Source organism: Enterobacter sp. UPMP2060 (genome assembly GCF_053709655.1).
Genome location: NZ_JBSKJQ010000002.1, coordinates 1 through 115,343 on the forward strand (window position 1 = coordinate 1; position 115,343 = coordinate 115,343).

Here is a 115,343-nt window from a genome sequence, read left to right on the forward strand (position 1 = left end):
CGCTGAGGTGCTCAAGATAAAGCAGGATCGCGCTGGTTTTGCCGTCACGCGCCAGAAAATCCAGCAGCTCATCAACGTCGATATCCAGGCTGTCGCCCAGGGCAATGAAGTAGGAGAATCCCATTTCACGCTGCTGCGCCCAGTCGAGGATGGTGTTCGATACCGCAGCCGACTGCGAGATAAACGCCAGTTTGCCTTTGCGGATCGGGACCGGGGAGAAACTGGCATTCAGCCCCTGCCAGGGGGCGAGCAGGCCCAGACTGTTTGGCCCAAGAATGCGCATTTGATAGCGGCTGGCGCAGGCCAGAAGCTCGGCTTTCTGTTCAGGCGGGGACGAAAGAATAATGCAGGTTTTACATCCTTTCTTGCCGAGTGATTCCAGCAGTTCCGGGTTGCGCTTCGCGTTTGTACAAAGTACGGCAAGATCCGGCACGAAGGGCAGGCTTTGTACATCAGGCCATGCAAGTACCCCCTGAACGGCCTTATAAGACGGCGTGACGGGCATGACGGGGCCGTTAAATCCCCCGGCCAGCAGATTGCGCATCATCAGATAGCCAGCACGATCCGGTTTCATTGATGCGCCGATAACGGCAATGGATTTAGGACGAAGTAGCGCTTCTAACCCTCGCTGGCTCATGCAGGCCTCCTGTGAATGCAAGCGACCTGATGATTTTAAACGCTTTCTGGCTCGGGCGCTGTGACGCTGCCCTTATGAACGGTTTTTCCCGCCAGATAGCGCTCCCGGAAGCATGAGAAATGGTTGCCCAGGGCACCAGCCGCAGCGGTATCTCCCGCTAAATCCAGAAGCGCAATCGCCACTTCGGCGGTGCAGTATTGCCCGTCAGCATGCGCTTCACGCAGGCGGTAGGCGGAGACGCGGGAAAGATCGACAGAAATCACCGGCAGCGCGTCGAGATACGGGCTTTTGCGAAACATTTTTCGCGCTTCGGTCCAGGTACCGTCCAGCATGATAAACAGCGGTGGTTTACCGGATGGCGGCGCTGAAAGCACCTGGCGATCCACACCTGCATATGACGCGGGGAAGACGACCATCGGCTGGTAGTCGGGGCTGGCCACTAAATCGAGCAGGGCCTGAGGCGGCTCTGTACGGGACCACTGAAACGCGGCGGTATCCGGCAGAATATCGGCGATAAGACGCCCCGTATTGCTGGGTTTCATCGGCTCGGTATCGAACATGACCAGACAAAAACGGCTCTGTGCCGTACTCGGTGCCAGCGTCTCGCACAGACAAACCTTCAGCGGCAGCAGGCAGCGCTGACAGCGGCGAATACGGTTGCCTCGTGCGAGGAACGGTCGGGTGGCGCGCGCAAGGCGTTCGGCGCGTAATTTAAGAACGGCGTTATCAGTCATGGGCGAAATGCAGGAAAAACGCTATTTTCGCAGAGGCGGGAGCGGGGCACAAGACGTGCCCCGTGAATGTTACAGCGACTCGTTTAACCAGCTTTCAAAAGGTGCTTTTGGAACCGCACCGTTGAGCATATCGATCACTTCGCCATTTTTGAAAATCATAATGGTCGGGATGCTGCGAATACGAAAACGTGCGCTCAGTTCGGGTTCGGCTTCGGTATTGACCTTAACGAACCGCATTTTTCCGCTGCGCTCTTCGGCCACATCTTCGAAAATCGGCGCGAAGCTACGGCAAGGGCCGCACCATGGCGCCCAGAAATCGATCACGACAGGAAGATCGTCCTTGAGGAGTTTGTCCAGCGTAGCACCCGTCGCGTTAATGACATCGCCATCAAATAATTCATGGCCACAACGTCCGCATTTCGCACCATCTTCCATCCGATCGTCCGGAATGCGATTAAGAGCCTGACAGTTGGCACATACGGTATTCATAACTAACCTCTGATAGAGCCATGGGACAGCGGCACAACGCCGATAATGTTTCTAATATGTTACATATTATCAATGAGCCTGTTTGAAACAACAATGCGTTTTATTCAATGAGAACAATAGTCACAGGCTTTTGTACGAAATTATGGCTATGCGCTGGCACATCGGGTAATCTGCGCGCTTCGCGCAGCGCTGGTGGAGAAAAGCATGAACGACGAAATGAAAAACAAAAGCGGCAAGGTCAAAGTGATGTATGTCCGCAGTGATGATGACTCTGATAAACGCACCCAAAATCCGCGTACCGGAAAAGGTGGCGGGCGTCCGGCGTCTTCTCGTGCAGACGGTGGCCGTCGCCCCGCCCGCGATGACAGAAATAACCGCGGTGATGACCGCAAACGTGACGATCGCAAACGCGATGACCGTCCGCGTTCCGACCGCCCACGCAGTGACCGTCCACGCGACGATCGTCCGCGTGATGACTTCTCACGTGATAACGCCTCACCTTGGCGCACCGTTTCTCGCGCCCCTGGCGATGAGACGCCGGAAAAAGCCGATCACGGCGGTATCAGCGGTAAAAGCTTTATCGACCCGGAAGTGCTGCGCCGTCAGCGTGCGGAAGAGACCCGCGTGTATGGCGAGAACGCCTGCCAGGCGCTGTTCCTGAGCCGTCCTGAGTGTATCGTCCGCGCCTGGTTTATCCAGAGCGTGACCCCGCGCTTCAAAGAAGCGCTGCGCTGGATGGCCGCGAACCGTAAAGCCTACCACGTGGTTGATGATGCCGAGCTGACCAAAGCGTCCGGCACTGAACACCACGGCGGCGTCTGCTTCCTGATCAAAAAGCGTAACGGCACGACCGTGCAGCAGTGGGTCAGCCAGGCGGATGCCGATGACTGCGTGCTGGCCCTGGAAGATGTGGGCAACCCGCACAACCTGGGCGCAATGATGCGTAGCTGCGCGCACTTTGGCGTGAAAGGCGTGCTGTTGCAGGATGCCGCGCTGCTGGAATCCGGTGCCGCGATCCGTACTGCGGAAGGCGGAGCCGAGCACGTACAGCCGATCACCGGCGACAGCGTTCTGGACGCCCTCGAGCAGTTCCGTAAAGCGGGTTATTCCATCGTGACCACCTCAAGCCATGCCGGTACGCCGCTGTTTAAAGCGACGTTGCCGCGCAAAATGGTGCTGGTATTAGGTCAGGAACGTGATGGTCTGTCTGACGCGGCGCTCTCCAGTGCGGATCTGAGCGTCTCTATCGACGGAACAGGCAATGTGGAAAGTCTGAACGTATCCGTTGCGACCGGCGTACTGCTGGCCGAATGGTGGCGTCAGAACAAGGCATAAGCCATTATGCTTTTTGTATGCCCGGTGAGCCGGGCATACAAACTCTAACTACTCGCTCTCTGCCGGTAATACAGGCATCCAGTCAATCGGCTTTTCGCCACGTTTTTCCAGCCATTCATTCGCCAGAACAAAATGATTACTGCCAAAGAAACCGCGATGTGCAGACAGCGGTGACGGGTGCGGTGCCTTGAGCACGTGATGACGCTGACGATCGATAATCGCCCCTTTCTTCTGCGCGTGAGAACCCCAGAGTAAAAACACCACCCCTTCACGATGCTCGTTGATCAGGCTGATGACTTTATCGGTAAACGTCTCCCAGCCCAGACTGGCGTGCGAGTGCGCCTGACCCGCCCGTACGGTAAGCACCGTATTCAGCAACAGCACGCCCTGGCGCGCCCAGCTTTCCAGGTAACCGTGGTTTGGCCGGGTAAAACCGGGCACGGTTGCTTCAAGCTCTTTATACATGTTGAGCAGAGAAGGGGGGATAGCCACGCCCGGACGAACGGAAAACGCCAGCCCATGCGCCTGCCCGGGGCCGTGATAGGGATCCTGGCCCAGAATGACCACTTTCACATCGCTCAGTTCGGTGTAGCGAAAGGCGTTAAACACGTCTTTCTGCGGCGGGTAAATCGTCTGTCCGGACTGACGCTCAGCGGCAACGGTGCTGAGCGTATTGATAAAATAAGGCTGCTGCTTTTCTTCTGCCAGCACGTCATGCCAGGTTAAAGGTGTCGTCATCTCGCTCTCCTGCGAATCTCAATCTCTGACTAGCTTACCTGTTTCACCCCGGTGAGCAAAATTACGCGCTGAAATACGTGCTAAGTGGCTAAAATTATTTTGAAAAGATACAGGGTAAGTTGAATTGGTAAGGTTGTTAAATTGATCTAAAACAATAAATTCAAACCACACTCTTTATGTGGTTGGTGTTTTTGTTGATTTAAATCAATAAATCGCCGGGGTTTGAATGTTATATATACACACAAGAAACAATGGTTTTACCAATTGGCCGCGAGAGGCCGACACGAGTTAATGTAGCCTAAGGGAGGCAACACATGATTACAGGTATCCAGATTACTAAAGCTGCAAATGACGATCTGCTCAATTCTTTCTGGCTGCTGGACAGCGAGAAGAACGAAGCGCGCTGCGTCGTTGCGAAAGCGGGTTTTGCTGAAGATGAAATCGTACCGGTAAACAAATTGGGCGAAATCGAATACCGTGAAGTTCCTATGGAAGTGCAGCCGGAAGTGCGCGTGGAAGGGGGTCAGCACCTGAACGTTAACGTGCTGCGCCGCGAAACGCTGATGGATGCCGTTGAGCATCCAGAAAAATATCCACAGCTGACCATCCGCGTGTCTGGCTATGCGGTTCGCTTTAACTCACTGACTCCAGAACAGCAGCGCGACGTTATCGCACGTACCTTTACTGAAAGCCTGTAACGGCTTCAGCAGGGGGAATAAAAAAGCCGGGGATTTCCCCGGCTTTTTTTACTCTTCAGTTTTCGTCTCTGGTGCGGCAGAGCTTGGCTTACGGCGCTTACCAATGTTTTTGGTATCGCGGTGGCGCTGCTTCACGCGCGGTTTCTCTTTTTCTTTCTCTTTTCTCTCAGCACGTTTTGCGAGCGCTTTCTTGGACGGTTTACCCGTCATCTTTTCACTCGGCGCACGCGTGGTCGGGCGGAGTTCGTCAATAACGCGCGCTTTCAGCGGCTCATCAACATAGCGGCCAATTTTCTGCAGCAGCAGGTAGTCATGCGCTTCGACCAGTGAAATCGCAATCCCTTTGCGGCCCGCGCGGCCGGTACGGCCAATGCGGTGCAGGTAGGTATCTCCGCTGCGCGGCATATCGAAGTTAATGACGTGGCTGACGTCCGGGATGTCGATCCCGCGAGCGGCAACGTCAGTTGCAACCAGCACGTTAACGCGGCCATCGGTCAGGCGCTTAATGCCTTCGGTACGCTTGATCTGCGCCATCTCGCCTTCAAGATAACAGTTGTTGATCCCGGCGTTACGCAGCATCTCAGCCAGCTCGTGCACGCGCTCGCGCTTACGCACAAATACTATTGTGCGCAGAGCATCTTCCTGCTTCAGCAGGTGTTTCAGCAATTCGACCTTGTGCTCAAGGTTGTCCGCGCGGTAGTACCACTGGTGGATCTTCTTACGCTCACGGGTGGACGGCGTCGCCGAGACTTCCACCGGATCTTCCAGCAGACGCTCTGCGAAGTCTTTGATCGCTTCCCCTTCGAGGGTGGCAGAGAACAGCATCGTCTGGTTACGCCAGCGCGTTTCCCCTGCAATGTGCTCGATATCCTGTGCGAAGCCCATGTCCAGCATGCGGTCGGCTTCGTCGAGGATCAGCGTTTCAACCGCGCGGCAGTCGAAGTTCTCTTCTTTAATGTACTGCAGCAGGCGGCCCGTCGTCGCAACGACGATGTCCTGGTTTTCGCTGAACACTTCGGCGTGGTTCATGTACGCAACGCCGCCGGTGATGGTGGCGATATCCAGATGAGTATTTGCCGCGAGTTCACGCGCGTGATCGGCAACCTGCATTGCCAGTTCGCGCGTAGGCGTCAGGATTAAAATACGCGGCGGGCCAGATTTTTTACGCGGAAAGTCGAGCAGATGCTGCAACACAGGCAGCAAATAGGCTGCTGTCTTCCCCGTGCCGGTTGGCGCAGAACCGAGCACATCGCGGCCCTCAAGCGCAGGCGGAATGGCCGCTGCCTGAATGGCGGTCGGGCGTGTAAAGCCTTTGCTCTCAAGTGCATTGAGCAGGCTTTCATCGAGTTCAAGTTCGGAAAAAGTCGTTACAGTCATGTTCTACCTCTGTGTGGGGCGCTGATTATAGACGTTACGGCTGTAATCTTCATCTGTTTGTATGGATATCGCTTTTCGGCCACTTCGCTTTCCCCTATGCTACTCCAGTTTCACTTAGAAGGTTGCCCTGACATGTCTCAACTCAAAGCGCAGCTGCGCCGCGATGGTTTTACGTTTAAACAATTTTTTGTCGCGCACGATCGCTGTGCCATGAAGGTCGGTACAGACGGTATTTTACTGGGAGCGTGGGCGCCTGTCGCAGGTGTTAAGCGTATTCTTGATATCGGTACCGGCAGCGGGCTGGTGGCGCTGATGCTGGCGCAGCGTACGGAAGAACATGTCATCATTGATGCCGTCGAACTGGACACGCAGGCCGCAGAGCAGGCGAGTGACAATATGGCCGAATCCCCCTGGGCAGCCCGAATGAAGGTGGAATGCGCAGATGTGCTCGCCTGGGCGCTTGAACAAACCGCGCGTTACGATCTGATCGTCAGCAACCCTCCCTACTACGAGCCCGGCGTTGAGTGCGGGACACCCGAGCGTGAACAGGCGCGTTATACCGGCTCCCTCGATCATAAAGCGCTGCTCACCAGCGCGGCAGAACTCGTCTCCGAAGAGGGTTTTTTCTGTGTGGTCCTGCCAGAGAGTACCGGCAACACGTTTATCAGTATCGCGCTGGAGATCGGCTGGACGTTACGTCTGCGTACCGATATTTCGGATACGGAAGGACGACTGCCGCACCGCGTGCTGCTGGCGCTCTCGCCAAAAGAGGGTGAATGCTTTAATGACCGGATGGTGATCCGTGGGCCAGACCAGCGTTATTCCGAAGATTACACGGCCCTGACCCAGGCATTTTATCTGTTTATGTAAACCTGCGGGGCGAGTATCGACGGGCCGGACTCAGCAAGCTGATCTGGGTAGTCCAGGGTATAGTGCAGCCCGCGGCTCTCTTTACGCATCATCGCGCAGCGAACAATCAGCTCGGCCACCTGCACCAGATTGCGCAGCTCCAGCAGGTTATTGGATACGCGGAAATTGGCATAATACTCATCAATTTCCTGCTGCAGCATGGTGATGCGGCGCAAGGCGCGTTCCAGGCGTTTCGTGGTGCGCACAATCCCCACGTAGTCCCACATAAACAGCCGTAGCTCATGCCAGTTGTGCTGGATCACGACCAGCTCGTCCGGGTTATCCACCCGGCTTTCATCCCAGGCTGGCAACTGCTCTGTCTCGCGGGCGTAAGGCATGCGCTTCGTTATGTCTTCCGCCGCTGACCAGCCGTACACCAGACACTCAAGCAGCGAGTTAGAGGCCATACGGTTCGCGCCGTGAAGTCCGGTATAGCTGACCTCACCGATAGCATACAGACCGTCTACGTCAGTACGTCCATGATCGTCAACCATTACGCCACCGCAGGTATAGTGGGCCGCTGGCACAATGGGCACCGGGTCGCGCGTTAAATCAATGCCAAGATTGAGCAGCTTTTCATAAATCATCGGGAAATGCTGGCGAATGAACTCTGCTGGCTTATGGCTGATATCGAGATACATGCAGTCTACGCCAAGGCGCTTCATTTCATGATCGATGGCGCGGGCAACGATGTCACGCGGGGCAAGTTCACCCCGGGCGTCAAAGTCGGGCATAAAGCGGGAGCCATCAGGGCGTTTCAGATAAGCGCCTTCACCGCGCAGGGCTTCCGTCAGCAGGAAGTTACGTGCCTGAGGGTGGAACAGGGCGGTGGGGTGAAACTGATTAAACTCGAGGTTCGCCACCCGGCAGCCAGCGCGCCAGGCCATAGCGATTCCGTCTCCGGAGGCAATGTCAGGGTTCGTGGTGTACTGATACACCTTGGAGGCGCCGCCCGTCGCCAGTACCACAGCCTTCGCCCGGCAGGTCTCCACCTTCTCTTTATTTCGGTTCCAGACCCAGGCGCCCACCACGCGACGCGTGCCGGGCAGGCCAATCTTGTCAGAGATAATCAGGTCAACGGCATTGCTTCGCTCGAGAACCCGAATATTAGGATGGTTCAGCGCTTTACTGACCAGCGTGGTTTCCACTTCTTTTCCGGTGGCATCCGCTGCGTGCAGGATGCGGCGGTGACTATGGCCGCCTTCGCGAGTCAGGTGGTAGCTCTCTTCACCGTTGGGTTGAACCTGAGTATCGAATAAGACGCCCTGGTCGATGAGCCACTGAACGCAGTGCCGGGCATTGCTGGCGACAAACTCTGCGGCGTGTGCATCCACGATCCCTGCTCCGGCAATGAGCGTATCCTCGACATGGGATGCAATGCTGTCTGTCTCATCAAACACGGCGGCAATGCCGCCCTGGGCATAAAACGTGGAACCTTCACTTATCGGTCCTTTACTCAGAACGATAACGTTTTGATGCTCGGCCAGGCGCAGCGCCAGAGAGAGACCGGCAGCGCCGCTGCCGATGATCAGTACATCACAATGGAGTTCAGGTGTTGTGTTCATGATTGTTGTTTAATTTACTAAACAGTGTTGGGTCAGAATAGCACCTGAATGCGATATATCGCACGTATTTTTTTAGAGGCTGTCGCAATGGCTAAACGCGTAAGCGGAGGTAAACGGAGGGTAAATGAGTGAAATTATTTTGCGAAGCAGATCGTTAGCGTCAGATTTTGTGGTGAAATAAAGCCTGTGTTGCGTTACTCTTCTGGCGGGAAAAAGATGTTTCTTGTCATAAAGTGGTGCGTATCGTGAACAGACTTATAATGAGAGAAAATAAACGGTCTGCGGCGCGATGAACAAAAACAAAGGCGTTACGGAACTTATTGAAGATCAGACACTCTAAATGGTGCTTGCTCAGAGTGCGGTATTTTTAGAGTGGCGTTTCGATAACGCGTGGAATTTAGGTTTGGGGAGACATTACCTCGGATGAGCGAGCAGTTAACGGACCAGGTCCTGGTTGAACGGGTCCAGAAGGGAGATCAGAAAGCCTTTAACCTACTGGTGGTCCGCTACCAGCATAAGGTGGCGAGCCTGGTTTCCCGCTATGTACCGTCAGGCGATGTGCCTGATGTGGTGCAAGAGTCTTTTATTAAGGCCTATCGCGCGCTGGATTCTTTCCGGGGAGATAGTGCTTTTTATACCTGGCTGTACCGTATTGCGGTCAATACGGCAAAGAATTATCTGGTCGCTCAGGGCCGTCGTCCGCCTTCAAGTGATGTGGACGCAATCGACGCCGAAAACTTTGAAAGCGGCGGCGCATTGAAAGAAATTTCGAACCCTGAGAACTTAATGTTGTCAGAAGAACTGAGACAAATCGTTTTTCGCACGATCGAGTCGCTCCCGGAAGATTTACGTATGGCAATTACGTTACGGGAGCTGGATGGTCTGAGCTATGAAGAGATAGCCGCTATCATGGATTGTCCGGTCGGCACGGTACGTTCACGAATTTTCCGTGCGCGAGAAGCTATTGATAATAAAGTTCAACCGCTTATCAGGCGTTGACGATAGCGGGATACTGGAAAAGGTATTAGGCATGCAGAAAGAAAAACTTTCCGCTTTAATGGATGGTGAAACGGTGGATAGTGAGCTGCTCAACGAGCTGTCTCATTCACCCGAAATGCAAGAGACCTGGGAGAGTTACCATCTCATCCGTGACACCCTTCGCGGTGACACCGGCGAGGTTCTCCATTTCGATATCTCAGCCCGCGTCATGGCGGCGATTGAGAATGAGCCTGTTCATCAGACCACTCCGCTGATTCCTGAAGCTCAACCCGCGCCTCACCAATGGCAGAAAATGCCGTTCTGGCAAAAGGTGCGTCCGTGGGCCAGCCAGCTTACCCAAATGGGTGTGGCTGCATGCGTATCGCTTGCAGTTATTGTTGGCGTCCAGCACTATAATACTCAGTCTGAAACTAATCAGCAGCCAGAAGCGCCAGTGTTTAACACACTGCCGATGATGGGCAAAGCCAGCCCGGTAAGCCTGGGCGTACCGGCTGATGCATCCGCCAGCGGCGGTCAGCAACAGCAGGTTCAGGAGCAGCGCCGTCGCATTAATGCGATGTTGCAGGATTACGAGTTGCAGCGTCGTCTGCACTCTGAACAGCTTCAGTTTGAGCAGGCGCAGACACAGCAAGCTGCTGTGCAGGTGCCCGGAAACCAAACTTTAGGAACGCAATCGCAGTAATGAAGCAACTTTGGTTCGCCATGTCTCTGATGGCGGGTAGCCTGTTCTTCTCTGCCAACGCCTCGGCTGATGTTTCATCCGGGGCGTTGTTGCAGCAAATGAATCTGGCCAGCCAGTCACTCAATTATGAGTTGGCATTTATCAGCATCAATAAGCAGGGCGTCGAGTCGTTACGCTATCGTCATGCCCGTCTTGATAAGCAGCCGCTCGCCCAGCTTTTACAGATGGATGGCCCGCGTCGGGAAGTGGTCCAACGTGGTAATGAAATCAGCTATTTCGAGCCAGGCCTGGAGCCTTTCACGCTGAATGGCGACTATATCGTTGATTCCCTGCCGTCACTCATTTACACCGACTTCAAACGGCTTGCCCCTTACTACGATTTTATTTCAGTAGGGCGTACCCGCATCGCGGACAGACTGTGCGAGGTAATTCGCGTTGTTGCCCGGGACGGAACGCGCTACAGCTATATCGTCTGGATTGATGCCGAAACCAAACTCCCCATGCGTGTTGACCTGCTCGACCGTGACGGTGAAACGCTGGAACAGTTCCGGGTTATCTCCTTCAGCGTGAACAATCAGGTTGGCAACAGCATGCAGAATCTGGCTAAGGCCAGCCTGCCACCGCTGCTTTCTGTTCCTGCCGGGGATTCCGTTAATTTCAACTGGGTACCTGCCTGGATCCCGCAAGGGTTTAGCGAAGTGTCCAGCAGCCGTCGTCAGCTGCCAACGATTGAAACGCCGGTAGAATCGCGCCTCTATTCGGATGGTTTGTTCAGCTTCTCGGTGAATATTAATCGCGCAACGGCAAACAGCGCTGAACAAATGCTGCGTACCGGGCGCCGTACGGTGAGTACAACGGTACGCGATAACGCAGAGATCACCATTGTGGGAGAACTCCCTCCGCAGACGGCGAAGCGCATCTCCGACAGCATTAAATTCAGGGCTGCACAATGATCAAAGAGTGGGCGACGGTTGTCTCCTGGCAAAACGGCATTGCGCTGGTGAGCTGCGATGTTAAAGCCTCATGTAATAGCTGCGCATCACGCGCCGGCTGCGGCAGCCGCGTGTTGAATAAGCTCGGGCCACAAACATCGCACACGATTTCTGTGCCAAGCGAACAGCCGCTGATGGCGGGGCAGAAGGTGGAACTGGGCATCGCGGAAGGCAGCCTGCTCAGCTCCGCTATGCTGGTGTATCTCTCTCCGCTGGTCGGCCTGTTTATCATGGGCGGCCTGTTTCAGATGCTGTTTGGTACCGATGTGGCCGCTATGTGCGGTGCTGCATTGGGTGGCGTAGGGGGATTCTGGCTTGCCAAAGGCCTCTCTCCGACGCTCGCCGCACGCGAGGAGTGGCAGCCTGTCATTCTCAGCGTTGGGCTGGCACCAGACCAGCTTCGTGTTGAAACGCTCTCTTCTGAGGCCCGGTGATCCATCGGGCTTTATCATTTTTTACACCCTAAAACAGAAAACGGCCTTTCTTCACGCTATACCTGCTTCTAAGTGCATTTCCAGGTAGCGAGGATGTAGTGTAGAATGCTGCGTTTTCGCACTGAAAAACGTCAGGCTAAGAACAGCGGCCTCCAGGAATTCGTAAGGCATAATTATTTAACTATATGAAGAACATACGTAACTTTTCGATCATTGCTCACATTGACCACGGTAAGTCGACGCTGTCTGACCGTATTATCCAGATTTGCGGTGGCCTGTCTGATCGTGAAATGGAAGCCCAGGTTCTGGACTCCATGGACCTGGAACGCGAACGCGGTATCACTATTAAAGCGCAGAGCGTTACGCTTGATTATAAAGCGGCTGATGGTGAAACCTATCAACTGAACTTTATCGACACCCCAGGCCACGTTGACTTCTCCTATGAGGTTTCACGCTCGCTCGCAGCCTGTGAAGGCGCGCTGCTGGTGGTGGATGCCGGGCAGGGCGTTGAAGCCCAGACCCTGGCAAACTGCTACACCGCGATGGAAATGGATCTCGAAGTTGTGCCGGTTCTGAACAAGATCGACCTGCCAGCCGCCGACCCTGAACGCGTAGCGGAAGAGATTGAAGATATTGTCGGCATTGACGCGACCGATGCCGTGCGCTGCTCCGCGAAAACCGGTGTGGGCGTGACCGACGTGCTGGAACGCCTGGTACGTGACATTCCGGCCCCGGAAGGCGATCCGGATGGCCCGCTGCAGGCGCTGATTATCGACTCCTGGTTCGATAACTATCTGGGCGTTGTCTCTCTGGTGCGTATTAAAAACGGCACCATGCGTAAAGGCGACAAAATCAAGGTAATGAGTACCGGACAGGTCTACAACGCAGACCGTCTGGGCATCTTCACGCCAAAACAGGTTGACCGTACCGAGCTGAGATGCGGCGAGGTAGGCTGGCTGGTCTGCGCCATTAAAGACATCCTCGGCGCGCCGGTGGGCGATACCCTGACCGGTGCACGTAACCCGGCAGATAAAGCGCTGCCAGGCTTTAAAAAGGTGAAACCGCAGGTTTACGCGGGTCTGTTCCCGGTCAGCTCTGACGACTACGAAAACTTCCGTGACGCGCTCGGTAAACTGAGCCTGAACGATGCTTCCCTGTTCTACGAGCCAGAAAGTTCAACGGCGCTGGGCTTCGGCTTCCGCTGTGGCTTCCTTGGTCTGCTGCACATGGAGATCATTCAGGAGCGTCTGGAGCGCGAATACGATCTGGATCTGATCACCACGGCGCCGACCGTAGTCTATGAAGTTGAAACCACCTCGAAAGAAGTGATCTACGTCGATAGCCCGTCCAAGCTGCCGCCTCTGAACAACATTCAGGAGCTGCGTGAGCCTATCGCAGAGTGTCACATGCTGCTGCCGCAGGAATTCCTGGGGAACGTCATTACGCTGTGTATTGAGAAGCGTGGCGTGCAGACCAACATGGTTTACCACGGTAACCAGGTGGCGCTGACCTATGAAATCCCGATGGCGGAAGTGGTACTCGACTTCTTCGACCGTCTGAAGTCGACCTCCCGTGGCTATGCGTCACTGGATTACAACTTCAAACGCTTCCAGGCCTCCAACATGGTGCGTGTGGACGTGCTGATCAACGGCGAGCGCGTGGATGCGCTGGCGCTGATCACCCACAACGACAATGCGCCGTACCGCGGTCGCGAGCTGGTTGAGAAGATGAAAGATCTGATCCCGCGTCAGCAGTTCGATATCGCGATTCAGGCGGCGATTGGCAACCACATTATCGCGCGTTCAACCGTGAAACAGCTGCGTAAAAACGTTCTGGCGAAGTGCTATGGCGGTGACGTCAGCCGTAAGAAAAAGCTGCTGCAGAAGCAGAAAGAAGGTAAGAAGCGTATGAAGCAGGTCGGTAACGTCGAGCTGCCGCAGGAAGCATTCCTTGCCATCCTTCATGTTGGTAAAGACGGCAAATAACCCTAAGGAGTTGGCATGGCGAACATGTTTGCCCTGATCCTGGTCATTGCTACCCTGGTAACAGGTCTGCTGTGGTGTCTGGATAAGTTTATCTTCGCCCCAAAACGTCGTGAACGTCAGGCTGCCGCTCAGGCAGCCACTGGAGATGGGATTGACGCGAAAACCCTGAAGAAAGTCGGCCCGAAACCGGGCTGGCTGGAAACGGGCGCCTCGGTATTTCCGGTGCTGGCGATTGTGCTGGTGGTACGTTCGTTTATTTACGAGCCGTTCCAAATCCCATCAGGTTCAATGATGCCAACGCTGCTGATTGGTGATTTTATTCTGGTAGAGAAGTTTGCCTACGGCATTAAAGATCCTATCTACCAGAAAACGCTGATCGAAACCGGTCATCCGAAACGTGGCGACATCGTGGTGTTTAAATATCCGGAAGATCCGCGCCTGGACTACATCAAGCGCGCGGTAGGTCTGCCGGGTGATAAAGTCACTTACGATCCGGTTGCGAAAGAAGTCACCGTTCAGCCGGGCTGCAGCTCCGGTACCGCCTGTGAAAACGCGCTGCCAATCACTTACTCAAACGTTGAGCCAAGTGACTTTGTGCAGACCTTTGCCCGTCGTAACGGCGGCGAAGCGACCAGCGGGTTCTTCCAGGTTTCGAAAGGTGAAACCAAAGAGGACGGCATCCGTCTGGTTGAGCGCAAAGAGACGCTGGGCGATGTGACGCACCGAATCCTCACCGTGCCAATCGCGCAGGATCAGCTGGGTATGTACTATCGCCAGCCTGGCCAGCAGCTGGCGAGCTGGATTGTACCGCCAGGACATTACTTCATGATGGGTGACAACCGCGATAACTCTGCGGACAGCCGTTACTGGGGCTTTGTGCCGGAAGCGAATCTGGTCGGTAAAGCCACCGCCATCTGGATGAGTTTTGAGAAGCAGGAAGGCGAATGGCCGACCGGTGTACGCCTGAATCGTATCGGCGGAATCCATTAATTCTCAATAAATGAACGCGTAGCCGCTTTAATTAGCGGCTACGTGAATTATTTCCACGATAAATCTCTTCGAACTAACGACATCCCCTGTCGTTGTGTATAGAATATTCCCCCGAAGTTTAAGGTTGGCCCTGCAAGGGTGCCACGGCACACGAAACCGCGTTGGTTTTCTCAGGTCGGTTTCGTGTGCTGCATTTTTGACGCATTCATTTATTGGTATCGCATGAACCCCATCGTAATTAATCGGCTTCAACGGAAGCTGGGCTACACTTTTCATCATCAGGAGTTGTTGCAACAGGCATTAACCCACCGCAGTGCCAGCAGCAAACATAATGAGCGTCTCGAGTTTTTAGGCGACTCTATTTTAAGTTTCGTGATTGCGAATGCGCTTTATCATCGTTTCCCGCGTGTGGACGAGGGTGATATGAGCCGCATGCGTGCCACGCTGGTTCGGGGTAATACCCTTGCGGAAATCGCTCGCGAATTTGAGCTGGGCGAATGTCTGCGTCTTGGACCGGGTGAACTGAAAAGCGGCGGCTTCCGTCGTGAATCTATTCTTGCCGATACGGTCGAAGCATTAATTGGTGGTGTGTTCCTGGACAGCGATATCCAGACCGTAGAAAAGCTGATCCTGAACTGGTATCAGACCCGTCTGGACGAAATCAGCCCGGGCGATAAACAAAAAGATCCGAAAACGCGTCTGCAGGAATATTTGCAGGGTCGTCATCTGCCGCTGCCGTCTTATCTGGTGGTGCAGGTGCGTGGCGAAGCGCACGATCAGGAATTTACCATCCATTGCCAGGTCAGTGGCCTGAGTGAACCGGTGGTGGGCACAGGTTCAAGCCGTCGTAAGGCTGAACAGGCTGCCGCCGAACAGGCGTTAAAAATGCTGGAGCTGGAATGAGCGAAGATAAAACCTATTGCGGATTTATTGCCATCGTCGGACGTCCGAACGTTGGCAAATCCACCCTGCTGAATAATCTGCTTGGGCAGAAGATTTCAATCACCTCGCGTAAGGCGCAGACCACGCGTCACCGCATCGTCGGCATCCATACTGAAGGCGCGTATCAGGCGATCTACGTCGATACCCCCGGCCTGCACATGGAAGAGAAGCGTGCCATCAACCGCCTGATGAACAAGGCGGCGAGCAGCTCGATCGGCGACGTAGAGCTGGTGATTTTCGTTGTGGAAGGCACCCGCTGGACGCCGGACGACGAGATGGTGCTGAACAAGCTCCGTGACGGCAAAACGCCGGTCATCCTCGCGGTCAACAAAGTTGATAACGTGCAGGAAAAGGCCGACCTGCTGCCGCATCTGCAGTGGCTCGGTAGCCAGATGAACTTCCTTGATATCGTTCCGCTGTCTGCTGAGACCGGCCTGAACGTGGATACCATCGCGGGCATCGTGCGGAAGCATCTGCCGGAAGCGATTCATCACTTCCCGGAAGACTACATCACCGATCGCTCTCAGCGCTTTATGGCGTCTGAAATCATCCGTGAAAAGCTGATGCGTTTCCTGGGTGCTGAACTGCCTTACTCCGTAACGGTAGAGATCGAGCGTTTCCAGACCAACGAGCGCGGTGGCTACGATATCAACGGCCTGATCCTCGTTGAGCGCGAAGGGCAGAAGAAGATGGTTATCGGCAACAAAGGGGCCAAGATCAAAACCATCGGTATCGAAGCCCGTAAGGACATGATGGAAATGTTCGAAGCGCCGGTTCACCTCGAACTGTGGGTGAAAGTGAAATCTGGCTGGGCCGATGATGAGCGTGCTCTGCGCAGCCTCGGTTACGGCGAAGACCAGTAACATAAGACGACGAGCATATGGATGGATGGCAGCGCGCCTTTGTCCTGCATAGTCGTCCCTGGAGCGAAACCAGCCTCATGCTGGACGTCTTCACGGAAGAGTCGGGCCGCGTGCGCCTTGTTGCGAAAGGCGCACGTTCCAAACGTTCTAACCTGAAAGGTGCCCTACAGCCTTTCACGCCGCTGCTGGTACGCTTCGGTGGGCGAGGGGAAGTGAAAACCCTGCGCAGTGCCGAAGCCGTCTCCCTGGCGCTTCCTCTTTCCGGCATCACACTCTACAGCGGTCTGTATGTCAACGAACTCATCTCACGCGTTCTTGAACATGAGACCCGCTTCTCTGAACTTTTCTTCGATTATCTGCACTGTATCCAGTCGCTGGCTGGCGCAACCGGCACGCCCGAACCCGCATTGCGTCGTTTTGAACTGGCGCTGCTGGGCCACCTCGGATACGGCGTAGATTTTCTGCACTGCGCGGGCAGCGGTGATGAGATAGAAGACACCATGACCTACCGCTACCGCGAAGAAAAGGGCTTCATTGCCAGTATCGTGATAGACAACAGCACCTTTACCGGGCGCCAGCTCCGGGCGCTGTATGAGCGCGAGTTTCCCGATCTGGACACCCTGCGCGCAGCAAAACGCTTTACCCGGATTGCCCTCAAGCCGTATCTTGGCGGCAAGCCCTTAAAGAGCCGCGAATTATTCAGGCAATTTGTGCCGAAACGTTAACGTTTTACCCCTCACCCCAGCCCTCTCCCGGAGGGAGAGGGGGAAGAGAAATGAACCAAAATACCGAGGATTGTCATGGCTGAATTACTGTTAGGCGTCAACATCGACCACATCGCCACGCTGCGTAACGCGCGCGGCACGGCGTATCCCGATCCGGTTCAGGCGGCATTTATCGCTGAACAGGCTGGCGCCGACGGCATTACCGTTCACCTGCGTGAAGACCGTCGCCATATCACCGATCGCGACGTGCGCATTCTGCGCCAGACGCTGGACACCCGTATGAATCTGGAGATGGCAGTCACCGAAGAGATGCTGGCGATTGCCTGCGAGACCCAGCCGCATTTCTGCTGCCTGGTGCCGGAAAAACGCCAGGAAGTGACCACCGAAGGCGGTCTGGACGTGGCCGGTCAGCTCGACAAAATGCGCGACGCCTGCAAGCGCCTGGCGGATGCCGGTATCCTGGTTTCTCTGTTTATCGACGCCGATTTCGCCCAGATTAAAGCGGCGGCCGACGTGGGCGCACCGTATATCGAAATCCACACCGGCTGCTATGCCGATGCCAAAAACGATGCCGAACAGGCCAAAGAGCTGGAGCGTATCGCTAAAGCGGCCACGTACGCCTCAAGCCTGGGACTGAAGGTTAACGCCGGTCACGGCCTGACCTACCACAACGTGAAGGCCATTGCCGCCCTGCCGGAAATGCACGAGCTGAACATCGGCCACGCCATCATTGGCCGTGCGGTGATGAGCGGTCTGAAAGAGGCGGTCTCTGAGATGAAACGCCTGATGCAGGAAGCGCGTCAGTAATGGCTATTCTGGGCTTAGGCACCGATATCGTTGAAATAGCCCGTATTGAAGCGGTGATCGCCCGTAGCGGCGATCGCCTCGCAAGACGCGTGCTGAGCGATAACGAGTGGGCCATCTGGGAAGCGCATCAGCAGCCGGTGCGTTTTCTGGCAAAGCGCTTTGCGGTAAAAGAGGCGGCGGCCAAAGCCTTCGGGACCGGCATTCGTAACGGCCTGGCGTTTAATCAGTTCGAAGTGTTTAACGATGAGCTGGGCAAACCGAGCCTGCGTCTGTGGGGAGAAGCGCAAAAGCTGGCGGAAAAGCTGGGGGTGAATCATATGCACGTGACGATCGCGGATGAACGTCACTATGCCAGCGCGACGGTGATCATCGAAAGTTAAAGTTTGTCCGCGTGGTGCATCAGGACAAACTTATCCCATAGCTGCTCTTCGCTCTCGACGTGGGCCGGATCCTTCAGGATGGTATTCGGGATCGGGCACACTTTCTGGCAGGTCGGCGTTTCATAGTGGCCGATGCATTCCGTGCAGCGGTCGCTGTTAATCTCATAGATGCTGTCGCCCATCGAAATCGCCTGGTTCGGGCATTCGGGCTCGCACATATCGCAATTAATGCATTTTTTGGTAATTAACAGCGCCATCAGGAAATTCTCAGAAACAACACAAACCGGGCGGGCATTATACGCGTCAAACCAGTTTCTTTACCAGTTCTTCGCTGTGGCGAATGCGCTCGGGCGCGCGCTCCAGATCCTGCTGCACCAGCGCCATAAACAGCAGGTCCGTCAGCATCATTTGCGCGCTGGTGGACGAGATAGCCGCGCTGCGCGTGGCCTGTTCTTCGGCAATGGTATATAAACAGCGCGTTGCCCGCTGCTGGAGGGCATTCGGCGTAAAACCGGTGATCGCCAGAATTTTACCGCCGACGCGCAGCGCTTCATCGGTTGCCATGTTGATTTCACGGCGCTCGCCGGAGTAAGAGATGGCCAGCAGCAGATCGTCAGGATCCATTGCCTGTACGGTCGCCAGCAGGGCGTGCATATCCTGCTCGACGATGGCGTTAAGCCCAATTTTAGTCAGCTTCCAGCCAAAGTTACGCGCCACAAGTCCGGACGCCCCGATACCGGTCAGGATGATTCGCCGCGCGCCGCGCAGCATCGCCACGCTCTCCAGCAGCTTCTCTTCGGTGTTCACATCAAGCGTCGCGTGCATAGCCGCCACGTTCTCTTTGATCAGCTTTTCGCCAACCAGCCGCATCGGGTCATCGCCGCGGATCTGATTATGCACCGGCATTGACTGCGGGTTGGGGTTGCTCACCAGCGCTTCGCTGATCGCCAGCTTGAGGGCGGGGAACCCCTTAAAGCCAATCTTCTGGGCAAACTTCACCACGCTGGACTGGCTCACGCCGGCTTCACTCGCCAGCTGCTGCGAGCTGAGATGGCGCGCGCGATCGGGTTGAGAAAGCAGAAAATCCGCCAGCTTCTTGTCGCTTTGGGCAAAGCCTGCGTAGCGCTGGCGAATGCGAATTAAACAGTTCATAGGGGCTCCTGGCGAAAATGTGATTATCTGCGCAAATACGAATTTTGCTCGCCTGAATGAATTTTATATTCCATTATAGTGTGATTATTATGAATTAAAAATTCTTGAGGTACAAAAATGAATCTTGGCTCACTTGTTTCTGAAACGCGTAACCCGCAAACCATGGATCTGGATGCACTCTCCACCCTGGAGCTGGTTAACCGCTTTAATCAACAGGATACGCTGGTCGCGCAGGCTGTGAAAGAGACATTACCCGAGGTGGCGAAAGCGGTCGATGCGGCGGCGGAAGCCCTCAAGGCCGGCGGTCGCATTATCTACATGGGGGCGGGCACCAGCGGGCGTCTTGGGGTGCTGGATGCGTCAGAATGTCCGCCCACCTTTGGGGTGCCGCACGGTCTGGTCGTTGGGCTGATTGCCGGTGGACCCGGTGCGCTGCTGAAAGCCGTTGAAGGTGCGGAAGATAACAAACAGCTGGGTGAGGATGATCTAAAGGGGCTGAATCTGACCGCGAAGGATCTGGTGGTCGGGCTGGCGGCATCCGGGCGCACCCCGTACGTCATTGGCGGGCTGGAATACGCCAACCGGACGGGCTGCACGACGGTGGCCATCTCCTGTAATCCGGGCTCCCCGATTGCGCAGGTGGCCGCTATTGCTATCTCTCCGGTTGTCGGGCCGGAAGCGCTCACCGGCTCCACGCGCCTGAAATCCGGGACCGCGCAAAAGCTGGTACTCAATATGATCTCCACCGGCGCGATGGTGAAGTTCGGCAAGGTTTATCAGAACCTGATGGTGGATATGCAGGCCACCAACGTCAAGCTGGTGGACAGAGCCTGCCGCATGGTGATGGAGGCGACAGGCGCAGGCCGTGAAGAGGCAGAAGCGGTACTCAAGCAGACCGATCACGATGTTAAACCGGCCATTTTGATGATCCTGAGCGGGCTGGATGCGGCTACCGCGAGAGCCAAACTCGATGCGCATAGCGGCTTCTTACGGGCGGCATTAGAAAACTAACAGAGGCGTCTATGGACAAAACAGCAGCGCTCGCCAGCGATATCCTGCAGGGAATCGGTGGGGAAAAAAATATTCAGCGTCTCGAAAACTGCATGACACGCGTGCGCGTCGAGGTGCATAACGACGACCAGCTCGACGTGCCGCGCCTGAAGCAGCTGTCCGGCGTCAGCGGCTACGTTAAACAGGGGCAGCAGCATCAGCTGATCGTCGGGCCGGGGAAAGCGGCGCAGGTTGTTGATGCCATGCGCGCGCTGATGGGCGTAAGCGCGAGCGCGTCGATTGACGATGCGGAACGAACGAGGGCGCAGGCGAAGGCCAAATACAAAGCCCCCATGAGCGATGCGCTGCGTCAGCTGGCAAACGTCTTCATTCCGCTGATCCCGGCGTTTATTGCCTCCGGCCTGATCACCGGGATCATCAATATCCTCAAGCGACCGGATATCGTGGGGGATTTCGCCACGCACTATCCAAACCTGCTGGGGATCCTTGGGATCTTCGGCAGCGCTGTTTTCGCCATCATGAACATTCTGGTCGGGGTAAATACCGCGAAGGTGTTTGGCGGATCGCTGGCGATGGGCGGGGTCATGGCGGGCATCTTGTCCAGCCCGCAGCTGGCGCAGATCACGCTGTTTGGCGAGGCGCTCCAGCCCGGGCGCGGCGGGGTGATCGCCGTGCTGCTGGTGGTCATTCTGATGTGCTGGATCGAGAAAAGGCTGCGCGCGGTTCTGCCTGGCTCGATCGAGCTTATTCTCAACCCGCTGTTGACCACGCTGATTACCGGTAGCGTAGCGATTGTGGCCCTCCAGCCGCTAGGCGGATGGATCTCTGAAGCCATCGCTCACGGCGCGTCTCTGGCTATTGACCGCGGCGGCCTGCTGGTGGGAGCGGTGCTGTCAGGTACCTTCCTGCCGCTGGTGCTGACCGGCCTGCACCAGGGGCTGGTGCCGATCCACGTCGAGCTTGTGCAGGCGCACGGCTATAACGCGCTGCTGCCTATCCTGTCGATGGCGGGAGTGGGGCAGGTCGGCGCGGCGATTGCCGTACTGATGAAAACCCGCAACGCGCGTCTGAAAAAAATGATTAAAGGCGCGCTCCCGGTCGGACTGCTCGGCATTGGCGAGCCGCTGATTTTCGGCGTTACGCTGCCGCTGGGTAAACCGTTCCTCGCCGCCTGTCTGGGCGGCGCGGTAGGCGGGGCGCTGATCAGCTACTGGAAAGTCGCCACCGTGATCACCTTTGGGCTTTCCGGTTTACCGCTGGCATTAACCATCGTGACCGGAAAAGTGATGCTCTATCTGTTAGGCTATTTAGTAGCGGTGATCGCCGGGTTCCTGTTTACCTGGCTATTAGGTTTCAACGACCCAGAGGAGTAAGGTTTGGCAAATCACGCGCGTCGCGTTGTCTTTTTCGATCTGGATGGAACGCTGCATCAGCAGGATATGTTTGGTACGTTTATGCGTTACCTGCTGCGGCGTCAGCCTTTGAATGCGCTGCTCGTGCTGCCGCTCTTACCGGTTATCGGGATCGCGCTGCTGGTCAAAGGCCGGGCAGCGCGATGGCCGATGAGTCTGCTGCTGTGGGGATGTACCTTTGGGCACAGCGAAGCGCGGCTTAAGCAGCTCGAAAAGGATTTTGCGCACTGGTTTCGCGGCCACGTCGCCGCCTTTCCGGTGGTGCAGGCGCGCCTGACCAGCTACCTCGACGCGAATGATGCCGACATCTGGCTGATTACCGGCTCCCCGCAGACGCTGGTGGAGCAGGTCTACTTTGATACCCCCTGGCTTCCGCGCGTGAATCTTATCGCCACGCAAATTGCCCGCGGTTACGGCGGCTGGGTGCTGACCCTGCGCTGCCTGGGGCATGAAAAAGTGGTCCAGCTGGAGAAACGCATCGGTACGCCGCTGCGCCTGTACAGCGGCTACAGCGACAGCAAGCAGGACAACCCGCTGCTCTATTTTTGCCAGCACCGCTGGCGCGTCACGCCATCAGGCGAACTTCAGCAACTCGAATAGGCTTATCCATAATGGGCGTGTATAATGCCGCCCGCTTTTCGACTGGAGTATCAGCCTTTGTCCAACCCTGAACACAATCATGAATACTGGATGCGCCACGCGCTGACGCTGGCTCAACGCGCCTGGGACGAGGGCGAAGTGCCCGTGGGCGCGGTGCTGGTTCATAACAACCAGGTGATTGGCGAAGGGTGGAACCGTCCTATTGGCCGCCACGATCCTACTGCGCATGCCGAAATTATGGCGCTTCGCCAGGGCGGTCTGGTTCTGCAAAACTATCGCCTGCTTGATACCACGCTGTATGTGACGCTGGAGCCATGCGTGATGTGCTCCGGCGCGATGGTGCACAGCCGGATCGGGACTCTGGTTTTCGGCGCGCGGGATGAAAAAACCGGTGCGGCCGGTTCGCTGATGGACGTGCTGGGTCACCCGGGTATGAACCACCAGGTGAAGACTATCGGTGGGGTGCTTGCACCAGAGTGTTCGGGGCTATTAAGCGATTTCTTTCGAATGCGCCGTCAGCAGAAAAAGCAGCAAAAGGCAGAACTGAAGCTGTCGGACGATTAAGCTCGTCCGGCGCCACGACCGGGTAGCTTTGAGCCAGCTGTTTGGCCTCCGTCGCCTCTTTTTCTTTCTCCAGCAGATACCCGACCAGGCTAATCTGATATTTACGGATATTTTCCACGTAGGCGTAGGCTTCATGTCCGCGCGCGTAGCCGTATGTCAGCTTGTTATACCATGGCTTCTGGCTCAGCAGCGGCAGGCGCTGCTTAACGTCTGACCAGCTGTCCGGGTTACCTTTCGTTTTTGCCGTCAATGCTCGTGCATCAAGCATATGCGCGTAGCCCATATTGTAGGCCGCCAGCGCAAACCAGATCCGCTCTTCTTCCGGCACCGTTTCCGGTACTTTGGCCATCATATCCTGCAGGTAGCGCGCGCCGCCGCTGATGCTCTGTTCGGCGTCGGTACGATCGTTCACGCCCAGGCTCAGCGCCGTATTTTTGGTTAACATCATCAAACCGCGTACGCCCGTGGGCGACGTGGCCTGGGTATCCCAGTGGGATTCCTGATACGAAATAGCCGCCAGCAGTTTCCAGTCAATCTCCTGGGCGTATTTTTCGAACAGCGGCTGCAGGTCCGGCAGGACGCTATCTACCGCGCGCAGGAAGCTGCGGGTGTCAACGTAGTCAAAGTCATCGCCGTGCCCGAGGTACTTCTCCTCCAGACGCGCCAGGGTACCGTCTTCATTGATGGTGTTGAAGAAATCAAGCATCGCGGCAGAGAAGGTCTGATCGTCATCAAGCTGGCTAAACCAGGTCACGGGCTGCTCGTCGGTGACGTCCAGCGCCACGGCGATTTCAGGATGCACCCGCTGGAACAGGCTGATCGCGACCGAATCGGCGATGGTGTAGGGCACCTTCTGATCTTTTACCTGCTCCAGCAGCTCCGTCGTGCCGAGTTTCGGATCCACCGTCCAGCTCAGGTCGGGATATTTCTTCTCCTTAAGCTCCCGCAGATCGTCAATCACCACGTGGCCGGGCGCAATCGTCAGCTGCCGATCGTTAATCGAGGACAGCGAGCGCGGGCGCAGGCTCCCGACGCGGTAAACCAGCTGCTGAGAAACGGAGTAGTAGGTCGGGCCTGGCTGGTAGTTCTTGCTGCGCTCGCTGTTATACACCAGCCCGGCGGCGAGCATATCGGCATCGTCGTTATCGAGGTCGTCAAAAAGCTGGTTGATATTCTGGCGGACGGTGATTTTAAGCTTCACGCCAAGATAATCGGCGAACTGTTGTGCCAGTTCATAATCCAGGCCAATGATTTTGCCGTTGACGTCGCTGTAAATCAGCGGCGAGTTGAGGGTACTGACGCGCAATTCCCCCCGCTCCTGAATGGCGGCGATACGGTTTTCGGCTTTGCCGAACCAGGGGATGGAAGGCCAGAGGGCCACTGCCAGCAGCAACGTTACAATGCCGATGAGCAGATAATTAATCTTTAATTTTTTCAATTAGTTAATTCTCTGCGACGCCGGTTGCCTCAGTCTGCTGTAGCCATGTTAATCATAAGGTTTGCCATTGAATGAGCGGCATTTTGCGTAAACTTGCGCCACTTGGCAACCAATTAGAGAGACAGGTCACATCTATTGTTAAATCTCTGTGCAAATTTTATTTCGACGCAAACGGTTTCGTCGGCGCTCAGGATTCTCTATAATGACGCCCGTTTTCCCCCCTTGCGCACACTGTAAGCGCCCCGGCGCTTCGAAGACGAGAGACTTATGATGGAAATTCTGCGTGGTTCGCCTGCACTGTCTGCCTTCCGTATCACTAAACTGCTGGCACGTTTTCAGGCGGCCGACCTTCCGGTAAGCAATATTTACGCTGAGTATGTCCATTTTGCTGACCTGAATGCCCCCCTCAATGCAGAGGAGCGCGTACAGCTGGAACGCCTGCTCAAGTATGGTCCAAGCCTGAACAGCCATACGCCAACCGGCAAACTGATCCTTGCTACGCCTCGTCCGGGCACCATCTCCCCCTGGTCTTCCAAAGCCACCGACATCGCCCACAACTGTGGCCTGAACCAGATTAACCGACTGGAACGCGGCGTGGCGTACTACGTGGAAGCCTCTACCCTGAGCGACGCGCAGTGGCAGGCGGTTGCGGCTGAACTGCACGATCGCATGATGGAGAGCGTATTTGCCTCTCTCGATGACGCGCAGAAGCTTTTCTCTCACCATCAGCCTGCCCCGGTACAGAGCGTAGACCTGCTGGGGCAGGGCCGTCAGGCGCTGATTGACGCCAACCTGCGTCTCGGCCTGGCGCTGGCAGAAGACGAAATCGACTACCTGCAGGATGCGTTTGTTAAGCTCAACCGTAACCCGAACGACATCGAACTTTACATGTTCGCGCAGGCTAACTCTGAGCACTGCCGCCACAAGATTTTCAACGCCGACTGGATTATTGACGGCGAACAGCAGCCGAAGTCGCTGTTCAAAATGATCAAAAACACCATGGAGCAAACCCCTGACCACGTGCTGTCTGCCTATAAAGACAACGCCGCGGTAATGGAAGGTTCCGAGGTGGGCCGCTTCTTCGCCGATCGCGAAGCAGGGCGCTATGACTTCCATCAGGAGCCCGCGCATATCCTGATGAAAGTGGAAACCCACAACCACCCGACGGCGATCTCCCCGTGGCCGGGTGCGGCGACCGGCTCCGGCGGTGAAATCCGTGATGAAGGTGCGACCGGTCGTGGCGCTAAACCTAAAGCGGGTCTGGTCGGTTTCTCCGTCTCTAACCTGCGTATCCCGGGCTTTGAACAGCCGTGGGAAGAAGATTTCGGCAAGCCAGAGCGTATCGTGACCGCTCTGGATATCATGACCGAAGGCCCGCTGGGCGGCGCGGCGTTTAACAACGAATTTGGTCGTCCGGCGCTGAACGGTTACTTCCGTACCTATGAAGAGAAAGTGGACAGCCACAACGGCGAAGAGCTGCGCGGCTACCACAAACCGATCATGCTGGCGGGCGGGATCGGCAACATCCGTGCCGATCACGTGCAGAAAGGCGATATCGTCGTCGGCGCGAAGCTGATCGTACTGGGCGGTCCGGCGATGAACATCGGCCTGGGCGGCGGCGCGGCCTCTTCGATGGCCTCCGGCCAGTCTGATGCGGATCTCGATTTCGCCTCCGTGCAGCGCGACAACCCTGAGATGGAGCGCCGCTGCCAGGAAGTGATCGACCGCTGCTGGCAGCTGGGCGACGCCAACCCGATCCTCTTCATCCACGACGTGGGCGCGGGCGGCCTGTCCAACGCCATGCCGGAGCTGGTGAGCGACGGTGGCCGCGGCGGGCGCTTCAACCTGCGCGACATCCTGAGCGATGAGCCGGGCATGAGCCCGCTGGAAATCTGGTGTAACGAATCCCAGGAGCGCTACGTGCTGGCGGTTGCTGCCGACCAGCTGCCGCTGTTTGACGAGCTGTGCCGCCGCGAGCGCGCGCCGTATGCCGTCATCGGTGAAGCGACCGAAGAGCAGCACCTTTCCTTAAGCGACACCCACTTTGACAACCAGCCGATCGATCTGCCGCTCGACGTGCTGCTCGGTAAAACGCCGAAGATGACCCGCGACGTAACCACCCGTAAAGCGGCGGGCAAAGCGCTGGATCGCCAGGGCATCACCGTGGCAGAAGCGGTAAACCGCGTGCTGCACCTGCCTGCTGTGGCAGAGAAAACCTTCCTGGTGACCATCGGCGACCGCACCGTGACCGGTATGGTATCGCGCGATCAGATGGTCGGCCCGTGGCAGATCCCTGTCGCGAACTGCGCCGTGACCACCGCGAGCCTCGACAGCTACTACGGCGAAGCGATGGCTCTCGGCGAGCGTACCCCGGTGGCGCTGCTGGACTTCGCGGCCTCTGCCCGTCTGGCGGTCGGTGAAGCGCTGACCAACATCGCCGCGACGCAGATTGGCGATATCAAACGTATCAAGCTCTCCGCCAACTGGATGGCCGCAGCCGGTCACCCTGGCGAAGATGCTGGCCTGTATGAAGCCGTGAAAGCGGTGGGCGAGGAGCTGTGTCCTGCCCTCGGCCTGACCATTCCGGTGGGCAAAGACTCCATGTCGATGAAAACCCGCTGGCAGGAAGGCAACGAGCAGCGCGAGATGACCTCTCCGCTGTCGCTGGTCATCACCGCGTTTGCCCGCGTGGAAGACGTGCGCCACACCGTTACGCCGCAGCTTGCGACCGAAGACAACGCCCTGCTGCTGATTGACCTGGGTAAAGGTCACAACGCGCTGGGTGCTACCGCGCTGGCGCAGGTTTACCGCCAGCTCGGCGACAAGCCAGCCGACGTGCGTGACGTGGCGCAGCTGAAAGGCTTCTACGACGCGATTCAGGCGCTGGTGGCGCAGCGTAAGCTGCTGGCCTACCACGACCGTTCCGACGGCGGCCTGCTGGTGACCCTGGCAGAGATGGCCTTCACCGGCCACTGCGGCGTGGAAGCGAACATTGCGACGCTGGGCGAAGACCGTCTGGCGGCGCTGTTCAACGAAGAGCTGGGCGCCGTGATTCAGGTGCGTGCGGCAGATCGCGACGCGGTTGAAGCGATTCTGGCGAAGCATGGTCTGGCAGACTGCGTGCACTATCTGGGCAAAGCCGTTCAGGGCGACCGCTTCGTCATTGAAGCAGACGGTCACGCGGTGTTCAGCGAAAGCCGCACCACGCTGCGCATGTGGTGGGCGGAAACCACCTGGCAGATGCAGCGCCTGCGTGATAACCCGGAATGTGCCGATCAGGAGCATAACGCGAAAGCGAATGACCAGGATCCAGGCCTGAACGTGAAGCTCTCCTTCGACATCAACGAAGACATCGCCGCGCCGTACATAGCGACGGGTGCGCGTCCAAAAGTGGCCGTTCTGCGCGAGCAGGGCGTCAACTCCCACGTTGAGATGGCGGCCGCCTTCCACCGCGCGGGCTTTGACGCTATCGACGTCCACATGAGCGACCTGCTGGCCGGGCGTACCGGTCTGGAAGATTTCCAGGCGCTGGTGGCGTGCGGCGGCTTCTCCTACGGTGACGTGCTGGGCGCGGGCGAAGGCTGGGCGAAGTCCATCCTGTTCAACAGCCGCGTGCGCGACGAGTTCGAAACCTTCTTCCACCGTCCGCAGACCCTGGCGCTGGGCGTGTGTAACGGCTGCCAGATGATGTCTAACCTGCGTGAGCTGATCCCGGGCAGCGAAGCCTGGCCGCGCTTTGTGCGCAACCAGTCTGACCGCTTCGAGGCGCGCTTCAGCCTGGTGGAAGTGACCCAAAGCCCGTCTCTGCTGCTGCAGGGGATGGTCGGTTCACAGATGCCAATCGCCGTTTCCCACGGCGAAGGTCAGGTAGAAGTGCGCGACGCTGCGCATCTGGCTCAGCTGGAGAGCAAAGGCCTGGTAGCGCTGCGCTTTGTCGATAACTTCGGCAAGGTGACGGAAACCTATCCGGCTAACCCGAACGGCTCCGCCAACGGTATTACGGCAGTGACCAGCGAAAGCGGTCGCGCGACCATCATGATGCCGCACCCGGAACGCGTGTTCCGTACCGTGAGTAACTCCTGGCACCCGGAAAACTGGGGCGAGGACAGCCCGTGGATGCGTATCTTCCGCAACGCGCGTAAGCAGCTGGGTTAAGTTTTAGGCAGTACCTGTAGGCCCGGTAAGCGCGAGCTCGACCGGGCTTTTTTATTTGTGTCGCAATTACGCGACAGACCCGTAATTCAACTGTCTCCAAAAGGCGACATTTAACTCGTTGATTTATATATGGCAGTAAAGGTTCCCGTTAAGGTGTTGCTTAATAGCGACACTTAGCCTGGAAATCATTCAACCGATAATTAACAGGCTAAACGAGTAAAACTCATATATTTCAAACTGTTAATATTTTGTTTTGCATTCTGGCACGGGTATTGCATAATATTAACCAGTGGCTCATTCACCTTCTTATGTCAGCCCCTTCGGGACGCGCTACATAAACTTCGAATGACGCACAAAAAGGTGCCTGCCGTCCAACTACTGATCATAGCGATGCTTTATCAGGCCAGGGCGAAACGTCGAGTTAGGCACCGCCTCATTCCATGACAAAGCCGGGTTTTTACCCGGCTTTGTTGTATCTGAAGGGCAGACTCAGTTACGCTCTGCGTAAATCCCCATTAAGAGAGTAATGCGTTGAAACGCTGGCCCGTTTTCCCCCGCTCCCTGCGGCAGCTCGTCATGATGGCCTTCCTGCTGATCCTGCTGCCGCTGCTGATCCTTGCCTGGCAGGCGTGGCAAAGCCTGAACGCGCTGAGTGCGCAGGCGGCTTTGACTAACCGCACGACGCTCATCGACGCCAGACGCAGTGAAGCGATGACCAACGCCGCGCTGGAGATGGAGCGTAGCTATCGTCAGTATTGCGTGCTTGACGATCGGACGCTGGAAAAGGTTTATCAGAGTCAGCGTAAACGCTACAGCGAAATGCTGGACGCTCACGCGGGGGTCTTACCTGATGACAAGCTCTATCAGGCGTTACGTCAGGATTTAAACGATCTCGCGCAGCTGCAGTGCAGCAACAGCGGCCCGGATGCCGTTGCCGCCGCGCGCCTCGAAGCTTTTGCCAGCGCCAATACCGAGATGGTGCAGTCTACGCGCGCGGTGATTTTCTCTCGCGGCCAGCAGCTCCAGCAGGAGATTGCCGAGCGTGGCCAGTTTTTCGGCTGGCAGGCGCTGGTGCTGTTCCTGGTGAGCCTCGGGCTGGTACTGCTCTTTACCCGCATGATCATCGGCCCGGTAAAGGGCATTCAGCGTATGATCAACCGCCTGGGGGAGGGGAAATCGCTCGGGGATACGGTCGCCTTTAAAGGTCCCCGCGAGCTGCGATCCGTAGGCCAGCGCATTATCTGGCTGTCCGAGCGCCTGGCGTGGCTCGAATCACAGCGCCATCAGTTCCTGCGCCATATCTCTCATGAGCTTAAAACGCCGCTGGCCAGCATGCGCGAAGGGACGGAGCTGCTGGCGGACGAAGTGGCCGGGCCCCTTACGCCAGAGCAGAAAGAAATTGTCGAGATCCTGGATAACAGCAGCCGCAATCTGCAAAAGCTGATTGAGCAACTGCTGGATTACAACCGCAAGCTGGCTGACGGGGCGGTCGTACTGGAAAACGTTGAAATTGAGCCGCTGGTGGATATGGTGATCTCCGCCCACAGCTTGCCAGCAAGAGCTAAAATGATGCATACCGGCGTTGAGCTGAATGCGCCTGCATGCCTGGCTGAACCCATGCTGCTGATGAGCGTTCTGGATAATCTTTACTCCAATGCGGTGCACTATGGTACTGAATCCGGTAACATTTATATCCGAAGTAATACGAATGGTTCACGGGTGTTTATTGACGTCGCAAACACCGGCACCCCGATCCCCGATGACGAAAAAATCATGATCTTCGAACCCTTTTTCCAGGGGAGTCATCAGCGGAAAGGCGCGGTTAAAGGAAGCGGGCTGGGCTTGAGCATCGCCCGGGACTGCATACGACGCATGCAGGGTGAGCTAAACATTGCCGCGGACGAACGTTCAGATGTTTGCTTCCGTATCGAACTGCCCCTGAGCCGGAAAAATCAATAAAATGAATCTATGTCTGGTGAGTATGTCACACGTCTTTTTCCGCGCCGTAAGTGCGGTGTTTTCCAGCAAAACGCTTCGCCTGAGCCTGCCCTGTTTATTTCTGGCTGGGTGTGTTTCCCATGCGCCACAAAGTGCCATTAGCGGTAAACAGGAAGATAAATGGCCCGATAACCAGCTGGCAGACTTCCTCTCAACCCGCTGTGACGACATCTGGAACCTGTCAGGACATGACGTTGAAAGCAACCCGCTGTTCTGGCTGCGTGGGATAGATTGCGCCCAGCGTCTGGCGCCGGTAGACGCCCGCTCGAAGGCGGCGATGCTGGATGACGACACCTGGCAGGACGCTTTCAAGCGTGGGATTTTACTCGCAGATGCGAAAATCACCCCCGTTGAACGCCGCGTCAATGTGACCCGACTGGACACGTTTGTAGTCAATCTTCCCGTGCAGGTACGCCCGGTATACCAGCTCTGGCGCGATGGGCAGACATTACAGCTTCAGCTGTCTGAAGAGCGCTCCCGCTACAGCAAGCTACAGCAGTCAACCGACAGCGAGCTTGATACGCTGCGTCAACAGCAGCAACATTTACGTACGCAGCTGGATACCACGACGCGTAAGCTGGAGAACCTGACGGATATCGAAAGGCAGCTCTCGTCGCGCAAATATCAGCCGGGGAGCTCATCCGCTGCACCGGACAGCGATACGCCGAAACAAGAGGATGTGAAGCATGACGAGCCGTAAACCTGCCCATCTTTTACTGGTGGATGACGATCCCGGGCTGTTAAAGCTGCTGGGGATGCGTCTGGTGAGCGAAGGCTACAGCGTCGTGACCGCTGAAAGCGGGCTGGAAGGGCTCAAGATCCTCAGTCGCGAGAAAATCGATCTGGTGATAAGCGACCTGCGGATGGACGAAATGGATGGCCTGCAGCTGTTCGCGGAGATCCAGAAGCAGCAGCCGGGTATGCCCGTGATTATCCTGACGGCGCACGGGTCGATCCCGGATGCGGTTGCCGCGACGCAGCAGGGGGTCTTCAGCTTCCTGACCAAGCCGGTGGACAAAGACGCGCTGTATAAGGCTATCGACAGCGCGCTGGAACATGCCGCCCCGGCGGGGGATGAAGCGTGGCGGGAGTCCATCGTCACCCGCAGCCCCATTATGCTGCGTCTGCTTGAACAGGCCCGGATGGTGGCGCAGTCCGACGTCAGCGTGCTCATCAACGGCCAGAGCGGAACCGGAAAAGAGATCCTGGCGCAGGCGATCCATAACGCCAGCCCGCGCAGTAAAAACGCCTTTATCGCTATTAACTGCGGCGCGCTTCCGGAACAGCTGCTCGAATCTGAACTGTTTGGACACGCCCGCGGCGCATTCACCGGCGCGGTGAGCAGCCGGGAAGGACTGTTCCAGGCCGCGGAAGGCGGCACGCTGTTCCTGGACGAGATTGGCGACATGCCCGCACCGCTGCAGGTCAAACTGCTGCGCGTGTTGCAGGAGCGAAAAGTTCGCCCGCTGGGCAGCAACCGCGATATCGATATTAACGTGCGCATTATTTCCGCCACCCACCGCGACTTGCCAAAAGTGATGGCCCGCAACGAGTTTCGCGAAGATCTCTACTACCGTCTGAACGTGGTGAATCTGAAGATCCCGGCGCTGGCGGAGCGCGCGGAAGACATTCCGCTGCTGGCGAACCATCTTTTGCGCCAGGCGGCCGATCGCCATAAACCGTTCGTGCGCGCGTTTTCCACCGACGCGATGAAGCGGCTGATGGCCGCAGGCTGGCCGGGTAACGTGCGCCAGCTGGTGAACGTGATTGAGCAGTGCGTGGCGCTGACCTCCTCACCGGTGATCAGCGATGCGCTGGTGGAGCAGGCGCTGGAAGGGGAAAACACGGCCCTGCCGACGTTTGCGGAAGCGCGGAATCAGTTCGAGCTGAACTATCTGCGCAAGCTATTGCAGATAACCAAAGGCAACGTGACCCACGCGGCGCGCATGGCCGGACGCAACCGCACCGAGTTCTACAAGCTGCTGTCGCGCCACGAGCTGGAAGCAAACGATTTTAAAGAGTAATGCCGTATGGTACTGTGAGCAATCGATTACGAGGCAGCTTACAGGCAAGAGTTTAAGGACCCACCATGAAAAAGATTGATGCGATTATTAAACCTTTCAAACTGGATGACGTGCGTGAAGCGCTGGCGGAAGTCGGCATCACCGGGATGACCGTGACGGAAGTGAAAGGTTTTGGTCGTCAGAAGGGCCACACCGAGCTTTACCGTGGCGCAGAGTACATGGTCGACTTTCTGCCGAAAGTAAAAATTGAAATCGTGGTCAGCGACGATATCGTCGATACCTGCGTGGATACCATTATACGCACCGCGCAGACGGGCAAAATCGGTGACGGTAAAATCTTCGTCTTTGACGTGGCGCGCGTGATCCGTATCCGTACCGGCGAAGAAGACGACGCCGCGATTTAAAAATGCCAACGGTTTTGTAGGCCGGGTAAGGTGCAACCACCCGGCGAAAAAAAGCCCCTCGAACGAGGGGCTTTTTCATTACAGCACCTTATGCGGTCCGAAACATTCGTAGTGAATGTTGTCTTTGTTCACGCCCAGCTCCACCAGCTGCTTCGCGGCATACTGCATAAACGCCACCGGCCCGCAGACGTAGAACTGCATGTCTGGCGCGCTAAACGCCCCTTCCATCTGGCTTAAATTTATCAGGCCTTCGCTGTCAAACCGAGCGGCCGCGCGGTCTTTATCCGTCGGCAGGCGATACCAGGTGTGCGCGGTGAAGCGCGGCAGGGACGCCCCGAGCGTTTTCACTTCATCCGCAAAGGCGTGCACGTCGCCGTTTTCCGCAGCGTGGAACCAGTTGACCTGCGCGCCGTGGTTGGCTTTCGCCAGCGTATCTAGCATCGCCAGCATTGGCGTTTGGCCGACGCCCGCAGAGATCAGCGTAACCGGGGTATTCGCTTCTACGGCCATGAAGAAATCGCCCGCCGGCGCGGCCAGATGGACCACGTCGCCCACGTTAGCTTCGTTGTGTAGCCAGTTGGATACCTGACCGCCGTCCTCACGCTTCACCGCAATGCGGTAGCCTTTGCCGTTTGGCTTGCGGGTAAGAGAATACTGGCGGATCTCCTGATGCGGGAAACCTTCAGGCTTCAGCCACACGCCCAGATACTGGCCCGGCTGGTAATCGGCAACCGGCTGTCCGTCCACCGGCTCAAATTCAAAGCTGGTAATCAGCGCGCTGCGCGGCGTTTTCTCAACGATGCGGAAGGCGCGCGTGCCTTCCCAGCCGCCGTTCTTGCTGGCGTTTTCGCTGTAGATCTGCGCTTCGCGGTTGATAAACACGTTTGCCAGCACGCCGTAGGCTTTACCCCACGCGTCCAGCACCTCCTGGCCCGGGCTGAACATCTCGTCCAGCGTTGCCAGCAGGTGGCTACCCACAATGTTGTACTGCTCGGGCTGGATCTGGAAGCTGGTGTGTTTCTGCGCGATTTTTTCCACCGCGGGCAGCAGTGCCGCCAGGTTTTCAATATTGCTGGCGTAGGCCGCGATGGCGTTGAAAAGCGCTTCGCGCTGATCGCCGTTACGCTGGTTGCTCATGTTGAAAATTTCTTTGAGCTCCGGGTTGTGCGTGAACATGCGATCGTAGAAATGGGCGGTGAGTTTAGGGCCGGTTTCCACCAGCAGGGGGATGGTGGCTTTAACGGTAGCGATGGTTTGAGCGTCGAGCATGGCAGCTTCCTTCCGATGTGACTTTAATGATGTATTTTAAATGCATCTTATAAAAAATACCCCTGCGTTGTAAATGGTTCTTTGCAAGATGAAAAATATGCATCACAAACCTGAAAAGAAATCCGCTGGAAAGGGCGAGAGCTTTATTCCTCAAACCCTTGCGTGGCGCGTAGGAAAACGTTTGCGTAAAATCGTTTGTCAAGACCTGTTATCACAGAACTAATCAGTTATACTGTTGCCCGTCGTCCAACAGGACTGCCTTTTCAGGCCAAAATTTACTTGTTAGCTGAGTCAGGAGATGCGGATGTTAAAGCGTGAAATGAACATTGCCGATTATGATGCCGAACTGTGGCAGGCTATGGAGCAGGAAAAAGTACGTCAGGAAGAGCACATCGAACTGATCGCCTCCGAAAACTACACCAGCCCGCGCGTCATGCAGGCGCAGGGTTCTCAGCTGACTAACAAATATGCTGAAGGTTACCCGGGCAAACGCTACTACGGCGGTTGCGAGTACGTTGATATCGTTGAGCAGCTGGCTATCGACCGTGCGAAAGAACTCTTTGGCGCTGACTACGCGAACGTGCAGCCGCACTCTGGCTCTCAGGCTAACTTCGCGGTCTACACCGCGCTGCTGCAGCCGGGCGATACCGTTCTGGGTATGAACCTGGCGCAGGGCGGCCACCTGACTCACGGCTCCCCGGTTAACTTCTCCGGCAAACTGTACAACATCATCCCTTACGGTATTGATGAGTCCGGTAAAATTGACTACGAAGACATGGCGAAGCAGGCTAAAGAGCACAAACCGAAGATGATCATCGGTGGCTTCTCTGCTTACTCCGGTATCGTTGACTGGGCAAAAATGCGTGAAATCGCGGACAGCATCGGTGCTTACCTGTTCGTTGATATGGCGCACGTTGCGGGCCTGATTGCCGCTGGCGTTTACCCGAACCCGGTTCCACACGCTCACGTTGTGACCACCACCACCCACAAAACCCTGGCGGGTCCACGCGGTGGCCTGATCCTGGCGAAAGGCGGTGACGAAGAGCTGTACAAAAAACTGAACTCCGCTGTATTCCCAAGCGCGCAGGGCGGCCCGCTGATGCACGTTATCGCGGCTAAAGCCGTTGCGCTGAAAGAAGCGATGGAGCCAGAATTCAAGGTTTATCAGCAGCAGGTTGCTAAGAACGCCAAAGCGATGGTGGAAGTGTTCCTGAACCGTGGCTACAAAGTGGTCTCCGGCGGTACTGAAAACCACCTGTTCCTGCTGGATCTGGTTGATAAGAACCTGACCGGTAAAGAAGCTGACGCAGCCCTGGGCCGCGCCAACATCACCGTGAACAAAAACAGCGTGCCAAACGATCCGAAGAGCCCGTTCGTGACCTCCGGTATCCGTATCGGTTCTCCGGCCGTGACTCGTCGCGGCTTCAAAGAAGCGGAAGTGAAAGAGCTGGCTGGCTGGATGTGTGACGTTCTTGACAACATCAATGACGAAGCGGTTATCGAGCGCGTCAAAGGTAAAGTTCTGGATATCTGCGCACGCTTCCCTGTATACGCGTAATTCCTCTGCCTTGCAGAAATAAAAAAGGCCGCGCTTGCGGCCTTTTTTTATGGCTTAACGCCGGTCGAGGGAAATAGCCCCCGGACCAACAATGGCCAGTAAAATAAAGGCGCCAGCAATACTGATGTTCTTATAGAAATTAATCATATTCGGTACGACCGCATCACCAGTCATATCCCAGTAATGGTGACCGATAATCGCCGTGCCCAGCGTATAGAATACAAACAGTACCGCGAGCGGGCGGGTGAAAAAGCCCAGCACGATCAGAATGGCAGCAGGGACTTCCATCACCACCGCAATAATGGCCGCCAGCATGGGCATCGGCGTACCCAGCGAGGTCATATATTGTACGGTGCCGCTAAACCCCGTCAGTTTTGGATAACCAAAGATGATAAACAGCACGACAAGCGCGATGCGGCCAATCAGCAGCAGCAGGTGACGTGACTGACCGAAATCGAAATAACGTAGTGAGTTCATGGCAGAAAAACCTCTGCAAGTGGAGTAATTTAAACGTAATACATATTTTCATTCCCTGCCATAAGCCAGACGACTGCACAAGATGTTAATTTTTCGTTAATTTATAGCAGGCTATCTACTTGCTTAATTTTTATATTCTCGCCAGACTATGGCCTCGATTTCGGGAGGGATTCATGGTCTTGCATTCCACGCGCTGGCTGGCGCTCAGTTATTTCACCTATTTCTTTAGCTACGGTATTTTTCTGCCCTTCTGGAGCGTCTGGCTCAAGGGTATCGGCCTGACTCCTGAGACTATCGGTGTCCTGCTGGGGGCCGGGCTGGTGGCGCGTTTCCTCGGCAGCCTGCTGATTGCCCCGCGCGTCAGCGATCCCTCCTTACTGATCAAGGCCGTGCGCATTCTTGCTTTGCTGACGCTGGTCTTTGTTGCCTGCTTCTGGGTCAGCCACCAGTTTGCCTGGCTGATGGTGGTGATGGTCGGCTTTAACCTGTTCTTCTCACCGCTGGTACCGCTGACGGATGCCCTGGCGAACACCTGGCAAAAGCAGATCACCATGGACTACGGCCGCGTGCGCCTGTGGGGCTCAATTGCCTTTGTGATTGGCTCCGCGCTGGTGGGCAAACTGGTCAGCCTTTACGATTACCGCGCCATTCTCGCCCTGCTGAGTATCGGTATTGCCTCTATGCTGCTGGGTATGCTGCTGCGTCCGTCGGTGATGCCGCAAGGGGAAAGCCGCCATCAGGAGAGCGCAGGCTGGCCCGCCTGGCGGAGCCTGGTGGCACAAAGCTGGCGTTTTCTGGCGTGTGTCTGTCTGCTTCAGGGGGCGCATGCGGCGTACTATGGCTTCAGCGCCATCTACTGGCAGGGGGCGGGATATTCTGCTTCCGCAGTGGGCTATCTGTGGTCGCTGGGGGTAGTGGCCGAAGTCATTATTTTTGCCCTGAGCAAGAAGCTGTTCCGTCGCTTTGGCGCGCGAGACCTTCTGCTGCTTTCCGCCGTGTGCGGCGTGGCGCGCTGGGGGATTATGGGCTGGACGACCGATCTGCCGTGGCTGATAGTGGCGCAAATTCTTCACTGCGGCACCTTTACCGTGTGCCATCTGGCGGCTATGCGCTATATCGCAGCGCGCGAGGGCGGAGACGTTATTCGCCTGCAGGCCGTCTACTCGGCGGTCGCGATGGGGGGCAGTATCGCAATCATGACGGTCTTTGCGGGGTTCCTCTACCAGCATCTGGGGCATGGCGTCTTCTGGGTGATGGCGCTGGTCGCCTTACCCGCCATCGTTGTTCGCCCGAAAGTGGCCGCTCGCGCGCCGCTATGATTCCAGCATGGCGCGAATATGTTCTTGCTGCTGCGCGTTCAATGTTTCAACGGCATGAATCAGCGGCGGCGAGAACAGCGGCAGGACGGTAGGGTAGGGGGTGATAACCAGCGCGGCTTCGCGCGGTGCCCCCTCTTTCTGGAAAGCCTGCAGCGTCAGATAGCGAATGTTAAGCGGCAGCAGCGTCAGCTCGCGAAGCTGCTGTTCAATCAGATCCTCGCTGGCTTTATCGTCTCCCGTCAGCAGGATCACCTGTTTTTCGTGCAGATCGGTCTCCTGCATCAGCCAGGCGCCGAAAATCACCGCGACAAGACTCATCTCTTCATCAGAAAAACGCAGCCCAAACTCCGCTTCCAGCTCAAACAGCGCTTCCTTTGTGGTGCGTAACAGCCGGGGATAGAGACGGTGGATCTCCTCCGGCAGGCTATTGTCGATGCCAATTTCAAACAGCGAGCGGTCCAGCGCCTGAGCAAGATGGATATACAGCTGATCGGTCAGCCCTTGCTCATCGCTGAAGTTCATCCCGGTCTGCGAGCGAAAACGGGCGACCATGCGCACGATGGCTCGGCGCAAGCGCTGATCCTGCTGGTGTTTATCGAGCACCGGATCGGGCGTGCGGAGCATCATAAACAGTAGCGCCAGAAACAGCTGTTCATCCCCGTGCGCTCCCTGCGGCACGCGACGTCTCCAGTGACGCACGATCTCCTGGGCCGTAAAATACTCCCCTCTCGACTGGGTCCAGCTGCGCTGAACGTGAGAAAACTGCGGCGTATTCCCGAGCTGGTGCTGAATAAGACAGTATTGCAGATAGAGCTGTAAAAACTGGACGTCGCGGCATTCAAACTGGCGCTGGAGCTTGCGGGAGCAGAAGCCGATCAGCGCCCGCAGGTTCGCATCGTCGTACAGCGGTCGCGCAATGCCGTGTTGTTTAAGCGCGGTTTTTAATGCGGGGGTAAACTGGTGTGAGACAAACTGCGGGCAAAGCCGCAGCGCCCGGCGCAGCCAGTGCAGCAGGCATAAACGCTGATTCAGGGCTGTGCCTTCAATCCGGTAGCTGCCGTCGTGGTGCGTGACGATGTCCAGCCGGTGATAGCGCTGGATTTCATCGCGCGTCTCGGCTATATCTTGCCGTGCCATCGCGTCGTCCACCCCGTTGGCAGCGATTATGCTCTCTGCGGTGACGGCAGCATCGGGCAGGTATAGCATCAAAAGCACCTGGCAGCGGCGCTGCGAACTGGAAAGCACAGATGGAATTTCAAGCGTCGTCATCATCTGTCGGGTATCCAGTGTGAATGTTTGATAAGAATAGCTAAAGGATGAGCGCTGAAAAGCGCGCCGGCAGGCCTTTCACTCAGGATTGCTGGGGGACATCACAGAATTTTTGACGTGAGGAATTGATGCAAACAGTTAAACAAAGTGCGATGGCGTTATTTTTGGCGGTTATCAGCTTCACCGCCAGCGCACACCCTCACAGTTTTATTGACCTCCAGACCGAGCTGGTTACCGACGGCACGCAGCTGAGCGGCCTGAAGATGCGCTGGACGATGGATGAAATCACCTCGGCCGATCTGCTCTATGATGCGGGAAACGCGAAGCCCGGCGATGAAATCTGGAAAAAGCTGGCGGCGGAAGTGATGGCCAACGTGCTCGGCCAGCACTACTTCACGGAATTCTGGCACAACGGGCAAAAGGTCAAATTTCTGAACCGGCCAACGGAATACGGGATGACGCGTGACGGGCATCAGGCGGTGCTGACGTTTGTGCTACCGCTGGCGCATCCGCAGCCGCTGGCCGGGCAAACTTACACGTTTTCCACTTTTGATCCTACCTACTATGTCGATATGCGCTATGACAAAGACGGCGACGTACGATTGCCGGACGCTCTGCAAAAAAACTGCAAAATTGGCGTTCACACCCCGAAACCCAGCGAGGAGACGCTGAACTTTGCGGTCTCGCTTGATAAGGAAGATGCACCGCCTGAGGACATGGAGTTGGGTAAACAGTTCGCGCAGGAGGTAACGTTACAATGTCAGTGATCTCCTCTCCGGTTCGGAAACCGCGCCGCTGGCTGCACCTCTGGCCGCTGGCGCTTTTTCTCCTGCTGGCCGTTTGCGGCTCGCTCTGGCTGTGGCAGGCCTGGCCGCAGGTCATGATGAAAAGCATCGTCTGGCAGCGTGAGGTCAACCAGCAGATGAGCGGTCTGCTGAAGGCGGTGGCGGAGAACCCGACCAAAGCGGGTGGTTCCCTGCTGGCGTTCAGCTTTATCTATGGCGTACTGCACGCGCTGGGGCCGGGGCACGGCAAAATCGTGATAACGACCTGGCTCGCCACCCATCCGTCGAAGCTGAAATCGAGTATCGGGCTGACGCTGGCCTCCTCGCTGCTTCAGGGCAGCGTGGCGATTGCGCTCGTCGTGGTTGTGCTTTCGCTGTTGCAGCTTCCCGCGCGCCAGCTGCACATGAGCAGTTTCTGGCTGGAGAAGGGAAGCTACGCGCTGGTGGGCGTGCTGGGGCTGATCCTCTGCTGGCGGGCGCTGAAAAAGCTGCGCGTGCTGCTGCAAAAACCGAAATTCAAAACCTTTACGCCGCACCACGTTCATGATGCAAACTGTGGCTGCGGGCATCAGCATTTGCCCACGCAGGAACAGTTGCAGAACGGCGACGACTGGCGCGCGCGGCTGATGATTGTTCTTTCGATGGGCATGCGCCCGTGTTCGGGGGCAATCATGGTGCTGCTGTTCAGCAAGGTGATAGGCGTGTTTGGCTGGGGAATGCTCTCCGCGCTGGCGATGGCGGCAGGGACGTCTCTCACCATTTCGTCTTTAGCGCTGCTGGTTCACAGCTTCCGTCAGCTTGCGGTCAGACTCAGCGGCAATAAAACACCGGTGCTGTGGCGGCAGGTAGGGGGGACAACGCTTGCGCTGGCGGGCGGGGTGATTCTGCTGGTTGCGGCGGTGACGATGTGGATGAGCGCGGTACCGGTGGGAAGAGGATTGCGGCCGTTTTAGTTGGGATTCCCTCTCCCACGGGGAGAGGGAATGACCGGGATTAACGCTTCAGCGCATCGCTCAGTTCATCACGCATGTTGGCCAGCATGGCTTTAACAACGCGTGGGTTACCTGCAACGACGTTGCCGGTAGACATATAGTTATGGCCGCCGGTGAAATCACACACGATGGCGCCTGCTTCACGTGCGATCAGCTCGCCCGCAGCAAAGTCCCACGGCTTCAGTGACAGCTCGAAGTAACCGTCAACGCGGCCTGTTGCTACATAAGCCAGATCCAGCGCGGCAGAACCGGTGCGGCGGAAGTCAGCGCATTCGGTAAACAGTTTGCCCAGGATATTCATATAGGTGGTCGCGTGCTGTTTCGCCTTGAACGGGAAACCGGTCGCCAGAATGGTTCCGTCCAGATCGCGTGCGTTGCTGCAGCGCAGACGGTAGCCGTTCAGCTGTGCGCCCTGACCGCGGGTAGCGGTGAACAGTTCGTTACGCATTGGATCGTAAACAACGGCGACTTCAGTACGGCCTTTAATGCGTACTGCGATAGACACAGAGAAGTGTGGCAGGCGTTTGACGAAGTTGGTGGTGCCATCCAGTGGATCGATAACCCATTGAACATCCTGATCGGTACCTTCATGTTCACCGCTTTCTTCGGTGATGATGGTGTGCTGCGGGTAAGATTTGCGGATCGTTTCGATAATAATCGCTTCTGCGGCTTTATCGACGTTAGTCACGAAATCATTGCTGCCTTTCTGGCTGGTTTCTACGGAGTCTGGCGTTTCGTAGTGTTTGGCAATTACATTACCCGCCTTGCGCGCTGCGCGCACGGCGATGGTCAGCATCGGATGCATCGGTCTCTCTCACTGGATGTTAAAGAACAGGAAAATCGGCGCAGAGTATAGCAGTGGGATCGGATTATGTCTCCCGTTTATGATAATATGCCGGAATATTCTTCAGACGCTGAATTCAGACATTAAAAATTATGCTGCAAAACATTCGAATCGTGCTGGTCGAAACATCGCACACCGGCAACATGGGCTCCGTTGCCCGCGCTATGAAAACCATGGGCTTAACGAACCTGTGGCTGGTTAACCCGCTGGTGAAACCTGACTCGCAGGCTATCGCCCTGGCGGCCGGTGCCAGCGACGTGATCGGCAACGCTCAGATCGTCGATACCCTTGACGAAGCGCTGGCCGGCTGCAGCCTCGTTGTTGGCACCAGCGCGCGTTCACGCACGCTGCCGTGGCCGATGCTGGACCCGCGCGAATGCGGCCTGAAAAGCGTCTCTGAAGCGGAACAGGCTCCGGTTGCGCTGGTGTTTGGCCGCGAGCGCGTTGGCCTGACCAACGACGAGCTGCAGAAGTGCCATTATCACGTCGCTATCGCGGCTAACCCGGAATACAGCTCGCTGAACCTGGCGATGGCGGTGCAGGTTATCGCCTATGAGGTGCGTATGGCGTGGCTGGCGACGCAGGAGAAACAGGTAGAGCCTAAAGAAGAAACGGCCTACCCGCTGGTGGACGACCTTGAGCGCTTCTACGGTCACCTGGAGCAGACGCTGCTCTCAACCGGCTTTATTCGTGAAGGCCACCCGGGCCAGGTGATGAACAAGCTGCGCCGCATGTTTACCCGCGCGCGCCCGGAAAGCCAGGAGCTTAACATCCTGCGCGGGATTCTGGCGTCGATTGAGCAGAAGAATAAAGAGTAGTGTCGATTTCCCCTCTCCCCGTGGGAGAGGGCTGGGGTGAGGGCATCAGGCCGCACCGGGATTTTGAAGGCACGGAACGTTAAATACCTGACTAAAATAGTCAAGTAAATAGTTGACCATTTTAGTCAGGAATGTCAGACTTGGCCCTGCTATGCAATACCCCCATTTTACAATAAAAAACCCCGGGCAGGGGCGAGTTTGAGGTTAAGTAAGACATGAGACTGACATCTAAAGGGCGTTATGCCGTGACCGCGATGCTGGACGTTGCGCTCAACTCCGAAGCGGGCCCGGTTCCGTTGGCTGATATTTCTGAACGACAAGGGATCTCCCTCTCTTACCTGGAGCAGCTGTTCTCCAGACTGCGTAAAAATGGACTGGTTTCCAGCGTTCGTGGCCCAGGCGGCGGTTATCTGCTGGGTAAAGACGCGGGCAGTATTGCAGTTGGTGAAGTGATTAGCGCAGTTGACGAATCCGTTGACGCGACCCGTTGCCAGGGTAAAGGCGGCTGCCAGGGCGGCGATAAGTGCCTGACCCACGCGCTGTGGCGCGATCTGAGCGACCGTCTCACCGGCTTCCTGAACAACATCACCCTGGGTGAACTGGTCAATAACCAGGAAGTTCTGGATGTCTCTGGTCGTCAGCACGGTCAGGATTCCCAACGCAGCACCCGCGCGCAGGACGCTATCGACGTCAAACTGCGCGCGTAATAAAACGATAAAGATTTCAGAATCAGGCCGGGGCGGTCACGCCCCGCGTACTCGGTCGTACATCCAGCCGGTTGCCTGATTCCTTGCATTGAAGCGATGTACGGAGTTTAAAGAGCAATGAAATTACCGATTTATCTCGATTACTCCGCAACCACGCCGGTGGACCCGCGTGTTGCCGAGAAAATGATGCAGTGTCTGACCCTGGACGGAAACTTTGGTAACCCAGCTTCCCGTTCACACCGTTTTGGCTGGCATGCTGAAGAGGCGGTAGATATCGCCCGTAATCAGATTGCCGACCTGGTGGGTGCCGACCCGCGTGAGATTGTTTTCACCTCCGGTGCGACCGAATCCGACAACCTGGCGATCAAAGGTGCAGCCAACTTTTATCAGAAAAAAGGCAAGCACATCATCACCAGCAAAACCGAACACAAAGCCGTGCTGGATACCTGCCGCCAGCTGGAGCGTGAAGGGTACGAAGTGACTTACCTGGCGCCACAGAGCAACGGGATCATCGACCTGAAAGAGCTCGAAGCGGCCATGCGTGATGACACCATTCTGGTTTCCATCATGCACGTTAACAACGAAATCGGCGTCGTTCAGGACATCGCGACCATCGGCGAAATGTGCCGCGCGCGCGGTATCATCTATCACGTTGACGCGACCCAGAGCGTGGGCAAACTGCCTATCGATCTGAGCCAGCTGAAAGTGGACCTGATGTCCTTCTCCGGCCACAAAATCTATGGCCCGAAAGGGATCGGCGCGCTGTACGTTCGTCGTAAACCGCGTATCCGCATCGAAGCACAGATGCACGGCGGCGGTCACGAGCGCGGCATGCGTTCCGGCACGCTGCCTGTTCACCAGATCGTGGGCATGGGCGAAGCGTACCGCATTGCGAAAGAAGAGATGGAAACCGAGATGGCACGCCTGCGCACGCTGCGTAACCGTCTGTGGGACGGCGTGAAAGATATGGAAGAAGTGTATCTGAACGGCGATCTCGAGCAGGGCGCTCCGAACATCCTCAACGTCAGCTTCAACTATGTTGAAGGCGAATCGCTGATCATGGCGCTGAAAGACCTGGCCGTTTCTTCCGGTTCTGCCTGTACGTCTGCAAGCCTGGAGCCATCCTACGTGCTGCGCGCGCTGGGCATGACCGACGAGCTGGCGCACAGCTCTATCCGTTTCTCTTTAGGTCGTTTCACTACCGAAGAAGAGATTGACTACACCATCAAGCTGGTTCGCAACTCCATCGGCCGTCTGCGCGACCTTTCTCCACTGTGGGAAATGTTCAAGCAGGGCGTGGATCTGAACAGCATTGAATGGTCACATCACTAATCGGTACATAAGGAGAATTCAATCATGGCATACAGCGAAAAAGTCATCGATCATTACGAAAACCCGCGCAACGTTGGCTCTTTTGACAACAGCGACGAATCTGTCGGCAGCGGTATGGTTGGCGCACCGGCGTGTGGCGACGTGATGAAGTTGCAGATTAAAGTCAACAATGAAGGTATCATTGAAGACGCGCGTTTCAAGACCTACGGCTGCGGTTCTGCTATCGCGTCCAGCTCCCTGGTTACCGAATGGGTGAAGGGCAAGTCTCTGGACGAAGCACAGGCAATCAAGAACACGGATATTGCTGAAGAACTCGAACTGCCACCGGTGAAAATTCACTGTTCAATTCTGGCAGAAGACGCGATCAAAGCCGCCATTGCGGATTACAAAAGCAAACGTGAAGCAAAATAATTGAGGTTTGAGTATGTCGATTACCCTTAGCGACAGCGCTGCCGCGCGAGTAAGCTCTTTTCTGGCGAACCGTGGTAAAGGCTTTGGCCTGCGACTGGGCGTACGTACCTCCGGCTGTTCTGGTATGGCTTACGTACTGGAGTTTGTTGACGAGCCGGCGTCTGACGACACCGTGTTTGAAGACAAGGGCGTGAAGGTGGTGGTCGATGGCAAAAGCCTGCAATTCCTCAACGGCACTCAGCTGGACTTCGTCAAAGAAGGCCTGAACGAAGGGTTCAAATTCACGAACCCGAACGTCAAAGACGAGTGTGGTTGCGGCGAAAGCTTCCACGTTTAACCGCGCGTCATCCGAAACCCCACCGTGGCTTACCCGCTGCGCGTGGGGTTTGTTCTAACAGGCTACCCCTGAGAATGTTATGGATTACTTCACTCTCTTCGGACTACCCGCTCAATACCCGATTGATCTCCAGGCGCTGACGATCCGTTTTCAGGATCTTCAGCGTCAGTATCACCCGGATAAATTCGCCAGTGGTACTCAGTCTGAGCAATTGGCTGCGGTTTCCCAATCTGCGACCATCAACCAGGCCTGGCAGACGCTGCGCCATCCGCTGGCGCGTGCAGAATATCTGCTCTCGCTCCACGGTTTCGATCTGGCGAGCGAACAGCATACCGTGCGCGACACCGCGTTTCTGATGGAACAGCTGGAGCTTCGCGAAGAGCTGGATGAGATTGAACAGGCCAAAGACGAAGCGCGTCTGGAAAGCTTCATCACGCGCGTGAAGGGCATGTTCGATACCCGCCATCAGCAGATGGTGGAGCAACTGAACAACGAGACCTGGGACGTGGCGGCAGACACTGTGCGCAAACTCCGTTTTCTCGATAAACTGCGAAGCAGTGCTGAACAACTCGAAGAAAAGCTGCTCGATTTTTAATTTCGGAAGCAATTATGGCCTTATTACAAATTAGTGAGCCTGGCTTAAGTGCCGCACCGCACCAGCGTCGTCTGGCGGTTGGTATCGATCTGGGCACCACCAATTCCCTCGTGGCGACCGTGCGCAGCGGCCAGGCGGAAACGCTGGCTGACGAGCAGGGCCGCCATCTGCTGCCTTCCGTGGTCCACTACCAGCAGCAGGGTCACGCGGTCGGCTATGACGCCCGCGCCAACGCCGCGCGCGATCCGGCCAACACCATCAGCTCCGTAAAGCGCATGATGGGCCGCTCTCTGGCCGATATTCAGACCCGCTATCCGCATCTGCCGTATCAGCTGCAGGCCAGTGAAAACGGCCTGCCGATGATTGCGACCGCGGCCGGTCTGCTGAACCCGATTCGCGTTTCCTCCGACATCCTTAAAGCGCTGGCGGCGCGCGCGACGGCGACGCTTGGCGGCGATCTGGACGGCGTAGTCATCACCGTTCCGGCCTATTTTGACGATGCACAGCGTCAGGGCACCAAAGACGCCGCGCGTCTGGCAGGCCTGCACGTGCTGCGCCTGCTGAACGAACCGACGGCGGCGGCGATTGCCTACGGCCTCGACTCCGGTCAGGAAGGGGTGATTGCGGTTTACGATCTCGGCGGCGGTACCTTTGATATCTCGATCCTGCGCTTGAGCCGCGGGGTGTTTGAAGTGCTGGCGACCGGCGGGGATTCCGCGCTGGGCGGCGATGACTTCGACCATCTGCTGGCGGATTATATTCGCGAGCAGGCGGGCATCAGCGATCGCAGCGATGCCCGCGTGCAGCGTGAATTGCTTGATGCGGCTATCGACGCCAAAATCGCCCTGAGCGATGCGCAGACGGTTAGCGTAAACGTTGCGGGCTGGCAGGGTGAGATCGCCCGCGACCAGTTCAGCGATCTGATTGCCCCGCTGGTGAAACGCACCCTGCTGGCCTGCCGTCGCGCACTGAAAGATGCGGGCGTTGAGGCGAACGAGGTGCTGGAAGTGGTCATGGTGGGCGGTTCGACCCGCGTGCCGCTGGTGCGCGAGCGCGTGGGCGAATTCTTTGGCCGCACGCCGCTGACCTCCATCGACCCGGACAAAGTGGTTGCCGTGGGCGCCGCAATCCAGGCCAATATTCTGGTCGGCAACAAGCCGGACAGCGAAATGCTGCTGCTCGACGTCATCCCGCTGTCGCTCGGGTTAGAAACCATGGGCGGCCTGGTGGAGAAAGTGATCCCGCGTAACACCACTATTCCGGTGGCGCGCGCGCAGGAGTTCACCACCTTCAAAGACGGCCAGACCGCGATGTCCATCCACGTGATGCAGGGCGAGCGCGAGCTGGTGCAGGACTGCCGCTCTCTGGCGCGCTTTGCGCTGCGCGGTATCCCGGCGCTGCCTGCGGGCGGGGCGCATATTCGCGTCACCTTCCAGGTGGATGCGGACGGCCTGCTGAGCGTCACGGCGATGGAAAAATCGACCGGCGTGGAATCGTCCATTCAGGTGAAGCCGTCCTACGGCCTGACCGATGGCGAAATCGCCTCCATGATTCAGGACTCAATGAGCTACGCCGAGCAGGATGTGAAGGCGCGTATGCTGGCTGAACAAAAAGTTGAAGCCGCCCGCGTGCTGGAGAGCCTGAACGGCGCGCTCGCTGCCGATGCCGCGCTGTTAAGCGCCGCTGAGCGCCAGGTGATTGACGACGCTGCCGCGCATTTAAGCGCAGTAGCAGAAGGCAATGACGCTGACGCAATAGAAGAAGCCATTAAAAACGTTGATAAACAAACCCAGGACTTTGCTGCTCGCCGCATGGACAAATCTGTCCGCGTCGCGCTGAAAGGCCAGTCCGTGGACGAGGTTTAATATGCCAAAGATTGTTATTTTGCCTCATGCGGACCTCTGTCCGGATGGCGCTGTTCTGGAAGCGAAGACCGGTGAAACCATTCTCGATGTTGCCCTGCGTGCAGGTATCGAAGTGGAACACGCCTGTGAAAAATCCTGTGCCTGCACCACCTGCCACTGCATCGTGCGTGAAGGTTTCGACTCTCTCGCCGAGAGCACCGAAGACGAAGACGACATGTTGGATAAAGCATGGGGTCTGGAGCCAGACAGCCGCCTGAGCTGCCAGGCCGCGGTGACCGATGAAGATCTGGTCGTGGAGTTCCCACGCTACACCATCAACCACGCACGCGAGCATTGATATGGGACTGAAGTGGACAGACAGCCGTGAAATCGGCGAAGCGCTCTACGACGCGAACCCGGATCTCGATCCGAAGACCGTACGATTCACCGACATGCACCAGTGGATCTGCGATTTAGAGGATTTCGATGACGATCCAAACGCATCCAATGAAAAAATTCTGGAGGCGATTCTGTTAGTCTGGTTAGATGAAGCAGAATAAATAACATAACGGGCTGCCTTCAGGCGGCCCGTTTGCTAGTTGCTAATAAGGAAAAATAAAATGACCGAAGCGATGAAGATTACGCTCTCGAATCAGCCTGCTGACGCACGCTGGGGCGAGAAAGCCACCTACAGCATTAATAACGACGGCATTACCCTGCACCTGACGGGCAAAGATGATACCGGCCTGATCCAGCGCGCCGCCCGCAAAATTGACGGCCTGGGCATTAAGCATGTCTCCCTGGAAGGCGAAGGCTGGGACACCGACCGCAGCTGGGCATTCTGGGCAGGCTACAAAGGCCCGAAAGGCACCCGCAAAATCGAGTGGGCTAACCTCGACGAAGCCGGTCAGAAAGAGCTGGAAAGCCGCCTGCAAATCATCGACTGGGTGCGCGACACCATCAACGCCCCGGCAGAAGAGCTCGGTCCTGAGCAGCTGGCGCAGCGTGCGGTTGACCTGCTGTGCGGCGTGGCGGGCGAGAAAATGTCCTACCGCATCACCAAAGGTGAAGACCTGCGCGAGCAGAATTACATGGGCATCCACACCGTGGGCCGTGGTTCTGAGCGTCCTCCGGTCCTGCTGGCGCTGGATTACAACCCAACCGGCGATAAAGCGGCGCCGGTCTTTGCATGCCTGGTGGGTAAAGGCATCACCTTCGATACCGGCGGCTACAGCCTGAAGCAGAGCGCGTTCATGGACTCCATGAAGTCCGACATGGGCGGCGCGGCAACCATCACCGGCGCGCTGGCGTTCGCCATTACCCGCGGTCTGAACAAGCGCGTGAAGCTGTATCTGTGCTGTGCGGACAACATGGTGAGCGGTAACGCCTTCAAGCTGGGCGACATCATTCGCTATCGCAACGGCAAAAACGTCGAAGTGATGAACACCGACGCCGAAGGCCGTCTGGTGCTGGCCGATGGCCTGATCGACGCGTCTGCCCAGAAGCCAGAGCTGATTATCGACATGGCGACCCTGACCGGCGCGGCAAAAACCGCCCTGGGCAACGACTACCACGCGCTGTTCAGCTTTGACGACAAGCTGGCCGCTCGCCTGCTGGCAAGCGCCGCTGCGGAAAACGAGCCGTTCTGGCGTCTGCCGCTGGCCGAGTTCCACCGCAGCCAGCTGCCGTCCAACTTTGCCGAGCTGAACAACACCGCGAGCGCGGCGTACCCGGCGGGTGCAAGCACGGCGGCAGGCTTCCTGTCCCACTTCGTTGAGAACTACCACGAAGGCTGGCTGCACATCGACTGCTCCGCAACCTACCGTAAAGCGGCGGTTGAGCAGTGGTCCGCTGGCGCGACCGGTCTGGGCGTGCGTACCGTGGCGAACCTGCTGACGGCTGAGTAATCTTTATTGCCCTCACCCTAACCCTCTCCCTCAAGGGAGAGGGGATGGTTTGCTCCCTCTCCCTTGAGGGAGAGGGCTGGGGTGAGGGGAAATGCATCATCTGGAATTGTTATGTCCGAAACCAAAAACGAATTAGAAACTCTGCTGGAGCAGGCGGCGACCGAGCCCGCCCACCGTCCGGCATTTTTCCGCACGCTGCTGGAATCCACCGTCTGGGTGCCGGGCACCGCGGCGGAAGGTGAGCAGGTTGTCGAAGACAGCGCGCTGGATCTGCTGCACTGGGAGAAAGACGACGGCACGTCGGTGATCCCGTTCTTTACCTCGCTGGAAGCCCTGCAGGAAGCGGTAGAAGACGAACAGGCGTTCGTGGTGATGCCGGTGCGTACCCTGTTTGAAATGACGCTGGGCCAGACGCTGTTCCTTAACGCGAAGCTGCCGACCGGGAAAGAGTTTACGCCGCGTGAAATCAGCCATCTGATTGGCGAAGAGGGCAACCCGCTCAGCACCCAGGAAGTGCTGGAAGGGGGCGAAACGCTGCTGCTGTCTGAAGTAGCCGAGCCGCCCGCGCAGATGATTGATTCCCTGACGACGCTGTTCAAAACCCTGAAACCGGTTAGACGCGCGTTTCTCTGCTCCATTAAAGAGCGCGCGGACGAGCATCCGGTTCTGCTGATTGGTATTGAGGCGGACGGCGATATCGACGATATCATTCAGGCCGCGGGAAGCGTGGCGACCGACACGCTGCCGGGCGACGAGCCGATTGATATCTGCCAGGTGAAGAACGGCGAGAAGGGCATCAGCCACTTTATTACCGAGCACATCACCCCGTTCTACGAGCGTCGCTGGGGCGGCTTCCTGCGCGATCTCAAAACCAACCGCATTATCTGATTACGGCGGGGTGAATATCACCCCGTTGCTTCCAGCAGCAGTAAATCCATCAGCAGCACCAGATTCGACTCAAACGACGTCACCCCCGCGGCTTCGGCGGCGAAGTGCACCGCTTCGTCATAGAGGGCAAAATGCACGTCCGCCATCCCCGCCAGCGTATTGGCCGAGGCGCGGGTAAACGCGACGATCGTCATACCGACGTTTTTGGCAATCCGCGCTTTATCCAGCACCTGCTCCGTTTCACCGCTGCGCGAGACGGCAATAAACACCTGATAGCGGGCGGCGTTGCTGAGGAAAATATTCCGGCTGTCCCCCGGCCCGGAGATAAACGCCGTTTTGCCCAGCACCTGCAGCTTCTTGGTCAGGTACTCCGCAAACAGATAGGAAAACCCGGCCCCGTAGAGAAAGAAGCTCTCTTTCTGGCGCAGCAGGTCGGCAAACTGCTGGCGCTTTTCCTGCGTGACCCACTGGAAGGTGTGCTGATAGTTGGCGATAAACTGATTAAACAGCGCCGGGAGTTCAGGAAGCGACTGCCCCTGGGCGGCAATATGCGGCGTGTCGGAGAGCAGCTGCTTGCAGTGCCAGATAAACTCGCTAAAGCCGCTGAACCCCAGCTTCTGACACAGCCGCATGATGGTGGCGGTGGAAACAAATGTCGCCTGCGCCAGCTCGCGTACCGTGATGTTGCCCACCAGCAGCGGGTGCTCCGTGAGGTGGGCGAGGACGCGATACTCCGCGCGGGTCAGCGACGCCCCGCGCGTTAACAGCGTGGCCAGGCGGTTATCCATTATTTCGCGGGTTCAACCGGCAGATCGTCTCGCGCACCCCATTCGCTCCAGGCGCCGTCGTAGAGCGTGACGTCGTTCGCGCCGAGCGTGGCGAGCGCCAGGATCACCACGCAGGCCGTTACGCCGGAGCCGCAGCTGGCAATAATCGGACGATGTAAATCCACGCCAGCACGGTCAAAAATGGCCCGCAGCTCGTCGGTGGTTTTCAGCTCGCCCTCAAACACCAGCTCGCCCCACGGTACGTTCAGCGCCCCCGGAATATGTCCGCGCTTCAGCCCCGGACGCGGTTCATCCGCTTCGGCATTGAATCGCGGAGCAGGACGGGCATCGACGATTTGCGCCGTTTTTTCATGACTCACGACCAGCACGTCGGTCAGGCGTTTCACCACGTGCGCGTCGAACGTGGCGTCGAATTCGCCTTCCGGAAGCGTCACGTCACCCTGCTGGAGCGGCAGCTCGTCGCGCTTCCAGCCCGCCAGCCCGCCCGCCAGAATCGACACTTTTTCCACGCCGAAGTTTTTCAGCATCCACCACGCGCGCGGGGCGGAGAAGAGGTTACCTTCATCATAAACAACGAGGTGTTTGTCTTTGCTGACGCCCAGCTCGCGCATCGCCACGGAAAACGCTTCCGGGCGCGGCAGCATGTGCGGCAGGGGAGAGTTGCGATCGGAGAGGGCTTCGATATCAAAAAATACTGCGCCAGGCAGGTGCCCTGCGCGGTATTCACCGGGCACGTCACGATGCTCTTGCCCCGGCGGGGCCATACGCGCGTCAATAATCTGAACTTCCGGATCGTCACCGTGCTCAATCAGCCAGTCGGCGGCGACAAAATATGAGGTGGACATGGGTTGCCTCCATTCTTTTCCGTAAAAAAGGATTGTCGGTGTTTTTTCTGACACCGACAAGCAAACCACGTTCAACTCGCGAGCAAGCCCCTATTTTTCACCGTTTCGCCGTCCTGCCAGGCTTTTTGCAGCGCAGGCCAGTAGTCGCGGTTGGCCTCGTTCATCTCATCCAGAATCGCTTTCGCGTGTTCCATGGTCGGCACGGTGCGGTTGAGGGTAAACGCCTGCAGGGCTTTCTCATAGCTGCCCTCGATGGTCGCCTCCACCAGCAGCTGTTCAGAGGCGAGCTGCTGTTGCAAAAGGGTCTGATGGAACAGCGGCACCTGACCGACGCGAATCGGTTCCGGGCCTTCGGAGGTGATATACGCGGGCACTTCCACCACGGCATCGTACGGCAGGTTGGTAATCGCCCCGCGGTTTTCCACCATCACCAGGTGGCGGCTCCGCAGGTTAAAGGCCAGCGAGCAGGCAACATCGACGATAAACTCGCCGTGCACGCCCACGTGGAAAGCGTCCGGCAGGATCCCGGTGCGCTTGTATTCTTCGGCTGCGGCGAACAGCTTTTTCTCGCGCCCGTCCATTACTTCATTGGCGCGGGTATAGTCCGGGTTCTGATGCTCCACGATCTGGTTCGGCATCAGGTAGTACTGCAGATACGGGTTCGGCAGATACTCCGGGAAGTTGTCCATGATCGGCTTAATGTTGCGCCAGGTTTTGACCCACGAAGGATCGGAATGCTGCGGGTCGGTTTTAGCCGCATCTTCCGTCAGCAGGCCAAACTTCGCGATATGTTTACGCAGCTCGGGAAGCTTGTCTTCGCCGTCCACCAGCACGCGGGTAAACCAGCCGAAGTGGTTCAGGCCGAAGTAGTCCACCTCCAGCCTGCGGCGATCGACACCCAGAATCGCCCCCATATTGCGCATCGCGGCGACAGGCATATCGCAGATGTTCAGCACCCGCGCATTTGGCCGCAGCCGCCGCACGCCCTCCGCGACGATCGCCGCCGGGTTGGAGTAGTTCACGATCCAGGCCTTCTCGTGCGCGTAGCGATCCACCAGATCGATAAGTTCCACCATCGGCAGGATCGTGCGCAGCCCGTAGGCCAGCCCGCCGGGTCCGCACGTTTCCTGGCCGACCACGCCGTGACGCAGCGGGATTTTCTCATCCTGCTCGCGCATCTTGTACTGGCCGACGCGCATCTGGGCGAAGACGAAATGCGCGCCGCTGAAGGCCACTTCCGGGTCACTGGTGACGGTGAACTTGATGCTCTGGCTGTGGTCGCGAATGACCTTTTCGACGACGGGTGCAATGGTGTTCTGACGCGCCTCGTCGATGTCATAAAGGCGGATTTCGGCCAGCGGGAAATCCTGCAGGCGCACCATCAGGCTTTTCACAATGCCCGGCGTGTAGGTGCTACCGCCGCCGGCAATCGACAGAATAAATGGGGGTGTAAACATCTTTAGCTCCTTTCAGAGAAACGTCTCAACGGCTTCTCGCATTTTTTTGACGTGCAGCCCGTAGACCACCTGAACGTTGTTACCTTGTTTGATAATCCCTTTCGCGCCGGTCGCCTTGAGCCGCGGCTCGTCGATAATGGCGACGTCCTTCACCGTGACGCGTAAGCGGGTGTAGCAGTTGTCCACAACCTCAATGTTTTCCCGGCCGCCCAGACCCGTCACGATGGATTCGCCCAGCCCGTCGTTATTGCCCTTCGCCTGGTACTCCTGCTTGCTGTAGAGGCGCGTCTCCCGATCGTCATCCTCACGGCCCGGCGTTTTCATGTTGAAGCGCAGGATCAGGAAGCGGAACACCACGAAGTAGAGGGCGAACATGATCAGCCCGACCACGATATACATCGGCCAGTTGGACTTCTCCGTGCCGAGCGGCAGGTTGTAGAGGATGAAGTCGATAATCCCGTTGGCGCCGATGGCGTGAACGCCCAGCAGCGAGAACAGCATCATGCCGATGCCGGTCAGCACCGCGTGCACCACGAAGAGCAGCGGAGCGACGAACAGGAAGGAGAACTCAATCGGCTCGGTCACGCCGACCAGCAGCGAGGTCAGCGCCGCCGGGATCAGAATGGCTTTCGCAATGGCTTTACGCTCCGGCTTTGCGGTCATATACATCGCCAGGGCTGCGGCAGGCAGGCCGAACATCTTGCTGATGCCGCGCGCGTCCCACACCACGGTGCTGCTGAGCTGCTTCACGTCCGGGCAGGCCATCTCGGCGAAATAGATATTGCGTGCGCCCTGATAGGTTGCGCCGCACACCTCCTGCGTGCCGCCCAGCTCGGTATAGAGGAACGGGGTATAAACCAGATGGTGCAGGCCGGTGGGGACCAGAATACGTTCCAGGAAACCGTAGATTGCCACGCCAAACGGCCCGGAGCCTTTGATGGCCAGCGCCAGGGCGCTAATGCCGTGTTGGGCATACGGCCACAGCTCACTCATCACCACGCCGAGCAGCATGGAGACGGGGAGCATGACGATGGCGACAAAACAGTGGCCGGAGTAAATCGCCATCGCGCCGTTAAACTGTACGCCGGAGTATTTGTTGTACAGATATCCGGAGAGCGCCCCGGTCAGGATCCCGGCAAAAACGCCCATCTCCAGCACCTGCACGCCCAGCACCATGGTCTGCCCGGCCGCTTTCATCTGGGCCGCTGGCGCCAGCGCGCCCTGCAGCTGTAGCGTGACGTTCATGGCGTTGATGAACACGACAAAGGTAACCAGACCAATCAGCGCGGCATAGCCTTTATCACGCGTCGCCAGACCAATCGGGATCCCGACGGCAAACACCAGCGCCAGGTTGACCAGCACCGACACTGCAGATTTCGCGATAAGCTGACCAAGGTGCTGAATCAGCGGATGGCCCAGAAACGGCAGGTATTCAGCGAGGTTACCGTTACCCAGCACGTTACCAAAGGCGATAAACAGACCGACGATCGGTAAGATAAGTACCGGTCCGTACAATGATTTTCCGAAATTTTGTAGGGCGTTCACGGCTCGTTTCATGGCTTTCTCTCTTTTTGAACCGCGCACTCGGGGTGCGTCATGGTCATAAAACTAGCAGCCTTCGGGCGAGCTTAGCCAGCTATCTTCTTGTTTTAAAAACAAATGACTTGAAAGGTAACATGTGACGTTATGTGCTGTGATCGCGGTTCCATCACGGCGTAGCGGCGTGATGCCGTTCTGCGAGGCGCTTTCCAGATTTTAAAATTGGCCTTTTTGAATTAATGAAACTTGCGGATAATACTTATCCGGACGACGACCAACAGGCTCCTTGGGCCAGGGACAAAGGATGAAACCGTTTCGCTTAGCCGCGCTCTCTCTTGCGCTGCTCACCACGTTTACGCTTGTCGGCTGTGATAACAGCGACGATAAAACTCAGGCTGCGGCTCCCGCGGCATCCACCGCATCCACACCGAAAGCTGCAGAAAAGCCCAATGCTGAAGCGCTGGCTAAACTGGCTGCCCAGACTCAGGGAAAAGCGCTGACGTTGCTGGATACCTCAGAAGTTCAGCTCGACGGTGCCGCCACGCTGGTGCTGACCTTTTCTGTTCCGCTGAATCCCGATCAGGATTTCGCCAAAACGGTGCATGTCGTGGACAAGAAAAGCGGCAAGGTTGACGGGGCGTGGGAACTTGCGCCTAACCTGAAAGAGCTTCGCCTGCGTCATCTGGAGCCTAACCGCAACCTGGTCGTCACCGTTGAACGTGACCTGCAGGCGCTGAACAAGGCGACGTTTGGCATTGATTATGAAAAAGCTCTGACCACCCGGGACATTGAACCCACCGTTGGTTTTGCCAGCCGCGGCTCGCTGCTGCCGGGCAAAGTGGTGGAAGGTCTGCCGGTGATGGCGCTCAACGTCAACAATGTTGATGTCAACTTTTACCGCGTGAAGCCGGAATCGCTGGCCTCCCTTGTCAGCCAGTGGGAGTACCGTAACTCGCTGACCAACTGGGAATCCGATAACCTGCTGAAGATGGCGGAGCTGGTTTACACCGGTCGATTCGATCTTAATCCGGCGCGCAACACGCGCGAAAAATTGCTGTTGCCCCTGAAGGATATTAAACCGCTCCAGCAGTCTGGCGTTTATATCGCGGTCATGAACCAGGCTGGGCACTATAACTACAGCAATGCCGCAACGCTCTTTACCCTAAGCGATATTGGCCTGTCCGCTCACCGTTACCATAACCGCTTGGATATTTTCACTCAGAGTCTGGAAAACGGTGCGGCGCAGTCCGGAGTGGCCGTCACGCTGCTGAACGATAAAGGCCAGACTCTTGCTGAGGCGAAGAGCGATGCCGACGGTCATGCGAAGCTTGAAACGGACAAAGAAGCCGCGCTGATTCTGGCGAGCAAAGACGGCCAGACCACGCTGCTTGACCTCAAGCTTCCGGCGCTGGATCTGGCGGAGTTCGATATTGCCGGTCGCCCCGGCTACAGCAAGCAATTCTTTATGTTTGGCCCGCGCGATCTCTATCGTCCGGGTGAAACGGTGATCCTCAACGGCTTACTGCGCGACAGTGACGGTAAGCCGCTTCCCGATCAGCCCGTAAAACTTGACGTGCTGCGCCCGGATGGACAGGTTGCGCGTACGATTGTCGTCAAGCCAGAGAACGGGCTCTATCGCTTTAACTATCCGCTGGACAGCGGGGCGCAGACCGGTATGTGGCATATCCGCGCCAACACGGGCGATAACCTGCAGCGCCTGTGGGACTTCCACGTCGAAGACTTCATGCCCGAGCGTATGGCGCTCAACCTGAGCGGACAAAAATCGCCGGTTTCACCGCAGGATAACGTGGACTTTAACGTGGTGGGCTATTACCTGTATGGCGCACCGGCCAACGGTAATTCTCTGCAGGGCCAGCTTTTCCTGCGTCCGCTGCGTGACGCGGTGGCTGCGCTGCCGGGCTTCCAGTTTGGTGATATCGCTGAGGAGAACCTGAGCCGCAGTCTGGATGAAGTTCAGCTTACGCTGGATGAGCAGGGGCGTGGGCAGGTAACCACCGAAAGCCAGTGGAAAGAGGTCCACTCTCCGCTGCAGCTGATCCTGCAGGCCAGCCTGCTGGAGTCCGGCGGCCGTCCGGTGACGCGTCGCGCTGAGCAGGCCATCTGGCCAGCGGCTGAGCTGCCGGGTATCCGCCCTCAGTTCGCCAGTAAAGCCGTTTACGACTACCGCACCGATACCACCGTCAACCAACCGATTGTTGACGAGAACGGCAACGCCAGCTTCGACATCGTTTATGCCGATGCCAGCGGAGCGAAAAAGGCGGTTTCCGGTTTACAGGTACGCCTGATCCGTGAGCGCCGCGACTACTTCTGGAACTGGTCTGAGAGCGAAGGCTGGCAGTCTCAGTTCGATCAGAAAGATCTGGTTGAAGGCGAGCAGGAGCTGACTCTCAAGGCCGACGAGACGGGTAAAGTCACCTTCCCGGTGGAGTGGGGCTCATACCGTCTGGAAGTTAAAGCGCCTGATGAGATGGTCAGCAGCGTGCGCTTCTGGGCAGGCTACAGCTGGCAGGATAACAGCGACGGCACCGGGGCTGCACGTCCTGACCGCGTGACGCTGAAACTGGATAAGCCAGCCTATCAGCCAGGCGATACCATTAACCTGCACATTGCAGCGCCGGCAGCAGGTAAGGGCTATGCGATGATCGAGTCCAGCGAAGGGCCGCTGTGGTGGAAAGAGATCGACGTCCCGGCAAACGGGCTTGATCTCACTATCCCGGTCGACAAAGCCTGGAAACGTCACGATCTCTACCTGAGTGCGCTGGTGGTTCGTCCTGGGGATAAATCGAAATCCGCCACGCCGAAACGCGCGGTCGGCCTGCTGCATCTGCCGATGGGCGATGAAAATCGTCGTCTGAACATTGCGCTCGATAACCCGCAGAAAATGCGTCCAAACCAGACGCTCTCTGTGAAGGTGAAAGCCAGCGTGAAAGAGGGTGCGGTTCCGCAGAAAGTGAACGTACTGGTCTCGGCGGTTGACAGCGGCGTGCTGAACATCACCGATTACGTTACGCCCGATCCGTGGCAGGCTTTCTTCGGTCAGAAACGCTACGGCGCGGATATCTACGATATCTACGGCCAGGTCATCGAAGGGCAGGGCCGCCTGGCCGCGCTGCGCTTTGGTGGTGACGGTGATGAGCTGAAGCGCGGCGGTAAGCCGCCGGTGAACCACGTCACCATTATTGCCCAGCAGGCACAGCCGGTTACGCTGGATGCCAACGGAGAAGGCACGATTACGCTGCCGATTGGTGACTTCAACGGCGAGCTGCGTCTGATGGCGCAGGCCTGGACGGAAGACGATTTTGGCAGCAGCGAAAGCAAGGTTGTGGTGGCTGCGCCGGTCATTACCGAGCTTAACACGCCGCGCTTCCTGGCAAGCGGGGACACCTCACGGCTGACGCTGGATCTCACCAACCTGACGGACAAGCCGCAAACGCTTAACGTCGCCCTGACCGCGACAGGAAAACTGTCGCTGGAAGGCGGCCAGCCGCAGCCGGTTCAGTTGTCTCCTGGCGCGCGCAGTACCCTGTTTATTCCGGTGCGTGCGCTGGAGGGTTATGGTGACGGTGAGGTGACAGCACAGGTTACGGGCCTACAGCTTCCGGGCGAGACTTTCGCACCGCAGCAGAAGAGCTGGAAAATCGGCGTGCGTCCGGCATTCCCGGCGCAGACGGTGAATACCGGTACCATGCTGAACCCCGGCGAGTCCTGGACCGCACCGGCGCAACATAGTAACGGTTTCTCTCCTGCTACCCTGCAGGGGCAACTGCTGCTGAGCGGCAAACCACCGCTTAACCTGGCGCGCTATATTCGCGAACTGCAGGCGTACCCGTATGGCTGCCTGGAACAGACCACCAGTGGCCTGTTCCCGTCGCTCTACACCAACGCGGCGCAGCTGACTGCACTTGGCATCAAGGGCGACACCGATGACAAGCGCCGTGCAGCGATTGATATTGGCATCTCCCGTCTGCTGCAGATGCAGCGTGAAGACGGTGGTTTTGCGCTGTGGGATAAAAACGGTTCGGAAGAGTACTGGCTGACGGCCTACGTGACCGACTTCCTGGTGCGCGCGGGCGAGCAGGGTTACAGCGTACCTGCCGATGCAGTGAATAACGCCAATAACCGCCTGCTGCGCTACCTGCAGGATCCGGGCATGATGTCCATTCGCTACAGCGATGATACTCAGGCCAGCAAGTTTGCCGTGCAGGCCTATGCCGCGCTGGTGCTGGCACGTCAGCAGAAAGCGCCGCTGGGCGCGCTGCGTGAAATCTGGGATCGTCACGCCCAGGCGGCTTCCGGGCTGCCGCTGATGCAGCTGGGCATGGCGCTCAAACTGATGGGCGATGCGCCGCGCAGCCAGCAGGCGCTGGATCTGGCGCTCAAAACCCCGCGCAACGACAGCAAAAACTGGATGGCCGATTACGGCAGCCAGCTTCGCGATAACGCGCTGATGCTCTCTCTTCTGGAGGAGTACAAGCTGCTGCCTGATGCGCAAAATACGCTGCTGAATGCCCTGTCTGAACAGGCCTTCAGCCAGCGCTGGCTGTCAACGCAGGAGAGCAATGCGCTGTTCCTGGCTGGACGCTCGCTGCAAACCTTGTCTGGTGCGTGGCAGGCGAAAACTTCGCTGTCTGAGACCGCATCAGGCGGCGATAAGTCACTGGTGCAAAACGTGAACGGCGACCAGCTTGGCGCGCTGCAGGTGACCAATACCGGGACAACACCGCTGTGGGTACGCCTGGACAGCACCGGTTATCCGGAATATGCCCCTCAGCCGAGCTCGAACGTGCTGCAGGTTGAACGTCATATCCTGGCAACCGACGGCAGCAGTAAATCGCTCTCATCGCTGAAGAGCGGTGAGCTGGTGCTGGTGTGGCTGGACGTTAAAGCCAGCCAGAACGTGCCGGATGCGCTGGTGGTGGATCTGCTCCCTGCGGGTCTGGAGCTCGAAAACCAGAACCTGGCGAGCAGCAGCGCCAGCCTGCAGGACAGCGGCAGTGAGGTACAGAACCTGCTCAGCCAGATGCAGCAGGCGGATATTCAGCATATGGAGTTCCGCGACGACCGCTTTGTGGCTGCCGTGCCGGTAAACGAAGGTCAGCCGGTCACGCTGGTCTATCTGGCCCGTGCCGTGACGCCGGGAACCTATCAGGTGCCGGTCCCGATGGTGGAGTCTATGTACGTTCCGCAGTGGCGGGCAACGGGGGCGGCCAGCGGCCCGCTGATTGTTGTTCCGTAATATGCAAATGGCACGTCTGACACGCTCCCGCTGGCTATGGCTGGCGGGAGCGCTTCTCGTTTTATGGGGGCTGATTGTCGCCGCCGACCGCCTGTGGCCGTTGCCTCTGAAAGAGGTTAATCCCGCCCGGGTGGTGGTAGATGAGAAGGGCACGCCGCTCTGGCGTTTTGCCGATAGCGACGGGATCTGGCGCTACCCGGTTACCATTGAAGAGGTCTCTCCCCGCTACCTTGAGGCGCTGATCCAGTATGAAGATCGCTGGTTCTGGGATCACCCAGGCGTAAACCCGCTCTCTGTCCTGCGCGCTGCCTGGCAGGATCTCAGTTCTGGCAAAGTCGTCTCTGGTGGAAGCACGCTCACCATGCAGGTGGCACGCCTGCTGGACCCGCATCCGCGCACCTTTGGCGGCAAAGTTCGTCAGCTCTGGCGGGCGATGCAGCTGGAGTGGCATCTTTCCAAACGCGACATTCTCACCCTTTACCTCAACCGCGCTCCGTTTGGCGGCACGCTGCAGGGCGTCGGGGCGGCAAGCTGGACCTATCTCGGCAAACCGCCGTCGCAGCTCAGCTATTCCGAAGCGGCGCTGCTGGCGGTACTGCCGCAGGCACCCAGCCGCTTGCGTCCGGACCGCTGGCCTGAACGGGCCGAGGCGGCGCGCAACAAAGTGCTCGACCGCATGGTAACGCAGGGCGTCTGGTCCGCGAAGCAGGTTAAAGAATCACGGGAAGAATCGGTATGGCTGGCGCCCCGACAGATGCCGCAGCTGGCGCCGCTCTTTGCGCGCATGATGCTCGGCAAAAGTCGCGACGCAAAAATTATCACCACGCTGGATACCGGACTGCAGCGGCAGCTGGAAGAACTGGCGATGAACTGGAAATCTCGCCTGCCGGCACGCAGCTCGCTGGCGATGATCGTCGTGGATCACACCGATATGAAAGTGCGCGGCTGGGTCGGCTCGGTGGATATTAACGATGACACGCGTTTTAGCCACGTGGATATGGTCAATGCGATCCGATCCCCGGGGTCGGTCTTAAAGCCCTTTATTTACGGTATGGCGCTGGACGATGGCCTGATCCATCCCGCCTCTCTTCTCCAGGACGTTCCCAGAAAAACCGGTGATTATCGCCCCGGGAATTTTGACAGTGGGTTCCACGGACCGGTCAGCATGAGTGAAGCGCTGGTGCGCTCCCTCAACCTGCCCGCGGTACAGGTACTGGAAGCCTACGGGCCAAAACGTTTTGCCGGGATGTTGAGCAACGCAGGCTTGCCGCTGATCCTGCCTGCGGGGGCGCAGCCAAATCTGTCCCTGATCCTCGGCGGGGCAGGCGCCCGGCTGGCCGATATCGCCGCGGCCTACAGCGCGTTTGCCCGACACGGTAAGGCGGGAAGGCTGCGGTTACAGCCGGGCGATCCGCTCATTGAACGTCCGCTGCTGTCGCAAGGCTCGGCGTGGATTATTCGCCGTATTCTGGCGAACGAGGCGCAGCCGCTGCCGGATAATGCGTTACCGCAGATCGCGCCGCTGGCGTGGAAAACCGGCACCAGCTACGGCTACCGTGATGCATGGGCGATTGGTCTGAATGCTCGTTACGTAATAGGCATCTGGACAGGACGACCGGACGGCACGCCCGTAGCGGGGCAGTTTGGTTTCGCCAGCGCAGTTCCACTCTTAAATCAGGTAAATAATCTGCTTCAGTCACGCTCAACGGTAGACGAAGCCCGCCTGCCGCGCGACCCGCGTCCGGAGAGCGTCGGGCGGGGCGTAATCTGCTGGCCGGGCGGCCAGTCGCTGCCGGAAGGGAGTGAAAACTGTCGGCGTCGCCTGTCGACCTGGCTGCTGGAAGGGAGTGAACCGCCCACGCTGCTATTGCCCGAACAGGAAGGCATACGCGGCATTCGCTTCCCGGTCTGGCTGGATAAAACGGGTAAACGCGTGGCGGCAGATTGCCCTGATGCAACTGAAAAAGTCCTGGATGTCTGGCCGCTGCCGCTGGAGCCGTGGCTGCCGGCGACCGAGCGTCGCGCGGTACGGGTCCCTCCTTCCTCAACCACCTGTCCTCCGCTGTCGCAGGACGCACCTGCGCCACTGATCCTGACAGGCGTGCGTGAAGGGGCCGTCATCAAACGTCTGCCGGGGGAATCCCGCGTTTCGCTGCCGCTTCAGGCGACCGGCAATAGCGGTGAGCGCTGGTGGTTTTTGAACGGTGAACCGCTGAATGTGAAGGGAAGAGTTTACACATTACAGCTTGATAAATCGGGCGATTATCAATTACTCGTTATGGATGAGACCGGTCAGGTCGCGACGGTGAATTTTACGCTGCAGTGACCTGAAAATAGCTTTCTGATGTGAGCTGTTGCTAAAACTCGTCTTATTTTAAAAAAATGTTACCTGAATCCATAGGCAATGGCGCTATTGCTCATTATAATCCGCGCCACACCATACTCAGGTATGCAAAACAACAGAACATTGACAGAGGTTATCATGGCTATTGAACGTACTTTTTCCATCATCAAACCAAACGCGGTGGCAAAAAACGTTATTGGCAGCATCTTCGCTCGCTTTGAATCTGCAGGGTTCAAAATTGTTGGCACCAAAATGCTGCACCTGACCGTTGAGCAGGCTCGCGGTTTCTACGCTGAGCACGAAGGTCGCCCATTCTTTGACGGCCTGGTTGAGTTCATGACCTCCGGTCCAATCGTGGTATCCGTGCTGGAAGGCGAAAACGCAGTACAGCGTCACCGTGACCTGCTGGGCGCAACCAACCCGGACAACGCGCTGGCAGGTACTCTGCGCGCTGACTACGCAGACAGCTTCACCGAGAACGGTACCCACGGTTCTGACTCTGTTGAATCTGCTGCACGCGAAATCGCTTTCTTCTTCGCAGAAGGTGAAGTGTGTCCACGCACCCGTTAATTTAACGGTTTCGTTTACACATTATTTTCGTAAATGCCGCGTCCAGACGTGGCATCCCTGCGCCAGACTTTGTACAATGCAACGCCCCGGACGAGCAGACTGCTTTCCGGGGCGTTTCTATTCAACCCTCCATGGGCCATAACGTGTAACAACGAGGCCGGAAAATATTATGTCTGAATTAGTGAATACCTCCGAAGTCGCCATTCCTGCGGTTCCCAATAAAAATGGAAAAATCAACCTGCTGGATCTGAACCGTCAGCAGATGCGCGAGTTCTTTAAAGAGATGGGCGAAAAGCCGTTTCGTGCCGATCAGGTCATGAAGTGGATGTACCATTACTGCAGCGACAATTTTGATGACATGACTGACATCAACAAGGTCCTGCGCAACAAGCTCAAGGAAGTGGCTGAAATCCGCGCACCGGAAGTGGTGGAAGAACAGCGCTCCGCAGATGGCACCATCAAATGGGCGATTGCGGTAGGCGATCAGCGCGTTGAGACCGTCTACATCCCGGAAGAAGACCGCGCCACGCTGTGTGTCTCCTCTCAGGTAGGCTGTGCGCTGGAGTGCAAATTCTGCTCAACCGCGCAGCAAGGCTTTAACCGTAACCTGCGCGTGTCAGAAATTATCGGCCAGGTCTGGCGTGCCGCGAAAATCGTCGGTGCGGCAAAAGTAACCGGTACGCGTCCTATCACCAACGTGGTGATGATGGGGATGGGTGAGCCGCTGCTGAACCTGACCAACGTCGTTCCGGCGATGGAAATCATGCTGGATGACTTCGGTTTTGGTCTGTCCAAGCGTCGCGTCACGCTGTCTACCTCTGGCGTTGTGCCTGCGCTGGACAAGCTGGGCGACATGATTGACGTTGCGCTGGCGATCTCCCTGCACGCACCAAACGACGAAATTCGTGACGAAATTGTGCCGATCAACAAAAAGTACAATATCGAAACCTTCCTCGCTGCGGTGCGTCGCTATCTGGAGAAATCCAACGCCAACCAGGGCCGCGTCACCATCGAGTACGTGATGCTTGACCACGTCAACGACGGTACCGAACATGCGCATCAGCTGGCTGAACTGCTGAAAGATACGCCATGCAAAATCAACCTGATCCCATGGAACCCGTTCCCGGGCGCGCCGTATGGCCGTAGCTCGAACAGCCGTATCGACCGTTTCTCCAAGGTGCTGATGGAGTATGGTTTCACCACTATCGTGCGTAAAACCCGTGGTGATGACATTGATGCAGCATGCGGACAGCTGGCTGGTGATGTTATTGACCGTACCAAACGTACCCTGCGTAAACGCATGCAGGGCGAGACGATCGCGGTTAAAGCTGTTTGATTATTATGCACTCACGGCGCATTATCTGCGCCGTGAAGCCTGGTCTTACTGAATAATCAGTCAGATTCGTGATGACTGAACAATAATTACGGTGCGTTTCATCCGACTTTCGGGCAGTATGTAACGACGTAACAACAGTTTAGCCGTACGGGCAGGGCTGTACTGTCATCTCCGGGCTGACAGTCTTATACTCTCTGTTCAAGGTTAACTGACCAGAAGTTTCGCGGTGCGGGTGGCATTGTGACTCACCGGCACCTGAACCCTTATTTTTCACGTACCAGTAGTTGTAGCGAATGAATACTGAAGCCACTCACGACCAACATGAAGCACTCTCCACTGGCGTTCGTCTTCGCAACGCCCGTGAACAACTCGGACTCAGCCAGCAAGCCGTTGCGGAACGCTTGTGCCTGAAGGTTTCCACGGTTCGCGATATTGAAGAAGATAAGGCGCCTGCCGATCTGGCTTCAACGTTCTTGCGCGGTTATATCCGCTCTTACGCAAAACTGGTCCATATCCCCGAAAACGAATTACTGCCAATGATGGAGAAGCAGGCGCCGGTCCGTGCAGCAAAAGTTGCGCCGATGCAGACCTTCTCCCTGGGGAAACGTCGTAAAAAACGCGATGGCTGGCTGATGAGCTTTACCTGGCTGGTGCTGTTTGTGGTGATTGGCCTGACGGGCGCATGGTGGTGGCAAAACCACAAAGCCCAGCAGGAAGAGATCACCACCATGGCCGATCAATCCTCTGCTGAACTCAACCAGGCCGGAAGTGAGAATGCCCAGAACGTGCCGCTGAATACCGACGGTGCAGCGTCCTCCAGCGAGCCACAGACCGCAGCGCCAGACGCGTCGGCGACCGATGCAGCACAGGCTCCGGCAGCAACGGCTAACACCGATGCAGCACAGGCTCCGGCAGCAACGGCTAACACCGCTGCGCCGCAGGCTCAGGATCAAAACGCGGTTGTCGCCCCTTCTCAGGCGAATGTTGATACTGCGGCGAACGAGCCTGCGGCTACTCAGCCTGCAGACAATAGCGCAGCGTCTCTGCCAACCAACCCGGCGGGTACGGCAACAGCAGCCGATCCCAACGCGCTGGTGATGAACTTCAGCGCCGACTGCTGGCTGGAAGTGACTGACGCGACAGGTAAAAAACTGTTCAGCGGCCTGCAGCGTAAAGATGGCACGTTAAACCTAACCGGCCAGGCTCCCTATAAACTTAAAATCGGCGCTCCGGCAGCGGTACAGATCCAGTATCAAGGAAAACCTGTCGACCTGAGCCGCTTTATCAGAACTAACCAGGTTGCACGTCTTACCGTTAATGCCGAACAATCAGCAGCACAGTAACAGACGGGCAACGCGGGAGATTTTTCATGCATAACCAGGCTCCGATTCAACGTAGAAAATCGAAACGGATTTACGTTGGGAATGTGCCAATCGGCGATGGGGCACCTATCGCCGTTCAGTCGATGACCAATACGCGCACTACCGATGTAGAAGCGACGGTCAATCAAATCAAAGCATTAGAACGTGTAGGCGCGGACATTGTTCGCGTCTCCGTCCCGACCATGGATGCCGCTGAGGCGTTCAAACTGATCAAACAGCAGGTCAGCGTTCCGCTGGTGGCTGATATCCACTTCGACTACCGCATCGCACTGAAAGTGGCCGAATACGGCGTCGATTGCCTGCGTATTAACCCGGGCAACATCGGTAACGAAGAGCGTATCCGCATGGTCGTGGACTGCGCCCGCGATAAAAATATTCCTATCCGTATCGGCGTTAACGCCGGTTCCCTGGAAAAAGACCTGCAGGAAAAATACGGCGAGCCTACGCCACAGGCGCTGCTCGAATCCGCGATGCGTCATGTCGATCATCTCGATCGTCTTAACTTCGATCAGTTCAAAGTCAGCGTAAAAGCGTCCGACGTGTTCCTGGCGGTAGAGTCTTATCGTCTACTGGCAAAACAGATCGACCAGCCTCTGCACCTCGGGATAACCGAAGCGGGCGGCCTGCGCAGCGGCTCTGTAAAATCTGCGATCGGTCTGGGGCTGCTGCTCTCTGAAGGGATCGGTGACACCCTGCGCGTCTCGCTGGCGGCCGATCCGGTCGAAGAGATCAAAGTCGGTTTCGATATCCTGAAGTCGCTGCGCATTCGCGCGCGTGGGATCAACTTCATTGCCTGCCCAACCTGCTCGCGTCAGGAGTTTGATGTGATCGGCACGGTGAATGCCCTGGAGCAGCGTCTGGAAGACATTATCACCCCGATGGACGTCTCCATCATCGGCTGCGTGGTAAACGGTCCGGGTGAAGCACTGGTGTCAACCCTGGGCGTAACCGGCGGTAACAAGAAAAGTGGTCTCTATGAAGATGGCGTTCGTAAAGATCGTCTGGATAATAGCGACATGATCGACCAGCTTGAAGCCCGCATCCGCGCCAAAGCCGCCATGATGGACGAAACACAGCGTATCAGCGTTCAGCAGGTTGAAAAATAACGTGATGGGAAGCGTGCCGCTTCCCATGTATGATTGAACCCATTCTTTGGGTTTTTTTTGTATATAGAAAGAGAATAAACGTGGCAAAAAACATTCAAGCCATCCGCGGCATGAACGATTATCTGCCTGGCGAAACCGCCATCTGGCAGCGCATTGAAGGCACACTGAAGCAGGTGCTCGGCAGCTACGGTTACAGTGAAATCCGTTTGCCGATTGTAGAGCAGACCCCGTTATTCAAACGCGCGATCGGTGAAGTCACCGACGTGGTTGAAAAAGAGATGTACACCTTTGAGGACCGCAACGGCGACAGCCTGACCCTGCGTCCGGAAGGTACGGCGGGATGCGTACGCGCCGGCATCGAACATGGTCTTCTGTACAATCAGGAGCAGCGCCTGTGGTATATCGGCCCGATGTTCCGCCACGAACGTCCTCAGAAAGGTCGTTATCGCCAGTTCAATCAGCTGGGCGTGGAAGTCTTTGGCCTGCAGGGCCCGGACATCGACGCTGAACTGATTATGCTGACCGCCCGCTGGTGGCGCGCCCTCGGTATCGCCGATCACGTTTCTCTTGAGCTGAACTCTATCGGTTCTCTGGAAGCACGCGCTAACTACCGCGATGCGCTGGTGGCGTTCCTGGAACAGCATAAAGAGAAGCTGGACGAAGACTGCAAACGTCGCATGTACAGCAACCCACTGCGCGTTCTGGATTCCAAAAACGCGGATGTTCAGGCACTGCTGAACGATGCGCCTGCGCTGGGTGACTACCTGGATGAAGAATCTCGCGAACACTTCGCGGGCCTGTGCAAGCTGCTTGAAGCGGCAGGCATCGCCTATACCGTGAATCAGCGCCTGGTGCGCGGTCTGGACTACTACAACCGTACCGTGTTTGAGTGGGTGACCACCAGCCTCGGTTCTCAGGGCACCGTATGTGCGGGCGGCCGTTATGACGGTCTGGTTGAGCAGCTTGGAGGTCGCGCAGCCCCTGCTGTTGGCTTCGCGATGGGCCTTGAGCGACTTGTTTTGCTGGTTCAGGCAGTTAATCCGGAATTTAAAGCAGATTCCGTTGTCGATATATACCTGGTGGCTTCAGGCGCGGAAACGCAGTCTGCGGCGATGCAGCTTGCCGAACGCGTGCGCGATGCGCTGCCGGGCGTTAAGCTGATGACCAACCATGGCGGCGGCAACTTTAAAAAACAGTTTGCTCGTGCCGATAAGTGGGGCGCAAGTATTGCACTGGTGCTGGGCGAGTCCGAAGTGGCTAACGGCGAAGTGGTGGTGAAGGACCTGCGCTCTGGTGAGCAGACAACGGTAACGCAGGACGGCGTTGCGGCGCACTTGCGCACTCTATTGGGCTAAGGAGAAGGACTGCGTGGAAATTTACGAGAACGAACACGATCAGGTCGACGCGATTAAGCGCTTCTTTGTTGAAAACGGCAAAGCGCTGGTTGTTGGGGTTGTTTTAGGTATCGGTGCGCTGGTGGGCTGGCGTTACTGGAACAATCATCAGGCGGATTCCGCGCGCGGCGCGTCTCTGTCCTATGAAAATACCGTGAGCGCCATTCGTGCCGATCAGCCGCAAACGCTGACTGCGGCAGAAAAATTTGCGGCTGACAACAAAAACACCTACGGTGCACTGGCTGCGCTGGAAGTGGCTCAGCAGTACGTTGATAAGAACGAACTGGATAAAGCCGCTGCACAGCTCTCGCAGAGCCTTGCTGCTGCCAGCGATGAGAACCTGAAAGCGGTGATCAATCTGCGCCTGGCACGTATTCAGGTTCAGCAGAAAAAAGCTGACGATGCGCTGAAAACGCTCGATACCATCAAAGGCGAAGGTTTTGCTGCCATCGTTGCCGATCTGCGCGGTGAAGCACTGCTGAGCAAAGGTGACAAAGCGGGCGCGCGTAAAGCGTGGCAAGCTGGCGTAGAGAGTAATGCTTCACCTGCGCTGAGCGAAATGATGCAGATGAAAATAAATAATTTGTCCGTCTGAGAGGGACCCGATGCAATTGCGTAAATTACTTCTGCCAGGACTGCTTTCTGTTACGTTATTGAGTGGTTGTTCACTGTTCAGTGGCGAAGAAGACGTTGTGAAAATGTCCCCACTGCCGACGGTTGAAAACCAGTTTACCCCATCCACCGCGTGGGATGTCTCCGTGGGCAATGGGATTGGTGATTTCTATTCCAACCTTCATCCTGCGTATGCAGACAGCGTTGTCTATGCCGCTGACCGCAAAGGTACCGTGAAAGCGGTGAACGCCGATGACGGGAAAGAAGTATGGTCCGTTAACCTGGCGGAAAAAGACGGCTGGTTCTCCCGTAAACCTGCACTGCTCTCTGGCGGTCTGACCGTTGCCGGTGGCCATGTTTACGTGGGCAGCGAAAAAGCGCAGGTTTATGCGCTGAACAGCAGCGACGGCTCTATTGCCTGGCAAACAACCGTAGCGGGTGAATCCCTGTCTCGTCCGGTGGTGAGCGACGGTCTGGTGCTGATTCATACCAGCAACGGCCAGCTGCAGGCGCTGAACGAAGCTGACGGTCTGGTGAAATGGACCGTTAACCTGGATATGCCTGCGCTCTCTCTGCGCGGCGAATCAGCACCGGCTACCGCATTTGGTGCTGCCATTGTGGGCGGTGACAACGGTCGCGTGAGCGCCGTGCTGATGCAGCAGGGTCAGATGATCTGGCAGCAGCGTATCTCTCAGGCCACCGGCTCAACGGAAATTGACCGTCTGAGCGACGTAGACACAACGCCGGTCATTGTTAACGGTGTGGTTTACGCGCTGGCCTATAACGGCAACCTGACCGCGCTGGATCTGCGCAGCGGCCAGATCATGTGGAAACGTGAGCTGGGCTCTGTGAACGATTTCATTGTTGAGGGCAACCGCATCTATATGGTCGATCAGAACGACCGTCTGCTGGCGCTGAGCACCGAAGGCGGCGTGACGCTGTGGACGCAAAGCGATCTGCTGCACCGTCTGCTGACCTCGCCTGCGCTGTACAACGGTAGCCTGGTGGTTGGCGATAGCGAAGGGTATATGCACTGGATCGATCCGGATAACGGCCGCTTTGTTGCACAGCAAAAAGTCGACAGTTCTGGTTTCCTGACCGATCCGGTTGTGGCCGACGGCAAACTGCTGATTCAGGCAAAAGACGGCACGCTGTACGCGATCACGCGTTAATTACCCGGCGGTTGTAGTATACTAAACGGCTCCTGTTCACTCAGGAGCCGTTTTGACATTTTTAAAAACGCCGCGAAAGCGACGTTATTTTGAATTTTATGAGGCTTCAAACATGGTACCTGTGGTCGCGCTTGTCGGGCGCCCTAACGTTGGAAAATCCACTCTTTTTAACCGTTTAACACGCACCCGTGATGCGCTGGTTGCGGATTTCCCGGGGCTGACGCGTGACCGTAAGTACGGTCGTGCAGAGGTGGAAGGACGCGAGTTCATCTGTATTGATACCGGTGGTATTGACGGCACAGAAGACGGCGTTGAAACCCGCATGGCGGAACAGTCGCTGCTCGCGATTGAAGAGGCGGATGTGGTGCTGTTTATGGTGGATGCGCGCGCTGGCCTGATGCCGGCGGACTCCGCTATTGCCAAACACCTGCGTTCACGCGAAAAGCCGACCTTCCTGGTGGCGAACAAAACTGACGGCATCGATGCCGATCAGGCCGTCGCGGATTTCTGGTCTCTGGGTCTGGGTGAAATCTACCCGATTGCGGCATCGCATGGCCGTGGCGTCACCAGCCTGCTGGAAACCGTTCTGCTGCCGTGGGTTGACGAAGTAAACCCGCCGGAAGAAGTAGACGAAGACGCTGAATACTGGGCGCAGTTTGAAGACGGAGAAGAGGGCGAAGAAGAGCCTGAAGACGACTTCAACCCGCAGGATCTGCCGATCAAGCTGGCCATCGTGGGTCGTCCAAACGTAGGTAAGTCTACGCTTACTAACCGTATTCTGGGTGAAGAGCGCGTGGTCGTTTACGACATGCCGGGCACCACCCGTGACAGTATCTACATCCCTATGCAGCGCGACGAGCGCGAGTATGTCCTCATCGACACCGCCGGGGTGCGTAAGCGCGGGAAAATCACCGATGTGGTGGAAAAATTCTCCGTTATCAAAACCCTGCAGGCGATCGAAGATGCCAACGTAGTGCTGCTGGTCATCGACGCACGCGAAGGTATCTCCGATCAGGACCTCTCTCTGCTCGGCTTTATCCTCAATAGTGGGCGCTCACTGGTTATCGTGGTCAACAAGTGGGATGGCCTGAGCAATGAAGTGCGCGAGCAGGTGAAAGAGACTCTCGACTTCCGTCTGGGCTTTATCGACTTCGCCCGCGTGCACTTTATCTCTGCGCTGCACGGCAGCGGTGTGGGTAACCTGTTCGAATCCGTGCGTGAAGCGTACGACAGCTCCACCCGTCGTCAGAGCACCGCGATGCTGACGCGCATCATGAATATGGCTGCAGAAGACCATCAGCCGCCGCTGGTGCGCGGCCGTCGCGTGAAGCTGAAATATGCCCACGCCGGTGGTTATAACCCGCCAATCGTAGTAATTCACGGCAACCAGGTGAAAGACCTGCCGGATTCCTACAAGCGCTATCTGATGAACTACTTCCGTAAATCGCTGGACGTAATGGGCACGCCTATCCGTATCCAGTTTAAGGAAGGGGAAAACCCGTTTGCCAACAAGCGCAACACCCTGACGCCAAACCAGATGCGTAAGCGTAAGCGATTGATTAAGCACATTAAGAAAAGCAAATAAGCTTTACCTGCTTCACGAAAGCCCGCGTTTATCGCGGGCTTTTTTTTGTCCAATCATACCGCCGGTTTTCTCTGTGTGAAGTCAATCACTATTCACTTTTAACCAAGTTTAAATCTAAGAAAGTAGACAATCGTCGAATTTTCATCTTAAAGTCCAGGGTCCGGTACTAGACAAAACTAGCGCCTGGTTATCAAATGGTTAACTAACTTTTCGCCGCATGTAAAAAATCGGCCAGATACGTAACTGGCCGGCGTACCTGCTGGTGTTTACAAGCACGACGACATACCTTTCGGGAGAATTATGCAATCCACTGTTAATCAAAAAGAGAGCCGAACGTTCTTCGGCCATCCGTATCCGCTCGGTTCCCTGTTCTTCACCGAGATGTGGGAGCGCTTCTCGTTTTACGGCATTCGTCCGTTACTGATCCTGTTTATGGCCGCCACCGTCTATGACGGCGGGATGGGCCTGGCGCGTGAAAACGCCTCGGCGATTGTCGGTATCTTTGCCGGTACCATGTACCTGGCCGCGCTGCCGGGTGGGTGGCTGGCCGATAACTGGCTCGGTCAGCAGAGAGCCGTCTGGTACGGTTCGATCCTGATTGCGCTCGGCCACCTGTCGATCGCGCTCTCTGCGGTGATGGGGAACAACCTGTTCTTTATCGGCCTGATGTTCATCGTGCTTGGCTCAGGGCTGTTCAAAACCTGTATCTCGGTGATGGTCGGCACTCTGTATAAAAAAGGCGACGCGCGTCGTGACGGCGGTTTCTCGCTGTTCTATATGGGCATCAACATGGGCTCGTTTATCGCGCCGCTGATTTCCGGCTGGCTGATCAAAACCCACGGCTGGCACTGGGGCTTTGGTATAGGCGGCATCGGGATGCTGGTGGCGCTGATTATCTTCCGCGTGTTTGCCGTTCCGGCAATGAAACGCTATGACGGCGAAGTCGGCCTCGACTCTACCTGGAACAGCCCGGTGGTGAAGCGTAACGGCGTGGGCGTTTGGCTGCTGGCGCTGGCGGCTGGCGTGGCAACGATCGTGACGCTGATTGCGCAGGGCGTGATTGTGATTAACCCGGTCGCGGTAGCCAGCGTGCTGGTCTACGTGATTGCGGCGTCCGTTGCCCTCTACTTTATTTATCTGTTTGTCTTTGCGGGGCTGAACCGTAAAGAGCGCGCCAGGCTGTTGGTCTGCTTTATTCTGCTGATTTCAGCGGCGTTCTTCTGGTCCGCGTTTGAGCAGAAGCCAACCTCGTTTAACCTGTTTGCCAACGACTACACTAACCGCATGATTGGCGATTTTGAAATCCCGGCGGTGTGGTTCCAGTCAATCAACGCCCTGTTCATCATCCTGCTGGCACCGGTGTTTAGCTGGGCATGGCCGAAGCTCGCGAGCAAAAACATTCGTCCGAGCAGCATCACCAAGTTCGTTATTGGTATTTTGTGCGCGGCGGCAGGCTTTGGCCTGATGATGCTGGCGGCACAGAACGTGCTGAGCAGCGGTGGAGCGGGCGTGTCGCCGTTCTGGCTGGTGGGCAGCATCCTGATGCTGACGCTCGGCGAACTGTGCCTGAGTCCGATTGGCCTGGCGACCATGACGCTGCTTGCGCCGGAAAGAATGCGCGGCCAGATGATGGGGCTGTGGTTCTGCGCCAGCGCGCTGGGTAACCTGGCGGCGGGCCTGATTGGCGGTCACGTGAAGGCCGATCAGCTGGATATGCTGCCGGATCTCTTTGCTCGCTGCTCCATCGCGCTGCTGATTTGTGCCGCGGTACTGATCGTCCTTATTGTTCCGGTGCGCCGCATGCTGGAAAATGCGCAGACTAAACCGGCTGCTAACGCCTCATAAAGCTCGGTCTTGCCGGGGCGGCGTTATGCCCCGGTAAAACCCAACAGGAGAGAATATGTCGATTACCTGCCCGGAATGCCAGGCACCGCTGGAGCCCCAGAACGGGGTAGCGCACTGCGACAGCTGTAATAAAGATATTGCGCTTGTAGCCCGCTGCCCGGAGTGTCATCAGCCACTCCAGGTATTAAAAGCCTGCGGTGCGGTGGACTATTTCTGCCAGAACGGCCACGGTCTTATCTCTAAAAAACGCGTGGAGTTTGTTCGGGCCGAAGGTTAATCGCAGACGCAGCCTTCGCCTTTCTTCCACAGCTCGACCAGCGACTCGGGGGCTTCCTGCTCGGGTACCAGCACGATGATATCGGCGTAGTGCGCCTGATTTCGCCCGGTCCAGATAATCTGAATGCGGAAATAGCGCTGGTCGCCGCTGCCGGGTGAAGAGGCTTGCCCCGGCGGCAGACCGCGTGGAAAAGCCTGCTCCAGGATGCTCACCAGACGCTGGCGCTGGGCCTCATTGAGCGAGGAGAGCGCGATGGTGCGCTGTCCGCTCAGCTTGGGAATAAAAGCGACGCCGCCTTCCCGGGCCAGCTCAACCACGGCGTCATCCGTCAGTTCCGGAACCTGCATTTACAACACTCCCACCTGTTCCCAGGCTTGTTTAATGGCCGCACCAGCGTCGGCGCCGGAGCGTTTCTCTCCGTGCGCGATCGTCAGCTTTGCGAAGGCCTCAAAATCCGCATCCTGCGCCAGTTTGCGATCGCAAACCGTGTCGTACCAGGCATAACCCGCTTTTTCCCAGGCGTAGCCGCCGATCGCCGTCGCGGCCAGATAAAATGCCCGGTTGGGGATGCCGGAGTTCAGGTGCACGCCGCCGTTATCCTCGCGCGTTTTAATGAAATCTTTCATGTGCGCAGGCTGCGGGTCTTTGCCGAGCAGGGGATCGTCATAGGCGGTGCCGGGTTCAGACATTGAGCGCAGCCCTTTGCCGTTAATCCCTTTCGCCAGCAACCCTTCACCAATGAGCCAGTCTGCTTTATCGGCGGTTTGTTTCAGATGGTACTGTTTAACCAGCGAGCCAAACACGTCCGACAGAGACTCGTTCAGCGCGCCCGACTGCTCAAAATAGATAAGCCCGGCTTCGGTTTCGGTCACACCGTGGCTCAGCTCGTGCGCCACCACGTCGATGGCGATGGTAAAGCGGTTAAATATTTCCCCGTCGCCGTCGCCAAATACCATCTGCTGACCGTTCCAGAAGGCGTTCTGATATTCCCGGCCATAGTGAACGGTACCGGTCAAAATAAGCCCTTTATTATCGAGCGAATCACGCTGATATTCTTTCCAGAAGAAATCATGGGTAATACCTAAATAATCGTAGGCTTCATCCACCGCCACATCGCCGTTCGACGGCTGGCCTTCGTAACGCACCTGGGTACCCGGCAGCTCCTGGGTATGCTTCGCGTCGTAAATATCGCGCTCCAGCTGTCCGGCTTTATTCACGTGCGGCGCGGCGGGTTTGCCGGGCATGTGGGCCATCAGCGTCTGGACGTGGGTTAAGGTCTGACGGGCACAGCGCTGCTGCGGCTCGGAACCGCTTTCGATAATACGACGAAGAATATAAGGGGGAATAACGCTATGAAGATGGGGCATGCTGCTCTCCTTATTAAAAAAGGGAATAGCAGCAGTATAGTAAGTAACCGGCGAGGAATTATCCGGTTTTACGCTGACGCGTCTTTTTCACCGGTTTAATTGATTTCACTTCGCTTTCTACCCAGCCGTCTGAAAGACGCGTCGTCAGCACATCGCCGGTATTCACCTGTTTGGTCTGCTTCAGCACTTTGCCGTCCGTCGCCGTTGTCACGCTATAGCCGCGCGCCAGCGTGGAGAGGGGGCTGACCGCTTCAAGATGGGTCACCGCATTGCCAAAACGTTCGCGGGTGGTGCTCAGGCGCGCCCGGACAGTTTCCGCCAGACGATACTCCAGCTGCTGGATCCGCGTTTGCGCGCGATAAATTTTCGGCTGCGGGTTCTGCTGATTCAGGCGCTGGGTTACGCGCTGCTGGCGCGATACCGCGCGCTTGAGCTGCGCGTCCACCGCAAAGCTCATGCGCTGACGCAGGCGCTCCAGCACGGTCTGCTGACGCGCCAGACGCAGCTGCGGGTGCTGCTGCTGAAGACGATGATGAAGCTGGGTAAAGCGGCGGGTACGGTTGGCAAGGAAGTAGTCCATCGCCATCTCAAGACGCTGCTGGCCGTTCTGAATCTGACGCAGCAGCTCCAGCTGGTTCCGGCTGACCACTTCCGCCGCCGCGGACGGCGTAGGCGCGCGCAGATCCGCGACAAAATCGGCTATCGTTACGTCCGTTTCGTGGCCGACGGCGCTTACCACGGGGATCAGGCTTGCAAAGATTGCCCGCGCCACGCGCTCGTCGTTAAAGCTCCACAAGTCTTCCAGCGAGCCGCCGCCGCGCCCGACGATTAATACGTCGCACTCCTGACGGGCGTTCGCCAGCTCAATGGCGCGAACTATCTGGCCCGGAGCATCGTCACCCTGAACGGCGGTCGGGTAGATGATGACGGGCAGGGAAGGGTCGCGACGCTTCAGCACGTGCAAAATATCGTGCAGTGCCGCACCGGTTTTCGAGGTGATGACTCCAACGCAGTGGGCGGGGGAGGGCAGCGGTTTTTTGTACTGCTGGTCGAACAGCCCCTCGGCAGAGAGCCGGGCTTTTAACTGTTCATACTTCTGCTGCAGCAGCCCTTCGCCCGCAGGCTGCATGCTCTCAACGATGATCTGATAGTCGCCGCGCGGCTCATACAGGGTGATATTGGCGCGAACCAGAACCTGCTGGCCGTGCTGAGGACGAAACGTCACGCGACGGTTGCTGTTGCGGAACATCGCGCAGCGCACCTGGGCGGTGTCGTCTTTTAAGGTAAAGTACCAGTGACCGGAGGACGGCTGCGTGAAGTTAGAGATCTCACCGCTGATCCAGACCTGCCCCATTTCCTGCTCAAGCAGCAAACGCACCGTCTGATTCAGGCGGCTGACGGTATAAATTGAGGGGGATTGAGAGGATAACATGTGAGCGGGATCAAATTCTAAATCAGCAAGTTATTCAGTCGATAGTAACCTGCTGAGAGGCAATCGCAAGCTTTTTTATAAAAAAGTGTAGATGCAATCGGTTACGCTCTGTATAATGCCACGGCAATATTTAACCACCCAGGTCAGAGATATTGCCCATGCTACGTATCGCTAAAGAAGCACTGACGTTTGACGACGTCCTCCTCGTTCCCGCTCACTCCACTGTTCTGCCGAATACTGCCGATCTCAGCACGCAGTTGACGAAAACCATTCGCCTGAACATTCCTATGCTCTCTGCGGCAATGGACACCGTGACTGAAGCGCGCCTGGCTATCGCCCTGGCACAGGAAGGTGGCATTGGCTTTATTCACAAAAACATGTCTATCGAACGTCAGGCGGAAGAAGTTCGCCGCGTGAAGAAACATGAATCCGGCATCGTGTCTGACCCACAGACCGTTCTGCCAACCACCACGCTGCACGAAGTGAAAGCCCTGACCGAACGTAACGGCTTTGCCGGTTACCCGGTGGTGACCGAAGAGAACGAACTGGTCGGTATCATCACCGGTCGTGACGTGCGTTTCGTGACTGACCTGAACCAGCCTGTTAGCGTGTACATGACGCCAAAAGAGCGTCTGGTCACCGTTCGCGAAGGTGAAACCCGCGACGTGGTGCTGGCAAAAATGCACGAAAAACGCGTTGAAAAAGCGCTGGTTGTTGACAGCAGCTTCCACCTGCGCGGCATGATCACCGTTAAAGATTTCCAGAAAGCAGAACGTAAGCCTAACGCCTGTAAAGACGAGCATGGCCGTCTGCGCGTCGGCGCTGCGGTTGGCGCGGGCGCTGGTAACGAAGAGCGCGTTGACGCGCTGGTCGCTGCGGGCGTTGACGTCCTGCTGATTGACTCCTCTCACGGCCACTCCGAAGGCGTTCTGCAACGTATTCGCGACACCCGTGCCAAATACCCTGATCTGCAGATCATCGGCGGTAACGTGGCCACTGGCGCAGGCGCTCGCGCGCTGGCTGACGCTGGCTGCAGCGCGGTGAAAGTAGGTATCGGCCCTGGCTCCATCTGTACTACCCGTATCGTCACCGGCGTGGGCGTTCCGCAGATCACCGCCGTGTCTGACGCGGTTGAAGCGCTGGAAGGCACCGGTATTCCGGTTATCGCTGACGGCGGTATCCGCTTCTCAGGCGACATCGCCAAAGCGATCGCCGCGGGCGCAGCTGCCGTAATGGTAGGCTCCATGCTGGCCGGTACCGAAGAATCCCCGGGCGAAATCGAACTCTACCAGGGCCGTTCTTATAAATCTTACCGCGGTATGGGCTCCCTGGGCGCGATGTCCAAAGGCTCCTCTGACCGTTACTTCCAGACCGATAACGCCGCAGACAAACTGGTGCCGGAAGGTATCGAAGGTCGCGTTGCCTATAAAGGCCGTCTGAAAGAGATCATTCACCAGCAGATGGGCGGCCTGCGCTCCTGTATGGGTCTGACCGGCTGTGGTACCATTGACCTGCTGCGTACTAAAGCGGAATTCGTACGCATCAGCGGTGCGGGTATCCAGGAGAGCCACGTTCACGACGTGACGATCACCAAAGAGTCCCCGAACTACCGTCTGGGCTCCTGATAAGTTTCCGCGCCCGGCTTCTGCCGGGCGCTCTGTTTTTGTTTCACTTGCCTCGGAATTAGCGTCAATGACGGAAAACATTCATAAACATCGCATTCTCATCCTGGACTTCGGTTCTCAGTACACTCAGCTGGTGGCGCGTCGCGTACGTGAACTGGGCGTTTACTGTGAGCTGTGGGCGTGGGATGTCACGGAAGCACAGATTCGCGAATTCAATCCAAGCGGCATCATCCTGTCCGGCGGCCCGGAAAGTACCACCGAAGAGAACAGCCCGCGCGCGCCGCAGTACGTGTTCGAAGCTGGCGTGCCGGTATTCGGCGTTTGCTACGGTATGCAGACCATGGCAATGCAGCTGGGCGGCCACGTAGAAGGCTCTAACGAGCGCGAGTTTGGCTACGCACAGGTAGAAGTCGTCACCGACAGCGCGCTGGTGCGCGGTATCGAAGACTCCCTGACCGCAGACGGCAAACCGCTGCTGGACGTGTGGATGAGCCACGGCGACAAAGTTACCGCCATCCCGTCTGACTTCGTGACCGTTGCCAGCACCGAAAGCTGCCCGTTTGCCATCATGGCGAACGAAGAAAAACGCTTCTACGGCGTACAGTTCCACCCGGAAGTGACCCACACCCGTCAGGGTATGCGCATGCTGGAGCGCTTCGTTCGCGACATCTGCCAGTGTGAAGCTCTGTGGACCCCGGCAAAAATCATCGACGACGCCGTTGAGCGTATCCGCCAGCAGGTTGGCGATGACAAAGTGATCCTCGGCCTCTCCGGCGGCGTGGACTCCTCCGTGACCGCGATGCTGCTGCACCGCGCCATCGGTAAAAACCTGACCTGCGTCTTCGTGGACAACGGTCTGCTGCGTCTGAACGAAGCCCAGCAGGTTATGGACATGTTCGGCGACCACTTCGGTCTGAACATCATTCACGTGGAAGGCGAGCAGCGCTTCCTGGACGCGCTGAAAGGCGAGAACGATCCGGAAGCGAAACGTAAAATCATCGGCCGCGTGTTTGTGGAAGTATTCGACGAAGAAGCGCTGAAGCTGGAAGACGTGAAGTGGCTGGCGCAGGGCACCATCTACCCTGACGTGATCGAGTCTGCGGCCTCCGCAACCGGTAAAGCACACGTCATCAAATCTCACCACAACGTGGGCGGCCTGCCGAAAGAGATGAAGATGGGCCTGGTTGAACCGCTGCGCGAGCTGTTCAAAGACGAAGTGCGCAAGATCGGTCTGGAACTGGGTCTGCCGTACGACATGCTCTACCGTCACCCGTTCCCGGGTCCAGGTCTGGGCGTGCGCGTGCTGGGTGAAGTGAAGAAAGAGTACTGCGACCTGCTGCGTCGCGCGGACGCGATCTTCATCGAAGAGCTGCACAAAGCTGGCCTGTACAACAAAGTGAGTCAGGCGTTCACCGTGTTCCTGCCGGTTCGCTCCGTCGGCGTAATGGGCGATGGCCGTAAGTACGACTGGGTTGTTTCCCTGCGTGCGGTGGAAACCATCGACTTCATGACCGCGCACTGGGCGCACCTGCCGTATGACTTCTTAGGGCGCGTGTCTAACCGCATCATCAACGAAGTGAACGGTATTTCCCGCGTGGTGTATGACATCAGCGGTAAGCCACCGGCTACGATTGAGTGGGAATAATTCCCCGCTGAATTAACACCAAAACCCTCTGCCTGTGCAGGGGGTTTTTTTATTGCCTTACTTCCCCTCTCCCAACCTATACGCCAGCGCCACCACCAGCGACTGCACCAGGCACAGCGTTGCCGACTGGGAGCGAAACGCATCAACCTGCGCCTCTTTCACCACAAAGCAGAGATCGCTGAACGTCGCCAGCGGGCTTATCTGGCTGTCCGTAATCACGATCTGCCGCGCGCCGACGCTGGCGGCGGTTTCGCTGACCATCACCGTCTCTTCCGCGTACGGCGAGAAGCTGATCGACACCACAATGTCGCGCGCCTTAATGCGGCTGATCTGCTCGCGCAGCATGCCGCCCATGCCGTCGAGCAGGATAGGGCGGCACTCCAGGTGGCTCAGGGCGTAGGTGAGGTAGGCCGCGACGCTAAAGGAGCGGCGCAGTCCGGCGATGTAGATGGTGTCGGCGTCGGCCAGCAGCTGTACCGCGCGCTCCAGCATTTCCGGTTCGGCGCGGGCGGCCAGCTGCTGCAGCGCCTGCGCGTTCGAGCGGGCGAACTCCTGCAGGATATCGAGCGGCGTTTCCGGCACGGCCTCGCTCTCCATTTCGCGAAACAGCCGGGCGCGGTCGCTGTAGCTGGCGGTCTCCTCCACCAGGTTCATGCGAAACAGCTGTTTCATTTCGTTGAAGCCGGTGAAGTCAAAGGCGTTGGCAAAGCGGATCAGCGTCGAGGGCGGCACGTCGGCGCGCTCGGCAATGACGGCAACCGTATCAAAGGCCACGCTGTTGGTGTTATCCAGCACGTAGCGGGAGACCTGCTGCAGCCTCTTGCTCAGGCTATCGTAGCGATCGCGGATTTGCTGCTGCAGTTCGTTCAGGCTGGTTGCTGTCGTCATCTTATCCCCCAAATACAGTCTTATGATTCTAAACGCAAAACCGCGTCTTTTAAATGTCGGCCATCCATCTGGCAGCAAAAATGAAACAGAAACTTCAGTCATTTCCTCGCCCGAAATCCCTTAATAGCGCACGCTGCGTCAGTGTTGTTGGCTGTTAACATAAAAATCCATCCTTGATCACAATAATCATCATTTATTTTATTTCAACTTAAAATGGAATATTTGTTTCATATATAGTGTTCAGTACACAGTGTTCAGTTAACAGTCACGTATCAACAGCGAGAGGTTAAGGATGGAGACGGTAGCGAATTTTATTCACGGCGAATGTGTCACCGGTTCAGGCCAGCGCGTTCAGGCGATCTTCAACCCGGCCACCGGCGAGCAGATCCGCCAGGTGGTGATGAGTACGGCGCAGGAAACGGAGCAGGCGATTGCCGCCGCGCAGCAGGCGTTTCCGGCGTGGGCGCGCCATGCTCCGCTTAAGCGCGCGCGCGTGATGTTCCGCTTCAAGGCGCTGCTGGAAGAGAACATGGAGCGCCTGGCCCGCATCATCAGCGAAGAGCACGGCAAGGTCTTCTCCGACGCGGTGGGCGAACTGACCCGCGGCCTGGAAGTAGTAGAATTTGCCTGCGGCATCCCACATCTGCAAAAGGGTGAACACTCTGCGAACGTCGGCACGGGCGTCGACAGCCACTCGCTGATGCAGCCGCTCGGCGTCTGCGCCGGGATCACCCCGTTTAACTTCCCGGCGATGGTGCCGATGTGGATGTTCCCGATTGCGCTGGCGACCGGCAACACCTTCGTGCTGAAACCGTCGGAAAAAGATCCTTCTCTGGCGCTCGCGCTGGCGCAGCTGCTTAAAGAGGCCGGCCTGCCCGACGGCGTGTTCAACGTGGTGCAGGGCGATAAGGAGTCCGTTGACGTGCTCCTGACCGACCCGCGCGTGCAGGCGGTGAGCTTTGTCGGCTCCACGCCGATTGCGGAATACATTTACCAGACCGCGTCCGCCCACGGTAAGCGCTGCCAGGCGCTGGGCGGCGCGAAAAACCACTGCATTCTCATGCCGGATGCCGACATGGAGATGGCGACCAACGCCATCATGGGCGCGGCCTACGGCGCGGCGGGCGAACGCTGCATGGCGCTCTCGGTGGTGCTGGCGGTGGGGGATAAAACTGCCGATGACCTCTGCGCCCGGCTGGAGAAACAGATTGCCGCGCTGCGCGTGGGGCCGGGCCTGGACCAGTCGCCGGAAAACGAAATGGGGCCGCTCATCTCCTCCGCACACCGCAGCAAGGTGCTGGGCTACATCGACAGCGGGGAAGCGCAGGGAGCGAAACTTCGCGTGGACGGTCGCGGCTTCAGCGTGAAGGGCCACGAGCAGGGCTACTTCGTCGGGCCGACGCTGTTCGATAACGTCACTCCGGAGATGACCATCTATAAAGAAGAGATTTTTGGCCCGGTGCTTTCTGTGGTGCGCGTAGCAGATTACGCCAGCGCGGTGGATCTGATTAACCGCCATGAATATGGTAATGGTTCGGCGATCTTCACCCGCGACGGCGGCTGCGCGCGCCGCTTCTGCGAAGAGGTGCAGGCGGGCATGGTGGGGGTCAACGTGCCGATCCCGGTGCCGATGGCGTTCCACAGCTTCGGCGGCTGGAAGCGTTCCATCTTTGGCGCGCTCAACGTTCACGGCAGCGACGGCGTGCGCTTCTACACCCGAATGAAAACTATCACCGCGCGCTGGCCGGAAATGCAGCAGGAGACAGGCGCTGCGTTCTCTATGCCAACGCTGGGCTGACAGGAGGTTTTATGCAAACCGAACGTATGACCATGGCCCAGGCGCTGGTCCGGTTCCTTAATCAACAGTACGTCAGCGTGGACGGCAACGAAACGCCCTTCGTGGAGGGCGTGGCGACCATCTTTGGGCACGGCAACGTGCTCGGTATCGGCCAGGCGCTGGAGCAGGACCCGGGCCATCTGCAGGTAATGCAGGGCTGCAACGAGCAGGGTATCGCCCATATGGCGACGGGATTCGCCAAACAGCACCGCCGTCAGCGCATTTTTGCCGTCACCTCCTCCGTCGGGCCGGGCGCCGCCAATATGGTCACAGCGGCGGCCACCGCTACGGCGAACCGCATCCCGCTGCTGCTGTTGCCGGGCGATATCTACGCCAGCCGCCAGCCGGACCCGGTGCTGCAGCAGATCGAGCAGTATCACGATCTCAGCATCAGCACCAACGACTGCTTCCGTCCGGTCTCCCGCTACTGGGACCGCATCAACCGTCCCGAGCAGCTGATGAGCGCCATGCTAAGCGCGATGCGAACGCTTACTGACCCCGCCAATACCGGCGCGGTGACCATTTGCCTGCCGCAGGACGTGCAGGGAGAGGCCTGGGACTACCCGCTGAGCTTCTTCGCGCGTCGCGTGCACCACATTGAGCGCCGTCCGCCCGATCCGCAGCGTCTGGCGCGGGCGCGGGCGCTGATCGCCCGTAAGCGTCGTCCGCTGGTGGTGTGCGGCGGCGGCGTGGGCTATTCCGGCGCGCATGAGGCGTTTCGCGAATTTGTCGAAACGCTGCGGCTGCCGTTTGCCGAAACCCAGGCCGGAAAGGGAGCGCTGGTAAGTGACCACCCACTTAACCTGGGCGGCATAGGGGTGACGGGCGGAATGGCCGCCAACCAGCTCGCGCCGCAGGCCGATTTAGTGATTGGCGTCGGCACGCGCCTTACCGATTTTACCACCGGCTCCAAGGCGCTCTTTTCCCACCCGGACGTTGAGTTTCTGCTGCTGAACGTGGCCGAGTTTGACGCCCTGAAGCTGGACGCGACCGCGCTGATTGCCGATGCCCAAACCGGGCTCCAGGCCTTGACCCACGCGCTCGGGGATTACCGCAGCGGCTGGGGAGAGGCGATCGCTCAGGCGAAGTCCGCCTGGCGCGACGAGTGCCGCCGCCTGTGGGATCGCCAGTGGCGTCCTGACGACGCGCCCGAAGTGGCGGGGCACCTGGATGCGCAGCTGGCGGAATACGGCGAGGCGCTTAACACCCGCCTGACCCAGACGCGGGTGCTGGGGCTGATCAACCAGCATGTTGAAGATAACGCCATCGTGGTGGGCGCGGCCGGTTCGCTGCCGGGGGATTTACAGCGCCTCTGGCAGGTCAAAACGCCGGACAGCTATCACCTGGAGTACGGCTACTCCTGCATGGGCTACGAGATTGCGGCGGCCATCGGCGCGAAGCTCGCCAGACCCGAGCAGCCGGTGTACGCCATGGTGGGGGATGGCTCCTACATGATGCTGCACTCCGAGCTGCAAACCGCCGTTCAGGAGGGCATTAAGGTCACCGTTCTGCTGTTTGATAACGCCAGCTTCGGCTGCATTAATAACCTGCAGATGGGGCACGGCATGGGCAGCTTTGGCACCGAAAACCGCCACCGCAACCCGGAAACCGGGCGTCTCGACGGGCCGCTGGTGAAGGTCGACTTTGCGCAAAACGCGGAAAGCTACGGCTGCCGCGCTTGGCGGGTGAACGATGAGCAAAGCCTGCTGGCGGCGCTGGAGGCGTCGCGGGCGCATCCGGGCCCGACGCTGCTGGACATCAAGGTATTGCCGAAGACCATGACTCACGACTACGCCTCCTGGTGGCGAACCGGTGATGCGCAGGTGGCGGCGTCGTCTGCCGTGCGTGAGGCCGCTGAGCAAACGCAGGCGCAGGTGAAAAAAGCCCGTCAGTATTGAGTTTTCTCTTCGTAACGAAATTTTCATTTCATTTTCCCCTCACCCTAACCCTCTCCCCAAAGGGGAGAGGGGATAGTTTGGTGCGCGCTTTTCTCCCTCGCCCCATTGGGGAGAGGGCCGGGGTGAGGGGAGTTGCCGCACGCTCACTCATGTTGTGAGATTGATAACAAAATTTATCTCATTCATCTCAAAAGTGTTAACCCGCACTCAAAAACATAATTTTCACTATTTATAAAAATGAAATAAATGTTTTATTTATAGAGTCGTTAGTTCACAGCATTCACCAACACCGGGAGCCGTTATGTTTAACATTGCTTTACTGGGCGCTGGCCGAATCGGCCAGGTACATGCAGCTAACATTGCCAGCCACGGCGCGACCACGCTCTGGTCCGTGGTTGACCCGAATCAGGAATTTGCCACCCGTCTCGCCGCGCAGTATCAGGCCCGCCAGCAGAGCCTGAGTGAGGCGATGACCGACCCTAACGTTCACGCCGTGCTGATCGCCTCCGCCACCGATACCCACGCGGATCTGATTGAAATGGCCGCCCGCCACGGCAAGGCCATCTTCTGCGAAAAGCCGGTACACCTTGACCTCGCCCGCGTGCGCGACTGCCTGAAGGTAGTCAAAGAGTACGACGTACCGCTGTTTATTGGCTTCAACCGCCGCTTTGACCCGCAGTTTCGCCGCGTGAAAACCGACGCGCAGGCCGGGCGCATCGGCAAACCGGAATCGCTGCTCATCATCTCCCGCGACCCGTCTCCGCCGCCTGCGGAGTACGTGCGCGTCTCCGGCGGCATGTTCCGCGATATGACCATTCACGACTTTGACATGGCGCGCTTCATCATGGGCGAAGAGCCGGTGTCGGTGTATGCCCAGGGCAGCAACCTGGTGGATCCGGCGATTGGCGAGGCGGGGGATATCGATACCGCGTTTATCGTTCTGAAATATGCCTCCGGCGCGATGGCGACCATCGTCAACAGCCGCCGTTCATCTTACGGCTACGACCAGCGCCTGGAGCTGCACGGCTCCGAAGGGCTGCTGTGCGCGGGCAACATTCTGGAAAACCAGGTGCAGCACTACGGCAAACAGGGCTGCACCAGCGCGCTGCCGGAACACTTCTTCCTGCAGCGCTACAAATCCGCTTACGCCGCGGAATGGGAACACTTTGTTGCGGTCCTGCGCGGCGAAGCGGTGCCTGACTGCAGCGGCGATGATGGTGAACGTGCGCTGTACCTTGCGGATAAAGCGCTGGAATCACTGCGCAGCCAGCGCGAGATCGTCCTCTAAACACAACAACCCTACACAGAGAGACATAATAATGAAAAAACTGATCGTAGCCGCCCTCATCGCCATGACGTCCGGGGCCGCCCTCGCCGAAAACGAGCAAATCGTTTTCAGTACGCCAAACCTGGCCATGCCGTTTGAAGTTCACATGCAGCGCACGGCGGTGAAAGCCGCAAAAGAGATGGGCGTGAAGCTTCAGGTGCTGGACGGGCAGGGCAGCTCGCCGAAGCAGGTAGCTGACCTGGAAAACGCCATCACCCGCGGGGCGCAGGGATTTATCGTCTCCCCGAACGACGTGAACGCGGTCTCCAGCGCGGTGGATGAAATTCAGGATGCCAAGCTGCCGATCGTCACCCTTGACCGATCCGTCGACAGCCAGAAAAAAGTGCCGCACTTCGGCGCCAACAACTACAAGGGCGGCCAGGCGATTGGCGACTTCGTCAAAACCAAATTCCCCAACGGCGCGGACATTATTCTCCTCACCGGCCAGCCGGGCTCCTCTTCCAACATTGAACGCACCAAAGGGATCCGCGACAGCCTGAAGGCGGGCGGGGATAAATACAAGATCGTCGCCGATCAGACCGGCAACTGGATGCGTTCTGAAGGGATGCGCATCGTTGAGAGCGTTCTGCCTTCGCTGCCGAAACGTCCGCAGGTGATCCTCTCCGCCAACGACGATATGGCGCTGGGCGCGATTGAAGCGCTGCAGAGCCAGGGCGTGAAGCCGGGCGAAATCCTCGTGACCGGCTTCGATGCGGTGCCGGAAGCGCTGGCCCGCGTGCGCGACGGCTGGCTGGCGGTAACGGCGGATCAGCGTCCGGGCTTTGCGGTACAGACGGCGATGAGCCAGCTGGTGGCCAACGTGCGCGAGAAGAAAGCCATTACCGGGGCCGACTATCCGCCGACGCTGATCACCAAAGAGAACCTGCAGCAGGCTGAGCGTATCGGTGAGGCCGGTAACTAATATGTCCCGAGCCGCCTCTGGCGGCTCATCATGAGGAGGAGCAGACTGATGTCGCAACCCTTACTGAAAGTGACCGACCTGGCAAAAAGCTTTTCCGGCGTCTGGGCGCTGAGCAGCGCTCAGCTGACCGTCGGCAGCGGCGAAATTCACGCCCTGCTGGGGGAAAACGGGGCGGGAAAATCCACGCTGCTGAAGGCGCTCGCGGGCGCGCAGCCGCAAACGCGCGGGGATATCTGGTTCAACGGCGAAACGCTGCCGGTGGACGACTCCCCGGTGGCGCGCCAGAACAAGGGCATTATCACCATCTATCAGGAATTCAACCTGCTGCCCAACATGACCGTCGCGGAAAACATGTTTCTCGGCCGCGAGCCGCGCAGGCGTAACCTGATCGTCGACGAAAGGGCGGTCAACCAGGAGGCGCAGGTCATTCTCGATTACCTCCAGCTGAACGTTGCGCCGACCACGCCTGTCGCCCGCCTGAGCGTCGCCCAGCAGCAGATGGTGGAGATCGCCCGGGCGCTGACCCTCAACGCCCGGTTAATCATTATGGACGAACCTTCCGCCGCGCTGAGCGACAGCGAGGTGGAAAGCCTGCACCGCGTGGTTCGGGAGCTTAAAAACCGCGGCGTGAGCATTATTTATGTTACCCACCGTTTGCACGAAGTTTTCCAGCTCTGCGATCGCTTCACCGTTTTCCAGGACGGCCGCTTTACCGGCACCGGCGCGGTGGCGGAGACCAACGTCGAACAGCTGATCCGCCTGATGGTCGGGCGCGACGTAGCCTTTAACCGTCGCCCCGCCAGCGAAACCCATCATGAAGACAAACCCGTCCGCCTGGCGGTGAAGGGGCTGAGCCGCGAAAAGCCGCCGCTGGATCCGCACGGCATCGCCCTGCACGACATCAGCTTCCACGTCCACGCCGGGGAAGTTCTGGGCATTGCCGGGCTGGTGGGCGCGGGACGTACCGAAGTGGCGCGCTGCCTGTTTGGCGCAGACGCCTTTACCTCGGGGAGTTTTGAGCTGGACGGCGTGCCGTACCAGCCGCGCGACCCGCTGTATGCCCTCGATCAGGGCGTGGCGCTGGTGCCGGAAGATCGCAAAAAAGAGGGGGCGGTGCTGGGGCTGTCGATCCGCGACAACCTGTCGCTCTCCTGTCTCTCCTCGCTGCTGCAGTGGCGCTGGTTCGTGAACACCCGCAAAGAGGACGATCTGATTGAGTCCTACCGCAAGGCGCTGCAGATCAAAATGGTCAACAGCGCGCAGGAGGTGCGCAAGCTCTCCGGCGGCAACCAGCAAAAGGTGATCCTCGCGCGCTGCATGGCGCTCAACCCGCGGGTGCTGATCGTCGATGAGCCGACGCGCGGCATCGACGTGGGGACCAAATCGGAAGTGCACCAGGTGCTGTTTGACATGGCGAAAAAGGGCGTGGCGGTGATCGTGATCTCCTCCGATCTGCCTGAGGTGATGGCGGTGTCCGACCGGATCATCACCCTCAGCGAAGGCCGGGTGACCGGCGAGATCCACGGCGACGACGCTAACGAAGAACGGCTGATGACGATGATGGCCATCAACCACAACGCCCTGAACGCGGCATAACGGAGTTTCTCATGACGCAGATGATTTCTAAAACGCAGGCCCCGGTCAAACGCGCCGGACGCATCGATCCCATCGCCTTCTTCGAGCGCTTCGGGGTGCTGATTTTCATGATCCTGCTGCTGATCTTCTTCCAGTCGCAGAACAGCAACTTTTTCTCTGAACGCAATATTTTCAACATCCTGACCGAAGTGTCCATCTACGGGATCATGGCCGTGGGGATGACCTTCGTCATTCTGACCGCCGGGATCGACCTCTCCGTGGGCTCCATTCTGGCGGTGTGCGCCATGACCGCGGCGTACGTCATTAAGGGCGACAACTTCACCACCGTCGACCCGAACGCCTGGGGCGGCATGAGCTGGCTGATCGGGCTGGGAATTTGTCTGGCGATGGGTACGGCGATTGGCTTCCTGCACGGCCTGGGCGTCACCCGCCTGCGCCTGCCGCCGTTCATCGTCACCCTCGGCGGGATGACCATCTGGCGCGGCCTGACGCTGGTGATTAACGACGGTGCGCCGATTGCCGGTTTCGACCCTGGCTACCGCTGGTGGGGACGCGGGGAGCTGCTCGGCATATCTATTCCTATCTGGATCTTCGCCATCGTCGCCGTCGGCGGCTATCTGGCGCTGCATAAAACCCGCTGGGGCCGCTTTGTCTACGCCATCGGCGGCAACCCGGAGGCGGCGCGGCTGGCGGGGGTGAACGTCAAACGCGTGCTGGTCAGCGTCTACGTGCTGATTGGCTGTCTGGCGGGGCTGGCGGGCTTCATCCTGAGCGCACGTCTGGGAAGCGCCGAGGCGGTGGCCGGGATCTCCTTTGAGCTGCGCGTCATCGCCTCGGTGGTGATCGGCGGCACCTCGCTGATGGGCGGCTACGGGCGCATCGGCGGCACCATTATCGGCTCCATCATTATGGGCATTCTGATTAACGGCCTGGTGCTGATGAACGTCTCGGCCTACTACCAGCAGATTATCACCGGATTAATTATCGTTCTGGCGGTGGCATTCGATACCTATGCCAAAAGCCGTCGCGGCGCACTGTGAGGATCACGATGAAAGAGGTTCGTATTGGATTAATTGGCACCGGGTATATCGGCAAGGCGCACGCTATCGCCTATGCCCAGGCCCCGACGGTCTTCAACCTGCGCGGCAGGCTGGTGCGCGAGATGGTGGCGGAAGTCACGCCGGAGCTGGCGGCAGCGCGCGCGCAGGCGTTTGGCTTCAGCCGCTCCACGGGCGACTGGCGGGCGCTGGTGGCCGACCCGGCCATTGACGTGGTGGATATTTGTTCACCCAACCATCTGCATAAAGAGATGGCGCTGGAGGCGATCCGCCACGGCAAGCACGTCTACTCGGAGAAGCCGCTGGCGCTGAACGCCCACGACGCGCGTGAAATGGTTGAGGCTGCACAGCTGGCAGGAGTGAAAACCCTGGTGGGGTTCAACTACATGAAAAACCCGACGGCGCAGCTGGCGAAGGAGATTATCACGCGAGGCGAGATTGGCGAGGTGATCCACTTCTACGGCACCCACAACGAAGACTATATGGCCGATCCGCTCTCGCCCATTCACTGGCACTGCTTCAAAGAGACCGCCGGGCTGGGGGCGCTGGGCGACCTCGCGGCGCATATCGTCAACATGGCTCAGTACCTGGTGGGGGATATCGAGCAGGTCTGCGGCGATCTGAAGATCGTGGTCCCGGCGCGACCGGCGAAGGCCGGATCGTCTGAGATGATTGCCGTTGAAAACGAGGATCAGGCCCACGCGATGGTGCGCTTCGCGGGCGGGGCGCAGGGCGTGATTGAAACCTCCCGCGTTGCCTGCGGACGCAAGATGGGGCTCTCGTACGTCATCACCGGAACGAAAGGCGCCATCAGCTTCACCCAGGAGCGCATGGCCGAGCTGAAGCTCTATCTGCATGACGATCCGGTGAACCGCCAGGGGTTCCGCACGCTGCTCGTCGGCCCGGCGCACCCGGACTACGCCGCGTTCTGCATGGGCGCGGGACACGGGATTGGCTTTAACGATCAAAAAACGGTGGAGGTGCGCGACCTGGTGGACGGGATAGCCGCCGACGCGCCGATGTGGCCGGACTTCGAAGAGGGCTGGAAGGTGTCGCGCGTGCTGGACGCGATTGCGCTCTCGCACCGGGAAGGCCGCTGGCTGAATGTGAACGACATTGTCTGATGAGGTATCAACGTGGAAAAGCAGTTTGATGTGATATGCATGGGCCGCGTGGCGGTAGACCTCTACAGTCAGCAGATTGGTGCCCGTCTGGAGGACGCGTCCAGCTTCGCCAAATACCTCGGCGGGTCGTCGGGTAACGTGGCGTACGGCACCGCGCGTCAGGGTTTACGTTCGTCGATGCTGGCGCGCGTCGGCGATGAACATATGGGCCGCTTCCTGCGGGAAGAGCTCAACCAGGTGGGCTGCGATACCAGCCATCTGATTACCGATAAACAACGACTTACGGCGCTGGTGCTCCTCGGCATTAAAGACCGGGACACCTTTCCTCTGATTTTTTATCGCGATAACTGCGCGGATATGGCGATTACCGCCAGCGATGTGGACGAAAGCTACATTGCCTCCGCACGTTGTCTTGCCATCACCGGGACTCACCTTTCTCATCCGCAGACCCGCGAGGCGGTGCTGACGGCGCTGGGCTATGCCCGCCGTCACGGCGTGCGCACGGTGCTGGACATCGACTATCGTCCGGTGCTGTGGGGGCTAACCTCCTTAGGCGACGGCGAAACGCGTTTTATCGCCGCCGAGAAGGTCACCCGCGAGCTGCAGGAGGTGCTGCACCTCTTCGACGTCATTGTAGGCACCGAAGAGGAGTTTCACATTGCGGGCGGCAGCACGGATACCCTGCAGGCGCTAGGACAGGTGCGTGCCGTCAGTGACGCAGCGCTGGTCTGCAAACGCGGGGCGCTCGGCTGCTCGGTCTATACCGACGCTATTCCGTCCCGGCTGGACGACGGCCTGACGGTGACCGGCGTGCGCGTGGAGGTGCTGAACGTCCTCGGGGCGGGGGACGCGTTTATGTCCGGCCTGCTGCGCGGCTACCTGAACGACGAAGGCTGGGAGCAGGCGTGCCGCTACGCCAACGCCTGCGGCGCGCTGGTGGTCTCGCGCCACGGCTGCGCCCCGGCGATGCCGAGCAAAATCGAGCTGGATGACTATCTTTCCCGCGCCGCGAACGTGCCGCGCCCGGATCTCGACCCGCGTCTTAACCATCTCCACCGGGTGACCACCCGCCGCCGCGAATGGCCGGAGCTGTGCGTGATGGCCTTCGACCACCGCAGCCAGCTTGAGGATATGGCGATGCAGTGCGGCGCGTCGCTTAAGCGCATTCCGGCGCTGAAGCAGCTGATCCTGCAGGCCAGCCGCGAGGCGGCGAGCCGCGCCGGGCTGGAGGGCAAAGCCGGTCTTCTGTGCGACGGCACCTTTGGTCAGGACGCGCTGAACGCCATCACCGGGGAAGGGTGGTGGATTGGTCGTCCCATCGAGCTGCCGGGTTCCCGGCCGCTGGAGATGGAGCACGGCAACATCGGCACCCAGCTTATCAGCTGGCCGCAGGAGCACGTGGTGAAGTGCCTGGTCTTCTTCCACCCGGAAGATGCCCACGGCCTGCGCCTGGAGCAGGAGCAGAAAATCGCCGAGGTGTACCACGCCTGCTGCCGGTCCGGGCACGAGCTGCTGCTGGAGGTGATCCTGCCTGCGACCATGCCGCGCAGCGACGAGCTCTACCTGCGCGCCATCTCCCGCTTCTACAACCTCGGCATTTACCCGGACTGGTGGAAACTGCCACCGCTCTCCGCCGACGGCTGGACGGCGCTGAGCGAGATTATCGAACGCCGGGACCCGCACTGCCGCGGGGTGGTGATCCTCGGCCTGGACGCTCCGGCGGAACAGCTGCGCGCCGACTTCAAAGCCGCAGCGGGGCAGACGGTAGTGAAAGGCTTCGCCGTGGGGCGCACGCTGTTTGGCGATGCCTCCCGCGCGTGGCTGAAGCACGATATTGACGATGCGCAGCTGGTGGCGCGCATCCGGGACAACTACCTGCAGCTTATCGCCTGGTGGCGCGAGCGCGGACACGCATAATGGAGACGACAATGAGTGTGCAATTAGGCATTAACCCGCTGACGTGGACGAACGACGATCTGCCTTCTCTCGGCGCGGAAACCTCGCTGGAAACCTGTCTGAGCGAAGGGAAAGAGGCCGGTTTTGCCGGCTTCGAACTGGGCAATAAATTCCCGCGCGAAGCGCGCCTGCTTGGCCCCATCCTGCAGCGTCACGACCTGCAGCTGGTCTCAGGCTGGTACTCCGGCCGCCTGCTGGAGCGCAGCGTGGAGGAGGAGATCGCCGCCGTGCAGCCGCACCTGACGCTGCTGCGCGAGCTGGGGGCGAAGGTGCTGGTGTTTGCGGAAGTGAGCGGCTGCATTCACGGCGAGCAGCAGACCCCGGTGCATCTGCGCCCGCGCTTCCCGCAGGAACGCTGGAAGGAGTACGGCGAGAAGCTCACCGAATTTGCCCGCTATACGCAGCAGCAGGGCGTGCAGATTGCCTACCATCACCATATGGGCACGGTGATTGAGTCTGCCGAGGACGTGGACAACCTGATGACTCACACCGGGGAGGCGGTCGGACTGCTGCTGGATACCGGCCATCTGACCTTTGCCGGGGCCGATCCGCTGGCGGTGGCGCAGCGCTGGGCGTCGCGCATCAATCACGTTCACTGCAAAGACGTGCGCGCCGACGTGCTGGCGGACGTGAAAAACCGCAAAACCAGCTTCCTCGATGCGGTGCTGAGCGGCGTGTTTACCGTGCCGGGCGACGGCTGCGTCGATTACCCACCGATTATGCGGCTGCTGAAGGCGCAGGATTATCACGGCTGGCTGGTGGTCGAGGCCGAGCAGGATCCGGCGATTGCCCATCCGCTGACCTACGCCCGTCTGGGGTATAACAACCTGAGCCGCCTGGCGCGCGACGCCGGACTGATTTGAGGAGGGAACATGTCACGTCTGTTATCACGCTGGCAACAGCCGAACGCGGAGGGGCGCACCCAGTGTGTTACACCGGAAAGCGCGGGGTGGGGCTACGTCGGCTTTGAGGCGTATGAGCTGCAGGAGGGGCAGACGCTGACGCTGCCCGCCGTCAGCGAAGAGCGCTGCCTGGTGCTGGTCGCCGGACGCGCCTCCATCCGCACCCCTTCCGCGCAGTTTAACGATATCGGCGAGCGGATGAGCCCCTTCGAGCGCATTAAACCGTGGGCGGTGTACGTCGCCTCGCAGGAGTCGGTGCAGGTGAAGGCGCTGACGACGCTGGAGCTGGCGGTCTGCGCCGCGCCGGGCAAAGGCACGTATCCGACGCGGCTGATTGCCCCGCAGGATATCGACGGTGAAGCGCGCGGCAAAGGTCACAACCAGCGCTACGTGCATAACATTTTGCCGGAAGACAGGCCCGCCGACAGCCTGCTGGTGGTGGAGGTGTGGACCAGTGAGGGCTGCACCAGCTCGTACCCGAGCCACAAGCACGACACGGATAACCCGCCGCAGGAGACCTATCTGGAGGAGACCTACTACCATCGTCTCAACCCGGAGCAGGGGTTCTGCATGCAGCGCGTCTACACCGATGACAGAACGCTGGATGAGTGTATGGCGGTCTATAACCGTGACGTGGTGATGGTGCCGAAGGGCTACCACCCGGTCGCGACGATGGCCGGGTATGACAGCTACTACCTCAACGTGATGGCCGGCCCGGTGCGCAAATGGATGTTCACCTGGGAAGAGGACCACGCGTGGATTAATCGGGATTATCCCGCGGACAGCGGTGGCTAGCGCGGGTTAGCCACCAGAACACCAGCGCCAGCAGGCTGACCGAGGCGCCAAGCAGGCAGACGCCCGGCCAGCCGGCACAGGCATACGTCATCGTTGTGCCGAGCGCGCCGAGCCCGCTGCCGACGGCATAAAACAGCATGTAAAGCCCGACCAGCCGGCTGTGCGCCTCGGGACGGGTGCGGAAAATCATGCTCTGATTAGTGACGTGCAGCGCCTGACCGCCCAAGTCGAGCAGTATGATGCCGATAAGCAAGATCCCGAGTGAACGCTCCATCAGCGACAAGGGCCACCAGGCTAACAGTAAGATACTCAGCGCCGCCGCGCTGGTGCGTTGGGCATATCCCCGATCGGCCCAGCGTCCTGCCCGGCCAGCCGCCAGCGCGCCCACCGCGCAAGCCAGTCCAAACGCGCCAATCGCTGTATGCGAAAAGTTAAACGGCGGTGCGCTCAGCGGCAGCACCAGCGCGCTCCAGAAAATGTTGAACGATGCAAACATCAGCAGCGCCAGCACGCCGCGTATCTGCAGCACTTTTTCCTGCCGCAGCAGCGTGAGCATTGAGCCAATCAGCCGCGGGTAGCTCATCGTGGCAGTGACGGCTGGCAGGGCGGGGAGTCGCCACCACAGAGGTAACGCAATCATGAGCATCAGCGCGGCAGCACAAAGATAGACCCCGCGCCAGCCCGCGATATCGCTGATGCCACCGGCAAAGACGCGAGCGAGCAGCAAACCTGTGAACACGCCGCCCTGTGCCGCGCCGACAACGCGTCCCTGTTCATGGGGCGACGCGGCGCTGGCGGCGTAGGCGATCAGCCCCTGCGTCATGGCCGTGCCCAACATACCTGTCGCAAGCATACCGATAAGCAGCGCTGAAGAGGACTGTGCCATGCTGACGGAAACCAGCGCCACCACCAGAGCAATCAGCTGTACTGCCATGAGTCGTCGACGATCCACTTTGTCACCCAGAGGAACGAGAAGCAAAAGAGCCAGCGCGCAGCCAATTTGTGTCGCGGTCACCACGCCCCCCACGGCCGCATGGCTGATGCCGAAATCGTTCGCCAGCGCGTCAAGCAAAGGCTGGGCGTAATAGACGTTTGCCACGCTTAGGCCGCTGGCGGTGGCGAACAGCCAGACCATGCTGCGCGGCATGTCGGCTGAAGGAAGGGCTGACGTCAGTGACATATTCAAAATCCTCGTCTGTGATAACCTGGTTTTAAAATGAAACTGGTTGAATGCTAGGCTAAGCAGTTTTAAAATGCAACTAGTTATAGGGTGGCCTTTGCGAGGAAAACAGGTGATGTCCCGAAATACGGTAAAAGAGGAATATTGTCCCGTTGCCCGCAGCGTTGACCTGCTCGGGGATCGCTGGTCGCTTCTCATTGTGCGTAATGCGTTTGACGGCATGACGCGCTTCGGGGATTTTCAGCGCAGCCTTGGGGTGGCGCGCAACATCCTTTCTGACCGGCTTCGCAAGCTGGTTGAGGCGGACATCCTGACGTTACAGGGGGCATCGGACGGCACGGCTTATCAGGAATATGTTCTGACCGACAAAGGCGAACGTCTTTTCCCCGTGATCGTGGCGCTGCGTCAGTGGGGAGAGCAAAATCTGTTTTCACAGGGCGAGCGTCACTCGCTGCTGGTCGACAGGCGGACGGGCAGGCCGGTTCCCTTTATGGCGCCAGCAGCGCATGACGGCACTGCGCTGCTGCCGGTGGATACGGAAGTGCAGAAGATCGAATGAGTCACTCCGGTTAATTACCGCTTATCGCCTGCTCAATCGTCCGGGCAACGATCTGCGGCTGGCTCACCATCGACACGTGGCTTGCCGCCACCTCGGCGGTTTTCGCATGGATCGTCTTCGCCATCGCCCGTTCAAGATCGGGGTTGATCATTCGGTCATTCTTGCTGACCACATACCAGCTCGGTTTATCATGCCACGCCGCGTGGGCGACCTTTTCACCAAACGCCTCGGCCTTAATCGGCCCCTGCGTGGCTGCTATGGTGTTTTGAATGTCTGGCTTCACGTCAGGCGCGAAGTCCTTTCTGACGGCTCCTGTCGGCAGGTATAAATAGCCGTCCGCCGTTTTAGCAATGCCCGCGCTGCCCGGCGGGGCAGGGAAACTTCCTGCCAGATCCGCCGTCAACTGGCCGGAATCCGGCGCGAACGCCGCCACGTACACCAGCGATTTTACCCGCGCATCGTTGCCCGCCTCGCTAATCACGGTGCCGCCCCAGGAGTGGCCCACCAGCACCACGTCACCCTGGGCGCGGGCGATGGCCCGCCGCGTGGCCGCAACGTCATCCTTAAGCGACGTGAGCGGGAGCTGGACGGCAATGACCTCGGCGTGCTGCTTCTGCAACAGGGTAATCACCTTATTCCAGCTGCTGCCGTCGGCAAACGCGCCGTGCACCAGCACGACGCTGGTTTTACTCTGCGCAAAGGCGCTGGCGGAAACCGCCAGCAGGCCTGCCGTCACTACAGACAGTGCTTTCATCTTCAGACTCCTTAAAAGTGGTGGACCGTCGCGTGGGGCGGGACGGTGAATTCAACGGTTTTGTGGTCGAGCGGCTTGTGCGTCGGGTCGGCCAGAATAATCGTCACCTTGTGTTTACCGGCGGGCAGCCCCACGAGGATCACCGGCTCTCCGCTGGCGTCAGCCCAGTGCCACGGCGCGTCATCCACCACCACGTGAATGTGACCGATGCGCGGCGTGACCTTGAGCGCCTCGGGGCCGAATACCGGCTCGATACGCAGGTTTTCGGCACGGTACTGGATAAACACCGCGCCTTTGCTCAGCGGCCCGGCAAGCGGGGGATCGACTATCAGCTTTGCGGGCGGCTGCGGCTGCGCCAGTGGCGCAACGGCTGCGGGGCCGTTAACGTCCTCTGCGCTCAGGTTATCCAGCGGCGTGGTCCGGGCATGGGCTACAGAGGCCAGGAATAGCAGGGGGAAAAGTGCATAGCGACGAATCATGGGTTCTCTCCTTATCGGTTGTGAATGACGACAGGGAAAGAAAACCATTTTTATGTATCGGAGATATTTGCCGGAGGCGGCGTTTTGTACCCGTTTGTCAGCGTGGCGCTCTGGATACAGTGCGATACGGTTTGCCTGCCTGGACGACGCACAATCGCTATCGCCAGCCCGGCAATCACCAGCGTCAATCCCGTTGATACCCACATTGCACCTGCGATCCCCAGCGTTTTATTCAGCCACGCATAGGCAAACGGTGAGGCTGCCGCCATCAGCTGGCCTGGGATAAGCAGCATCCCCGTGCGGCGGGCATAGCTTTCGGTGCTAAACAGCTCCAGCGGCAGGGTGGCTTTTACGATGGTGACCAGCCCGTTGATGGCGCCGTAGCCCAGCACAAACCCGGCCGCACACCACGCAAACAGGGCGCTGCTCATCCCCAGAAGAAAGCAGAGCGGCATGGCGAGCGCGGTAAAAAGCGTCAGTTTGAAGGGGGTTAAGCGGGCACCCGCCAGCACTTCCAGCGAGCGGGCGCCCGTCTGGCCGACTCCCCACAGCATGCCGATGGCGACCGGCAGGCCGAAGTGGGCAATAAACTCCGGCAGATGGGTGGAGGTGCCGTTAGAGACAAAGGTGATGAGGGCAATGAAGGCAGCATAAAGCCAGGCGTTACGCCGCTCGTTGTTAAGAGGCGGCGCGGTGACCTTTGTCGTCACCGTCAGCCGCTGCCGGGGAAGCGTTCGAATCAGCATCGCGCTCAGCAGGCCGAAGAGCGCGTAGACGCGCAGCGCCTCCTGCCAGCTCATGACCTGAAGCAGAGCATCGCCCAGCGGCCAGAAAACGGCGGAGGCCAGCCCGCCCGCCAGCGTGACGCGTGAGATTGTTCTTCGCGCCTGCTGCCCGTAGAGGTTTACCAGCGCGGCGAACAGCGCGTCGTACAGCGACAGGCGCATCCCTACGCCGCCGATCAGCCAGGCGCAGTACCAGCCAAAAAGCGTCTGGGTATACGCCATCCCTGCGCAGCTTGCGGCGATCAGCAACGTGCCGCTCATCACCACCGTCTGACCGCCAAAGCGTGCCAGCAGGCGGGCGACAAACGGAGAAACCGCCGCCATCACCAGCATCGCCAGCGTCAGGCCGAGGTAAATCTGCGGTGATGGCCACCCCCGGTCGGCTGAAATCGCCATTGCAAAGGTGCCGGGCATATAAAACGAGATCCCCCAGTTGATAAGCTGATTACATCCCGCCATGAGGGCGAGGCGGCGAGGCAGGGCGGGTGTTTCCATTGTTTTTCATTCCGTTATGCAGTTGTCCTGAGCATAACTCGCGCGCTATTGTGCTGGCAGGGCAGCAACCTTATGCGCGGTATAAGAGAAACTTTGAATGACAACGCTTAATCTGGGCTATCTCGCCACCTTCCGTCTGGTGATCCAGCGCGGCAGCTTTTCAGCGGCAGCGGATGTGCTGGGTATTTCCCAGCCCGCCGTCAGCCTGCAAATACGTCAGCTGGAGCAGTTTCTGCAAACGCGGCTGGTGGAGCGTACCGGGCGGGGGATTAAGGCTACGGCTGCCGGGCAGGCGTTGCTGGCGCATGGGGAGCGTATTCAGCAGGCGGTGGATGACGCCATCCGGTCCGTGAGCGCATTCAGCCACGATGTGAGCGGCACTATTACGCTTGGCACGGGGGCAACGGCCTGCATCCATCTTCTGCCGCCGCTGCTGGAGAAGCTGCGTCGAGACTATCCGCTCCTGAGCGTGGGGGTGACGACGGGCAACACCCTCGACATCGTCAGGGCCATCGAAGAGAACCGGCTCGATATGGGGCTGGTGACGCTGCCGGTGAGCGGCAGAGCGCTGGACGTCATGCCGGTAATGGACGAAGAGTTTGTTTTTATCGCGTCGCGGGAGCAGCAGGATGCGTTCAGGGATTTTACCCCGGAGGCGCTGCACGCTCAGCCGCTGATTGCCTTTGAATCAGGCAGCGGTACCCGGGCGCTGATCGATGGCTGGTTTGCGGCTAATGGATTAGCGATCGCACCGGTGATGCAGCTTGGCAGCATCGAGGCGATCAAACGCATGGTTCGCGCGGGGCTGGGCTACAGTATTGTGCCGCGAATGGCGGTCGAACAGGATGCCGATCGCGAAGGGCTATGCGTGATGTCGCTTACGCCCATGCTGCAGCGGCAGCTGGCGGTGGTAATGCGACAGGATAAAATCCTCAGCAAAGGGATCGCGGCCATTATTCGGCTCGTGCAGCATCCTGCGGCTGTTTAGCGATCGGCGGTCAGGCTGGATTGCTGCGACTGGGTTTTGTCCTGATGGTGGTACCAGGCGCCAATTGAAGAGTAAACGAAGCGGCCAAAGAAAAACAGGAAGCTGATGAGCAGTATGATGCGGGTCATTCGGGTATTAAATTGATGTCGTTTGCGCATACGCGTGACCTGACTCACTCTGTTTTTCCTGGATAAGCCCTTTTGGGCGACAAGGATATTAAGGCACAGCGGGAAGGCGGGGTCAATTCTGCTGTGTGTAAATAACCGTCAATGTTTACATTGATTAATGTTATTGAAATTAATTAATGCATTTACCATATTGATAATATGAAGAAAATAATTTCAAAAAAACGCCGCAAAAAGTTATTTGCGTAAAGTAGTTTGATTTAAGTCAACGGCTTCCCGGCCCTGATATTTAAAATCCTTCCTCCATACAGTTCGCCCCTCACCTTGCCGGGCGGCGCGTACGTCAGGTTGGATGCCTGTCTTTATTTTCCCTCTGGAGCGAAAGGGGTTTAACCGGGCATCTATGAACATTCTGGCTTTCCTGAAAAAAAATGAAAACCGCTGGTGGGCATTGCCGCTTATTTTGCCTGTGGTTTTACTTCCCGTGCTGAGCATTGCGAATACGTTCACGCAGCTGGGCGACGGCATTGCGGCACTCTATTATTTACCCCTCTCATTTTTGCTTTCGCTGATGATGTTCTTTGGCCTGGAAGCGCTGCCCGGGATCGTATTGTCGCTGTTTATCCGCTATTACCCGTCGGTCGGGATGTTTGAAACCGTCGCGGGGATCCTCCATTTTGTCGTCCCTTTAGTGCTCAGCTGGGGTGGCTACCGGGTGTTTGCGCCCAGACGGAATATGACCGCGTACGGCGACGTGCGGCTGATGGCGCAGCGCATCTTCTGGCAGGCGTTCTGCCCCGCGACGCTGTTTCTAGTGCTGTTTCAGTTTGCGGTGTATTTAGGCGTGTATGAGAGCCGTCAGAGCCTTGCGGGATTAAATCCCCTCAATATTCGCACGCTCATCAACTATCAGACGCTGCTGGTCAGCGGTCTGACGGGCGTGCCGCTGAGCTATCTGCTGATCCGCCTGCTTCGTCATCCGCGCTATATCAGAAGCCTTCTCTCGCAGATCCGTTCCGAGATAGACAAAAAGGTGACGGTCGTTGAGTTGTTGGTGTGGGCTATCGCGCTTGGCGGGCTGCTTTCGCTGCTGCTGCTTCCGATGAATGAGAACAGCTCCATTTTCACCACCAACTACACTCTTTCCCTGCTTATGCCGGTGATGCTCTGGGGCGCGATGCGTTTTGGCTATAAGCTGATTTCGCTTATCTGGACGCCGATACTGCTGGTGTCTATTCACTATTTTTACCGCTATATCCCGGTGAATCCGGGGTATGACATTCAGCTTGCGATCACCTCTTCCAGTTACCTGGTCTTCTCGTTCGTGGTGATTTATATGTCGATGCTGGCGACACGGCAGCGCGCGGCGAACAAACGCTCCCGCAGGCTGGCGCTGCTTGACCCGGTCGTCCATATGCCTAACCTGCGGGCGCTGTCGCGCGATCTGGCGAAAAACCCGTGGTCGGCGCTCTGCCTGCTGCGCATTCCGGAGCTGGAAATCCTGGGCCGAAATTACGGCGTGTTGCTGCGGATTCAGTACAAGCAGCAGCTGGCGCAGTGGGTAAATGGCATTCTTCAGCCCAATGAGCTGGTGTATCACCTGACCGGGTATGACCTGGCGGTACGGCTTAACGCGGAATCGCACCAGCAGCGGATTGAAGCCCTGGACGAGCATATCAAGCAGTTCCGCTTTGTCTGGGACGGCATGCCGCTGCAGCCGCAGGTGGGCGTGAGCTATTGCTATGTCCGGTCCCCGGTTAACCATCTTTATCTGGTGCTGGGCGAGCTGGGCGTGGTTGCCGACCTGTCGCTCTCCTCCAACCATCCGGAAAATCTTCAGCAGCGTGGGGCCGTCCATTTGCAGCGCAACCTGAAGGATAAAGTCGCGATGATGAGCCGCCTGCAAAAGGCGCTTGATAACGACGAATTCACCCTGCTGGTTCAACCCGTTCGCGGCATGCGTGGCGATTGCTATCACGAAGTCCTGCTCCGGATGCCGGATATCAACGGGCTATTGATCTCCCCCGACCAGTTCCTGCCCGTCGCGCAGGAGTTTGGCCTGTCTTCGCGGGTAGATTTGTGGGTGCTCGAGCACACCCTGCGCTTCCTGGCCGCGCATCGCGAAAGACTGCCCGGCCAGCGCTTTGCCATTAATCTGGCCCCGTCGACCGTGTGTCGGGTGCAGTTTCCGCTTGAGGTGAGTCGCCTGCTGGCGAAATACGCCATTGAGCCGTGGCAGCTGATCTTTGAAGTGACGGAGTGCAGCACCTTTTGCAATGCGGAGCAGGCGCTACACATCCTCCGGCAGCTGCAGAAAATGGGGGTACGTATTGCAATTGATGATTTTGGCACCGGCTATGCGAGCTATGCGCGGCTGAAAAGCGTGGACGCGGATATTCTCAAGATTGACGGCAGCTTTATTCGCAATATCGTCAACAACAGCCTGGATTATCAGATTGTGGCGTCTATCTGCCATCTGGCGCGCATGAAGAAAATGCTGGTGGTGGCGGAGTATGTCGAAAGCGAAGAGATACGTAGCGCGGTTCACGCGCTAGGCATCGATTATGTGCAGGGTTATCTGATTGGCAGACCGGCACCGCTTGAGTCGCTGCTGGAAGCAGAGGCGTCCACTGCGGACGCCTGAGCCGTTACGCGGCGACGTCGGCGCTCTCTTCTTCAATTTTGAGCAGCCAGCCGGTGACCGCTTCCCAGTACTGCTGCTCTTTTTCCAGATCCAGCAGGACCAGCGCGTTCTGACTAAACCAGTCGTGCGGGAAGCTCAGCGTCCAGTGGTGGTCGTCGGTTTTAAGCTTCAGCGTGGGCGGCGTGGTGGTGGCCTGACGCTGGTTATTGAGCAGCACGCCCAGACGCAGCAGCTGAATAAGCGGCAGAAACTGTTTTTTCTTGAACAGCGTAAAGCGCGGCAGGTCGTCGAGCTTGATGGCCTTGCGGTGATAACGCACCAGGGTCGCCATCATGGTTTGCTGCTCCTGGTTGAAGCCAGGCAGATCGCTGTTTTGCAGAATGTAGGCCGAATGGCGGTGCATCCCGCTGTGGTTGATGTTCAGCCCCACCTCGTGCAGCATCGCGGCCCATTTCAACAGCGCGGCAAGCTGCGGGTGCGCGAGCTTCGGATTCTGCTCCTGCCACTGTTCGTACATCTGCACCGTGGTGTCCAGCACGCGCTTCGCCTGTTCACGGTCGATGTTGTACTGGTTGGCCAGGCTTTGCGCGGTGCGGCTGCGAATATCCTGATGGCGGAAACGGCCTTCCATCTCATACAGCACGCCTTCACGCAGCGCGCCGTCCGACAGACGCAGCTCTTTTATGGCGAGGGCATCAAACACGCCGCAGAGAATAGCCAGCCCCGGCACGAATACCGCTTTACGCTCGTCGGAAAGACCCGGCAGGCTTAAGGCGTCAAAACTTTTATGCTTCAGCACTTCTTCGGTCAGCAACGTCAGGCGTTCGGGCGTGATAAACCCGTCTTTTTCACCCATCGCCAGCAGCACTTCATGCGCCGCCTTGATGGTGCCCGACGCGCCCAGCGCCACGTTCCAGCCCTGAATACGGTACTGCCAGGCCAGATTTTCCAGCTTCTGGACAGCGGCCATACGCGCGCGCTGGAAGTTCTCGCGGGTGATGGTGCCACCCGGGAAATACATCTGCGCGAAGCTGACGCAGCCCATACGGCGGCTTTCCACCAGGCGCGGCTCAAAGTCTTCGCCGATCACCAGCTCCGTTGAGCCACCGCCGATATCGATAACCAGCTTGCGCCCTTTTTCCGGCTGGGTGTGCTCAACGCCCATGAAAATCAGACGTGCTTCCTCGTTACCGGAGATGATCTCAATCGGGTAGGGGATCACTTTTTCGGCCCGCTTGAGGAACTCCGGGGCGTTCAGGGCCTGGCGCAGGGTGTGAGTGCCCACGATGCACACGCTGGAAGGCGAGAAGCCCTGCAGGCGTTCAGCAAACAGCGACAGGCAGTTTAACCCGCGCTCCATCGCCTCTTCGCTGAGCATGCTGCGTTCATCAAGACCATCCGCCAGGTGTACGCGCTGCTTCAGACGACCGATTATCTGCAGCGCGCCATCCACCTCACGGGCGATGACCATGTGGAAACTGTTAGAGCCAAGGTCGACCGCGGCGAATTCCTGCGGGCGTGGGGTCTTATCATTTATCGGCATAGGTTAATCGGGTTGCTCGAGTGATTTGATATAGTCGTAAATCGCCAGTTGCGACCGCACTTTGCGGCGGTTGCCGCGCGGTACATAGCGGTTACTGAGTTCTTTGTCGATATAGCGTGCTTTCACGGTATCGCTGAACAGAATCTCGATGATGTCGAGGATCTGCTGCTTCAGACGCGGATCCAGCAGCGGTGCCGCGACTTCAATACGGTAGTCAATATTGCGCGTCATCCAGTCTGCCGAAGAGAGATAGACCTGTTTATCACCCGCATTATCAAAAATATAGATCCGATCGTGTTCCAGGTAACGGTCAACAATGCTGATCACACGAATATTGTCGCTGATGCCTTCCAGTTCCGGGATCAGCGAGCACATGCCGCGGATCAGCAGGTTAACCGGCACGCCGGAGCTGGACGCTGCATACAGCCTGTCCACCAGCCCTTTGTCGACAAGGTTGTTAAGCTTCAGCGTGATGCCGGACGACAGCCCTTTCTGGGCATTGGCGATCTCTTTATCGATCATATCGTACAGCAGGCGGCGCGAGTTCTGCGGCGAGACCAGCAGATAGTCAAAGCTCACCGGACGGTACGGGTTTTCGATAAAGTTAAAGACCCGGCGCACTTCGTTAGTGATGCGGGCGTCGGCGGTTAAGAGCGAGTAGTCGGTATAAATTCGCGCCGTTTTCTCGTTAAAGTTCCCGGTACCGATGTGGGCATAACGCACTACATCGTCGCCCTCTTTACGGGAAATCAGGAACAGCTTGGCGTGAATTTTCAGCCCCGGCGCGGAGAAGATGACGTGCACACCGGCTTCCGTCAGACGGCGCGCCCAGTGGATGTTGGCCTCTTCGTCGAAGCGCGCCTGCAGCTCAACCACCACGGTGACCTTTTTGGCGTTGTGCGCCGCATGGATCATCGCGTCGATGATGCGGGAATCTTTTGCCACGCGGTAGATGTTGATTTTGATCGCCAGCACGCTCGGGTCGAACGAGGCCTGACGCAGCAGTTCGAGCACGTGCTCAAACGTGTGATACGGATAGTAAAGCAGCACGTCGCGTTCGCGAATGGCGTCGAATCCGTTGCGGAATTTATCGAACCACAGATGGCGCAGGCGCGGCAGCGGCTTGTTCACCAGATTGGCTTTGCCGACGTTCGGGAAGCCAATAAAGTCTTTAAAGTTGTGGTAACGACCGCCCGGCACGATGGAGTCATAGCGCGAAATGGTCAGTTTCTCGCGCAGCATCTCCACCATGGCGTCCGGCATATCGCGCTGATAGACAAAACGGACCGGCTCGGCCGTCAAGCGCTGTTTCAGGCTGGAGGACATCAGCTCCATCAGGCTGGCTTCCATCTCGTGCACCAGGTCATATTCGGCGTCACGGGTCATCTTCATCGAGTAGGCGTTTAACGCATCGTAATCGAAGAAGCCTTTGAAGATGTCGTCCAGGCAGTAGCGCAGGATGTTGTCCAGCAGGATCATCGGCTTGCGTCTGCGCGGGGTTTCCGGCGGCAGGTTCACAAAGCGCGGCACCTTGTCGGACGGGATCTCCAGCAGCGCGTAACGGATGGAATCACCGCGAATAATTTCCACCGCCAGGTAGGTGTAATCATCCTTCAGGAACTGAACCAGATCGGTTTCGCGGTTGATCAGAATCGGGGTAATGTGCTGGCGCAGATAGTGTTTGAAGTAGTGGCGCAGCCAGTTTTGTTGGTTAACGGAAAGCTGGCGTTCGTTAATCAGGAAGATTTGATTGCGCGCCATCTCCAGCAGCAGTTCGTTATACAGGCCGTCAAATTCCTGATCGGCTTTCAGCACGCGGGACTGGATTTTGCCCAGCAGATGCCGCGAGTGCGAGTTTAAGCCCTGTTCTTCGCTGATGATGATGCGTCTTTTCAGCTCGGCAAAGCGAACCTTGTAGAACTCATCCAGGTTGTTGGAATAAATGCCCAAAAAACGCATGCGCTCGATAAGCGGGTTACTTTTGTCTGCCGCTTCCTGGAGTACACGTTCGTTAAATGCTAACCAGCTTAGCTCTTTCTCGATATATAACTTTTCCTGACCCATTACAGCTCACACTCCAGTTCAATCACAGGACGTGGTAAATCCGTCTCGTCCTTATTATGGCGAGCATTTCCACGATATGTCCAACAGTGCCAGAAAAGTATGACAGTTATTTTTTTGTTGGGGATTTTAGAAGGTTGGAGAAGGGAATATCGGGTAATGCAATGAACAGGTCGGGTAAGCGCAGCAGCGCCACCCGACGTAACAAACTACTCTTCCGCCGCATAACCCTGCGGGGGTAACTTCACGCCGTCCAGCCAGGCTGCGCCGTCGCGCATCTCGAGACGCCCGTCGACAAACCAGCTGACCACCAGCGGGTAAATGGCGTGTTCCTGGGTCTGCACGCGTTCGGTCACGTCTTCTTCGCTGTCGCCGTCAAAGACCGGAACTTTGGCCTGCAGGATCACCGGACCGCCGTCCAGCTCGTCGGTAACGAAATGCACGGAGGTGCCGTGCTCCTCATCGCCGTTTTCCAGAACCTGACGATGGGTGTGCAGGCCGGGATATTTCGGCAGCAGGGAAGGGTGGATATTCAGCAGACGACCGGCGAAGTGTTCGACGAAGGCCGGGCTCAGAATACGCATATAGCCCGCCAGCACGACCACGTCCGGCGCGTAGGCATCAATCTCATGCACCAGCTCGCGGTCAAAGGCTTCACGCCCGGCGAACTGGCTGGCTTCCAGCGCGTGCGCGGGAATGTTCGCTTCCCGCGCGCGCTCAAGGCCGAACGCGTCGGCCTTGTTGCTGAAAACTGCCCGAATGGTGCCATTGATTTTCTTCTGCTTGCAGGCGTCTATGATGGCCTGCAAATTGCTTCCGTTGCCGGAAATGAGCACCACGATGTTTTTCATTCAATGACCACACGCTGTTCGGAATCGGAAGCTTTAATCGTACCGATTTTCCACGCGTTTTCACCTTTTTCAGTCAGCAGTTTAACCGCTTTATCCGCTTCGCTTGCCGGCAGGGCGATAACCATGCCCACGCCGCAGTTAAAGGTGCGGTACATTTCGTGAGAGCTCACGTTGCCTGCGGTCTGCAGCCAGTTAAACACGGCTGGCCACTGCCATGAGGATTCGTCGATCACCGCCTGGGTGTTGTCCGGCAGGACGCGCGGGATGTTTTCCCAGAAGCCGCCGCCGGTCAGGTGAGCGATAGCGTGAACGTCGACGTTCTCGATAAGCTCAAGCACGTTTTTCACGTAGATGCGGGTCGGCGCCAGCAGATGGTCAGCCAGCGGTTTACCGTCCAGCTCGGTGGTCAGCGGGTCACAGCCGCTCACTTCGAGGATTTTACGCACCAGGGAGTAGCCGTTGGAGTGCGGGCCGCTGGAGGCCAGCGCGATCAGCACATCGCCATCGGCCACTTTGCTGCCGTCGATAATTTCTGATTTTTCTACTACGCCGACGCAGAAGCCCGCGACGTCATAATCTTCGCCGTGATACATGCCCGGCATTTCTGCGGTTTCACCACCGACCAGCGCACAGCCGGACTGCAGGCAGCCTTCGGCGATACCGTTAATCACGCTGGCAGCGGTATCCACGTCCAGTTTGCCGGTTGCGTAGTAATCGAGGAAGAACAGCGGCTCTGCGCCCTGTACCACCAGGTCATTCACGCACATCGCGACCAGATCGATACCGATCGTGTCGTGACGTTTTAAATCCATCGCCAGGCGCAGTTTAGTGCCTACACCGTCAGTACCCGAGACCAGAACAGGTTCACGATATTTTTGCGGCAGCGCGCACAGTGCGCCGAAGCCACCCAGACCACCCATCACTTCCGGGCGGCGGGTTTTTTTCACCACACCTTTGATTCGGTCAACCAGCGCATTACCTGCGTCAATATCAACACCGGCATCTTTGTAGCTGAGAGAAGTTTTGTTGGTCACGGCTTAAATCCCCACGCGATTGCATAGCTAGTAAGAAAAATCGGCGCAATTCTAACAGTCCAGGCAAACGTTTGCGAGCCTATTCTGGACGTGGGGATCTTTTTTTCTGTGTACCTCGTGAATGCAGCCAAACTTGACTCTGTTCACGAAAATGAAACCGGTTTCTGAGAACTGCTTGCAACAGCTACGCCCTTTGCACATCATCGAAATGAAACCGGTTTCTGTAATTGTTTTTGCAGAAAATAACGCAGAATGAGGGAAAGCGAATGTCGGGATTTAAAGCAGGTTTTCTGTGGGGCGGGGCCGTTGCGGCGCACCAGCTGGAAGGCGGCTGGAAAGAGGGCGGCAAGGGCGTGAGCGTCGCCGATGTGATGACCGCGGGGGCGCACGGCGTGCCGCGTGAAATCACCAACGGCGTGCTGGAGGGGAAAAATTATCCTAACCATGAAGCCATCGATTTCTACCACCGCTATAAAGAAGACATCAGACTCTTTGCCGAGATGGGGTTCAAATGCTTCCGCACCTCTATTGCCTGGACGCGGATCTTCCCGAAAGGCGACGAGCTTGAGCCTAACGAGGCTGGCCTGAAATTCTATGACGATCTGTTCGACGAATGCCTGAAGTACGGCATCGAACCGGTTATCACCCTGTCTCACTTCGAGATGCCTTTCCATCTGGTTACGGAATACGGCGGCTGGCGCAACCGTAAGCTGATCGACTTCTTCGTTCGTTTTGCAAAAGTGGTGTTCCAGCGCTACCAGCATAAGGTGAAGTACTGGATGACCTTCAACGAGATCAACAACCAGGCTAACTTCCACGAAGACTTTGCGCCGTTTACGAACTCCGGGCTGAAGTACGCGCCGGGTGAAGACCGTGAGCCGGTGATGTTCCAGGCGGCGCACTACGAGCTCGTGGCCAGCGCCCTGGCGGTGAAGGCGGGGCGCGAGATTAACCCGTCGCTGCAGATTGGCTGCATGATTGCCATGTGTCCTATCTACCCGCTGACCTGCGCGCCGGACGATATGATGATGGCGATGAACGCCATGCACCGCCGCTACTGGTTCACCGACGTGCACGTGCGCGGCAAGTACCCGCAGCACCTGCTCAACTACTTCGAACGTCGCGGCTTCGCGCTGGATATAACCGAAGAAGATAAAGCCGCGCTGAAGCAGGGCTGCGTCGATTACATCGGCTTCAGCTACTACATGTCCTTCGCCACCAAGGCGACGGCGGACAACCCGCAGCTGGATTACGACGAAAGCAAGAGCCTGGTCTCTAACCCCTACGTGCAGAAATCCGACTGGGGCTGGCAGATTGACCCGGTCGGGCTGCGCTACTCCCTGAACTGGTTCTGGGATCACTACCAGCTGCCGCTGTTTATCGTTGAGAACGGCTTTGGCGCGATCGACGTGCAGGAGAGCGACGGCACGGTGAACGACCAGTACCGTATTGATTATCTGGCCGCCCATATCCGCGAGATGAAAAAAGCGGTGGTGGAAGATGGCGTGGAGCTGATGGGCTACACCCCGTGGGGCTGCATCGACCTGGTGTCTGCCGGTACGGGCGAAATGAAAAAACGCTACGGCTTTATCTTTGTGGATAAAGACAATGAAGGGAACGGCACGCTGAACCGCAGTAAGAAGAAATCGTTCGACTGGTATAAGCAGGTGATTGCGAGCAACGGCGAGAACCTGTAATTGTCGGGTGGCGCTAACGCTTACCCGACCTACACTACACGTAGGCCGCGTAAGCGCAGTGCCACCGGGCAGAACCCCGCACCCAAGCCGGAGTCTCGCCTCCGGTTTTTTTGTCTCTAAATCACTTTGCTTGATATACGTCAAGCAACATGGGTATGGCCTAATCCGAAAAAAGCGGTATAATCCCGCGATTTTTTTGCGGACGCCACCTCAGAGGAGAAAGAGAATGAAGATTGTGGAAGTGAAACACCCACTCGTTAAACACAAGTTGGGCCTGATGCGTGAGCATGACATCAGCACGAAGCGTTTTCGCGAACTGGCATCTGAAGTCGGCAGCCTGCTGACCTACGAAGCGACCTCTGATCTGGAAACAGAAAAAGTCACCATCGAAGGCTGGAACGGCCCGGTGCAGGTTGAGCAGATCAAAGGTAAGAAAATTACCGTGGTGCCAATTCTGCGTGCCGGTCTCGGCATGATGGAAGGCGTGCTGGAGCACGTGCCAAGCGCGCGTATCAGCGTGGTCGGGATCTACCGTAACGAAGAAACCCTTGAGCCGGTTCCTTACTTCCAGAAGCTGGTCTCTAACATCGACGAGCGTATGGCGCTGGTGGTTGACCCAATGCTCGCGACCGGTGGCTCAATGATCGCCACCATCGACCTGCTGAAAAACGCGGGCTGTAACAGCATTAAGGTGCTGGTACTGGTTGCCGCTCCGGAAGGGATCGCGGCGCTGGAAAAAGCGCACCCGGACGTTGAGCTGTATACCGCCTCTATCGACCAGGGCCTGAACGAGCACGGGTACATCATCCCGGGGCTCGGCGATGCCGGCGATAAGATCTTTGGTACGAAATAATCGAATAACGATAAATAAGCCGACTTTGATAGTCGGCTTTTTTTTGAATAAAACACCAACAATACTACACAGAGGAAAACACTATGACGCGCCGTGCTATCGGGGTGAGTGAAAGACCGCCGCTTTTACAGACTATCCCGCTTAGTTTGCAGCACCTGTTCGCCATGTTTGGCGCAACCGTGCTGGTGCCAATCCTGTTCCACATTAACCCGGCCACCGTGCTGCTGTTCAACGGCATTGGTACGCTGCTGTACCTCTTTATCTGTAAAGGCAAAATTCCGGCGTATCTCGGGTCGAGCTTCGCCTTTATCTCGCCGGTGTTGCTGCTGCTGCCGCTGGGTTATGAAGTCGCGCTGGGCGGCTTTATCATGTGTGGCGTCCTGTTCTGCGTGGTGTCCTTCATTGTGAAGAAAGCCGGTACCGGCTGGCTGGACGTGATGTTCCCGCCTGCGGCGATGGGCGCCATCGTTGCGGTCATCGGTCTTGAGCTGGCGGGCGTCGCGGCGAATATGGCCGGTCTGCTGCCTGCTGACGGCCAGTCACCGGATTCCAAAACCATTATCATCTCGCTGGTAACCCTGGGCGTGACGGTGTTTGGCTCCGTGCTGTTCCGCGGCTTCATGGCGATTATCCCGATCCTGATCGGCGTGCTGGCGGGCTATGCGCTCTCCTTCGCGATGGGCGTGGTGGATACCACCCCGATTGCTCAGGCGCACTGGTTCGCCCTGCCGACCTTCTATACGCCACGCTTCGAATGGTTTGCTATTTTCACCATTCTGCCTGCGGCGCTGGTGGTGATTGCAGAGCACGTCGGCCACCTGGTGGTGACGGCGAACATCGTTAAGCGCGATTTAATCCGCGACCCGGGTCTGCACCGTTCCATGTTTGCGAACGGTTTCTCCACCATCATCTCCGGTTTCTTCGGTTCGACGCCAAACACCACCTACGGTGAGAACATCGGCGTGATGGCGATTACCCGCGTCTACAGTACCTGGGTTATCGGCGGCGCGGCGATCATCGCCATTCTGCTCTCCTGCGTCGGTAAACTGGCGGCAGCGATTCAGATCATTCCGGTGCCGGTAATGGGCGGCGTTTCTCTGCTGCTGTACGGCGTGATCGGCGCCTCCGGTATTCGCGTGCTGATTGAATCCAAAGTGGATTACAGCAAGGCACAAAACCTGATCCTGACCTCCGTTATCCTGATCATCGGCGTGAGCGGCGCGAAGGTGCACATTGGTGCGGCCGAGCTGAAGGGCATGGCGCTGGCGACCATCGTCGGCGTGGGCCTGAGCCTGATCTTCAAGCTGATCTCGGTCATCCGCCCGGAAGAAGAAATTCTCGACGCGGACGACAGCGAAAAAGCACCACATTGATCGAAAAGTCGGGCGAGGGATCGCCCGGTTCTCTCCTTGCAGGTTCCGTGTTAAACTCCATTCCGATTTTACGTAGGATCTCTGGTTGAGGTATTTCTGAACGGACCGGCACAGCTCTCTCTGCCACTCTATCTCCCTGACGACGAAACTTTCGCGAGTTTCTGGCCGGGTGATAACCCCTCTTTACTGGCTGCACTGCAAAACGTGCTGCGCCAGGATCACAGCGGATACATCTATATCTGGTCACGCGAAGGCGCGGGGCGCAGCCATCTGCTGCATGCCGCCTGCGCGGAGCTTTCGGCGCGCGGAGATGCGGTAGGCTACGTGCCGCTGGATAAACGCACCTGGTTCGTGCCTGAGGTGCTGGAGGGAATGGAACATCTCTCGCTGGTCTGCATCGATAATATCGAATGCGTGGCGGGGGACGAGCCGTGGGAAATGGCGATCTTTAACCTCTACAACCGCATTCTGGAGTCGGGCAAAACCCGGCTGCTGATCACCGGCGATCGTCCGCCGAGACAGCTCAATCTGGGGCTGCCGGATCTGGCATCTCGTCTGGACTGGGGGCAAATCTACAAGCTCCAGCCGCTGTCGGATGAAGATAAGCTTCAGGCGTTACAGCTGCGCGCAAAGCAGCGCGGGTTTGAGCTGCCGGAGGACGTGGGGCGTTTCCTGCTTAAACGACTGGATCGCGAAATGCGCACGCTGTTTGACACGCTCGATCAGCTCGATCGCGCCTCCATTACCGCCCAGCGCAAGCTGACCATTCCGTTTGTGAAAGATATTCTCAAGCTTTGAGTTTGTTCGCCCGGTGGCCGCTGCGCCTTACCGGGCCTACGAAAACCTGCCGCCCTTTGTAGGCCGGGTAAGGCGTAGCCGCCACCCGGCTAAAGATCTCCCATCAGGTGTTCCACCAGCATCGGGATCGGTCTTCCCGATGCCACGCTCCTGCCGTTCTCTCGCCACAGCGCCGTACCGCTGATATCCAGATGCGCCCATGGAATGGTCGGCGGGCAAAAGTGGTGCAGCAGCCACGCCGCCGACGCGCTGATTGCCGCATTGTTGGTCGGCGTGTTGCACAGATCGGCAATGGCGCTGTCGGTCTGTTTTTTCAGCCGCGCATCCAGCGGCAGGGACCACACTTCATCGCCACTCTGCTTACCCGCCAGCGTCAGCGCCGCACGCAGCGGTTCATCCTGCGTCATCAGCCCGCTCAGCTCATACCCCAGCGCCTTCACGACTGCACCGGTTAAGGTAGCCATATCAATAATATAGCGCGCCTGCGGATGACGAAGGCTGGCCCAGGCGATGGCGTCCGCCAGCACCAGCCGGCCTTCGGCATCGGTGTTGTTGATTTCAACCGTGGTGCCGTTGCAGGCCGTCGCCACCGTTCCGGGCTGCATGGCGTCCGGGCCGATGGCGTTTTCCGCCAGCGCCAGCACGCCCATGATGCGCACGGGCAGCGCCAGCTCTGCGACGGTCAGCATCAGGCCCAGCACGTTAGCCGCACCGCACATGTCGTATTTCATGGTGTACATGCCCGCGCCTTCCTTCAGCCACAGGCCGCCGGTATCAAAGGTTATGCCTTTTCCCACATAGCAGCGCACCGGGCCGTCGTTGACGCCGTCATAATGGATCGCCAGCAGGCGCGGCGGACAGGTCGCCCCTTTGCCAACGGCGTGCAGCAGCCCCAGACCCTGCTCAGCAATAGCCTTTTCGTTCAGCACTTCGCAGCGCAGGGCGGGGAAGGCGGCACAGAGCCTTTGCGCCTCTTCCACCACAAACTGCGGCGTGCATCGGTCGGACGGCATATCCGCCAGACGTCGCGCCGCGACCATGCCGCGGGCGATGGCCTGCTGCTGGCGGAAGACACCCTCCAGTTTTGCCTGCTGTTCCGGCAGGCAGAGGGCGGTGATGTGCGTAAGGCGCACCGCCGATTCATCCGTTTTCTTCAGCTTCAGGTCGCTTAGCCTGTGCGCCTGATTAAAGAGAAAACGCAGCACCTGCGCCAGCACCACATCGTTGATATCGGTAACGTCCAGTATCAGCTCGGGGCTGACGGGCGAGGCCAGCAGCGGGCGCAGCGCCGTCAGCAATCCTTCGGTCAGGCTATCCTGCCAGAGGGCATCCGGCAGCAGAGTGATCCGGGCAAACGGGGCGCAGCCAAAGCGGGTGTCAGCGATGCTGGCAGACTCGCGCATTTCCGCGACAAGCGCCGTTTCGGGCAAATGCGTACAGGAGGCGGACGCAATCAAATGGCTTTGCGGAGCCGCGTCAGAAAGCGCGGTGATAAACTGATACGTGATCATCATGACTCCTCAATCGGCGCGCGGATCCGCGCGGCATAGGCCTGCATCCACTCATCGTCTACGGCGTAATAATGCGTTTTCTCCCGCAGGCGTTCGGTACGAAAAACGGTGAGGGGCTGGCGAGCCGTCGCCACCACAAACGAGAAGGTTTTGATGTTGGTGGCGGCCCCGAATTCGCCCCTGTTGTTCATGCACACCACGGAAAGATCGCCCGCACGGCCAAAGCGCGACATCAGCTTATCTTCCAGCTCGAACACCACCGAATCCGCCGCCTGCTGCGGCGTCATACCCTGCGCCATGCGGCGGACGATTTCGTAGCTGGTGCAGCCTTTCATCAGATCTTCACCGACGCCCGTTGCGGTGGCCGCGCCGGTTTCACTGTCGCAGTAAAAGCCGGAACCAATAATGGGCGAATCCCCGAGTCGACCGCGTTTTTTCATGAACAGGCCGCTGGTGGAGGTGGCGACGCTCATTGACCCTTGTTTATCGAGGCCGATAATGCCGACGGTGTCATGCCCGTCGTAAGGGCTTAAGCCCTTATCCAGCGTTTCGCGGCAGCGTTTGCGGTAGTGCTGCATGGCGCGGTCAGTGAGCATAGTTTTGTCGGCAAAGCCCTGGCTCAGCGCCCATTCCCGCGCGCCCTGGCCGACCAGCAGGCTGTTGTAGCGCTGGCGGCTTAACGCATGCGCCACGCGCACCGGGTTGGCGATATCCACCAGGTTGCCCACGGCACCAAACGCCAGCGTATCGCCGTCCATGTAGGCGGCGTCCAGCTCCACCTCGCCATTTTCGGTGGGCAGCCCGCCGTAGCCGACGGATTTATAAAACGGAAAGTCTTCGACGGCGGCGACGGCATCCACCACCGCTGCAGAGGCCGGTTTACCCGCAGCCAGCGCAGACGCAGACTCCGTAACGCCTTCAAGCGCCATTCTCCAGGTCGCGATAATTCCCCACATGCTTTACTCCTGTTTTGCAAGGGTGGTGTCGGTTTGCGTAACGGTGGCCATTTCCGCCGCGCGGTACTGTTTGTCCACGATACGCATAAAAGGCAGGTACAGCATGGCGCCAATCAGCAGGTTGATAAGCTGCATGACGCTGCCGCTCAGGTGTCCGGTAACGATAAAGCCGCTGATAACCGGCGGCAGCGTCCAGGGAATAAACACCCCGGTGGTGACGGCAACCGCGCCAATCTTCATCGCCGCATACTGCACGGTGACCAGCACCAGCGGCACCAGGTTGAACGGGATAAGCATTATCGGGTTCATGATCACCGGCAGGCCAAACAGGATCGGTTCGTTGATGTTAAACACCGATGCCCCGGCGCCGAGGCGCGCCACTTCA

At 57.9% G+C, this 115,343-nt stretch carries 103 protein-coding genes (1 of these 103 running past the window's edge); 70 read left to right on the forward strand and 33 right to left on the reverse strand.

All coding sequences use genetic code 11. The annotated features are described in order from the left end of the window. From ACWKXN_RS05445 to trxC, 3 genes are all read right to left on the reverse strand, one after another. Nucleotides 1-637: CoA-binding protein (locus ACWKXN_RS05445; protein ID WP_454543447.1), on the reverse strand; the 637-nt coding region annotated here is incomplete at its 3' end. Nucleotides 638-672: 35 nt separating this feature from the next. After that, complete coding sequence (locus ACWKXN_RS05450; protein WP_039263763.1) at nt 673-1,371, reverse strand: tRNA-uridine aminocarboxypropyltransferase; 699 nt, start codon at nt 1,369-1,371, stop codon at nt 673-675. Nucleotides 1,372-1,440: 69 nt separating this feature from the next. Then, nucleotides 1,441-1,860: a thioredoxin TrxC gene (trxC, locus tag ACWKXN_RS05455; RefSeq protein WP_023308858.1), complete on the reverse strand. Its 420-nt coding sequence runs from the start codon at nt 1,858-1,860 to the stop codon at nt 1,441-1,443. A 204-nt stretch (nt 1,861-2,064) separates the two neighbouring features. Between trxC and ACWKXN_RS05460 the strand changes: the two genes are divergently transcribed. Continuing rightward, nucleotides 2,065-3,195 (forward strand): tRNA/rRNA methyltransferase, encoded by a 1,131-nt coding sequence (locus ACWKXN_RS05460; protein ID WP_029741125.1) that lies wholly within the window; start codon nt 2,065-2,067, stop codon nt 3,193-3,195. Nucleotides 3,196-3,243: 48 nt separating this feature from the next. Here the strand turns inward: ACWKXN_RS05460 and ung are convergent, their stop codons facing one another. Continuing rightward, nucleotides 3,244-3,933 carry a uracil-DNA glycosylase gene (gene ung, locus ACWKXN_RS05465; protein WP_023308856.1) on the reverse strand — a complete coding sequence of 230 codons (690 nt, stop codon included), beginning with the start codon at nt 3,931-3,933 and terminating at the stop codon, nt 3,244-3,246. Nucleotides 3,934-4,247: 314 nt separating this feature from the next. Between ung and grcA the strand changes: the two genes are divergently transcribed. After that, a complete protein-coding gene (gene grcA, locus ACWKXN_RS05470) occupies nt 4,248-4,631 on the forward strand; it encodes an autonomous glycyl radical cofactor GrcA (protein WP_029741127.1) in 384 nt (127 codons plus the stop codon). 48 nt (nt 4,632-4,679) lie between these two features. On the opposite strand, the gene srmB is transcribed toward grcA, so the two are convergent. After that, a complete protein-coding gene (gene srmB / locus ACWKXN_RS05475) occupies nt 4,680-6,008 on the reverse strand; it encodes an ATP-dependent RNA helicase SrmB (protein WP_023308854.1) in 1,329 nt (442 codons plus the stop codon). Nucleotides 6,009-6,140: 132 nt separating this feature from the next. Here srmB and trmN point away from each other — a divergent pair, with 132 nt between their 5' ends. After that, a complete protein-coding gene (gene trmN / locus ACWKXN_RS05480) occupies nt 6,141-6,878 on the forward strand; it encodes a tRNA(1)(Val) (adenine(37)-N(6))-methyltransferase TrmN (protein ID WP_454543448.1) in 738 nt (245 codons plus the stop codon). On the opposite strand, the gene nadB is transcribed toward trmN, so the two are convergent. After that, a complete protein-coding gene (gene nadB / locus ACWKXN_RS05485) occupies nt 6,863-8,482 on the reverse strand; it encodes an L-aspartate oxidase (RefSeq protein ID WP_087823116.1) in 1,620 nt (539 codons plus the stop codon). The genes trmN and nadB overlap by 16 nt on opposite strands. 340 nt (nt 8,483-8,822) lie before the next feature. Here nadB and rseD point away from each other — a divergent pair, with 340 nt between their 5' ends. The 12 genes from rseD (at nt 8,823) to acpS (ending at nt 18,281) form a co-directional block, all read left to right on the forward strand. Then, on the forward strand, nt 8,823-8,909 hold the full coding sequence (gene rseD, locus ACWKXN_RS05490; RefSeq protein ID WP_223862639.1) for a rpoE leader peptide RseD: 87 nt from the start codon (nt 8,823-8,825) through the stop codon (nt 8,907-8,909). Further along, nucleotides 8,906-9,481: an RNA polymerase sigma factor RpoE gene (gene rpoE, locus ACWKXN_RS05495; protein WP_006176728.1), complete on the forward strand. Its 576-nt coding sequence runs from the start codon at nt 8,906-8,908 to the stop codon at nt 9,479-9,481. Before rseD ends, rpoE begins: the two co-directional genes overlap by 4 nt. A gap of 31 nt (nt 9,482-9,512) precedes the next feature. Then, nucleotides 9,513-10,163, forward strand: coding sequence for an anti-sigma-E factor RseA (gene rseA, locus ACWKXN_RS05500; protein WP_008502186.1), 651 nt, complete (start codon nt 9,513-9,515; stop codon nt 10,161-10,163). Then, entirely contained in the window at nt 10,163-11,116 is a 954-nt protein-coding gene (gene rseB, locus ACWKXN_RS05505) for a sigma-E factor regulatory protein RseB (RefSeq protein ID WP_033146239.1), read from the forward strand. The genes rseA and rseB overlap by 1 nt, the downstream gene beginning before the upstream one ends. After that, nucleotides 11,113-11,589, forward strand: a complete 477-nt coding sequence (rseC, locus tag ACWKXN_RS05510) for a SoxR-reducing system protein RseC (protein ID WP_023308850.1) — start codon at nt 11,113-11,115, stop codon at nt 11,587-11,589. The genes rseB and rseC overlap by 4 nt, the downstream gene beginning before the upstream one ends. A gap of 185 nt (nt 11,590-11,774) precedes the next feature. Next, a complete protein-coding gene (gene lepA, locus ACWKXN_RS05515; protein WP_032659499.1) occupies nt 11,775-13,574 on the forward strand; it encodes a translation elongation factor 4 in 1,800 nt (599 codons plus the stop codon). Nucleotides 13,575-13,589: 15 nt separating this feature from the next. Beyond that, nucleotides 13,590-14,564, forward strand: a complete 975-nt coding sequence (gene lepB / locus ACWKXN_RS05520) for a signal peptidase I (RefSeq protein ID WP_069303186.1) — start codon at nt 13,590-13,592, stop codon at nt 14,562-14,564. A gap of 222 nt (nt 14,565-14,786) precedes the next feature. After that, on the forward strand, nt 14,787-15,467 hold the full coding sequence (gene rnc, locus ACWKXN_RS05525) for a ribonuclease III (RefSeq protein WP_003860711.1): 681 nt from the start codon (nt 14,787-14,789) through the stop codon (nt 15,465-15,467). Continuing rightward, entirely contained in the window at nt 15,464-16,369 is a 906-nt protein-coding gene (era, locus tag ACWKXN_RS05530) for a GTPase Era (RefSeq protein ID WP_023308847.1), read from the forward strand. Before rnc ends, era begins: the two co-directional genes overlap by 4 nt. A 17-nt stretch (nt 16,370-16,386) precedes the next feature. Next, nucleotides 16,387-17,094, forward strand: coding sequence for a DNA repair protein RecO (gene recO, locus ACWKXN_RS05535; protein ID WP_039263761.1), 708 nt, complete (start codon nt 16,387-16,389; stop codon nt 17,092-17,094). A 75-nt stretch (nt 17,095-17,169) separates the two neighbouring features. Further along, a complete protein-coding gene (gene pdxJ, locus ACWKXN_RS05540; RefSeq protein ID WP_032659491.1) occupies nt 17,170-17,901 on the forward strand; it encodes a pyridoxine 5'-phosphate synthase in 732 nt (243 codons plus the stop codon). Beyond that, entirely contained in the window at nt 17,901-18,281 is a 381-nt protein-coding gene (gene acpS, locus ACWKXN_RS05545; RefSeq protein ID WP_023294331.1) for a holo-ACP synthase, read from the forward strand. Before pdxJ ends, acpS begins: the two co-directional genes overlap by 1 nt. On the opposite strand, the gene ACWKXN_RS05550 is transcribed toward acpS, so the two are convergent. Together ACWKXN_RS05550 and ACWKXN_RS05555 are read right to left on the reverse strand one after the other, a co-directional pair. Continuing rightward, entirely contained in the window at nt 18,278-18,538 is a 261-nt protein-coding gene (locus tag ACWKXN_RS05550) for a YfhL family 4Fe-4S dicluster ferredoxin (RefSeq protein WP_008502177.1), read from the reverse strand. The two genes, acpS and ACWKXN_RS05550, sit on opposite strands and share 4 nt — an antisense overlap. A gap of 46 nt (nt 18,539-18,584) precedes the next feature. Further along, nucleotides 18,585-19,433 carry a MurR/RpiR family transcriptional regulator gene (locus ACWKXN_RS05555; RefSeq protein ID WP_023333056.1) on the reverse strand — a complete coding sequence of 283 codons (849 nt, stop codon included), beginning with the start codon at nt 19,431-19,433 and terminating at the stop codon, nt 18,585-18,587. Between the two features lie 117 nt (nt 19,434-19,550). Between ACWKXN_RS05555 and murQ the strand changes: the two genes are divergently transcribed. The 4 genes from murQ to tadA are packed head-to-tail and all read left to right on the forward strand — an operon-like array spanning nt 19,551 to nt 23,020. Further along, nucleotides 19,551-20,444, forward strand: a complete 894-nt coding sequence (gene murQ, locus ACWKXN_RS05560; RefSeq protein ID WP_454543449.1) for an N-acetylmuramic acid 6-phosphate etherase — start codon at nt 19,551-19,553, stop codon at nt 20,442-20,444. Between the two features lie 11 nt (nt 20,445-20,455). Beyond that, the gene (locus ACWKXN_RS05565; protein ID WP_094934618.1) at nt 20,456-21,817 is read left to right on the forward strand and encodes a PTS transporter subunit EIIC; all 1,362 of its coding nucleotides are present in this window, start codon (nt 20,456-20,458) and stop codon (nt 21,815-21,817) included. 3 nt (nt 21,818-21,820) lie between these two features. Then, complete coding sequence (gene yfhb / locus ACWKXN_RS05570) at nt 21,821-22,456, forward strand: phosphatidylglycerophosphatase C (protein WP_039263757.1); 636 nt, start codon at nt 21,821-21,823, stop codon at nt 22,454-22,456. A gap of 24 nt (nt 22,457-22,480) precedes the next feature. Continuing rightward, entirely contained in the window at nt 22,481-23,020 is a 540-nt protein-coding gene (gene tadA, locus ACWKXN_RS05575; protein ID WP_045888303.1) for a tRNA adenosine(34) deaminase TadA, read from the forward strand. Here the strand turns inward: tadA and mltF are convergent. Further along, nucleotides 22,908-24,458, reverse strand: a complete 1,551-nt coding sequence (mltF, locus tag ACWKXN_RS05580; protein WP_048976596.1) for a membrane-bound lytic murein transglycosylase MltF — start codon at nt 24,456-24,458, stop codon at nt 22,908-22,910. The genes tadA and mltF overlap by 113 nt on opposite strands. Before the next feature lie 267 nt (nt 24,459-24,725). Between mltF and purL the strand changes: the two genes are divergently transcribed. From purL to glnB, 5 genes are all read left to right on the forward strand, one after another. Further along, complete coding sequence (gene purL / locus ACWKXN_RS05585; RefSeq protein ID WP_454543450.1) at nt 24,726-28,613, forward strand: phosphoribosylformylglycinamidine synthase; 3,888 nt, start codon at nt 24,726-24,728, stop codon at nt 28,611-28,613. Nucleotides 28,614-29,144: 531 nt separating this feature from the next. Next, nucleotides 29,145-30,572: a two component system sensor histidine kinase QseE/GlrK gene (qseE, locus tag ACWKXN_RS05590; protein WP_045888300.1), complete on the forward strand. Its 1,428-nt coding sequence runs from the start codon at nt 29,145-29,147 to the stop codon at nt 30,570-30,572. Between the two features lies 1 nt (nt 30,573). Beyond that, a complete protein-coding gene (gene qseG / locus ACWKXN_RS05595; RefSeq protein ID WP_039263753.1) occupies nt 30,574-31,311 on the forward strand; it encodes a two-component system QseEF-associated lipoprotein QseG in 738 nt (245 codons plus the stop codon). Continuing rightward, a complete protein-coding gene (gene glrR, locus ACWKXN_RS05600) occupies nt 31,298-32,635 on the forward strand; it encodes a two-component system response regulator GlrR (protein ID WP_023308835.1) in 1,338 nt (445 codons plus the stop codon). Before qseG ends, glrR begins: the two co-directional genes overlap by 14 nt. Nucleotides 32,636-32,700: 65 nt before the next feature. Then, entirely contained in the window at nt 32,701-33,039 is a 339-nt protein-coding gene (gene glnB, locus ACWKXN_RS05605) for a nitrogen regulatory protein P-II (protein WP_003860685.1), read from the forward strand. Nucleotides 33,040-33,117: 78 nt separating this feature from the next. On the opposite strand, the gene hmpA is transcribed toward glnB, so the two are convergent. Continuing rightward, nucleotides 33,118-34,308: an NO-inducible flavohemoprotein gene (gene hmpA / locus ACWKXN_RS05610; RefSeq protein ID WP_454543451.1), complete on the reverse strand. Its 1,191-nt coding sequence runs from the start codon at nt 34,306-34,308 to the stop codon at nt 33,118-33,120. A 304-nt stretch (nt 34,309-34,612) separates the two neighbouring features. Here hmpA and glyA point away from each other — a divergent pair, with 304 nt between their 5' ends. Then, entirely contained in the window at nt 34,613-35,866 is a 1,254-nt protein-coding gene (glyA, locus tag ACWKXN_RS05615) for a serine hydroxymethyltransferase (protein ID WP_008502165.1), read from the forward strand. A gap of 54 nt (nt 35,867-35,920) precedes the next feature. Here the strand turns inward: glyA and ACWKXN_RS05620 are convergent, their stop codons facing one another. Then, nucleotides 35,921-36,343 (reverse strand): DoxX family protein, encoded by a 423-nt coding sequence (locus tag ACWKXN_RS05620; RefSeq protein WP_039263751.1) that lies wholly within the window; start codon nt 36,341-36,343, stop codon nt 35,921-35,923. A 173-nt stretch (nt 36,344-36,516) separates the two neighbouring features. On the opposite strand from ACWKXN_RS05620, the gene ACWKXN_RS05625 reads away from it, so the two are divergent. Further along, nucleotides 36,517-37,662: a 3-phenylpropionate MFS transporter gene (locus tag ACWKXN_RS05625; RefSeq protein WP_039263750.1), complete on the forward strand. Its 1,146-nt coding sequence runs from the start codon at nt 36,517-36,519 to the stop codon at nt 37,660-37,662. Here the strand turns inward: ACWKXN_RS05625 and csiE are convergent. After that, a complete protein-coding gene (gene csiE, locus ACWKXN_RS05630) occupies nt 37,657-38,934 on the reverse strand; it encodes a stationary phase inducible protein CsiE (RefSeq protein ID WP_033146227.1) in 1,278 nt (425 codons plus the stop codon). The two genes, ACWKXN_RS05625 and csiE, sit on opposite strands and share 6 nt — an antisense overlap. A gap of 125 nt (nt 38,935-39,059) precedes the next feature. Here csiE and ACWKXN_RS05635 point away from each other — a divergent pair, with 125 nt between their 5' ends. Together ACWKXN_RS05635 and ACWKXN_RS05640 are read left to right on the forward strand one after the other, a co-directional pair. Next, nucleotides 39,060-39,698 (forward strand): DUF1007 family protein, encoded by a 639-nt coding sequence (locus ACWKXN_RS05635; RefSeq protein WP_033146226.1) that lies wholly within the window; start codon nt 39,060-39,062, stop codon nt 39,696-39,698. Further along, nucleotides 39,689-40,669: a nickel/cobalt transporter gene (locus ACWKXN_RS05640; RefSeq protein WP_454543452.1), complete on the forward strand. Its 981-nt coding sequence runs from the start codon at nt 39,689-39,691 to the stop codon at nt 40,667-40,669. Before ACWKXN_RS05635 ends, ACWKXN_RS05640 begins: the two co-directional genes overlap by 10 nt. 40 nt (nt 40,670-40,709) lie before the next feature. Here the strand turns inward: ACWKXN_RS05640 and suhB are convergent, their stop codons facing one another. Continuing rightward, the gene (gene suhB / locus ACWKXN_RS05645; protein WP_023308828.1) at nt 40,710-41,513 is read right to left on the reverse strand and encodes an inositol-1-monophosphatase; all 804 of its coding nucleotides are present in this window, start codon (nt 41,511-41,513) and stop codon (nt 40,710-40,712) included. 131 nt (nt 41,514-41,644) lie between these two features. On the opposite strand from suhB, the gene trmJ reads away from it, so the two are divergent. The 11 genes from trmJ (at nt 41,645) to sseB (ending at nt 50,391) form a co-directional block, all read left to right on the forward strand. Next, nucleotides 41,645-42,370, forward strand: coding sequence for a tRNA (cytosine(32)/uridine(32)-2'-O)-methyltransferase TrmJ (gene trmJ, locus ACWKXN_RS05650; protein WP_033146224.1), 726 nt, complete (start codon nt 41,645-41,647; stop codon nt 42,368-42,370). Nucleotides 42,371-42,585: 215 nt separating this feature from the next. Beyond that, nucleotides 42,586-43,077, forward strand: a complete 492-nt coding sequence (gene iscR, locus ACWKXN_RS05655) for a Fe-S cluster assembly transcriptional regulator IscR (protein ID WP_023308826.1) — start codon at nt 42,586-42,588, stop codon at nt 43,075-43,077. A gap of 117 nt (nt 43,078-43,194) precedes the next feature. Continuing rightward, nucleotides 43,195-44,409 carry a cysteine desulfurase gene (iscS, locus tag ACWKXN_RS05660; protein WP_008502157.1) on the forward strand — a complete coding sequence of 405 codons (1,215 nt, stop codon included), beginning with the start codon at nt 43,195-43,197 and terminating at the stop codon, nt 44,407-44,409. A 24-nt stretch (nt 44,410-44,433) separates the two neighbouring features. Further along, nucleotides 44,434-44,820 (forward strand): Fe-S cluster assembly scaffold IscU, encoded by a 387-nt coding sequence (gene iscU / locus ACWKXN_RS05665; protein ID WP_003860661.1) that lies wholly within the window; start codon nt 44,434-44,436, stop codon nt 44,818-44,820. A gap of 13 nt (nt 44,821-44,833) precedes the next feature. Next, the gene (gene iscA, locus ACWKXN_RS05670) at nt 44,834-45,157 is read left to right on the forward strand and encodes an iron-sulfur cluster assembly protein IscA (RefSeq protein ID WP_003860659.1); all 324 of its coding nucleotides are present in this window, start codon (nt 44,834-44,836) and stop codon (nt 45,155-45,157) included. A 79-nt stretch (nt 45,158-45,236) separates the two neighbouring features. After that, nucleotides 45,237-45,752, forward strand: a complete 516-nt coding sequence (gene hscB / locus ACWKXN_RS05675) for a co-chaperone HscB (protein WP_039263745.1) — start codon at nt 45,237-45,239, stop codon at nt 45,750-45,752. Nucleotides 45,753-45,766: 14 nt separating this feature from the next. Continuing rightward, the gene (gene hscA, locus ACWKXN_RS05680) at nt 45,767-47,617 is read left to right on the forward strand and encodes a Fe-S protein assembly chaperone HscA (protein WP_454543453.1); all 1,851 of its coding nucleotides are present in this window, start codon (nt 45,767-45,769) and stop codon (nt 47,615-47,617) included. Nucleotide 47,618: 1 nt separating this feature from the next. Beyond that, a complete protein-coding gene (fdx, locus tag ACWKXN_RS05685) occupies nt 47,619-47,954 on the forward strand; it encodes an ISC system 2Fe-2S type ferredoxin (RefSeq protein WP_003860652.1) in 336 nt (111 codons plus the stop codon). Between the two features lies 1 nt (nt 47,955). Beyond that, complete coding sequence (iscX, locus tag ACWKXN_RS05690) at nt 47,956-48,156, forward strand: Fe-S cluster assembly protein IscX (RefSeq protein WP_003860650.1); 201 nt, start codon at nt 47,956-47,958, stop codon at nt 48,154-48,156. 60 nt (nt 48,157-48,216) lie between these two features. After that, nucleotides 48,217-49,503, forward strand: a complete 1,287-nt coding sequence (pepB, locus tag ACWKXN_RS05695; RefSeq protein ID WP_047060761.1) for an aminopeptidase PepB — start codon at nt 48,217-48,219, stop codon at nt 49,501-49,503. A gap of 111 nt (nt 49,504-49,614) precedes the next feature. Further along, nucleotides 49,615-50,391 (forward strand): enhanced serine sensitivity protein SseB, encoded by a 777-nt coding sequence (sseB, locus tag ACWKXN_RS05700; RefSeq protein ID WP_023333036.1) that lies wholly within the window; start codon nt 49,615-49,617, stop codon nt 50,389-50,391. Nucleotides 50,392-50,408: 17 nt separating this feature from the next. On the opposite strand, the gene ACWKXN_RS05705 is transcribed toward sseB, so the two are convergent. The 4 genes from ACWKXN_RS05705 to ACWKXN_RS05720 all read right to left on the reverse strand — a co-directional run bounded on the left by ACWKXN_RS05705 (nt 50,409) and on the right by ACWKXN_RS05720 (nt 55,038). After that, nucleotides 50,409-51,179 carry a MurR/RpiR family transcriptional regulator gene (locus tag ACWKXN_RS05705; RefSeq protein WP_047652683.1) on the reverse strand — a complete coding sequence of 257 codons (771 nt, stop codon included), beginning with the start codon at nt 51,177-51,179 and terminating at the stop codon, nt 50,409-50,411. After that, on the reverse strand, nt 51,179-52,024 hold the full coding sequence (gene sseA / locus ACWKXN_RS05710) for a 3-mercaptopyruvate sulfurtransferase (protein WP_096150447.1): 846 nt from the start codon (nt 52,022-52,024) through the stop codon (nt 51,179-51,181). The genes ACWKXN_RS05705 and sseA overlap by 1 nt, the downstream gene beginning before the upstream one ends. 71 nt (nt 52,025-52,095) lie before the next feature. Beyond that, on the reverse strand, nt 52,096-53,481 hold the full coding sequence (locus ACWKXN_RS05715; protein WP_454543454.1) for a 6-phospho-alpha-glucosidase: 1,386 nt from the start codon (nt 53,479-53,481) through the stop codon (nt 52,096-52,098). Nucleotides 53,482-53,493: 12 nt separating this feature from the next. After that, the gene (locus ACWKXN_RS05720; protein WP_182931059.1) at nt 53,494-55,038 is read right to left on the reverse strand and encodes a PTS transporter subunit EIIC; all 1,545 of its coding nucleotides are present in this window, start codon (nt 55,036-55,038) and stop codon (nt 53,494-53,496) included. Nucleotides 55,039-55,324: 286 nt separating this feature from the next. Here ACWKXN_RS05720 and ACWKXN_RS05725 point away from each other — a divergent pair, with 286 nt between their 5' ends. The 12 genes from ACWKXN_RS05725 to ACWKXN_RS05780 all read left to right on the forward strand — a co-directional run bounded on the left by ACWKXN_RS05725 (nt 55,325) and on the right by ACWKXN_RS05780 (nt 73,900). Then, nucleotides 55,325-60,277, forward strand: a complete 4,953-nt coding sequence (locus ACWKXN_RS05725; RefSeq protein ID WP_454543455.1) for an alpha-2-macroglobulin family protein — start codon at nt 55,325-55,327, stop codon at nt 60,275-60,277. A 1-nt stretch (nt 60,278) separates the two neighbouring features. Further along, nucleotides 60,279-62,603, forward strand: coding sequence for a peptidoglycan glycosyltransferase PbpC (gene pbpC / locus ACWKXN_RS05730; RefSeq protein ID WP_454543456.1), 2,325 nt, complete (start codon nt 60,279-60,281; stop codon nt 62,601-62,603). A 156-nt stretch (nt 62,604-62,759) separates the two neighbouring features. Further along, nucleotides 62,760-63,191 (forward strand): nucleoside-diphosphate kinase, encoded by a 432-nt coding sequence (gene ndk, locus ACWKXN_RS05735; RefSeq protein ID WP_003860625.1) that lies wholly within the window; start codon nt 62,760-62,762, stop codon nt 63,189-63,191. A gap of 169 nt (nt 63,192-63,360) precedes the next feature. Beyond that, a complete protein-coding gene (locus ACWKXN_RS05740; protein ID WP_014171168.1) occupies nt 63,361-64,527 on the forward strand; it encodes a bifunctional tRNA (adenosine(37)-C2)-methyltransferase TrmG/ribosomal RNA large subunit methyltransferase RlmN in 1,167 nt (388 codons plus the stop codon). 293 nt (nt 64,528-64,820) lie between these two features. Continuing rightward, nucleotides 64,821-65,870, forward strand: a complete 1,050-nt coding sequence (gene rodZ, locus ACWKXN_RS05745; protein ID WP_454543457.1) for a cytoskeleton protein RodZ — start codon at nt 64,821-64,823, stop codon at nt 65,868-65,870. A gap of 26 nt (nt 65,871-65,896) precedes the next feature. After that, nucleotides 65,897-67,015 carry a flavodoxin-dependent (E)-4-hydroxy-3-methylbut-2-enyl-diphosphate synthase gene (ispG, locus tag ACWKXN_RS05750; RefSeq protein WP_023308814.1) on the forward strand — a complete coding sequence of 373 codons (1,119 nt, stop codon included), beginning with the start codon at nt 65,897-65,899 and terminating at the stop codon, nt 67,013-67,015. An 80-nt stretch (nt 67,016-67,095) separates the two neighbouring features. After that, on the forward strand, nt 67,096-68,370 hold the full coding sequence (gene hisS / locus ACWKXN_RS05755; protein WP_032622984.1) for a histidine--tRNA ligase: 1,275 nt from the start codon (nt 67,096-67,098) through the stop codon (nt 68,368-68,370). 13 nt (nt 68,371-68,383) lie between these two features. After that, nucleotides 68,384-69,004 (forward strand): YfgM family protein, encoded by a 621-nt coding sequence (locus ACWKXN_RS05760; RefSeq protein WP_039263736.1) that lies wholly within the window; start codon nt 68,384-68,386, stop codon nt 69,002-69,004. A 10-nt stretch (nt 69,005-69,014) separates the two neighbouring features. After that, nucleotides 69,015-70,193, forward strand: a complete 1,179-nt coding sequence (gene bamB / locus ACWKXN_RS05765; RefSeq protein WP_039263735.1) for an outer membrane protein assembly factor BamB — start codon at nt 69,015-69,017, stop codon at nt 70,191-70,193. Nucleotides 70,194-70,305: 112 nt separating this feature from the next. Beyond that, nucleotides 70,306-71,778 carry a ribosome biogenesis GTPase Der gene (gene der, locus ACWKXN_RS05770; protein ID WP_023308811.1) on the forward strand — a complete coding sequence of 491 codons (1,473 nt, stop codon included), beginning with the start codon at nt 70,306-70,308 and terminating at the stop codon, nt 71,776-71,778. Between the two features lie 300 nt (nt 71,779-72,078). Further along, entirely contained in the window at nt 72,079-73,623 is a 1,545-nt protein-coding gene (locus ACWKXN_RS05775) for a peptide MFS transporter (RefSeq protein ID WP_029741661.1), read from the forward strand. Nucleotides 73,624-73,678: 55 nt separating this feature from the next. After that, nucleotides 73,679-73,900 carry a zinc ribbon domain-containing protein gene (locus ACWKXN_RS05780; RefSeq protein ID WP_033146199.1) on the forward strand — a complete coding sequence of 74 codons (222 nt, stop codon included), beginning with the start codon at nt 73,679-73,681 and terminating at the stop codon, nt 73,898-73,900. Here the strand turns inward: ACWKXN_RS05780 and ACWKXN_RS05785 are convergent. From ACWKXN_RS05785 to xseA, 3 genes are read right to left on the reverse strand one after another with little or no spacing between them, the layout of a single operon-like run. Continuing rightward, nucleotides 73,897-74,247: a protealysin inhibitor emfourin gene (locus tag ACWKXN_RS05785; RefSeq protein ID WP_236903168.1), complete on the reverse strand. Its 351-nt coding sequence runs from the start codon at nt 74,245-74,247 to the stop codon at nt 73,897-73,899. The genes ACWKXN_RS05780 and ACWKXN_RS05785 overlap by 4 nt on opposite strands. Then, entirely contained in the window at nt 74,248-75,267 is a 1,020-nt protein-coding gene (locus tag ACWKXN_RS05790) for a M4 family metallopeptidase (RefSeq protein ID WP_211438366.1), read from the reverse strand. A 58-nt stretch (nt 75,268-75,325) separates the two neighbouring features. Then, nucleotides 75,326-76,699 (reverse strand): exodeoxyribonuclease VII large subunit, encoded by a 1,374-nt coding sequence (gene xseA, locus ACWKXN_RS05795; RefSeq protein ID WP_039263732.1) that lies wholly within the window; start codon nt 76,697-76,699, stop codon nt 75,326-75,328. A gap of 158 nt (nt 76,700-76,857) precedes the next feature. On the opposite strand from xseA, the gene guaB reads away from it, so the two are divergent. Next, the gene (guaB, locus tag ACWKXN_RS05800) at nt 76,858-78,324 is read left to right on the forward strand and encodes an IMP dehydrogenase (protein WP_023333022.1); all 1,467 of its coding nucleotides are present in this window, start codon (nt 76,858-76,860) and stop codon (nt 78,322-78,324) included. A 67-nt stretch (nt 78,325-78,391) separates the two neighbouring features. Continuing rightward, nucleotides 78,392-79,969, forward strand: a complete 1,578-nt coding sequence (guaA, locus tag ACWKXN_RS05805) for a glutamine-hydrolyzing GMP synthase (RefSeq protein ID WP_454543458.1) — start codon at nt 78,392-78,394, stop codon at nt 79,967-79,969. 57 nt (nt 79,970-80,026) lie between these two features. Here the strand turns inward: guaA and ACWKXN_RS05810 are convergent, their stop codons facing one another. Continuing rightward, nucleotides 80,027-80,857, reverse strand: a complete 831-nt coding sequence (locus ACWKXN_RS05810) for a MurR/RpiR family transcriptional regulator (protein ID WP_008502123.1) — start codon at nt 80,855-80,857, stop codon at nt 80,027-80,029. A gap of 292 nt (nt 80,858-81,149) precedes the next feature. On the opposite strand from ACWKXN_RS05810, the gene ACWKXN_RS05815 reads away from it, so the two are divergent. The 10 genes from ACWKXN_RS05815 to iolB all read left to right on the forward strand — a co-directional run bounded on the left by ACWKXN_RS05815 (nt 81,150) and on the right by iolB (nt 94,272). After that, complete coding sequence (locus tag ACWKXN_RS05815; protein ID WP_023308791.1) at nt 81,150-82,655, forward strand: CoA-acylating methylmalonate-semialdehyde dehydrogenase; 1,506 nt, start codon at nt 81,150-81,152, stop codon at nt 82,653-82,655. Between the two features lie 11 nt (nt 82,656-82,666). Beyond that, nucleotides 82,667-84,592 (forward strand): 3D-(3,5/4)-trihydroxycyclohexane-1,2-dione acylhydrolase (decyclizing), encoded by a 1,926-nt coding sequence (gene iolD, locus ACWKXN_RS05820; RefSeq protein ID WP_454543459.1) that lies wholly within the window; start codon nt 82,667-82,669, stop codon nt 84,590-84,592. A gap of 301 nt (nt 84,593-84,893) precedes the next feature. Next, nucleotides 84,894-85,880, forward strand: a complete 987-nt coding sequence (gene iolG, locus ACWKXN_RS05825; RefSeq protein WP_182931053.1) for an inositol 2-dehydrogenase — start codon at nt 84,894-84,896, stop codon at nt 85,878-85,880. Between the two features lie 31 nt (nt 85,881-85,911). Further along, the gene (locus ACWKXN_RS05830; RefSeq protein WP_064673752.1) at nt 85,912-86,841 is read left to right on the forward strand and encodes a sugar ABC transporter substrate-binding protein; all 930 of its coding nucleotides are present in this window, start codon (nt 85,912-85,914) and stop codon (nt 86,839-86,841) included. A 48-nt stretch (nt 86,842-86,889) separates the two neighbouring features. Then, the gene (locus ACWKXN_RS05835; RefSeq protein ID WP_047060733.1) at nt 86,890-88,437 is read left to right on the forward strand and encodes a sugar ABC transporter ATP-binding protein; all 1,548 of its coding nucleotides are present in this window, start codon (nt 86,890-86,892) and stop codon (nt 88,435-88,437) included. A gap of 11 nt (nt 88,438-88,448) precedes the next feature. Then, nucleotides 88,449-89,477, forward strand: coding sequence for an ABC transporter permease (locus ACWKXN_RS05840; protein ID WP_028014045.1), 1,029 nt, complete (start codon nt 88,449-88,451; stop codon nt 89,475-89,477). A gap of 8 nt (nt 89,478-89,485) precedes the next feature. Continuing rightward, nucleotides 89,486-90,619: a Gfo/Idh/MocA family protein gene (locus ACWKXN_RS05845; RefSeq protein WP_454543460.1), complete on the forward strand. Its 1,134-nt coding sequence runs from the start codon at nt 89,486-89,488 to the stop codon at nt 90,617-90,619. Nucleotides 90,620-90,631: 12 nt separating this feature from the next. Continuing rightward, nucleotides 90,632-92,536, forward strand: coding sequence for a bifunctional 5-dehydro-2-deoxygluconokinase/5-dehydro-2-deoxyphosphogluconate aldolase (locus tag ACWKXN_RS05850; protein WP_454543461.1), 1,905 nt, complete (start codon nt 90,632-90,634; stop codon nt 92,534-92,536). A gap of 11 nt (nt 92,537-92,547) precedes the next feature. Further along, nucleotides 92,548-93,438, forward strand: coding sequence for a myo-inosose-2 dehydratase (iolE, locus tag ACWKXN_RS05855; RefSeq protein ID WP_087823096.1), 891 nt, complete (start codon nt 92,548-92,550; stop codon nt 93,436-93,438). 9 nt (nt 93,439-93,447) lie between these two features. Beyond that, the gene (iolB, locus tag ACWKXN_RS05860; protein WP_454543462.1) at nt 93,448-94,272 is read left to right on the forward strand and encodes a 5-deoxy-glucuronate isomerase; all 825 of its coding nucleotides are present in this window, start codon (nt 93,448-93,450) and stop codon (nt 94,270-94,272) included. On the opposite strand, the gene ACWKXN_RS05865 is transcribed toward iolB, so the two are convergent. Further along, complete coding sequence (locus ACWKXN_RS05865; protein WP_454543463.1) at nt 94,238-95,452, reverse strand: MFS transporter; 1,215 nt, start codon at nt 95,450-95,452, stop codon at nt 94,238-94,240. The genes iolB and ACWKXN_RS05865 overlap by 35 nt on opposite strands. A 115-nt stretch (nt 95,453-95,567) precedes the next feature. Between ACWKXN_RS05865 and ACWKXN_RS05870 the strand changes: the two genes are divergently transcribed. After that, nucleotides 95,568-96,011: a winged helix-turn-helix transcriptional regulator gene (locus ACWKXN_RS05870; protein WP_247604354.1), complete on the forward strand. Its 444-nt coding sequence runs from the start codon at nt 95,568-95,570 to the stop codon at nt 96,009-96,011. A 10-nt stretch (nt 96,012-96,021) separates the two neighbouring features. Here the strand turns inward: ACWKXN_RS05870 and ACWKXN_RS05875 are convergent, their stop codons facing one another. Genes ACWKXN_RS05875 through ACWKXN_RS05885 form a run of 3 tightly spaced genes read right to left on the reverse strand, consistent with a single transcriptional unit; the run spans nt 96,022 to nt 98,524 of the window. Then, a complete protein-coding gene (locus ACWKXN_RS05875) occupies nt 96,022-96,765 on the reverse strand; it encodes an alpha/beta fold hydrolase (RefSeq protein WP_454543464.1) in 744 nt (247 codons plus the stop codon). A gap of 11 nt (nt 96,766-96,776) precedes the next feature. Then, nucleotides 96,777-97,244: a DUF6130 family protein gene (locus ACWKXN_RS05880; protein ID WP_454543465.1), complete on the reverse strand. Its 468-nt coding sequence runs from the start codon at nt 97,242-97,244 to the stop codon at nt 96,777-96,779. A gap of 50 nt (nt 97,245-97,294) precedes the next feature. Continuing rightward, the gene (locus tag ACWKXN_RS05885) at nt 97,295-98,524 is read right to left on the reverse strand and encodes an MFS transporter (RefSeq protein ID WP_454543466.1); all 1,230 of its coding nucleotides are present in this window, start codon (nt 98,522-98,524) and stop codon (nt 97,295-97,297) included. Between the two features lie 97 nt (nt 98,525-98,621). Between ACWKXN_RS05885 and ACWKXN_RS05890 the strand changes: the two genes are divergently transcribed. Then, nucleotides 98,622-99,512, forward strand: a complete 891-nt coding sequence (locus ACWKXN_RS05890) for a LysR family transcriptional regulator (protein ID WP_454543467.1) — start codon at nt 98,622-98,624, stop codon at nt 99,510-99,512. Here ACWKXN_RS05890 and ACWKXN_RS05895 read toward each other — a convergent pair. Beyond that, a complete protein-coding gene (locus ACWKXN_RS05895) occupies nt 99,509-99,688 on the reverse strand; it encodes a YfgG family protein (protein WP_454543468.1) in 180 nt (59 codons plus the stop codon). The genes ACWKXN_RS05890 and ACWKXN_RS05895 overlap by 4 nt on opposite strands. A 352-nt stretch (nt 99,689-100,040) precedes the next feature. On the opposite strand from ACWKXN_RS05895, the gene ACWKXN_RS05900 reads away from it, so the two are divergent. Beyond that, nucleotides 100,041-102,281, forward strand: a complete 2,241-nt coding sequence (locus ACWKXN_RS05900; RefSeq protein ID WP_454543469.1) for an EAL domain-containing protein — start codon at nt 100,041-100,043, stop codon at nt 102,279-102,281. A 4-nt stretch (nt 102,282-102,285) separates the two neighbouring features. Here ACWKXN_RS05900 and ppx read toward each other — a convergent pair whose 3' ends face one another. The 4 genes from ppx to purM form a co-directional block, all read right to left on the reverse strand. Next, a complete protein-coding gene (ppx, locus tag ACWKXN_RS05905) occupies nt 102,286-103,824 on the reverse strand; it encodes an exopolyphosphatase (RefSeq protein ID WP_023308773.1) in 1,539 nt (512 codons plus the stop codon). Between the two features lie 3 nt (nt 103,825-103,827). Then, nucleotides 103,828-105,888, reverse strand: a complete 2,061-nt coding sequence (ppk1, locus tag ACWKXN_RS05910; RefSeq protein WP_023332999.1) for a polyphosphate kinase 1 — start codon at nt 105,886-105,888, stop codon at nt 103,828-103,830. A 206-nt stretch (nt 105,889-106,094) separates the two neighbouring features. After that, nucleotides 106,095-106,736, reverse strand: coding sequence for a phosphoribosylglycinamide formyltransferase (gene purN, locus ACWKXN_RS05915; RefSeq protein ID WP_023308771.1), 642 nt, complete (start codon nt 106,734-106,736; stop codon nt 106,095-106,097). Beyond that, nucleotides 106,733-107,770, reverse strand: a complete 1,038-nt coding sequence (gene purM, locus ACWKXN_RS05920; RefSeq protein ID WP_008501643.1) for a phosphoribosylformylglycinamidine cyclo-ligase — start codon at nt 107,768-107,770, stop codon at nt 106,733-106,735. Before purM ends, purN begins: the two co-directional genes overlap by 4 nt. 266 nt (nt 107,771-108,036) lie before the next feature. Here purM and ACWKXN_RS05925 point away from each other — a divergent pair, with 266 nt between their 5' ends. The 4 genes from ACWKXN_RS05925 to ACWKXN_RS05940 all read left to right on the forward strand — a co-directional run bounded on the left by ACWKXN_RS05925 (nt 108,037) and on the right by ACWKXN_RS05940 (nt 112,491). Continuing rightward, nucleotides 108,037-109,467 (forward strand): 6-phospho-beta-glucosidase, encoded by a 1,431-nt coding sequence (locus ACWKXN_RS05925; RefSeq protein WP_064673740.1) that lies wholly within the window; start codon nt 108,037-108,039, stop codon nt 109,465-109,467. 226 nt (nt 109,468-109,693) lie between these two features. Beyond that, the gene (gene upp, locus ACWKXN_RS05930; protein ID WP_023308769.1) at nt 109,694-110,320 is read left to right on the forward strand and encodes a uracil phosphoribosyltransferase; all 627 of its coding nucleotides are present in this window, start codon (nt 109,694-109,696) and stop codon (nt 110,318-110,320) included. A gap of 83 nt (nt 110,321-110,403) precedes the next feature. After that, nucleotides 110,404-111,693 (forward strand): uracil permease, encoded by a 1,290-nt coding sequence (gene uraA, locus ACWKXN_RS05935; protein ID WP_029739962.1) that lies wholly within the window; start codon nt 110,404-110,406, stop codon nt 111,691-111,693. A 96-nt stretch (nt 111,694-111,789) separates the two neighbouring features. After that, entirely contained in the window at nt 111,790-112,491 is a 702-nt protein-coding gene (locus tag ACWKXN_RS05940) for a DnaA inactivator Hda (RefSeq protein ID WP_211438414.1), read from the forward strand. An 89-nt stretch (nt 112,492-112,580) separates the two neighbouring features. Here the strand turns inward: ACWKXN_RS05940 and ACWKXN_RS05945 are convergent, their stop codons facing one another. The 3 genes in view from ACWKXN_RS05945 to celB are tightly spaced (at most 3 nt apart) and all read right to left on the reverse strand, a layout consistent with a single transcriptional unit that may run on beyond the window. Continuing rightward, complete coding sequence (locus tag ACWKXN_RS05945) at nt 112,581-114,002, reverse strand: leucyl aminopeptidase family protein (RefSeq protein ID WP_454543651.1); 1,422 nt, start codon at nt 114,000-114,002, stop codon at nt 112,581-112,583. Next, entirely contained in the window at nt 114,002-114,958 is a 957-nt protein-coding gene (locus ACWKXN_RS05950; RefSeq protein ID WP_182931042.1) for a N(4)-(beta-N-acetylglucosaminyl)-L-asparaginase, read from the reverse strand. Before ACWKXN_RS05950 ends, ACWKXN_RS05945 begins: the two co-directional genes overlap by 1 nt. A gap of 3 nt (nt 114,959-114,961) precedes the next feature. After that, nucleotides 114,962-115,343, reverse strand: partial view of a PTS cellobiose transporter subunit IIC gene (celB, locus tag ACWKXN_RS05955; protein WP_024907562.1) — the end only. The gene runs 938 nt beyond the window's last position; 382 of the gene's 1,320 nt are visible here — the last part of the coding sequence; its start codon lies beyond the right edge, outside the window; the stop codon is at nt 114,962-114,964.

Bases quoted from the DNA above. Each gene is read 5' to 3' on its own strand.
- ACWKXN_RS05450 (WP_039263763.1), bottom strand. From the start codon at position 1,371: ATGACTGATAACGCCGTTCTTAAATTACGCGCCGAACGCCTTGCGCGC.
- trxC (WP_023308858.1), bottom strand. From the start codon at position 1,860: ATGAATACCGTATGTGCCAACTGTCAGGCTCTTAATCGCATTCCGGAC.
- ACWKXN_RS05460 (WP_029741125.1), top strand. From the start codon at position 2,065: ATGAACGACGAAATGAAAAACAAAAGCGGCAAGGTCAAAGTGATGTAT.
- ung (WP_023308856.1), bottom strand. From the start codon at position 3,933: ATGACGACACCTTTAACCTGGCATGACGTGCTGGCAGAAGAAAAGCAG.
- grcA (WP_029741127.1), top strand. From the start codon at position 4,248: ATGATTACAGGTATCCAGATTACTAAAGCTGCAAATGACGATCTGCTC.
- srmB (WP_023308854.1), bottom strand. From the start codon at position 6,008: ATGACTGTAACGACTTTTTCCGAACTTGAACTCGATGAAAGCCTGCTC.
- trmN (WP_454543448.1), top strand. From the start codon at position 6,141: ATGTCTCAACTCAAAGCGCAGCTGCGCCGCGATGGTTTTACGTTTAAA.
- nadB (WP_087823116.1), bottom strand. From the start codon at position 8,482: ATGAACACAACACCTGAACTCCATTGTGATGTACTGATCATCGGCAGC.
- rseD (WP_223862639.1), top strand. From the start codon at position 8,823: ATGGTGCTTGCTCAGAGTGCGGTATTTTTAGAGTGGCGTTTCGATAAC.
- rpoE (WP_006176728.1), top strand. From the start codon at position 8,906: ATGAGCGAGCAGTTAACGGACCAGGTCCTGGTTGAACGGGTCCAGAAG.
- rseA (WP_008502186.1), top strand. From the start codon at position 9,513: ATGCAGAAAGAAAAACTTTCCGCTTTAATGGATGGTGAAACGGTGGAT.
- rseB (WP_033146239.1), top strand. From the start codon at position 10,163: ATGAAGCAACTTTGGTTCGCCATGTCTCTGATGGCGGGTAGCCTGTTC.
- rseC (WP_023308850.1), top strand. From the start codon at position 11,113: ATGATCAAAGAGTGGGCGACGGTTGTCTCCTGGCAAAACGGCATTGCG.
- lepA (WP_032659499.1), top strand. From the start codon at position 11,775: ATGAAGAACATACGTAACTTTTCGATCATTGCTCACATTGACCACGGT.
- lepB (WP_069303186.1), top strand. From the start codon at position 13,590: ATGGCGAACATGTTTGCCCTGATCCTGGTCATTGCTACCCTGGTAACA.
- rnc (WP_003860711.1), top strand. From the start codon at position 14,787: ATGAACCCCATCGTAATTAATCGGCTTCAACGGAAGCTGGGCTACACT.
- era (WP_023308847.1), top strand. From the start codon at position 15,464: ATGAGCGAAGATAAAACCTATTGCGGATTTATTGCCATCGTCGGACGT.
- recO (WP_039263761.1), top strand. From the start codon at position 16,387: ATGGATGGATGGCAGCGCGCCTTTGTCCTGCATAGTCGTCCCTGGAGC.
- pdxJ (WP_032659491.1), top strand. From the start codon at position 17,170: ATGGCTGAATTACTGTTAGGCGTCAACATCGACCACATCGCCACGCTG.
- acpS (WP_023294331.1), top strand. From the start codon at position 17,901: ATGGCTATTCTGGGCTTAGGCACCGATATCGTTGAAATAGCCCGTATT.
- ACWKXN_RS05550 (WP_008502177.1), bottom strand. From the start codon at position 18,538: ATGGCGCTGTTAATTACCAAAAAATGCATTAATTGCGATATGTGCGAG.
- ACWKXN_RS05555 (WP_023333056.1), bottom strand. From the start codon at position 19,433: ATGAACTGTTTAATTCGCATTCGCCAGCGCTACGCAGGCTTTGCCCAA.
- murQ (WP_454543449.1), top strand. From the start codon at position 19,551: ATGAATCTTGGCTCACTTGTTTCTGAAACGCGTAACCCGCAAACCATG.
- ACWKXN_RS05565 (WP_094934618.1), top strand. From the start codon at position 20,456: ATGGACAAAACAGCAGCGCTCGCCAGCGATATCCTGCAGGGAATCGGT.
- tadA (WP_045888303.1), top strand. From the start codon at position 22,481: ATGCCGCCCGCTTTTCGACTGGAGTATCAGCCTTTGTCCAACCCTGAA.
- purL (WP_454543450.1), top strand. From the start codon at position 24,726: ATGATGGAAATTCTGCGTGGTTCGCCTGCACTGTCTGCCTTCCGTATC.
- qseG (WP_039263753.1), top strand. From the start codon at position 30,574: ATGAATCTATGTCTGGTGAGTATGTCACACGTCTTTTTCCGCGCCGTA.
- glrR (WP_023308835.1), top strand. From the start codon at position 31,298: ATGACGAGCCGTAAACCTGCCCATCTTTTACTGGTGGATGACGATCCC.
- glnB (WP_003860685.1), top strand. From the start codon at position 32,701: ATGAAAAAGATTGATGCGATTATTAAACCTTTCAAACTGGATGACGTG.
- hmpA (WP_454543451.1), bottom strand. From the start codon at position 34,308: ATGCTCGACGCTCAAACCATCGCTACCGTTAAAGCCACCATCCCCCTG.
- glyA (WP_008502165.1), top strand. From the start codon at position 34,613: ATGTTAAAGCGTGAAATGAACATTGCCGATTATGATGCCGAACTGTGG.
- ACWKXN_RS05620 (WP_039263751.1), bottom strand. From the start codon at position 36,343: ATGAACTCACTACGTTATTTCGATTTCGGTCAGTCACGTCACCTGCTG.
- ACWKXN_RS05625 (WP_039263750.1), top strand. From the start codon at position 36,517: ATGGTCTTGCATTCCACGCGCTGGCTGGCGCTCAGTTATTTCACCTAT.
- csiE (WP_033146227.1), bottom strand. From the start codon at position 38,934: ATGATGACGACGCTTGAAATTCCATCTGTGCTTTCCAGTTCGCAGCGC.
- ACWKXN_RS05635 (WP_033146226.1), top strand. From the start codon at position 39,060: ATGCAAACAGTTAAACAAAGTGCGATGGCGTTATTTTTGGCGGTTATC.
- ACWKXN_RS05640 (WP_454543452.1), top strand. From the start codon at position 39,689: ATGTCAGTGATCTCCTCTCCGGTTCGGAAACCGCGCCGCTGGCTGCAC.
- suhB (WP_023308828.1), bottom strand. From the start codon at position 41,513: ATGCATCCGATGCTGACCATCGCCGTGCGCGCAGCGCGCAAGGCGGGT.
- trmJ (WP_033146224.1), top strand. From the start codon at position 41,645: ATGCTGCAAAACATTCGAATCGTGCTGGTCGAAACATCGCACACCGGC.
- iscR (WP_023308826.1), top strand. From the start codon at position 42,586: ATGAGACTGACATCTAAAGGGCGTTATGCCGTGACCGCGATGCTGGAC.
- iscS (WP_008502157.1), top strand. From the start codon at position 43,195: ATGAAATTACCGATTTATCTCGATTACTCCGCAACCACGCCGGTGGAC.
- iscU (WP_003860661.1), top strand. From the start codon at position 44,434: ATGGCATACAGCGAAAAAGTCATCGATCATTACGAAAACCCGCGCAAC.
- iscA (WP_003860659.1), top strand. From the start codon at position 44,834: ATGTCGATTACCCTTAGCGACAGCGCTGCCGCGCGAGTAAGCTCTTTT.
- hscB (WP_039263745.1), top strand. From the start codon at position 45,237: ATGGATTACTTCACTCTCTTCGGACTACCCGCTCAATACCCGATTGAT.
- hscA (WP_454543453.1), top strand. From the start codon at position 45,767: ATGGCCTTATTACAAATTAGTGAGCCTGGCTTAAGTGCCGCACCGCAC.
- fdx (WP_003860652.1), top strand. From the start codon at position 47,619: ATGCCAAAGATTGTTATTTTGCCTCATGCGGACCTCTGTCCGGATGGC.
- iscX (WP_003860650.1), top strand. From the start codon at position 47,956: ATGGGACTGAAGTGGACAGACAGCCGTGAAATCGGCGAAGCGCTCTAC.
- pepB (WP_047060761.1), top strand. From the start codon at position 48,217: ATGACCGAAGCGATGAAGATTACGCTCTCGAATCAGCCTGCTGACGCA.
- sseB (WP_023333036.1), top strand. From the start codon at position 49,615: ATGTCCGAAACCAAAAACGAATTAGAAACTCTGCTGGAGCAGGCGGCG.
- ACWKXN_RS05705 (WP_047652683.1), bottom strand. From the start codon at position 51,179: ATGGATAACCGCCTGGCCACGCTGTTAACGCGCGGGGCGTCGCTGACC.
- sseA (WP_096150447.1), bottom strand. From the start codon at position 52,024: ATGTCCACCTCATATTTTGTCGCCGCCGACTGGCTGATTGAGCACGGT.
- ACWKXN_RS05715 (WP_454543454.1), bottom strand. From the start codon at position 53,481: ATGTTTACACCCCCATTTATTCTGTCGATTGCCGGCGGCGGTAGCACC.
- ACWKXN_RS05720 (WP_182931059.1), bottom strand. From the start codon at position 55,038: ATGAAACGAGCCGTGAACGCCCTACAAAATTTCGGAAAATCATTGTAC.
- ACWKXN_RS05725 (WP_454543455.1), top strand. From the start codon at position 55,325: ATGAAACCGTTTCGCTTAGCCGCGCTCTCTCTTGCGCTGCTCACCACG.
- pbpC (WP_454543456.1), top strand. From the start codon at position 60,279: ATGCAAATGGCACGTCTGACACGCTCCCGCTGGCTATGGCTGGCGGGA.
- ndk (WP_003860625.1), top strand. From the start codon at position 62,760: ATGGCTATTGAACGTACTTTTTCCATCATCAAACCAAACGCGGTGGCA.
- ACWKXN_RS05740 (WP_014171168.1), top strand. From the start codon at position 63,361: ATGTCTGAATTAGTGAATACCTCCGAAGTCGCCATTCCTGCGGTTCCC.
- rodZ (WP_454543457.1), top strand. From the start codon at position 64,821: ATGAATACTGAAGCCACTCACGACCAACATGAAGCACTCTCCACTGGC.
- ispG (WP_023308814.1), top strand. From the start codon at position 65,897: ATGCATAACCAGGCTCCGATTCAACGTAGAAAATCGAAACGGATTTAC.
- bamB (WP_039263735.1), top strand. From the start codon at position 69,015: ATGCAATTGCGTAAATTACTTCTGCCAGGACTGCTTTCTGTTACGTTA.
- der (WP_023308811.1), top strand. From the start codon at position 70,306: ATGGTACCTGTGGTCGCGCTTGTCGGGCGCCCTAACGTTGGAAAATCC.
- ACWKXN_RS05775 (WP_029741661.1), top strand. From the start codon at position 72,079: ATGCAATCCACTGTTAATCAAAAAGAGAGCCGAACGTTCTTCGGCCAT.
- ACWKXN_RS05780 (WP_033146199.1), top strand. From the start codon at position 73,679: ATGTCGATTACCTGCCCGGAATGCCAGGCACCGCTGGAGCCCCAGAAC.
- ACWKXN_RS05785 (WP_236903168.1), bottom strand. From the start codon at position 74,247: ATGCAGGTTCCGGAACTGACGGATGACGCCGTGGTTGAGCTGGCCCGG.
- ACWKXN_RS05790 (WP_211438366.1), bottom strand. From the start codon at position 75,267: ATGCCCCATCTTCATAGCGTTATTCCCCCTTATATTCTTCGTCGTATT.
- xseA (WP_039263732.1), bottom strand. From the start codon at position 76,699: ATGTTATCCTCTCAATCCCCCTCAATTTATACCGTCAGCCGCCTGAAT.
- guaB (WP_023333022.1), top strand. From the start codon at position 76,858: ATGCTACGTATCGCTAAAGAAGCACTGACGTTTGACGACGTCCTCCTC.
- guaA (WP_454543458.1), top strand. From the start codon at position 78,392: ATGACGGAAAACATTCATAAACATCGCATTCTCATCCTGGACTTCGGT.
- ACWKXN_RS05810 (WP_008502123.1), bottom strand. From the start codon at position 80,857: ATGACGACAGCAACCAGCCTGAACGAACTGCAGCAGCAAATCCGCGAT.
- ACWKXN_RS05815 (WP_023308791.1), top strand. From the start codon at position 81,150: ATGGAGACGGTAGCGAATTTTATTCACGGCGAATGTGTCACCGGTTCA.
- iolD (WP_454543459.1), top strand. From the start codon at position 82,667: ATGCAAACCGAACGTATGACCATGGCCCAGGCGCTGGTCCGGTTCCTT.
- iolG (WP_182931053.1), top strand. From the start codon at position 84,894: ATGTTTAACATTGCTTTACTGGGCGCTGGCCGAATCGGCCAGGTACAT.
- ACWKXN_RS05830 (WP_064673752.1), top strand. From the start codon at position 85,912: ATGAAAAAACTGATCGTAGCCGCCCTCATCGCCATGACGTCCGGGGCC.
- ACWKXN_RS05835 (WP_047060733.1), top strand. From the start codon at position 86,890: ATGTCGCAACCCTTACTGAAAGTGACCGACCTGGCAAAAAGCTTTTCC.
- ACWKXN_RS05840 (WP_028014045.1), top strand. From the start codon at position 88,449: ATGACGCAGATGATTTCTAAAACGCAGGCCCCGGTCAAACGCGCCGGA.
- ACWKXN_RS05845 (WP_454543460.1), top strand. From the start codon at position 89,486: ATGAAAGAGGTTCGTATTGGATTAATTGGCACCGGGTATATCGGCAAG.
- iolE (WP_087823096.1), top strand. From the start codon at position 92,548: ATGAGTGTGCAATTAGGCATTAACCCGCTGACGTGGACGAACGACGAT.
- iolB (WP_454543462.1), top strand. From the start codon at position 93,448: ATGTCACGTCTGTTATCACGCTGGCAACAGCCGAACGCGGAGGGGCGC.
- ACWKXN_RS05865 (WP_454543463.1), bottom strand. From the start codon at position 95,452: ATGTCACTGACGTCAGCCCTTCCTTCAGCCGACATGCCGCGCAGCATG.
- ACWKXN_RS05870 (WP_247604354.1), top strand. From the start codon at position 95,568: ATGTCCCGAAATACGGTAAAAGAGGAATATTGTCCCGTTGCCCGCAGC.
- ACWKXN_RS05875 (WP_454543464.1), bottom strand. From the start codon at position 96,765: ATGAAAGCACTGTCTGTAGTGACGGCAGGCCTGCTGGCGGTTTCCGCC.
- ACWKXN_RS05880 (WP_454543465.1), bottom strand. From the start codon at position 97,244: ATGATTCGTCGCTATGCACTTTTCCCCCTGCTATTCCTGGCCTCTGTA.
- ACWKXN_RS05885 (WP_454543466.1), bottom strand. From the start codon at position 98,524: ATGGAAACACCCGCCCTGCCTCGCCGCCTCGCCCTCATGGCGGGATGT.
- ACWKXN_RS05890 (WP_454543467.1), top strand. From the start codon at position 98,622: ATGACAACGCTTAATCTGGGCTATCTCGCCACCTTCCGTCTGGTGATC.
- ACWKXN_RS05900 (WP_454543469.1), top strand. From the start codon at position 100,041: ATGAACATTCTGGCTTTCCTGAAAAAAAATGAAAACCGCTGGTGGGCA.
- ppx (WP_023308773.1), bottom strand. From the start codon at position 103,824: ATGCCGATAAATGATAAGACCCCACGCCCGCAGGAATTCGCCGCGGTC.
- ppk1 (WP_023332999.1), bottom strand. From the start codon at position 105,888: ATGGGTCAGGAAAAGTTATATATCGAGAAAGAGCTAAGCTGGTTAGCA.
- purN (WP_023308771.1), bottom strand. From the start codon at position 106,736: ATGAAAAACATCGTGGTGCTCATTTCCGGCAACGGAAGCAATTTGCAG.
- ACWKXN_RS05925 (WP_064673740.1), top strand. From the start codon at position 108,037: ATGTCGGGATTTAAAGCAGGTTTTCTGTGGGGCGGGGCCGTTGCGGCG.
- upp (WP_023308769.1), top strand. From the start codon at position 109,694: ATGAAGATTGTGGAAGTGAAACACCCACTCGTTAAACACAAGTTGGGC.
- uraA (WP_029739962.1), top strand. From the start codon at position 110,404: ATGACGCGCCGTGCTATCGGGGTGAGTGAAAGACCGCCGCTTTTACAG.
- ACWKXN_RS05945 (WP_454543651.1), bottom strand. From the start codon at position 114,002: ATGATCACGTATCAGTTTATCACCGCGCTTTCTGACGCGGCTCCGCAA.
- ACWKXN_RS05950 (WP_182931042.1), bottom strand. From the start codon at position 114,958: ATGTGGGGAATTATCGCGACCTGGAGAATGGCGCTTGAAGGCGTTACG.